Below are 115,343 nucleotides of genomic sequence, written 5' to 3' on the forward strand. Positions count from 1 at the left end.
ACAAAATAAAGAAGGTAGATACAAACGGTACACCCGCACCATCTCGGTATATTAAAGCAACTAAAGCAGGTGCCAACATTGTGGCACTGAACAGGGCGAGAAGTAACCCGACAATACGGATAATAGAACGAAATTGCATTACTGGACGTTGACCAAGCTTAAGCTTGTTGCTTCCTATGTTTGTTCTGGGTGAGTTATGATAACTTTAGCCCCGCTTTTATTAATTAGCGTTTGGGTAAAAGATTCAACTTGCAAATATTCTAATTCAATAACAAAAGCTACTTTTTCACTATAGTCAGCTTCTACTTCAATTGCTTGAAACTGCACCATAATTGATTGAGTCAAAGGTACTAATGCGTAGTCTAGCTCTAGGAAAAGACGAGTGGTTATTTTTTTCTCAATAGTTTGAAGTAACTTAAGTGCTTGTTGTACTCCGCCACCATAGGCCTTAACTAAACCTCCTGTTCCCAACCGAATGCCACCATAGTAACGAGTGACTACCGCTGATAACTCCCCAACATTTGAACCTGTTAACTGTGCCAATATAGGCTTTCCAGCTGTTCCTGATGGCTCACCATCATCACTAAAACCCCATTTCATTGAATCTTGAGGTCGACCGGCGACAAACCCCCAGCAATTATGGCGAGCATCGTTATGCTTTGCTTTGATAGAGTCAACAAAGGCTTTAGCTTCTTCTATTGATGGGGTATGGGCTAAATAAGTGATAAAGACACTTTTTTTAATCTCTTCTTCAAATCGAACCGACTGCGCAGGAATCAAATATGGCTGAACGTTCATAGTATTCTTAAAACAAAAGGAAAGGAGACAGTTTATCACGTGAGCTAAGTGAGTGATAAAGCGTAAATGTTAAAAAAATGTTGAATTTAAAATTGCCAAACTCTTATTTGCCATACACACTAAGGTTACTGGTCGTACCAGGATTTTGTATTGTCGCTTCCATCGAAGCCAAATACGGAGAAAGATCATGCTCTACCAAACCAGCAACCTATACCTAAAAGCAAGAGATAACCATATTGTAGAACTGTGCTTTTCCTCTAAGAGCTCAGTCAATAAATTAGATTTACAAACTCTACAACACCTCGATGAAGCACTAGATATTCTCCACCAGCATAAAACTGTAAAAGGGCTAATAATCACGACAGATAAAGATTCTTTTATAGTAGGTGCAGACATCACCCAATTTCTGAGCCTTTTTACTCAACCAGAAGAAGTTCTCAGCTATTGGTTAGTCTATGCCAATAGCGTATTTAATAAACTAGAGGACTTACCATTTCCTACCATTTCAGCGCTAACGGGACATGTACTAGGTGGAGGATGTGAGTGTGTACTCACTACTGACTTCAGAGTTGGAGATACAACCACTAATATTGGATTACCAGAAACAAAACTCGGCATCATTCCAGGTTTCGGAGGAACAGTAAGACTTCCTAGATTAATCGGACCAGATTCAGCAATGGAGGCGATTACGCAGGCAAGGACTTACTCTGCATATGAAGCACTAAAAATAGGTATTCTTGACGCAGTAACTACTCCAGAACACTTATTTACCTCAGCGTTAACCACGCTTAATGAAGCGATAAGTCATAAACTAGATTGGAAAAAAAAGAGGACGGTAAAGTTATCTCCTTTGGCATTGAATCACACCGAGCAATTACTCAGTTTCACTATTGCCAACAGTCTAGTTACCCAAAAAGCTGGCGCCCATTACCCTGCCCCAAAAACCGCTGTTAGTGTGATACAACAAGCAGCTCAATGCCATCGACCAAATGCATTAGAAATTGAACGTAATGCCTTTATCAAATTAACTCAAACACCCCAAGCTCATGCCTTAATTGGAATATTTCTAAACGATCAATCAGTTAAAACAAAAGCAAGAAGAATGTGCTCTGCTCAAATAACCGAGCCCAGTCATATCGGTGTGGTAGGAGCAGGGATAATGGGAGGCGGTATTGCCTATCAAGCAGCGAGTCACAACAACACTGTACAGCTTAAAGATATCAATCAAGAAGCACTCAATATAGGTCTAGCGCATTCAGCGAAGCTACTAACGACTCAATGGAAACGAGGAAAAATAGATGAAAACCGCCAAGCTGATGTTCTTAATAAAATAACCGCAAGTTTGAGTTACGATACATTCGATAATGTCGATACTGTGATAGAAGCTGTCGTCGAAAACGCTAACATTAAGAGTACGGTACTAAAAGAAATCGAATCTCATGTTTCTACTGATACCATCATCACTTCAAATACCTCCACTATTCCAATTGAACAACTGGCTCTGTCGCTAAATCGTCCTGAACGTTTTTGCGGTATGCATTTTTTCAACCCTGTACATAAAATGCCTCTCGTTGAAATTATCCGAGGAAAACAAACTAATGAAGCAACAATAAACCAGATAGTTAGCCTGGCATTACAATTAAACAAATCTCCAATTGTTGTTAATGACTGTCCTGGTTTTTTTGTTAATCGAGTCCTATTCCCTTATCTAATGGCATTTCGGTTACTTCTTAAAGATGGAATAGATTTTGTCTTAATCGATAAAGTGATGGAGCAAGAATTTGGCTGGCCGATGGGACCTGCTTGGTTACTGGATATTGTTGGTATCGATACAGCTTATCACGCCCAAACTGTCATGAATCAAGGTTATCCTGACCGATTCAAAGAAATAAAAGATGACGTAGTAGCACTATTATTTGAACGCCAATGGCTAGGGAACAAAACTCAACAGGGATTTTATTGTTACTCTACTGACAAGAAAGGGCACCCTATTAAACAGCCTAACCCTGAACTAATCGAATTATTATCCACCCAACCACATAACAAAGATCACAACGAACAAATGATCATCGATAGAATGATGATACCGATGATTAATGAGTCCGTTCTTTGTTTAGAGCAAAATATTATATCCACAGCTGAAGAGATCGATATGGCACTCGTTTATGGCTTGGGATTTCCACCTTTTCGAGGAGGACCATGTCGTTACCTAGAAACGATCGGCATTGACAATTACTTAAGATCAACACAACCCTATCAACACTTAGGCCCTTTATACATACCACCTAACCATTTAATACAAATAAATAAAAGTGGGAAAACCTTCTATTCACATCATTATCAATCTCCTCTTCCTGAGCCATTAGAGAAGAAAGATCATTAGGAGGAAAACATGATGAACAGAATTGTGATCGTTGATTGTCTGAGAACCCCGATGGGACGCTCCAAAAATGGATCTTTTCGTAATATTCGCGCAGAAGATCTTTCTGCACACCTAATGCATGGGATCTTAACAAAATATCCACAGCTTGATCCCACTCAGATCGAGGATATTTATTGGGGATGTGTACAACAAACGTTAGAGCAAGGCTTTAATATAGCAAGAAACGCCGCACTATTAGCAGGACTACCACATACTATTGCCGCTGTATCTGTGAACAGATTATGTGGTTCATCAATGCAAGCGCTTCATGATGCCACGAGAGCAATTATGGTGGGTGATGCCGAAATATGTTTAGCCGGTGGTGTAGAACATATGGGACATATTCCGATGACTCATGGCGTCGATTTACATCCTCAACTTAGCCACCATGTTGCTAAAGCATCTGCACTGATGGGTATAACGGCTGAAGTTCTGGCTAATCAATTTAGTATATCCAGAGAAGACCAAGATATATATGCGCTCAATTCACATCAAAAAGCAGCAAATGCTGCGGACAATGGTTTCTTTAATCAAGAGATTCTCCCCATTCCCGGACATAATAACGACGGAGCGTTAGTCTCTGTACAAACGGATGAAGTTATTCGATCTGATGCATCTTTTGAACAATTACAATCATTACCTCCTGCATTTGATCCCAAAGGAAGCGTTACTGCGGGAAGCTCATCGGCATTATCAGATGGAGCATCAATTATGTTGCTCATGAGCGAAAATAAAGCAAAACAGCTAAAACTACCAATTAGAGCTTATATAAAATCAATGGCCGTCGCTGGATGTGAGCCTGCAACCATGGGGCTAGGCCTTGTACCAGCGACACATAAAGCCCTGAAACGCGCCCATTTAAATTTAAAGGATATTGATGTTATTGAACTCAACGAAGCATTTGCCGCACAGACCATCGCGTGCATTCAGTCTTTTAAGTTAACTCCTGAAGATGTCACCAACAAACTTAATATCAACGGAGGAGCTATTGCCCTTGGCCATCCTTTGGGATGTTCTGGAACTCGCATCTGCACAACACTCATCAATGCATTAGAACAAAAACAAAAACGCTACGGATTAGCCACAATGTGCATTGGTTTAGGACAAGGAATTGCAACGATATTTGAACGGCCTTAATTGTGATGTAACGATTAAAAAAGGTCGCATAGAGCGACCTTTTTTAATAATGAATGAAACTACTTTTTCTTAACGGGACGCTTCCAACCAGAGATACGGCGCTCTTTAGCGCGAGTGATGACTAACTCACCATCATTAGTAATATCTTTAGTTACTGTGGTGCCAGCACCTATTGTAACGCCATCAGCGACACGGACAGGCGCCACGAGTTGGGTATCTGAACCAACAAACACATCATCGCCGATGATCGTTTTATGCTTGTTTGCACCATCATAATTACAAGTAATCACGCCTGCGCCTAAATTAACTCGTTGACCAATTTCAGCATCACCCACATAAGTTAAGTGGTTCGCTTTAGAGCCTTCACCAATACGCGCATTTTTTACTTCAACAAAATTACCAACATGGGCATCATTACTTAATTCAGCACCAGGACGAAGACGAGAGAAAGGACCGACAGTGCATTTTTCACCTACTGTGGCATTTTCAATCACACTGTATGGACGAACAAGGGTGTTGTCATCAATTTCGCAATCAGTTAACACACAGCCCGCACCGATAACCACATTATCACCAAGAGTCACTTTACCTTCGATGATCACATTCACATCGATCTCGACATCTTTACCGCATTGCAATTCACCACGAAGATCAAAGCGAGAAGGATCTCGTAGCATCACACCTTGAACCAGCAGTTTATTGGCTTGCTCTTGTTGATAAATACGCTCTAATTTTGCCAGTTGCACACGATCGTTCACCCCTTCGACTTCACTGTCTTGTACTGGGTGAATAGATTGAATTAAGCGACCTTCCTGATGAGCAGCAGCAATAATGTCGGTAAGGTAGTACTCGCCTTGCGCATTATCATTCGTTAAGCCAGATAACCAACGTTTCAAATCACGACCATCAGCAACCATAACACCGGTATTAATCTCTTTAATCGCCTTCTGCTCTTCTGTTGCATCTTTCTGTTCGACAATAGCAACAACAGAGTCATTTTCACGTACGATACGGCCATAACCCATCGGGTTATCCATCACAACAGTCAACAAACCAATACCACCAGCAGGTTGACCATCTAACATTCGCTCTAGCGTCTGTTCGGAAATAAGTGGCACATCACCGTAAAGAATCAATACTTTTTCGTCATCAGCAAAATGAGGCGCAGCTTGATTAACCGCATGGCCAGTACCAAGTTGCTCAGCTTGTAATACCCAATTTACCGATTCATTAGCCAACGACTGCTGCATTAAATCGCCACCATGGCCGTACACCAAATGGATATTTTGTACGCCTAAGCCTGAACATGTATCAATGACATGTTTCACCATGGGTTTTCCCGCTAATGTATGCAGTACTTTTGGCAAAGCTGAATGCATTCGCGTGCCTTTACCGGCGGCAAGAATCACTGCGCTAAATTTCATGAAGTTCCCTACGATGTTGCAAAAAGAAAGATGCTGAACATTCTAGCGGTTTACGTACAGAGAGTTAATTTTTTGCCGTCAAATTTCATTAAAAAATAAATAAAAAAGGCGACCAAATGGTCGCCTTCTCTTTAAATAACGTCTCTAATTTATAATTAACGACGTTTTTTGGTGAGCTCAATTACTCGTAATTGAGCCATGGCTTTAGCCAGTTCACTGGCCGCTTGCGCGAAGTCCATGTCACCGTGTTGGTTCTGAATATGTTCTTCAGCACGTTGACGGGCTTCTTCTGCCTTAGCTGCATCAAGGTCTTCACCACGGATAGCTGTGTCAGCCAGTACAGTTGCTGTACCAGGCTGAACTTCAACAATACCACCAGAGATATAAATGATCTCTTCGTGGCCGTGTTGCTTAACAATGCGCACCATACCAGGCTTGATAGCGGTCAGCAGCGGTGTGTGACCATGGAAGATACCAAGTTCACCTTCGCTACCGGTCACCTGAAATGTTTCAACTTGTCCAGAAAACAATTTTTTTTCTGCACTAACAACATCTAGGTGAAAGGTTATTGCTGCCATAACGCCTCCTAATTAGCCTTACATTTTTTTCGCGTTTTCTACAGCATCGTCAATAGAGCCGCAGTACATGAAGGCTTGCTCAGGAATATCATCGTAGTCACCATCTAGCAGACCTTTGAAACCACGTAGGGTTTCTTTTAGCGATACGTAAATACCAGGGTCGCCAGTGAATACTTCAGCTACGTGATATGGCTGAGTAAGGAAACGTTCAATCTTACGAGCACGAGCTACCACTTGCTTATCTTGCTCAGACAATTCGTCCATACCAAGAATAGCAATGATATCTTTTAGCTCTTTGTAACGTTGCAGTGTTTGTTGAACGCCACGAGCGATGTCGTAGTGCTCTTGACCAACTACTAGTGGATCCAACTGACGAGAAGTTGAATCTAGTGGGTCGATCGCTGGGTATAGGCCCATAGATGCAATGTTACGGTTCAGTACTACTGTCGCGTCTAAGTGAGCGAAAGTCGTTGCTGGTGATGGGTCAGTCAAGTCATCTGCTGGTACGTATACCGCCTGTACAGACGTGATAGAACCAGATTTAGTTGACGTGATACGTTCTTGAAGAACACCCATTTCTTCAGCAAGTGTAGGTTGGTAACCTACTGCTGAAGGCATACGACCTAGCAGTGCTGAAACTTCAGTCCCCGCAAGGGTATAACGGTAGATGTTATCGATGAATAGCAGTACATCACGGCCTTCGTCACGGAAACGCTCAGCCATAGTAAGACCAGTCAACGCAACACGCAGACGGTTACCCGGTGGCTCGTTCATCTGACCGTAAACCATCGCAACCTTAGATTCTTCTGGGTTTTCTAGGTTTACAACACCTGCTTCCTGCATTTCGTAGTAGAAGTCGTTACCCTCACGAGTACGCTCACCTACACCTGCAAATACAGATAGACCAGAGTGTTTCAGTGCGATGTTGTTGATAAGTTCCATCATGTTAACGGTCTTACCTACACCTGCACCACCAAACAGACCAATTTTACCACCCTTAGCGAATGGACAAATTAAGTCGATAACTTTAACACCCGTTTCTAGAAGTGCTGTCGCATTTGACTGCTCTTCGTAGCTAGGTGCTGCACGGTGGATAGAGTACTGTTGTTCAGCACCGATTTCACCGCGTTCATCAATCGCGTCACCAAGAACGTTCATGATACGACCAAGGGTCTTAGTACCTACTGGCACTGAAATTGGAGCGCCAGTATTTTCAACTGTCATTCCACGACGTAAACCATCTGAGCTACCCATTACGATTGCGCGACATACGCCACCGCCAAGTTGCTGTTGCACTTCAAGAACCAAACGTCCTGTTGCTTCAACAACGTTAAGAGCATCGTAAACACTAGGTACTTCGCTCTGTGGGAACTCCACGTCGACTACTGCGCCGATGATCTGTACGATCTTACCTGTAGCCATCGTTAATCCTCTAAACTGTTTGTTTTACCTAAGCTTAAACCGCAGCTGCACCACTTACGATTTCAGAAAGTTCTTGTGTAATCGCCGCTTGACGAGCTTTGTTGTACACAAGTTCTAATTCATCAATCAAGTTAGATGCGTTATCTGTTGCAGCTTTCATCGCAATCATTCGAGCCGCTTGCTCACAAGCAAGGTTCTCAACTACGCCCTGATAAACCTGTGACTCTACGTAACGTAGTAGTAAGGCATCAAGTAGCGGTTGAGGCTCTGGTTCGTAGATATAATCCCACGAGTGATCACGCTGCATTTCTTCGCTGTCTGATTTAGGCAAAGGCAGCAATTGATCGATCGTTGGTTGTTGCACCATTGTGTTTACAAATTCGTTGAACACAACGTACAGGCGATCTAATTCACCGTTATCATATTTCTTCAGCATCACACCGACAGAGCCGATTAGGTCTTCAAGACTTGGTGAATCACCAAGGCCCGATACCTGTGCAGCTACTTTTGCACCGGAGTGAGCAAAGAAGGATGTTGCTTTAGAGCCGATAATAGCTAGCTCAACATCCACACCTTTGGTTTGCCAAGATTTCATATCCATCAGGGCTTTTTTGAACAAGTTAACGTTCAAACCACCACACAAACCACGGTCTGTAGAAACAATGATATAACCAACACGTTTCGCTTCGCGTTCTTCTAAGTACGGATGACGGTACTCGAGATTCGCGTTTGCGACATGACCGATCACTTTACGCATCGTTTGCGCGTATGGTCGGGAAGCCTGCATCGCTTCTTGCGAACGACGCATTTTAGAAGCGGCTACCATTTCCATCGCTTTAGTAATTTTCTGAGTGCTTTTTACACTACCGATTTTACTACGTATCTCTTTTGCGCCGGCCATCGTTACTCTCCATTAGTTGGTGGCATTACTGCCACCGACTTAGTTACCAAGTTTGGGTTGCTTTGAAATCTTCAACAAGTTTGGTTAACTTGTCTTCAACTTCGCCGTTATAAGCACCGGACTTGTTGATCTCTTCTGCTAGTTCAGCATATTGAGAATGAGCATACGATAGTAAAGCGGCTTCAAAATCTAGAACTTTGTTCAGTTCTACATCAGCAAGGTAACCACGCTCTGCAGCGAAGATAGCTAAGCCCTGCTCAAAGATAGACATCGGTGTGTACTGATTCTGTTTCATCAGTTCAGTCACTTTTTGACCGTGGTCTAGCTGCTTCTTAGTAGCGGCGTCAAGATCTGAAGAGAACTGCGCAAATGCAGCCAATTCACGATATTGAGCAAGAGCAGTACGAATACCACCAGCCAATTTCTTAATGATCTTAGTTTGAGCTGAACCACCCACACGAGAAACAGAGATACCTGGGTCAACCGCTGGGCGAACACCTGCGTTGAACAGTTCTGTCTGTAGGAAAATCTGACCATCGGTAATAGAAATTACGTTAGTCGGTACGAATGCAGATACGTCACCCGCTTGGGTTTCGATGATAGGTAGAGCTGTCAATGAACCAGTCTTACCTTTCACTTCACCGTTAGTGAAACGTTCTACATACTCTGCGCTTACACGAGCAGCACGCTCTAGTAAACGAGAGTGTAAGTAGAATACGTCACCAGGGAATGCTTCACGACCTGGTGGACGACGTAGCAATAGAGAAATCTGACGATAAGCCACAGCTTGTTTAGATAGATCATCATAAACAATCAGTGCATCTTCTCCGCGATCACGGAAGTATTCACCCATTGCACAACCTGCGTAAGGAGCAAGGTATTGCAATGCAGCAGATTCAGATGCTGACGCAACCACAATGATAGTGTTTTTAAGTGCGTCGTGCTCTTCTAACTTACGTACTACGTTAGCAATTGTCGACGCTTTTTGGCCGATAGCTACGTAGATAGAGTAAATGCCAGAATCTTTCTGGTTGATGATCGCATCGATAGCCATCGCAGTTTTACCTGTTTGACGGTCACCGATGATCAATTCACGCTGGCCACGACCAATTGGGATCATCGAGTCAACAGATTTGTAACCTGTTTGAACTGGTTGATCTACCGATTGACGATCGATAACGCCAGGTGCAATCACTTCAACTGGAGAAGTAATTTTTGCTTCAAGAGGTCCTTTGCCATCGATAGGTTCACCCAGAGTGTTAACCACACGACCAAGCAGTTCAGGACCAACTGGTACTTCAAGAATACGACCAGTACCAGTTACTTTTGTGCCTTCCTTAAGGTCAGCATATGGGCCCATTACAACCGCACCTACCGAGTCACGCTCAAGGTTAAGTGCTAGTGCATAACGGCCACCCGGTAATTCAATCATTTCACCCTGCATCACGTCTTTAAGACCGTGAATGCGGATAATACCATCGCTTACCGAAACGATAGTACCTTCATTGCGACCTTCACTAACAACGTCGAAAGATTCGATACGCTGTTTAATAAGATCACTTATTTCCGTGGAATTAAGTTGCATGCTCCAATCCCCATCAAGACTGCAATGCATCGCTCAGACGGTGTAAACGTCCACGCGCTGAGTTATCGATGACTAAGTCTCCGGCTCGAATTACAACCCCAGCTAGTAGGGTCTCATCTATACTGCAATTCAGCAGAACTTTACGCTCGAGGCGCTGCTCTAGTTTGCTGCTGATGTCTGCTTTTTGTTGCTCTGAAAGCTCGCTTGCAGAAATAACTTCCACATCGATTTTCGATTCATGTTCTTTTTTCAGAACATGATATTGAGCGCAGACTTCAGGAACAGCCGCTAAGCGGCCATTCTCTGCCATCACCTTAATAAGGTTCTGGCCAGATTCATCAAACTGTTCGCCACAAACTGCGATAAAAACCTCTGCTAATTTATTGGCAGAGAGAGAACTGGTAATCAGTTCATGAATTTGCGCGTTGTTTGCGACTTCAGCAGCGAATACCAACATTTCAGACCATTGATCTAACTGTTGTTTCTCCACCGCAAAATCAAATGCTGCTTTAGCATAGGGGCGTGCAATAGTAGTCAGTTCAGACATAAGCGCCCCCTGAGTTAAAGTTTTGCAGCTACGTTGTCAAGAATATCTTTGTGCGCATCTTTATCGATTGAACGCTCTAAGATTTTCTCGGCACCAGCGATAGCCAGAGTAGCAACTTGTTTGCGCAGCTCATCGCGTGCACGATTACGTTCAGCTTCGATTTCAGCTTCTGCTTGAGTCAGGAGCTTCTGGCGTTCTTCCAGAGCCTGTTCACGAGCTTCATCCAAAATCTGAGCTTTACGTTTATTCGCTTGCTCAATGACCTCTGTTGCTGTGCGCTTCGCTTCCTTCATTTGTTCAGAAGCGTTGGCTTGTGCTAGATCTAAATCTTTCTTTGCACGCTCAGCGGCTTGCAAACCATCAGCAATTTTTTGCTGACGTTCTTCAATCGCTTTAATGATTGGTGGCCATACATATTTCATGCAGAACCAAACAAACAGGATAAAGGCGACTGCTTGACCTAGCAGAGTTGCGTTCATATTCACAACAGCTACCCCCTATATGGACAGACTTATGTTAATCAAAGGCAAAACGTAGATGTGTTTTGCCACTGGAAATACGTGATTAACCTAGTTGACCAACAAACGGGTTAGCGAAAGTGAATAGAAGTGCGATAACGATACCGATCATTGGAACCGCATCGAGCAGACCTGCGATGATGAACATCTTAACTTGCAGCATAGGAGCCATTTCAGGTTGGCGAGCTGCGCCTTCAAGGAATTTACCGCCTAGAAGAGCGAAACCAATCGCTGTACCTAGAGAAGCAAGACCGACGATAATACCTACGGCGATTGCAGAAAAGCTCAGTAAAGTTTCCATTACTATCTCCAATTATAATTGTTGGCTAAAGTGCCCAATAAAAGCTTTAAAAAAACAAAATATAAAAAATTAATGATCCGAGTCTTCGTGTGCCATTGACAGATAAACGATAGTCAACATCATGAACACAAATGCTTGAATCAAAATTACCAGAATATGGAAAATAGCCCACGGAAGTGAACCGATCCATTGTAACCACCAAGGCAACATCGCCGCACAAAGAATGAATACAACCTCACCCGCAAACATGTTACCGAATAGACGCATACCCAGTGATAACGGTTTCGCCAGCAACGACACCACTTCAATAAGTAGGTTAAACGGAATCATGACAGGGTGATTGAATGGATGTAGAGCCAATTCTTTCACGAACCCACCTAAGCCTTTCACTTTGATGCTGTAAAAAATCATCAAAGCAAAAACACCTAGAGCCATAGCCATGGTGATATTCACATCAGCAGAAGGAACCACTTTTAAATAAGGAACCCCTAACAGATGCTGTGCTGAGTAAGGCAAGAAATCGATGGGCACAAGGTCCATGATGTTCATTAGCAATACCCAACAAAAGATAGTTAGTGCCAGCGGAGCAATTAGCGCATTGCGTCCATGGAAAGTCTCTTTGACGTTTTGGTCGACAAATTCAACTACCATCTCAACAAAACACTGCAGCTTGCCTGGTACACCCACTGTTGCTTTCTTAGAAACTGAACGGAACATCCAAAGGAAGATCAATCCAGTAAACACAGAAAAAAACAGGCTATCGATATGAACGTTCCAGAAACTTGTCTCACTTATTTGCCACCCCAAATCATAGTGCTCAGAAATACGAGCCAATGATAAGTTAGACAAATGGTGCTCAATGTAACCGGACGGTGTTAGCGCTTCACCTGGCGCAGCCATAACTCATCCTATTTTTTGTTGTTAATGAATAGTACTGGTGCAAAGATATTAATACCTAGTACCAGCAAATAGGTTAGTTTCAGGGGAACAAGTTCCACCTGGACATACATGTAAGCAGCAGAAAATAGTGCAATGGTAATGAGGATTTTAAGAGCTTCACCTGTGTAGAAAGACGCCGTGATACGTTTTGCAGCACGAGCCCCACTAAACATGAAAGCGAACAGCGCGAATACAGCATTAGCAATGACAAAAATGCCACCACCTATTAGCGCAGAAAATCCCCATTCAGCATTAACCACAACAGCCATTCCTGTTGCCACAACCATAACCGCGCCCAACTGGATCAATAACAATTGCTTAGCAAGCTCTCGTCCCGGTCTAGCTAACGCAGCTACCATGTATTCTTACCCCACATAAAATGCACCTGACCTAACAACTAAAGCCAGATGCTATGCTAAAAATTTTATATACATACCATAATCTTTGGCAATGTAATTACCACAAAAAGTTACAGTTTTGCTTACAACTCGACAACTTTTCGAATGAAAAGTTGTTTTTTACAATTGATTTAAATCAATTATCTCATTTAGCGTTCTAGCTTGGCAATCACTTGTTCTAATTTGTGAGGTTCATCAAGACTTATTGTTAGTTTTGACTTTCCGTTCTTAGATCGCACGATTGAAACTTTTGCATGCAATTTATCGCTAAGGTTCTGTGATATTTGTTGAATTTCTACGTCTTCTACCACGTTTTTATCGTCAGATGGTCCAGAAAGACATTTTTTGACGAGTTGTTCGGTTTGACGAACCGTAAGCTGCTTTTTGGCTACTTTTTCAGCAATATCAGCTTGAAGCTCACCTTCGAGCATCAACAAAGCACGAGCATGGCCCATTTCTAGCTGCTTAGTTTCAACAAACTTTTTAACTTTTTCATCTAATTGGTTTAGACGTAATAAATTGCTGACAGTCGTGCGCGATTTACCAATCACATCGGCGACTTGTTGGTGGGTTAACTTGAATTCGTCTTGCAAACGTTCGAGAGCTTGCGCTTCTTCGATCGCATTCAAGTCTTCACGTTGAATGTTTTCGATCAAAGCCATGGCCACTGCAGCACGGTCTTCAACACGTTTAATAAGACAAGGAACTTGTTTTAGCCCAGCCTGACGTGCTGCTCTCCAGCGACGCTCTCCGGCTATAATCTCATACCCACCAGTTTCTAGTGGTCGAACAACTATCGGTTGGATAATACCTTGAGACTGGATAGAAGCAGATAGCTCTTCCAACGCTTCTGGAGACATGTCTTTACGGGGCTGGTAAATACCCGGTTTCAAGCTCGTAATAGCGAGATCCGTTAGATCTGCTTCTGAAGATAGCGTTTGGCTATTTGAAGCAACTTGCTGTTTTTCACGAGCCATTGAGCTAGTTGCTAGTAATGCATCCAGCCCTTTTCCTAAACCGCGTTTAGACATGTAAACGAATTCCTTAAGTTAAATCATTATGCGGGAACTTCTTCACGACGAAGCATCTCACCCGCTAAAGCTAAATAGGCTTTAGCACCAGCAGAATACTTGTCATAGTACATGGCAGGTTTACCATGACTTGGGGCCTCAGCCAAACGAACATTACGAGGAATGACGGTACGATACACTTTATCACCAAAGTGTTTTTTCAATTGATCGGACACTTCGTTAGAGAGGCGGTTACGAGGATCATACATAGTACGCAGTAAACCCTCGATTTTTAAATTTTCATTCACTACTGCAGCTAACTTACTAATGGTATCCATTAATGCCGTTAACCCTTCTAAAGCAAAATATTCACATTGCATTGGAACGAGTACGGAGTCAGCTGCCGCCATAGCATTAATGGTGAGTAAGTTTAGAGCTGGTGGACAATCAATAAAAATGTAGTCGTACTCATCTCGAACCGGTGTCAGTGCGTTTTTCAAACGTACTTCACGTGCAAACACTTCCATTAATTTAATCTCAGCGGCGGTCACATCACCATTCGCTGCGATTAAGTCATAATTTCCTGATGTTTTATGGCACACCACTTCTGAGAACGGCGAATCTTCAACCAATAACTCATAAGCAGTCGCATCGACTTGATATTTATCGACACCACTCGCCATTGTGGCGTTACCCTGCGGGTCTAGGTCAACGACCAAAACCTTACGTTTAGTCGCAGCCATAGATGCGGCTAAATTGATACAAGTTGTTGTTTTACCAACACCACCTTTCTGGTTGGCAATTGCTACGATTTTACCCACGGTGTGCCTCGCTGTTATCCCTTGCGCGATAAGATTACAAGATGACGCTCACCTTCCAACTCAGGAACTTTCAAAGATTTGACCGATATCACAGAACACCATTCAGGTAACTGATCTATTTCGTCTTGTGGCACATGACCTTTCAAAGCCAAAAAGACACCCGATTGTTGCTTGGGTAGATGATGACACCAATCCACCATATCAAGCATTGAGGCAAAAGCTCGACTTAAAACACCATCAAAACCTTCACCCGCATCATAGTCTTCTACCCGACTTTGAATTGGCGTCACATTGCCAATCTTCAACTCATGAATAACCTGTTTGATAAAACGAATTCGCTTTCCCAAGCTATCCAAAAGGACAAATTCTTTGTCAGGGTTCATGATTGATAGAGGAATACCTGGCAACCCAGGCCCTGTACCTACATCAATAAACCGTTTTCCCTCAAGGGAAGAACTCACGACGATACTATCCAAGATATGTTTAACTAACATATCTATTGGATCTCGTACAGAGGTCAAATTGTACGCTTTATTCCATTTATTGAGGAGCTCAACGTAACCTACCAATTGTTCGCGTTGACGATCAGACACGTCCAAATCAGTCTGAGCGATCAAATCATCCAACTTCGCTCGCAATGGAGAACTCATTACGCGGCTTCCCCTTTCTTAAGCATACCGTGCTTTTTCAGGTGTACCAGTAGGATAGAGATCGCAGCTGGTGTAATTCCTGAAATACGTGATGCAACACCAATACTTTCCGGTTTAGCTTCGTTTAGTTTTAGCACGACTTCATTTGATAGACCTTTGACGTCTTTGTAGTCCAAATCAAATGGCAGTTTAGTATTTTCATGGCGAAGTGATTTTTCAATTTCGTCTTGTTGACGTTGAATATATCCTTCATATTTCACTTGAATTTCTACCTGCTCAGCAGCTTGGCTATCTTCGATGCCAGGCGCGTATGACGCCAGCGAAGTTAAACTTTCATAAGTCATTTCAGGACGACGAAGCAAATCTTCACCACTTGCTTCACGAGCCATCGGTGTTTTTAATAATTTATTAAGTTCATCAACAGACTCAGATTTTGGATTCATCCAAATCGATTTCAGGCGTTGACGCTCTAATTCAATATTTTCAATTTTTTGATTGAAGCGAGCCCAACGCTCATCACTGATTAAGCCAAACTCTCGCGCTTGTTCAGTTAAGCGAAGATCCGCATTATCTTCACGCAGCATCAAGCGGTATTCAGCGCGGGAAGTAAACATGCGGTAAGGTTCTTTCGTGCCCATGGTAGAAAGATCGTCAATCAACACGCCAACATAAGCTTGGTCACGACGTGGACTCCACCCTTCTTTGTCTTGACTAAATAAACTCGCATTCAGTCCAGCCATTAAACCTTGAGCAGCCGCTTCTTCGTAGCCAGTTGTGCCATTGATCTGCCCAGCAAAGAACAGACCGCTAATGAATTTCGTTTCAAAGGTATGTTTCAAATCACGAGGATCAAAGAAATCATATTCAATCGCATAACCTGGACGAACAATATGAGCATTTTCAAATCCTTTCATTGAACGAACGATTTGGACTTGAACATCAAACGGCAAACTTGTTGAAATACCATTTGGATAAAGCTCTGTGGTATTCAGACCTTCAGGCTCAATAAAAATTTGGTGGCTGTTTTTGTCTGCAAAACGCATTACCTTATCTTCAATAGATGGGCAATAGCGTGGTCCTACACCTTCAATAACACCTGAATACATTGGGCTACGATCTAAATTCGTACGAATAACATCGTGAGTCTTTTCGTTCGTATAGGTGATATAACACGGAATTTGATGTGGGTGCTGAGTTCGATTGCCCATGAAAGAAAACACAGGTGTTGGGTTATCACCATGCTGTTGAGCTAGTTGAGAAAAATCAACACTGTTTGCGTCAATACGCGGAGGTGTACCCGTTTTTAAACGTTCTACACGGAATGGCAATTCTCGAAGTCGATTTGCTAATGCGATCGATGGAGGATCGCCTGCACGGCCCCCTGAGAAGTTTTCCAGACCAATATGGATCTTTCCACCAAGGAAGGTACCAACGGTCAATACAACCGCTTTAGCGTGGAATTTGAGCCCCATTTGGGTCACCACACCCTTCACTTGATCGTTTTCAACGATAAGATCATCAGCAGCTTGCTGGAATAACGTTAAATTTGGAGTATTTTCCAGAGTATGGCGCACATACGCTTTGTACAACGCTCGGTCAGCTTGTGCTCGAGTAGCACGAACAGCAGGACCTTTTGATGCGTTGAGCGTTCTGAATTGAATACCTGCATGGTCAATAGCTTCAGCCATTAAACCGCCCATAGCATCGACTTCTTTTACAAGATGTCCTTTACCAATGCCACCAATAGCTGGGTTACAAGACATTTGTCCCAGAGTATCAATATTATGTGTTAAAAGTAGCGTTTTTTGGCCAGTGCGAGCGGCGGCTAGAGCGGCTTCCGTTCCTGCATGACCGCCACCGACCACAATGACGTCAAATGTTTCGTGATAGAGCATGAACGACCTCAGGTGTTTCGTTAGAACTAAGGAAAATTAAAGGAGGCGTATTCTACCTTCTTTCTGCTGGCTATTAAATCGCTTTTCTAATTTTTTATAGATCGAGTTTTAAGTAATTATATATAAAGATCTTTATATAGATCTCTTATTAGATCTACTATTAGGATCGTCGATCTCTGTGGATAACTAAAAAATGATCATATGGATCATGGATCTTTAGACGATCATAACATGTGATCATCAACTGATCTGATCGAGGATTAGCTGGGATCAAAATAGGTACTTATACACAGGGGTAAAAAACGATCAAAGTTATTATTTGGATAACTACCGGTTGATCACCGGATAACATTGAACTTATCCACAGTCTAAGTGGTTATTATATGACCGGTTAAACCTGGAAGTCGACTAATGTTTTGGTTTTGCATTCGTAAGATCGAAAAAAAAGCGACTAAAAATTAGCCGCTTCTATCTTGATCATAGTGATTATTCAAATTTATCCGCGATGGTATTAAACCATTCTTCTGCTGCATCTTCTGGAACTGGGTGTTCTTGAACATCAATAGTTAAACAATCAGTAATAGGTTCAGCCCCAATATCCTCTAACAATGAATATGCATGTTTGCCAGCAGCACAAAACGTATCATAGCTAGAATCACCAATTGCAATTACAGCGTATTTGAGCCCCGCAGTCTTAGGCGGTGTCTCTTGTAAAGCGTTTATAAAGGGCTGGATATTATCAGGATATTCGCCAGCTCCATGAGTTGAAGTGATAATTAACCAAGTTCCTTCCACGGGAATTTCATCTAGATCTGGTTGATTGTGGATCGTAGTATCCAAGCCTTTCTCTTGCAGCAGATCATTTAGATGATCGCCAACGTATTCAGCACTTCCTAGCGTGCTGCCAGTAATTATATGGATCATTCTCTTATCCTGTTGGGTTTGTGCTTCTTAAACGACTTAAATGTATCCTATTTACGAATAAGAAATATTTCCAGTATTGTTTGCTAGATTACTCATTTTTACGTATCAAACAAAAAAGGCTTCCTCATATGAGGAAGCCTTTTATCAATGAGTGATACAGGTATCTGTCACTATAACTCTATTTACCGATACAGAACGAAGAAAAGATGCGACCTAAGAGGTCATCTGAACTAAATTCCCCTGTAATTTCATTAAGATGTTGCTGAGCAATACGCAGTTCTTCGGCAAGTATCTCTCCGGCCATGTAACCTTCAAGTTGCTCCTTACCAATATCAAGGTGTTGAGATGCGCGTTCTAATGCATCTAAATGACGACGGCGCGCCATAAAGCCACCTTCTTGATTTCCAGCAAATCCCATACATTCTTTTAGATGGGTTCTTAAAGCTTCTACTCCATCTCCGGTTTTAGCTGACAGACGAATAAGAGTTGGATCGTTCTTGTCATCAAGCCCCAATGTTTCATTGGTTTGATCGACTTTATTACGAATAATGGTGATCCCAATATGGTCAGGTAAACGATCGACAAAGTCTGGCCAGATCTCTTTTGGGTCAGTAGCATCGGTTGTCGTACCATCGACCATGAAAAGAACTCGGTCTGCTTGATTGATTTCGTCCCAAGCTCGTTCAATACCAATTTTTTCAACTTCATCAGAGGCTTCACGTAGGCCTGCTGTATCGATAATGTGCAACGGCATACCATCGATATGGATATGCTCTCTTAAAACGTCTCTCGTTGTTCCTGCGATGTCTGTAACGATGGCTGACTCTTTACCAGACAAGGAATTCAACAAACTCGATTTACCGGCGTTAGGTCGACCTGCGATCACAACTTTCATGCCTTCACGCATTATCGCACCTTGGTTAGCTTCTTTACGCACAGTATTAAGATTATCAATGATTGTATTTAAATCACTTGCGACTTTTCCATCGGCGAGAAAGTCGATTTCTTCTTCGGGGAAATCAATCGCAGCTTCCACATATATACGTAAATGAATCAGTGACTCTACTAGCGTATTGATGCGTTTAGAAAACTGCCCTTGTAGAGATTGCAGAGCAGATTTAGCTGCCTCTTCAGAGCTTGCATCAATCAAGTCAGCAATGGCTTCAGCCTGTGTTAAATCCATCTTGTCGTTTAGGAATGCTCGTTCAGAAAATTCGCCTGGACGTGCAGTTCGTACTCCGGGAATGGTCAAGATGCGTTTGATTAACATATCAATGACCACGGGACCACCGTGACCTTGAAGTTCTAGTACATCCTCACCTGTAAATGAATGAGGATTAGGAAAATAAAGTGCGATTCCTTGGTCTAATTCAGTACCGTTTAAATCTTTGAATGGCAGATATTCTGCGTAACGAGGGCGTAATTGTTTTCCAGTGACTTCCAGTGCCACTTTTTCCGCTAGTGGGCCGGAAACACGGATAATGCCAACCCCGCCACGGCCAGAGGCGGTAGCTTGAGCGACGATGGTATCTGTAGTCATAACGTTACCTGAGCAGGTTTGAATTTGCGTAATTGTAATCAGCCAATAACAAAAAGGCGACCTTTTGGCCGCCTTTCTTATCTGTTTATGTGCTTACTTTGTTTTACTGTGTAAGCCTTTCTTCTCCAGCGCCTTATAAATCATAGTTTGCTGAACAAGTGTTACGATATTCGACATCAAGTAGTAAAGAACCAATCCTGATGGGAAGAATAAGAAGAATGCTGAGAATACAACCGGCATAAAGGTCATAATCTTTTGTTGCATTGGATCTGTCACTGTAGACGGACTCATCTTCTGAATCATAAACATACTTACACCCATTAATACAGGTAGGATGAAGTATGGGTCTTGAGCTGACAAATCTTGAATCCAGCCAAAGAATGGCGAGTGACGTAGCTCAACAGATTCCATTAATGCCCAATATAGAGAAATGAAGATTGGCATCTGTAGGAAGATAGGTAAACAACCACCGAGTGGGTTTACTTTCTCAGTTTTGTACAGTTCCATCATTTCTTGGCTCATGCGTTGACGATCGTCACCGATACGCTCTTTCATTGCCTGAATCTTAGGCTGAAGCATGCGCATTTTTGCCATTGAAGTATATTGCGCTTTTGTTAGTGGGTACATTGCACCACGAACAATAAGAGTCAAACAGATGATAGCCACACCCCAGTTGCCAACAAAGCTTTGGATGAATGACAACAGCATATGTAGAGGTTTCGCAATAAACCATAACCAACCATAATCAACAACTAGATCTAGGTTATCGGCTGTTGCAGCCATTTGATCTTGTAGTTTTGGTCCGACCCAAAGTGTTGCTTTGAATTCGCCAGACTGACCATTCTCAATGGTCTTATTCTTGGTTTGGATACCGATATCACCGTAGTTTTGGATAACACGGGTATATAGCGTTGGATCTTTTTCATCACGAGGAATCCATGCAGTGGCAAAGTAGTGCTGGATCATCGCTGCCCAACCTTTGTCATCTTTTAGCGTAATGTTTAGATTACGCTCTTGCATGTCATCAAAGCTGTATTTTTTGTAACGAGTATCTTCAGTAGAGTATGCGCCACCATGGTAAGTTGGCATAGCTAGACTGCCACCAGAATCTTTTAGATTTTGACGCAGATGTGCGTACATGCTCACTTCAGCTTCTTTACCTGATTGGTTGTTGATGTCATAAACCATATCAAGTGCGTAGCTACCACGTTTTAGAATGAACGTTTTGGTGTAAGTGATGCCATTTGCTTGGTAAGTAAGAGGAATGCGTAATTCGTCTTTACCTTTTGCTAATGTGTAAGAAGATGCATTTGTGTGATAAACCGCACGTTTGTTCGTTTGGTCGATACCTTGAGGGCCAATCAGACCACTTTGAGCAATAAACTGATGAGTTTTGGTGCGATCAAGTAAGATAAATGGATTGTTTGAGTGAAGCTTATCTGAATATTTGTTCAGTTTAGCTTCAACCACATCACCACCAGCGGTATCAATAGACAGAGTTAGAACGTCTGTTTTGACAGTAATAATCTTAGCAGCTTCTTCCGTAGCTTTAGTATTTGCTGAGATGCTTGCTGGCGCTGTTGCGTCATTATCTGTAGGAGTTGCAGCACCTGCACTGCTATTATTTACCTGTTCAACTGCACTATTTGGTGTTTCTGTTGCTTTTTTATCTGCATTCCATTGGTTAAACAGTAAAAAAGAGACTAACGCCAAAGCAATTAACAGAATATTACGTTGAGAATCCATCGTTATTTATCTCTGTCTTGTTTTTGGACTGGTGGAACGGGGTCATAACCCCCTTCGTTCAAAGGATGGCATTTTAATAGACGTTTGCCTGTTAACCAACACCCTTTTACAAAACCGTGAACTTTCAACGCTTCTATTGCATATTTAGAGCAAGTAGGAGTGAACCGACATCTAGGACCGATGAGCGGGCTGATTATCCATTGGTAGGCTTTAACCAGACCAATGGCTATCCACGTGAAGGGCGAGACAGGCGTTGCCATAATTTATCAAACAAATTAAACATTTCCTCATTCGTTAAATCTTGCGCGCTCTTTTTCGCTATGACAACAAAATCTTTCTTCGGAAGTTCATGTTGTTTCAGGCGAAAGCTTTCTCGCGCTAATCGTTTAAAACGATTACGTCCAACCGCTGTTTTGATTTGCTTTTTAGGAACTGCCAAACCTAAACGTGGATGAGAAAGGTTATTTGCACGGGCAATAATGGTAAAATGAGGAGAGCCAGCTCGGTGAGCTTGCTGGAAGACTTTTTGATAATGCTCGGGAGTTAACAAACGTAACTCCCGATTAAACGCGTTCGTATTCAAAATAAACTAGCGCTTATTTTGAAAGGCGCTTACGGCCTTTTGCACGACGAGCGTTGATTACTTTACGACCGTTCGCAGTAGCCATGCGTGCACGGAAACCGTGAGTGCGCTTGCGCTTTAGAACTGAAGGTTGAAAAGTGCGTTTCATTGTTTAGTACCTTACTGATCAGTAGTTTTTAGGTTCATTAAACCCGGCGTGGGCAAATGTCTTCTCTGTATATTAAGAAAGAGACAATCCGACGCCTCTCAACAAAGAGGCGGAATTGTAATCACAGTCACCAAAGGTGTCAATGATTCGGTTGCCCAAAGCAAGCGACATTTAAATAATATTTAAGCGTACTTACTTATTCCGGTCGGCAGATTATACGGAGAATCTTTAAAATCTCAAGGATCCTTAGTCGATCCCGGCCTTATTTAAGTATTTCGTCAGTTAGGATCCTGTGGGTTATTGAAAATATCCTGTGGAGAAACCTTCCTTAACAATGTAGAGATTAATGATGGATATCACTGGCCGTTATATATTGATTCAATGGTGTCTTTGAATGGCGACTAAAGCCGTTTAGTGATCCAAGAATACTCACCTTTAATTTTCCCATTATGAAAAATAGGAATGTTTATCTGATTTATAGAAAAATAGCTCATTATGATGAGGTATCACCTATCTATTACCGAAAAATCTCATGATTAGAGTTAAAACACAACATATGGGGATAACTTGCCAAGATCTTTGGATATGTGGATCAAGGTGTGAGTAAATTGGGTTAAAAATGGGGGATCCTATCTATTAAAGTGGTATAGATTGTGAATAACTAAGATCTTATTCACATGTAATTGGATCAATCACTGGCGATCTGAGTTATCAACAGGTAGAATTGGCAGTCTTTATCGTTCATTGATTAAGAGTGAGGGAAACGTGTCGTCTTCGCTTTGGTTGCAATGCTTGCAACAGCTTCAAGAAGAGCTATCAGCTACTGAATTCAGTATGTGGGTTCGTCCGCTTCAGGCGGAGCTTAATGACAATACTCTCACTTTGTTTGCGCCTAATCGCTTTGTGCTCGACTGGGTACGTGATAAGTATATCCACAATATCAATCGGTTATTGCAAGAATACTGCGGTAACGATATTCCTAATTTGCGTTTTGAAGTAGGTAGTCGTCCAGTTGTGGCCCCAAAACCTGCTGTTCCCAAGCGTTCACCTGCAGATCTTGCAGCAGAGTCATCTGCTCCCGCTCAAGTGGTGCATCGTAAGCCTGTTCATAAAACTTGGGAAGATGATGATTCAATGGTAGATATTCGTCATCGTTCCAATGTGAACCCTAAACATAAATTTAATAATTTCGTTGAGGGTAAGTCGAACCAGTTAGGTTTAGCCGCTGCTCGTCAGGTATCTGATAATCCTGGTGGGGCGTATAATCCGTTATTCCTATATGGTGGTACAGGTTTAGGTAAAACACACTTATTGCATGCTGTTGGTAATGCCATTGTTGATAACAAGCCAGATGCAAAAGTGGTTTACATGCATTCCGAGCGTTTTGTGCAAGATATGGTGAAGGCACTACAAAATAATGCGATTGAAGAATTCAAACGTTATTACCGTAGTGTGGATGCGCTATTAATAGATGACATCCAGTTTTTTGCGAATAAAGAGCGCTCTCAAGAAGAGTTTTTTCATACCTTCAACGCTTTGTTAGAAGGGAACCAACAGATCATCTTGACATCTGACCGTTATCCAAAAGAGATCAACGGTGTTGAAGATCGTCTTAAATCTCGTTTTGGTTGGGGCCTAACCGTGGCTATAGAACCACCAGAACTTGAAACACGCGTCGCGATTTTGATGAAAAAAGCAGAAGATCACCAAATTCATCTTCCTGATGAAGTGGCGTTCTTTATTGCGAAACGTCTGCGCTCTAACGTTCGTGAATTAGAAGGAGCCTTGAATCGGGTTATTGCTAATGCGAACTTTACAGGTCGACCTATTACTATCGATTTTGTGCGTGAAGCTCTACGTGATTTGTTGGCACTACAAGAAAAGTTAGTCACCATTGATAATATTCAGAAAACAGTTGCTGAATACTACAAAATTAAAGTGGCAGATCTTCTGTCTAAACGTCGTTCTCGTTCTGTTGCTCGTCCTCGTCAATTAGCGATGGCGCTAGCAAAAGAGCTGACAAACCACAGTTTACCAGAAATTGGTGATGCTTTTGGTGGGCGAGACCATACCACTGTTCTACATGCATGTCGTAAAATAGAACAGTTACGGGAAGAGAGTCATGATATTAAAGAAGACTACTCTAACCTGATTCGTACGCTTTCTTCATAAAATCGCGCTATGCTTGGCGCTGATGAATTCAATTGTTTATAGAGTTAACTATGAAATTTACCATTGAACGTAGCCACTTTATTAAGTCTCTACAGCAGGTATCAGGCACTTTAGGTGGCCGAGCAACTTTACCTATTTTGGGTAACTTGCTACTTAAAGTAGAAGATAATCAGTTATCAATGACTGCGACCGACCTTGAAGTTGAGTTGGTGAGCAGGGTTACGCTTGAAGGTGAATTTGAGGCGGGGGCAATCACAGTCCCTGCGCGCAAATTCCTTGATATTTGTCGTGGTTTACCAGATTCTGCGGTGATCACTGTCGCTTTAGAAGGTGATCGAGTCCATTTACGTTCAGGTCGAAGCCGTTTTTCATTGACGACGTTGCCTGCAGAAGATTTTCCGAATATTGAAGATTGGCAAAGTGATGTTGAAGTTACATTAACGCAATCTGAACTGAAAGGTTTAATTGAGAAAACACAATTTTCAATGGCAAACCAAGATGTTCGTTATTATCTCAATGGTATGTTATTTGAAATAGATGGTAATCTGCTGCGTTCCGTCGCTACTGATGGCCACCGTATGGCCGTATCGACCACAGCGCTCGCTGGAGATTTTGCTAAAAACCAAATTATTGTGCCTCGTAAGGGGGTATTAGAATTGGTGAAGCTACTCGATTCTCCTGAACAACCAGTCACATTGCAAATCGGTAGTTCGAACATCCGTGCAGAGGTGAATAATTATATTTTTACCTCTAAATTAGTCGATGGTCGTTTCCCTGATTATCGTCGTGTATTACCGCAAAACACCAATAAAACGTTGGCGGCAGGTTGTGATGAATTGCGTCAGGCCTTTTCTCGTGCAGCGATCTTATCGAATGAAAAATTCCGTGGTGTTCGCGTTAATTTAGCGGATAATGAAATGCGAATCACGGCGAATAACCCAGAACAAGAAGAAGCTGAAGAAATGTTGGATGTGACCTTTGAAGGTGACGCCATCGAAATTGGTTTCAACGTTAGCTATATCCTAGATGTATTGAATACACTACGTTGTGATAATGTTCGTTTTTCTATGTCGGATGCCAATGCCAGTGCTCTAGTTGAAAATGTGGATGATGACAGCGCAATGTACGTTGTTATGCCTATCCGCCTGTAATTGTAGAGTCTTACTGCGCAATGCCGCTTACTCGTCTTGTTATTCAACAATTTCGCAATATTCAAGCCTGTGATATCGATTTATCATCAGGCTTTAACTTTCTTATTGGGCCAAATGGAAGTGGCAAAACCAGTGTTCTTGAAGCCATTTATTTACTTGGGCATGGCCGTTCATTTAAAAGCTCAATTACTGGCCGAGTGATAAAAAACGAGTGCCAAGAACTATTTGTTCATGGCCGTTTTTTGAACCCGGATCAATTTGAGTTACCAATTGGCATTAATAAGCAGCGTGATGGGTCAACAGAGGTTAAAATAGGCGGTCAATCTGGGCAAAAGTTAGCTCAGTTGGCACAAGTGCTACCTTTGCAGTTAATTCATCCTGAAGGGTTTGATTTACTTACTGATGGCCCAAAACAACGGCGTGCATTTATCGATTGGGGCGTGTTTCACTCTGAACCTGCTTTTTTTGAGGCATGGGGCCGTTTTAAGCGCCTTAACAAACAAAGAAATGCATTGTTAAAAACCGCAACCATCTATCGAGAGTTAAGTTACTGGGATCAAGAATTAGCCCGGCTCGCGGAACAGATTGATGGATGGCGTCGTGTTTATGTAGAACAAATATCAGAGGTTGCTCAAACTCTGTGTGGGGAGTTTCTCCCTGAGTTTGAGATCGGTTTAAAATATTACCGAGGCTGGGAAAAAGACACGCCATATCAAGATATTCTGGCGAATAATTTTGAGCGTGACCAACACTTAGGTTACACCTTTAGTGGACCCAATAAAGCCGATTTAAAGATAAAAGTGAACGGAACTCCAGTGGAAGATGTTCTGTCACGAGGTCAGTTAAAATTGATGGTGTGTGCATTGCGAGTAGCGCAAGGCCAACACCTGACAGATCTGACAGGAAAGCAGTGTATCTATTTGATAGATGATTTTGCTTCCGAACTAGATAGCCAGCGTCGTAAGCGTCTTGCTGATTGCTTAAAATCGACGGGGGCTCAAGTTTTTGTAAGTTCTATTACTAAAAGCCAAGTTGCTGACATGATCGAGTCAAATAGCAAGATGTTTCATGTGGAACATGGCACAATAGGGCAAGGATAAAATAGTGAGAGAGTAACTCATGTCGAATAATTACGATTCATCGAGTATTAAGGTACTGAAGGGTCTGGACGCGGTTCGTAAGCGCCCAGGGATGTACATCGGCGACACAGATGATGGCACCGGTCTGCACCACATGGTTTTTGAGGTAGTGGATAACTCAATTGATGAAGCGTTAGCGGGTTACTGTAAAGATATCGTAGTAACTATCCACGAAGATAATTCCGTGTCTGTCAGCGATGATGGTCGTGGTATCCCAACTGAGCTGCATCCAGAAGAGAATGTCTCTGCTGCTGAAGTTATCATGACTGTACTGCACGCTGGTGGTAAGTTCGATGATAACTCATACAAAGTTTCTGGTGGTTTGCACGGTGTGGGTGTCTCAGTCGTTAACGCTCTATCAGAAAAAGTGGTTTTGACCATTCACCGTAATGGTAAAATTCATACTCAAACGTATCATCACGGTATCCCAGACACACCTCTTGAAGTGGTCGGTGATACTGAAAAATCAGGAACTACCGTTCGATTTTGGCCAAGTGCTGAAACATTCACAAATATCGAATTTGTGTATGAAATTCTGGCAAAACGCCTACGTGAATTGTCATTCCTAAACTCAGGTGTTTCAATCCACTTACGTGATGAACGTGAAGATGACAAACAAAACCACTACATGTATGAAGGTGGTATTCAAGCGTTTGTTACTCACTTGAATCGCAACAAAACGCCTATTCACGACAAAGTGTTCCACTTTGTTCATGAGCGAGAAGATGGCATTTCTGTTGAAGTTGCCATGCAATGGAACGATAGTTTCCAAGAAAGCATTTTCTGTTTTACCAACAACATCCCACAGCGTGATGGTGGTACGCACTTAGCAGGTTTCCGTGCTGCATTGACTCGTACCTTGAACTCGTACATGGACCGCGAAGGTTATAGCAAAAAAGCGAAAACTTCTGCGTCTGGTGATGATGCTCGCGAAGGTTTGACTGCAGTTGTTTCGGTAAAAGTGCCTGATCCTAAATTCTCAAGCCAAACCAAAGATAAGTTGGTTTCTTCGGAAGTGAAATCTGCCGTTGAATCTGCAATGGGTGAAAAACTAGGAGATTACCTAGCTGAACATCCAAATGAAGCAAAAACCATCTGTACTAAAATTATCGACGCAGCTCGTGCGCGTGAAGCGGCACGTAAAGCTCGTGATATGACCCGTCGTAAAGGTGCATTGGACCTTGCTGGTTTGCCTGGTAAGTTGGCTGACTGTCAGGAAAAAGACCCTGCAGTATCCGAACTATATATTGTGGAAGGGGACTCGGCCGGCGGATCTGCCAAACAGGGCCGAAATCGTAAAAACCAAGCGATTTTGCCTCTTAAAGGTAAAATTCTGAACGTTGAAAAAGCACGTTTTGATAAGATGCTATCTTCTCAGGAAGTGGCAACACTAATCACTGCTCTTGGCTGTGGTATCGGGCGTGACGAATACAACCCAGATAAACTTCGTTACCATAACATCATCATCATGACCGATGCGGACGTCGATGGTGCGCACATTCGTACGTTACTATTGACCTTCTTCTATCGTCAAATGCCTGAATTGATTGAACGCGGTTATGTGTACATCGCTCAGCCACCACTTTACAAAGTGAAGAAAGGTAAACAAGAGCAGTACATTAAAGACGAAGAAGCTATGACTCAATACCAAATTTCTTTGGCATTGGATGGCGCTTCTCTACACGTTAACGCTGACGCTCCTGCATTAGCTGGTGGACCATTAGAAAAAATGGTCCAAGAGTATAACGAAGTTGTGAAGCTGACTCAGCGTATGAGCCGTCGTTACCCTCACGCTATGGTTTATGAGTTTACCTATGTTCCTCGTTTGACTGAAGAAATTCGTCAGACAGAAGCAGGTGTTGATGCATGGGCTGCCCAATTAGTGAATCAGCTAAATGAAAAAGAATCGGGTGCTAGCCAATATAGTTACGAAGTTCATCATGATGAAGAGCGTAATACTTACTTGCCTCGTATTAAAGTTCGTACAAATGGTGTGACTCACGAATACCTCATCAGTGTCGATCTATTGAACTCAAAAGAATATGCAAAAATTGCTGATCTTTCTGAGTCTTTAGATAGCTTCATTGAAGAGGGGGCGTATGTGAAACGTGGTGAACGTACTTACCCTGTGACCAGTTTCTCTCAAGCGATTGAGTGGTTGGTAAAAGAGTCTCGTCGTGGCTTAGCAGTACAACGCTACAAAGGTCTAGGTGAAATGAACCCAGAACAGCTTTGGGAAACTACCATGGATCCAGAAACTCGTCGTATGATGCAGGTAACAATCGAAGATGCTGTAGGTGCTGATGAGCTGTTTACTACACTAATGGGTGACCAAGTTGAACCTCGTCGTGCTTTCATTGAAAACAACGCGTTGAAAGTAGCAAACCTTGATGTTTAGTCTTGATTGATGTGTTTAAAAAACCACTCTTCGGAGTGGTTTTTTTATGCCTTTCATTCACGATACACATACTCAAGTAACTGAAAGATAGTGGTTTAGAGAGAATGTATTTACTCTTAAGTTTGGCACTGATTTTAAAATAGAGTCATGCTACGTTGAAAGTAAATGTATCCCTTCTGTGATTGATCTGTCCTAGTTGATCACACTCTGAATCGTTCATCTTGAGATAGCCTGTATATGCGTCGAATTACAATAGGCATGATGCTAGTTGATGCTAAGATACTGCAAGAAGCTGCAGCTCGGTCATGGACATTCTTAATAGTACTCTATAGAGTAAAAATATCGCCTTAGAGCATATTTATTCAAATTATAAACATGGACGCAATCATGAAAAGAGCTAGTGCAATTCTTTTAACTCTATTTTCGCTTTTTTCAGCGGGAAGTTATGCAGCAGATAACAACACGATTCGTATTGGTGTTGATGCGACGTTTGCCCCGTTTGAATATAAGAAACCAGACGGTTCATTAGCTGGGTTTGAAATTGACCTTGGTAACGCAGTATGTGCGGAGATTCATCGTAAGTGTGAATGGGTACCATCAAACTTTGATGGCCTAATTCCTAGCCTAAACGTTAATCGTATTGATGCCATCATGTCATCATTAGGTGTTTCTGAAAAACGCCGCAAGCAGGTATTGTTCACTGATATTGTTTGGACTGGCTTTTCATCTATGCTGAGTCGTTCTGACCTGCATTTAAAGGCGACACCTGAATCATTGAAGGGCAAAGTTATTGGTGTGCAGCAAGGTACTATGCAAGAAAACTACGTGCGTGAACGTTTTGCTAAACATGGCGTACAGGTACAAACATACCAAGATCAAGATCAGGTTTATGCCGATTTACTCAATGGTCGTATTGATGTCTCTTTCCAAGATATGTTGCAAGCGCAAACCAAGTTTATTAAACAAGGCAAACACAGCAACTACACCAACTTAAAAGTAGAAGATAAGCTACTGCCAGCAGATTCAGCTATTGCGATTAAGAAAGGCAATGAAAAATTAGTGGCCTTATTCAACAAAGGGTTGAAGAAAATCCACGAAGATGGCACTTACAACCGCATTCAGCGCCAGTACTTTGGTGATTTGAACCTTTACCGAGGTCAGTAATCTCATTTAAAAACCGTTAAAGACAGCTGGGGTGACTTGGCTGTCTTTTTTATGCTCAACGACGAATAAGATAAGTATGCAACATAAAAAGACTCCTCTCATTTCTCCAGTACCTGGTACACAACGTGACTTGGATAGTTTTCATTTTGGCCCTCAGGGTCAGGGGAAAAAAGCCTATATTCAAGCGTCTTTACATGCTGATGAATTACCCGGAATGCTGGTGGCTTGGAAACTTAAACATCAATTACAGGCACTTGAAGAGTTGGGGCGACTTAACGGAGAAGTGGTTTTGGTCCCTGTGGCTAATCCTATTGGACAAAATCAACATTTAATGGATGTTCATTTGGGTCGTTATGAGTCAGAAAATGGGCAAAACTTTAATCGTGGTTACTTTGATACTTTTGAACCTGTAAAAGCATCGATTCATAACAAGTTGAGTGATAAATCCGAAGACAACATTCCCTTGGTACGCCAAGCAATGATTGATGCGTTGAACGGATGGCAGGTAGAAACAGAATTGCAGTCACTACAGAAAAACTTGCAATTGTTAAGTTGTGATGCGGATTTAATGCTCGACTTACATTGTGATTTTGAAGCGGCATTACACATTTATAGTACAGATTACTCTTGGCAGGGGATTGAACCGTTAGCTCGCCTGATGGGCTCAAAGGCGAATTTATTGGCAAATGAAACAGGCGGTAACCCTTTTGATTGCAGTACTGACATGGTTTGGCAGCGATTAAACCAAGAGTTTGGTGATGTTATTCCACAAGGTTGCTTGGGAGCAACCGTAGAGTTACGTGGTCAAGGCGATGTGAACGATGAGTATGCTGACCATGATTCATTAGCCATCATTGAGTACCTCGGAGTACTTGGTATTGTTGATAACGAACCATCTTTGCCGAAAGAAAAAGCGCCGAGTAGTGATTTAGCTGCCGTTGAAACCTTAAAAACGAAGCAAGGCGGATTACTTGTTCTTAAAGTTCAACCCGGAGATATCGTGGAAGCCGGTCAGGTATTTGCTGAAGTAATTGATCCTATTAATGATTTAGTTGAACAGGTCAAAGTGACGCAAGCAGGATATGTTTATTCTCGCACTAATCGCAAAATGGCGACGGCAGGGATGCTTATTGGTAATATTGCGGGTGAGCATGTTATTCGTAGTGGTTATTTATTAGCGCCATAAACCGTCAATAGTTTTCCGCTGCAGTGAAAATGTGCGGATTATCAATGCTACTTGATGTGGTTAATCTGGTTAAGATAGCGGGGGTGATGGACTCGCTATCTATGTCGAGAATTTTTACCCCTTTCAGCTTTTCTTTTAATGGTATCTGATCACTGATTTTTTCAAAGACGACTCGAGATGTGAAAGGTATACGTGAATTGCGTCCCTGAATTCCCATCGTTAAACCAGACAGCAGCTGAATATTTCCTTTTGTTGCACCATACAATACTGTCTGAGAGATAGCTCGTTGGCAGTGCACGCTATAATCTACGATTTGTAGTCGTTCTCCCAAAAGAAATACCACCCCAACAAACTTACCAATTTCGGCACTTTCTAACATGGCCTGGCCAGGATCTGCTCGCTCGTAAAAGTGAGAATATCCGATACCATTTTGGCTCGACAAGCGGGCAAATCCCTTACTGATATAGCCTTGATAAGAGGGGGTCATATAGTAGTAGTAATAGTCGCCTAGATATCGTTCTAAAGGATCACTCGAATCTAAAATCATGTTTTCCAATTGGCGAGCGTAACGATCTCCTGAAGGGGATTCATCGAGGATATTACGTGACAGTAAAGGACGAAGCTGGTTGGAGACTAAACTTTTAAATAACTCTGGTTCGAGATGAACTTCATCACTGTCTACGCCAAAAAAATCGCATATTTTGCGCAAGCTCTGCATTGATGGCTTGCTGTTTCCATTCAGGTACTTAGATAACTGTTGGCGGTTGATCCCCATTTTTTTACTGCACTCAGTCACACTACCTGCATAGCTACATAATAAACGAAGATTAACGGCGAGATATTGTGATTCCATATATCCTACTGGTTTTATTATCAATGGTCATTTTCGTATCATTGTCATAGTGCTATATGGTGCTTAGAGGCTCTTAATCGACAATGAGAGCGTTAGAATAAAAAATAAAATTTTTTAGTTTTTTCCCTTGAAAGTGATTTTAGAGTCCTTATATCTAGTTGTGAAGAGGATGCCGATAGGACCTCTGATTAAACTAGGTTAGCTCAGTTGCTCGCAAAAGAGGACAAGAGAAACCTTACCACATAACTCTCGATGGACTCATGTCATTAAATGAATGAGAAACCATCCCCTAACTAACACGGTTAGGACTATTGCTTAAATAAGAGGATAGTAATTATGAGAACTTTAGACTTCACTCCTTTATACCGCAACGCTATTGGTTTCGATCGCCTATTGAATATGATGGAATCAGGTTCCGCTAAAAACACCCAAGGTGGATACCCTCCATACAATATCGAACAAAAAGAAGAAAACAAATATCGTATTACTATGGCAGTTGCAGGTTTTGCTGAAGATGATCTTGATATCACTCAGCAAGAAACCAGCTTAATTGTACGTGGTGAACGTAAAGCTGAAGAAGGCAAAAACTACATTTACCAAGGCATTGCAGAACGTGATTTTGAACGTAAATTCCAACTTGCGGATTACGTTAAAGTTGTTGGTGCTTCAATGGAAAATGGTTTGCTACACGTTGATCTTGAACGTGAAGTTCCTGAAGCAAAGCAACCACGTAAAATTGCCATTAATGGTAAAAACTTGTTAGAAAGCGAACATTAATACCCAAGCACTTATAGTGGATTAAAGAAGTGAAGAGCGCCAAGATGGCGCTCTTTTTAATTGTCGTAAAGGTTATTTTGCGTCTAAGTAAGCTTTTTGTACTTCTTCTGCAATGATATTGATGCCCTTTTGCATTGCTTCATCATCTTGTACGTAGTTCATGCGTAGGCATTGGTGGGCATGGTTCCAATCTTCTTTTTGACCAATAAAGAAATATTCCCCTGGCACAACTAACACCCCTCGCTCTTTTAGGCGTTTGTATAGCTCCATTGTTGTAATAGGTAACTCATCAAACCATAACCACAAAAAGATGGCACCTTCCGGTTTATGAATTCTAAAGCGCGGATCGGGAATGGCTGTTTGGAGCATTGAGACAGCTTGTTCGGATTTTTGCTGGTAGAAGGGTTTTATGACTTCAGCACTGAGTCGGAGTAAATCGCCTTTTTCAATCATTCTTTGTGCGATGGCTGGTCCAACCCCACTTGGTGCTAGGCTGATAATGCCATTCATATTCGCCAGGGCTGTTGTGATTTTTTCATTCGCAATCACAATACCGCAGCGAACACCGGGTAGGCCAAGTTTTGATAAGCTCATGCACAGAATGGTGTTGTCATTCCAAAAAGGAGTGACATCTTCAAAGATGATGTTGGGGAAAGGAACCCCATAGGCATTATCAATAATAAGCGGTACGTCATTGTCACGGGCAAGTTGATCCAGTTTTTGTACTTCATCTTCGGTGAGAACATTGCCAGTAGGGTTCGTAGGACGAGAAGCACAAATAGCGGCGACAGAATCATCAATCTTTAGTTGGTCGAAATCAACATGGTATTTAAATAAGCGATTATCGAGTAACTCTATCTCCGGGTGGTAAGAAACAAAAATGTCCTCATCAATACCCGCATCACCGTAACCGATATATTCTGGAGCCAGTGGTAGTAGAATTTTTTTATGGGAACCATCGGGCTGGTGGCCTGCGAATAAATTAAAAAGATAGAAAAAGCCACTTTGACTACCATTCGTCAGGCTGATGTTCTTTTCACTAATATCCCATCCGTAGGTGTCTTTTAATAAGTTAGCGAGTTGTTTTATAAATTGATCTTTTCCTTGTGGGCCATCGTAGTTAGTCATGGCTGAAATGAGAGATCCGTCCTTGAGCATTTCATCACTGGTTTGTTGAAAATAATCGAGCATTTCAGGAATGGCTGCAGGGTTGCCGCCGCCTAACATGATAGCTCCAGGGGTACGTAGGCCATCATTTAGGTCATCCATTAATTGGGTGATACCTGAATAACGATTAAATTTTTCTCCAAATGTTGAAAACTGCATTGCTCGAATACCTAATAATTGTGTTTGCTTGTAATAATAAATGACGTAAAAAACATCGTGTTGAGTCTTTATTGAACATAACGCATTGGCAGTAGCGAGCAAAGGAATATTTCGTTTTGTGTGTAAAAAGAAAGCCCAGCTCGATTGAGCTGGGCTTTATAAGCTAAAAGCAGATTTTTATGCTTATTTTTGGAGCAATGAAATGTCTGCGATTTCTAAGAACAAGTTACGTAAATTGTTCAAAAGAGTCAGACGGTTTTTCTTCAATGCTTCATCGTCAGCCATTACCATCACGTTATCGAAGAAGGCATCAACAGGTTCGCGAAGAGCCGCTAACTGGGTGAGTGCTTCTTGATAGTTACCTGTTGCAAAGGCGGGCTCTAACGCTTCAGTCATTACTGTAACTGATTCAGCTAAGGCTTTCTCTTGATCTTCTTGAAGAAGGGCAAGATCAATCTCTTTCGCTAATTCGCCATCAAACTTCGCTAGGATATTACCTACACGTTTGTTTGCAGCGGCTAGTGCTTCAGCTGCATCCAAATCACGGAAGTGAGATACCGCTTTCACACGTTGGTCGAAGTCAGTTGGTTTGGTTGGGTGACGAGAAAGAACCGCTTGAATGATATCCACGCTGAAGCCTTCGTCTTGGTACCAAGCACGGAAACGACCGAGCATGAAATCAAGCACGTCACTCTCAACGTTAGCATTCGTTAGCCTATCGCCAAGTAGAGATTTCGTTTTAGCAATCAGGTCAACTAGGTCTAAGTTGTAACCGTATTCAACGATAATACGCAGCACACCTAGAGAGGCGCGACGAAGTGCAAAAGGGTCAGATCCTTTTGGAGCTTGGCCAATACCAAAAATACCGACGATAGTATCTAGTTTATCTGCCATAGCTACTGCAGCAGATACACCATTGCTTGGTAGTTGGTCGCCAGCATAACGAGGCATGTATTGCTCGTTTAGTGCCACTGCTACTTGCTCATCTTCACCGTCATGGCGAGCATAATGCATACCCATAACGCCCTGAGTATCGGTAAATTCGAATACCATTGAGGTCATTAGGTCACATTTGGCTAGCAGGCCAGCGCGTTGTGCTTTAGCTACGTCCGCATCGATTTGTTCAGCAATGTAGCCTGCAAGTTCGGTGATACGGTCTGTTTTGTCTTTGATTGTGCCCAGTTTCTTCTGGAAAATCGCTTTTTCTAGAAGAGGTAGACGGTCAACCAATTTTTGTTTTCGGTCTGTGTTAAAGAAGAACTCAGCGTCCGCTAGGCGTGGACGAACTACCTTTTCGTTACCTTCGATAACGTGGCGAGGCTCTTTAGATTCGATGTTAGATACGAAAATAAAGTTAGGTAGTAGGTTGTTATTCTCGTCGTAAACTGGGAAGTATTTTTGGTCACCTTTCATGGTGTAAACCAAAGCTTCAGCAGGTACTGCCAAGAATTTTTCTTCGAATTTTGCAGTTAGAACTACTGGCCATTCAACTAGGCCAGTGACTTCTTCTACTAAGTCATCTTCAAGATCAGCGACACCGCCAACTTTTGCCGCAGCAGCTTGAGAATCTTTAATGATGGTCGCTTTACGAGTTTCGTAGTCAGCGATGACTTTACCACGTTCTTCAAGAATTGCAGGGTATTGAGACGCTGAATCGATAGTGAACTCAGGTTCGCCCATGAAGCGGTGGCCACGGATGATACGAGCTGATTTCACGCCTAGGATTTCACCTTCAATTAGGTCAGAATCCATTAGGATCGTCAGCGTTTTTACTGGACGGATAAATTGAGTATCTGTGTTACCCCAACGCATTGGTTTTGCGATTGGAAGGTTTGCTAGTGCTTTGGCTGCAAGTTCAACAATGATGTCTTGAGTCGGTTGACCTTTCACTTCTTGTTTAAACAGTAGCCATTCACCTTTGTCGGTTTTTAGGCGATCAGCTTGTTCAACCGTGATGCCGTTACCACGAGCCCAACCTTGTGCTGCTTTGGTTGCGTTACCGTCAGCATCGAATGCAACACTCACCGCTGGACCACGTTTTTCAACAACTTTATCAGACTGTGCTTCTGCTAGGTCGGTGACTTTAAGCGCAAGGCGACGTGGGGTCGCATACCATTTCACACCTTGGTGAGACAGTTCTGCTTCTTTTAGCCCTTTTTCAAAGTTAGCTGCAAATGCTTCAGCAAGGGTACGAAGCTGAGTTGGTGGTAGTTCTTCGGTACCAAGCTCAATTAGAAATTCTTTTGCCATAATACTTCTTCCCCTTATGCCTGTTCGTCGTCTTTTTTACACATAGGGAAACCAAGGGCTTCACGTGATGCGTAGTACGCTTCTGCTACCGCTTTAGTCAATTCGCGGATACGCAGAATGTAGCGTTGACGTTCTGTCACTGAGATTGCTTTACGAGCATCTAATAAGTTGAAAGAGTGTGCCGCTTTCAAAATACGTTCATAAGCAGGAAGAGGAAGTGGTTTTTCTAGTGCAAGCAATTGCTGACACTCTTTTTCACACTGATCGAAGAATGTGAATAGGAAATCCACATCGGCGTGTTCAAAGTTGTAAGTAGATTGTTCGACTTCGTTTTGATGGAAAATATCACCGTAAGTCACTTTGCCTAGAGGGCCGTCAGTCCAAACGAGATCGTAAACAGAATCAACGCCCTGAATATACATAGCTAGACGTTCAATACCGTATGTGATTTCGCCGGTAACCGGTTTACATTCAAGGCCACCCACTTGTTGGAAGTAAGTAAACTGAGTCACTTCCATACCGTTTAACCATACTTCCCAACCAAGGCCCCAAGCGCCTAATGTTGGGTTTTCCCAGTTGTCTTCCACGAAACGAATATCGTGAACTTGTGGGTCAATGCCAAGTACTTTGAGCGAGCCTAAGTACAATTCCTGAATATTATCAGGAGAGGGTTTAATCACCACTTGGAACTGGTAGTAATGTTGAAGACGGTTTGGGTTCTCACCATAGCGGCCATCTGTTGGACGGCGAGATGGTTGAACGTAAGCAGTCGCCATTGGTTCTGGACCAAGAGCACGCAAGCATGTCATTGGGTGAGAAGTACCCGCACCTACTTCCATATCTAATGGTTGAACAATGGTGCAGCCTTGTTGGGCCCAATAATCCTGCAGCGCGAGGATCATACCCTGAAAGGTTTTGATATCGTATTTTTGCATAGTCAGGTTCGCGCGATTCTTCTGTTTGAATTGATAAAAAATAACAACCAAGTATACCGAGATCTTGAGCGACAAAGTAGGGGAAATCTTGTTTAATTCTTGGGCAATGATATCTATTGATGCTAAAAAACCTGTTAACTATAAGGAATTGGACTCAGATAGAAGAATTTAGCGACAGATAGGCTTGTAGTTTTCATTATATATGGCTATGATTCCGCCTGTCTTTGGGGAGTAGCTTATCGATCAAATCTTATTGTTCGGTTCGTTCGTCAACATAGTCTCTGTTTTTACATAAAAATCCAAATAAACAGAGTGGCGCTCGAGACTCAGAACCTAGCTGAGTTTAGCAAGACCTTAGACAAACTTCATGAACCGGGGTGGGGAGTGACGTTTGTCTATGGTTTATATAATAATTCCCTGCCCCGCACATGAGCATGTCGTGAGCGTATTAGCAATTTCAATTACAACGGTTGCATTAGCCGAAATCGGTGATCGAACGCAACTTTTATCTTTGTTACTGGTCAGCCGTTACCGTAAACCAGTACCAATTATTCTAGCTATTTTAGTTGCAACTATTGTTAACCATGCACTTGCTGCATGGCTCGGCGTTGTTGTCGCCGATTACATTACCCCAGAGGTTTTAAAGTGGGTGATTGCCGCTAGCTTCCTAGCAATGGCTGCATGGATTTTGGTTCCGGATAAAATCGATGATGATGAATCTATTTCCAATCGTGGTCCTTTTGTCGCGAGTTTTATTGCGTTCTTTATCGCAGAAGTGGGTGATAAAACACAAATTGCTACGTCTATTTTGGGAGCCAATTATTCACACCAATTAGAGTGGGTTGTAGTTGGGAGTACTATCGGTATGTTACTAGCCAATGTTCCTGTGGTTCTAATTGGTAAATTGTCGGCAGACAAATTGCCTTTGGGATTGATCCGTAAAGTAACCGCGGTACTGTTCGTCGGTCTAGCCGCTTTAGCTGCTTTCTATTAAAGCGTAAGAGGGTCACACTCTGTCAAAGTAAATCGCGGGAAGTAGTGGTCAATATCACTATCTCATCTATCTCATGCTAATGTTTAAGTATAAGGTGGTAATGGTGAGGGGGCTGAGTATGCTAGCGCGTTACACACAGATGAGTGCTAAAAGCCAAAGTTATCTATTTACCTTTGGTTTACTACTAACGTTTTTGGGAATGGCGTTAACAGAGATGTGGTTGCCCATGGTGGTTGGTGGCTTTATTTTAACTGGCCTTACCGTTGAAGCATGGATTCGTGTCGCGCATATCATTCCAATGCGTGAAGAGCTAAGAAGCTTGCATCGCGAAGTACACCAACTTAGAAATGATCTGTACACCACTTCTCATTCTCATGATGACTAGTGACTGATAATAATAAAACAGGCTGCCCTCGGGCAGCCTGTTTTATTTGGTCAACTTAATTTATTCTAAGCCTTTCTTAATGAGATAGAGATAAGGCAATGTCTCTGTTTGAACTTCTAATAATTGATGATCCATAAAGCGGCAAAAACTAGGTATATCCCTAGTTGTTGATGGATCATCGGCCTTAATTAGAAGAGTTTCTCCATCCTTCATATTACGGATCGTTTTTCTCACCATCATCACAGGTTCCGGACAACGCAGTCCTTCAGCTTCGAGTGTGACAGTAGCTTCTTCAGAATTTAAATTCATGGTCAAACCTAGGTTAGGAAAGCGCTTGAGGCGTAGATAATACTAGTGCAGAAAAAATATTCAATAATGCCTTGGCAAAGTGAATATTTTGTTATAGTGTTATTAACAAATGTGTAACAATTTGTAGCTGTTTGTTGCTAACGATTTGTGCCATTAAAAAACGCTAAGCAAATTGTGAATCTTCACCATTTGAAAAATATAGTCACAGTATCCATTACCACCATAACAACTCCTAAATACTATCCCTATAATTTCTTGGGCTTTCCCGTCGTAAAGGCGGGACTTTTTTTTGCTATTGATAATATTGATGTTATAAAAAACCATCGCTTTAGCGATGGTTTTGATATTGGAAATCTTGGTATTGCGGGTAGCTACTTAGCAAGAAAGAATCGATAAGACGGATTATCTGTTTCATCTTGGTAGTGATAGCCAAGTTCGACCAAGTGAGCAGAAAAGCGCGCTAAATCATCATGACTGAGTTCAAAGCCACACAGCACTCGACCATAATCAGCCCCATGATTGCGGTAGTTGAACATGCTGATGTTCCAGTGAGTTCCTAATGTGCTCAAAAATTTTAAAAGAGCACCCGGGTATTCAGGAAATTCAAAGCTATACAACCTTTCTTGGATTGGTTTTGATGGTCGACCACCAATCATATAGCGAATGTGCAATTTAGCCATTTCATCGTCAGATAAGTCCTGAACAGGGTAACCACCTTGACGCAAGTCATTGATGATATTTTTTAGCTCTTCAGGGCCACCAGCTAAACGAACACCAACAAAGATATTCGCAAGTTGATCATCACCATAACGATAGTTAAATTCAGTTACTGCTCGACCACCAATGATTTGGCAGAATTCGAAAAAGGCACCTTTACGTTCTGGAATTGTGACGGCTAATAAGCCCTCGCGTTTTTCACCTAATTCACAACGTTCTGATACATAGCGCAGACCGTGGAAGTTAGTATTGGCTCCAGAAAGAACGGTTGCCATTTTTTTACCTGACAATTTGTTGTGTTCAGCAAACTTTTTCAAACCAGCAAGTGCAAGTGCACCGGAGGGTTCTGCAATCGCGCGAGTGTCTTCAAAGATATCTTTTACAGCGGCGCAGATTTCGTCGCTAGACACGCACACATGCCCGTCTAGATACTGTTGGCATAAACGGAATGTTTCATCACCAATGCGTTTTACCGCAACCCCATCGGCAAACATGCTGACTTGATCGAGTACCACTGGTTCTCCGGCATCAAGTGCTGCTTTCAAACAAGAGGAATCTTCAGGTTCAACAGCAATGACTTTGACTTCAGGCATAAGCTGCTTAATGAGCACAGCAATACCAGCCGCTAAGCCACCCCCTCCAACAGGAACAAAAATATATTCCAGACCGCTGTTTTGTTGCAGCATCTCAAGGCCAATTGTACCTTGTCCGGCAATCACTAGAGGGTGGTCAAAAGGAGGCACAAAGGTGTAACCATGTTTTTCGGCTAACCGTTCTGCTTCCCCTTTCGCTTCATCAAAGTTGTTACCAAATAACACCACGTTACCGCCAAACCCTTTTACGGCAGAGACTTTAATATCTGGCGTAGTTTTAGGCATGACAATCGTGGTGCGAATACCAAGTTTTGAACCGGAAAGAGCCATTCCTTGAGCATGGTTACCCGCAGAAGCCGCAATCACACCAGCCGCCTTTTGCTCTTCAGTTAAGCTTGAAACCATGTTGTAAGCGCCACGCAATTTAAACGAATGAACGGGCTGGCGATCTTCTCGTTTAATTTGTACAGAGTTACCAATTCGTTCAGATAAACGTGTCATCTCCTGTAATGGAGTAACGTGGGCAACATCGTAAACGGGTGCTTTGATTATTTGGCGCAGATATTCTGCGCCAGTGGTTTTGGTTGCGGTCATGAGGTTAGCCCTCTAACTTCGATTTATCGCGCACCGCCCCTTTGTCAGCACTTGTTGCCATGCTGGCATAAGCTTTTAGCGCAAAGGATACTTCACGTTGGCGAGAAATTGGCTTCCAACCAAGTTTTTCTTGTTCTGCGCGACGTTGAGCTAATTCATCTTCAGATACATTGAGTTCGATGGTGCGATTTGGAATATCGATAGCAATGGTATCGCCAGTTTTCACTAGGCCGATAATACCACCATTGGCAGCTTCTGGAGAGGCATGACCAATAGAAAGACCGGATGTACCACCAGAGAAACGACCGTCGGTTAATAGAGCACACTCTTTACCAAGCCCCATCGATTTTAGGTAAGTGGTTGGGTACAACATTTCTTGCATACCTGGACCACCTTTAGGGCCTTCGTAACGAATCACGACGACGTGGCCAGCTTTTACCTTACCACCTAAGATGCCTTCAACAGCATCTTCTTGGCTTTCAAACACGATAGCTGGACCGGTAAACTTAAGGATGCTTTCATCGACACCTGCTGTTTTCACAATACAGCCATCAAGAGCAATGTTGCCTTTTAGTACAGCAAGACCGCCGTCTTGGCTAAACGCTTTCGCTTTTTCACGAATACAACCATCATTACGGTCATCATCTAGTGTATCCCAACGGCAATCTTGTGAAAAAGCTTCAGTGGTACGGATGCCCGCAGGGCCTGCACGATAAAAGTCTTTAACATCGTTAGATTGAGTTTGAATCACATCGTATTGAGCTAATTGCTCTTTCATAGACATGCCAAGTACAGTACGAGTTTCTTCGTTTAGTAGACCTGCACGTTGTAACTCACCTAAAATACCCATTACGCCACCAGCACGGTGAACATCTTCCATATGGTATTTTTGAGTTGATGGTGCCACTTTACATAGATGAGGAACTTGACGAGATAGGCGGTCAATATCAACCATGTCAAAATTAACGTCACCTTCTTGCGCTGCCGCTATTAAGTGCAATACGGTGTTAGTTGAACCACCCATTGCAATATCAAGCGCCATCGCATTTTCAAACGCTTCTTTACTTGCAATTTTGCGAGGTAGGGCTGATTCGTCATCTTGTTCGTAGTAACGTTTAGTCAATTCAACGATACGACGGCCGGCGCTCAAGAATAGTTCTTTACGATCTGCGTGTGTCGCAACTAATGAACCGTTGCCTGGTTGAGATAGGCCAAGAGCTTCAGTTAGACAGTTCATAGAGTTTGCCGTAAACATGCCTGAACAAGAACCACACGTAGGACATGCAGAACGCTCAACTTGCTCAACTTGTTCATCGGTCACCGTTGGATCAGCACCTTGTTTCATTGCATCGATCAAATCGAGTTTGATGATTTGATCAGAAAGCTTAGTTTTCCCCGCTTCCATTGGGCCGCCTGAAACAAAAATAACGGGAATGTTAAGGCGCATTGAAGCCATCAGCATTCCAGGAGTAATTTTGTCACAGTTAGAAATACAGACCATGGCATCAGCACAGTGAGCGTTCACCATGTATTCCACTGAGTCGGCAATCAATTCACGAGAAGGTAGGGAATACAACATACCGCCGTGACCCATTGCGATACCGTCATCTACAGCGATAGTGTTGAATTCTTTAGCGATACCACCAGCGGCTTCGATTTCGCGAGCGACCATTTGACCAAGATCTTTAAGATGAACGTGGCCTGGTACGAATTGAGTGAAAGAGTTCACAACAGCGATAATTGGCTTACCAAAATCACCTTCTTTTACGCCCGTTGCACGCCAAAGTGCGCGAGCACCTGCCATGTTTCTTCCGTGGGTTGTTGTGGCCGAACGATATTTAGGCATTGCTTTGTTCCTTGTTAATTTTATGTGGTTCAACCAAGGCAGTTCTCTATTGTCATTGGCTTGTCGTTGGTTGAACTTTAGTGTTTGCCTGTGCTTTGTGAAATCTTGCTCTTAATGCAAGTTAACAGAGTTTCTGCGATATTGAGGATGAACGACAATCCTCGATATGAGTTCACGCCTGATGGGGCTTTACCCAAAATCAGGCGTGAATAATAGGCACTCCATTATGCACAAATTTTTTGCTGTAAGTTGTTATTTGGAAGTTCGTCATTATTGATTTTAGTGACCTCAACTGTACGAACATCCCAAAGTTTTTCTATTTGATCTGTCAGTGTGGTTATCGGTCTGTCGCTATCGACAATGATTTCAACGCTGGCAATTTTGCTTGCATGATTTTGTGTACCAGCTACTTGTCGAACAATGAAGCCGCGATGGCGTACGACACGTAGAACACGTTCAAGTAGTACGGGTTTGTCGTCTGCTTTAATGTCAATTAGATATCTTTGCATTACTACTTCTCCTATGTGTTCTCTAACATGTCGCTGTTGGATGCACCTGGTGGTACCAACGGCCATACATTTTCTTCTTCGTCGATTTCAACATGCAATAGGTAAGCAGTTTTACTTGCTAACATTTCTTGCAGTGCAGGTTCAACTTCTTCTTTTTTAGTGATGGTTTTACCTGGAATATCAAACGCTTTTGCCAGCATTACGAAATCTGGGTTGTCGTCTAAAATCGTTTCGCTGTGGCGACCATCAAAAAAGAGTGATTGCCATTGACGAACCATACCTAAACGCTGGTTATTCAATAGCACGATTTTTACCGGAATTTGGCGACGTTTTAAGGTGCCTAATTCTTGCACGTTCATCATGAATGAGCCATCACCAGAGATCAGAACGGATTGATCGTCAGGGCGGGCAACTGCTGCTCCCATTGCTGCAGGTAAACCAAAGCCCATAGTGCCAAGGCCGGCAGATGAGATAAAGTTTTCTGGTTGTCTTGGCTGGATATGTTGCGCGGACCACATCTGGTGTTGACCAACATCGGTCGAAACAACGGTAGAATCCGGCATCATGTCTGACAGCTGTTTTAACAATAGTGGAGCATAGATAGCTTCGCCCGGATGGTCGTAACGCCATTTATGTTCAGAGCGAAGGTTTTCACTGTGTGTTAACCAAGATGAGATGTCGTGGTTCAGCTCTAATTGAGGAAGGATAAGATTAATATCCCCACGAAGTGCTGCGTTTGCTTTACGTAATTTATTGAACTCAGCCGCATCAATATCGATATGGATGACTTTAGCTTTTGGAGCAAAGGTGTCTAGTTTACCTGTCACGCGGTCATCAAAGCGAGCACCGACTACAATCAACAAGTCACAATCTTGAACAATAAAGTTGGCGGCTTTAGTCCCATGCATACCCAGCATTCCCAGATAATGAGGGTCGTTACGCTCGATAGTGCCTAAGCCTTTTAATGTGCTGACCGATGGCATTGGGTTCATGTGCAAGAACTGACGAACGGTATCAGTTGCTTTGGCAAGTTGCACACCACCACCCACATAAAGAACAGGATGCTGGCTATTAGCAATAAGCTCTTGGGCTTGTGCGAGTTGCAATGGTTCAACAACAGGAATGGCTGGTGGGGTGACGTTCGGTAGGATTTCGCTTGGTGCAGCAGCTAATTGTACGTCTTTAGCTATATCGACAATCACAGGGCCAGGGCGACCAGATTGAGCAACTTCGAAAGCTTCGGCGAGGGTTGGAGCAAGTTCTTCGATATCGGTAACAAGGTAACTGTGTTTAGTACAAGAAAGGGACATACCGATTACATCCATTTCTTGGAAGGCGTCTGTCCCTATATGGGAACTAGCGACTTGCCCTGTTATAGCCACCAAAGGTACCGAATCTAAAAAGGCATCAGCAAGGCCAGTGACTAAGTTAGTGGCTCCTGGTCCTGAGGTTGCCATACAAACGGCGACGCTTTGTGTGGACCTTGCCATACCGATGGCGGCCATGGCTGCCCCTTGTTCGTGACGACATAAAACGTGTTCAACGCCTCCATCGTATAGCGCATCATAGATTGGCATGATTGCGCCGCCAGGATATCCAAATACGGTTTGGATTCCTTGCTGTTTAAGGGCAGCTACGACTAATTGTGCTCCGGTCATCGTCTCTCCCCTTTGCTACGCTGTCTGTCGTAGCTTGTTGTTGTGTTGTGTTTGCACTTCATGTGCCACTCCCATTCTTCCGGTTCTTTTTGACTACTCTGTAGTCAGGTTGGCTAATTTTTGTCTGTCTTTAGTTGTAAAAAAACCCCCGGACTTTTCAGTGCGGGGGTTTTAAAATTTAGTGGTTTACCTAGCGCCCACAAGCCCCCGCGCGGTGCCAATAATGACCACGAGAATAAGGCTAATTGAGAGGTTGTGTGCGTTAAAAATCATTGTGTATTTTCTTAAATTAATCGTGTTGTTGTTAAGAAATATCCTGTACCCCTAGTGTTATCACATTATTCTGTTACCTGACAAGCAAAAACTCATTCTTTTTTCATATTCTTCCTTTTTACTCATGGTGTATATATCCATTTGGATTATGTGAATAACTATATATTCCTACATGGAATATTTGACTAAAAAGGTAGTTAATGATGGGACTTGCAATTATTCATAGCCGAGCCAGTGTTGGGGTAGAAGCTCCCTCTGTTACAGTTGAAGTGCACATCAGTAATGGTATGCCAGGGTTTACATTGGTGGGATTGCCTGAAACGACGGTCAAAGAGTCTCGCGATCGCGTGCGTAGTGCCATTGTTAATTCTCGTTTTGAGTTTCCATCAAAGAAAATAACCGTCAATCTAGCGCCTGCTGATTTACCTAAAGAAGGTGGCCGATTTGATTTGCCGATTGCTCTGGGAATTTTGGCCGCATCTGAGCAAATCCCGATGACTCAGTTAGATCATTATGAGTTTTTAGGCGAACTGGCGTTGTCGGGGGATATTCGTCCTGTGAAGGGAGTATTACCTGCAGCTTTGGCTGTGAAAAAAGCACAGCGATGTTTGGTGGTGCCAGAGGCAAATGGTGATCAAGCTGCCTTAGTTGGACAGGAGTTACACAAATCCGCCCCGACGTTACTTGATGTGTGCGCTCAACTTTGTGGGCAAAAAAACTTATCTCTCTTTCAAACGCCAGCTCGAGCCATTGATGTAGTACCTACGCGAGATTTGCAAGATATTATTGGCCAGCAGCAGGGAAAACGGGCATTAGAAATTGCCGCTGCGGGGAATCATAATTTGTTGTTCGTTGGTCCGCCGGGAACAGGTAAAACGATGTTAGCTTCGCGTTTGTGTGATTTATTACCTGAAATGAGTGATGATGAAGCGATGGAAAGTGCGTCGGTCGCGTCATTGACTCAGCAAGATATTAATCAACACAATTGGAAGACTCGACCGTTTCGATCTCCTCATCACTCCAGTTCAATGGCTGCTCTAGTCGGAGGAGGTAGTGTGCCTCGGCCTGGAGAGATTTCTTTAGCGCATAATGGGCTGCTGTTCCTCGATGAAATGCCAGAGTTTGAGCGTAAGGTTCTAGATTCTCTGCGAGAACCTTTAGAATCGGGTGAAATTATTATTTCTCGTGCACAAGGAAAAACGCGTTTTCCAGCACGTTTTCAACTGGTAGGAGCGTTGAACCCTAGTCCGACTGGATATTATGAAGGGAGCCAAGCTCGAGCTAATCCTCAAGTTATTTTACGTTATTTAAGCCGCCTATCCGGGCCATTGTTGGATAGGTTTGATATGTCGATAGAGATTCCTGCTTTGCCTAAAGGAACATTAGCTAATGGTGGAGAACGCGGAGAATCCACGGAACAAGTTCGTTTGCGTGTACTAAGAGCACGCGAAGTCATGTTATCTCGCTGCGGTAAAGTTAATGCATTGCTGCAAAGTCGAGAAATTGAGCAATATTGTCCTTTAAATAAGGAAGATGCAGAGTTTTTAGAAACTGCGTTGCACCGGTTAGGGTTATCTATACGGGCTTACCATCGAATTATTAAGGTAGCACGAACTATTGCTGATCTGCAGGGAGAGCAGCATATTCAGCGTTCCCATCTCGCAGAGGCATTAGGGTATCGAGCGATGGATAGGCTGCTAAAACAGTTAACGGCTCAATCTGTCTAGTAGTCTGACCATAGAAAGAAATATTTCATAAACACACTAAGCTAGTATAATTACACGCTGTTTTTTTCTTCTCTTTTTTAGTTGTATTATGCTGGCTTACCCACTCCTAATTATTAATGTGCTACTGGTTTTACTTAATACTGCAGTAAATTCGATATTTATCTGCTTGGTTGCGATCGTAAAATTATTTCTCCCTACCGCAAAGTTAAAGCGCGCAGCTACGCGCATGGCAGATAAGTCCATGTGGTTATGGGCAACAGTGAATACTGGTATTTTGGCAATGTCTAATCGAGTTGAATGGGATATTGATGGGTTAGACGTGTTAAAGAAAGATGGCTGGTACTTAATGATCAGTAATCACTTAAGTTGGACCGATATCGTTGTGTTGTGCAGCGTATTCAAAGATCGAGTCCCAATGCCAAAGTTTTTTCTAAAGCAGCAGTTGCTTTATGTGCCATTTGTTGGAATGGCTTGCTGGGCTTTAGATATGCCATTTATGCGCCGTTATTCTCGAGAGTATTTATTACGTCACCCTGAAAAACGTGGTCAAGATTTAGAAACAACACGTCGTTCATGTGAAAAATTCAAATATAACCCAACTACGGTAGTGAACTACGTGGAAGGCACTCGTTTTACCCCCATGAAACGTAAAAGCAGTCGTTCTCCGTATCAGCATCTTTTACAACCTAAAACGGGTGGTATTGCCTATACATTAGCGGCAATGGGAGATCAGTTTGAAAATATTATTGATGTCACTCTTGCCTATCCCGATAACCTTGATAAACCTTTTCGCGATATGCTGATGGGAAGAATGAAGAGAATTGTGGTTAAAGTAAACGTGCTGCCAGTCGATGAGCGAGTAACTGGTGATTACTTCAATGATAAGCCCTATAAGCGGCAATTTAATCAGTGGTTACACCAAGTGTGGGAACGAAAAGATGAAACGTTAAAGCGTATTCATAAAGACTGAACCATAAATCGAACAAAAAGGGAGCCAATGGCTCCCTTTTTGTTTAAACATTCAAGCTGAATTACAGTTTAGTAAGGTAATTCACAAGGTCGTAAAATTCATCAATAGACTTGATACTGCCCATTTTTACTAGGTATTTGTTGTTAACGACAACAGAAGGCACGCCTTGTAGGCCAAAGTCTTGGAAGTTTTTATCTGAACGACGAGCCATTGAATCAACGGCAAAGCTATTGAAAGCATCGTCGAACTTTTTACCGTCTACACCGTGGTCAACGAATATTTGACGTAGTTCTTCAACATTTTTTGGTGGCTTACGTAAGTCATGGATTTGCGCAAACATAACAGGAATCATTTTATCTTGTACATCTAAAGCAACCATGGTGAAAAAGGCTTTACTCATATTGAAACCCATGTTGCCACCCATGAATGATACATGGCTTTTCTCTAGTGTGATGCCTTTGCCAAGATGACTGTTAATCTTTGACATGATTGGCTCAAAAGCGTGGCAGTGTGGGCAGTAGAATGAGAAAAATTCTACCACACTAGGTTGTTCAGAATGGGGTTGATCAAGTTCAGTGTAATTCACCCCTGCTTTAAATTGAGCGGCGTGAGCCGATAGGCTTAACATTAGAGTTGCAGCAAGTGCAAACAGCTTTTTCATTATTTACTCCATTAATTCTTAACTAGCAGCTACCATTGAGGCATCAAAGACAGAGGTGCTTCTGCAAGTGCAAAAAGTTGCTCTTTAAAGGCCAACACTTGGCTTTCCCAATATTTCGGATCATTAAACCATGGAAAGGCAAGAGGAAAAGCAGGATCATTCCAGCGTTTTGCTAGCCAAGCCATATAGTGCACCATTCGTAGACCACGCAGTGGCTCGATTAGTTTCAATTGATTAACATTAAAATCGCAAAACTCTTGATAACCTTCAAGCAAAATATCAAGTTGTACCAGCTTATCTGCACGTTCCCCATTAAGTAACATCCAGAGATCTTGTATTGCCGGGCCATTACGAGCGTCGTCTAAATCAACGAACATTGGCCCATCTCGCCATAAAATATTGCCGGGATGACAATCGCCATGTAAACGAATAGGCGTGTAGTTATTATTCCAATGTTGTTCAATCTCTTTTATTAACATATCGAGATCATTAAAGAACGAGTTTTGTAGGTGTAGTGGAACAAAGTCAGCGTTTTGCAGAATTTGCTTGGGCTGATATAAGTATTCATCTAGGCCCAAGGTTGGTCGGTGAGTAAAAGGCCTTGTTGAGCCAACTTTGTGAATTCGCCCAAGAAAGCGACCAACCCATTCGAGCTGTTCTTCATTATCAACCTCAAATTGGCGCCCGCCGACGCTATTAAAGAGTGCAAAGCGGTAGCCTTGATATTCATGTAGTGTTGTGCCGTGAAAGATTAGTGGCGCTGCAAGAGGTATCTCTTGCTCTTCTAGTTCACAGGCAAACTGATGTTCTTCGAGAATTTGTGCCTCACTCCAACGATCCGGACGATAAAATTTCACTACGTAGCGGTGACGATCTTCATCGACAAATTGGTAAACCCGGTTCTCATAGCTATTTAGAGCGAGAAGTCCGGATTCAGCGCGAATGCCGATACTTTCTAATGCATACCACATGAAGTCTGGAGTGAGTGCATCGAAATTGAATGTGGCTTGAGTCATAAGGCTTTTATTCAAACATGAGTGTTGCCCTTATTCTAACCATGCTGAATGAATAATGCTTAATAAGTTTTGGTTGTGATAAATAAGAAGTGCTGTTGGGGTTGAGATATTAGTAAAGAAAAGCAGCTCATCGAGCTGCTTAGAGTGATGCTGGAAATTAATCAATGAGACCGCGAGCACGTAAAATAGCGGTTTTGAAATCTTCTTCGTAGTCTTTTTGAAGACCAGGAATTGCTGCAGTTTTATCGCTGTTTCGCATTTTTAAGTGGTAAATCAGAATATCGTCAGTGAGCTCTTCCAATGGTTTTTCAAATCCCGCTTCTTCAGCAAGTTTGATGAGAAACTGAACTAAGTTCATTTCAGAGTCTTTATCCCATTCGGGTTGCAGTAATTCGAGTAACTCTTCCACACGATGGCAAGTCATGGCTTTCTCCACAATTTTTGTAATGATTTTGTTTAAAGGTATCAAATTGTGTTGGGAATACCAATGAGGGATAAATAAAAAAGCGCAGGATCACTGCGCTTTTCAATTACGCTGCTTTTACTACTTTTGTTTCTGTTGGAGCGTGATAGACGCTGTGTTCAACAGGAGTAGCTGCAGGTGAGGTTTTTTTAACAACTGTTGTGTATGCGAAGCCGTTACGACGACGCGATGCACCACGGTTGGGTTGAGAAAACCTGACGGTTGCTGGTCGCATTCTTTTACCTAACTGTCAGGCACGTCCATTGCCGCAAATATCCCTAGATAACTACGAGTTGAGCTTCATACTGCGAAGTGGTGAAGGGTAGCTCATTGGCAAGTGCCGTTCCTTAATAGTTCCCTAGGACTTGATGTGAAATCACATCAACGCGAGAGTATCATCTTGCTCATAATTGGTCGATACTTGACCAGTATTTTTTCGACACATATACGACTAAAGATGTAGACACAAGTCATGTATAGCCTCATGTTTTGCGCAATTCAGCTTATTTTTACGCAAGCTGCTGATTACGAAGCGTGGTAATAATTTGTATAACAAGTTTGTTACTTTCGTATTGAGTTTTACCTGCTTTTATCGGTAGTATAAATTTTGACTCAATGATTGGAGGTGTATATGTCCTTACTGAAAAAGACCCTCTCAAGCTTTGGAATTGGTGCTGCAAAAGTAGATCCTATACTGCAGCAAGACGTGTTGTATCCGGGGCAAACTGTCGCTATCCATATCCACGTTTATGGTGGCGCCCATGAACAGCAAATCGAGCGTATTGAGTTAAAATTACGCTGTCGTTATATCGCTGAATCCCTATCAGAGACTGACGCTGACGTTATTCCTCTTGTCCAGCGCTCCACAGAAACTTACACCTTAGCTAATTGGTCATTACAAGAACCTTTTATGTTGTCTTCGGGTGAAGAAAAAAATATCCAAGCTCAAATCACCGTGCCGTGGAACACCCCGGTTACTATTGGCGATGCGAAAGTCTGGTTAGAGACATCATTGGGTGACTCTGAACAGTCTGATGTTCAAGATAACCAAGCGGTGACGATTAGGCCAGATTCATTGTTAGATGGTATTTTTGGTCGCTTGGAAGCGAAAGGGCTCCGTCTACGCCAAGCAGAATGTGAAGCAATGGATGGTATCGCTTTCCCATTTGTGCAGGAGTTTGAGCTTATTCCCACCGATGGTCCATACCATGGTTTGGTTCGAGAACTAGAGATAATTACGTATCGTGACCAGAATACCTTACAAGTATGGTTAGATGTGGATCGCCCACAACGAGGAGAGCAGACGATGCTGGCTCGAGAAGTTGAAATGGGAAATTACCGAACACACCTAACTTTCTCCAATGCATCTTTGCCTGAAGATGCAGCGCAACAAATTCTTACGGTATTAGATCAATGTGAGCTAGAAGTTGAATAGCCGATTAGTGCGGTTAAAGTTCACGGATTGTTAACACACTCAGCTTACATGTGTAAGCTGAGTGTGTCATACTCACATTACGCCCAATAACTCTTAAGTAAAAATGGTAAGAGAGAAAGTAAAAGGTGCTTATGTCGAGTTCTAATTATAGCCTTAAAGAAGAAATAGCTAACGCGCTGAGCCATGGTCTAGGTTTGGTGCTAGGCATTGTCGGTTTGGTGTTATTACTGCTCAAAGCCATTAATCATAGTGCCGATGCATTAACCATTACGAGTATGAGTATTTATGGTGGCAGCATGATTGCTCTATTTTTAGCGTCAACGCTCTACCATGCCATTCCGCACCAAAAAGCGAAACGTTGGTTAAAAACGTTTGATCATTGCGCTATTTACCTTTTGATCGCTGGTAGCTATACCCCATTTCTATTGGTTGGTTTAAGAACGCCTTTAGCGATCGGACTGATGATCGTCATTTGGGCCATTGCTCTGATTGGCATAGTCATGAAAGTGGCGTTTGTTTATCGCTTCAAGCGCGCCTCTCTTATTACCTATTTATTGATGGGGTGGTTATCGCTGGTGGTGATATACCAACTAGCTATCCATATCGATATTGGCGGTTTAACGTTGTTAGCGGCAGGTGGTGTGGTGTATTCGCTTGGCGTCATTTTTTATGTGGCAAAACGCATTCCGTTTAATCATGCCATATGGCATGGATTCGTGTTAGCTGGATGCGCCTGCCATTTCTTAGCAATTTATCTCTATATTCAGCCTGTTTAACGCATTTCTACTTGGGTGATTTTGGCTTTTAGTTGATATTGCTTGAGCTGGGTAACCTCGATATGGAGAGGTTTACCATCGGCTGATGTTTGTGGTCGCAGGTAGGTATCACCCATACGTTTAATGGATTGCCACACAGTATGAGTGCCGCTTTGTAATGGGTGTCCTTGACCATCTTGCAGTTGCCAGTCGATATCTATTCGGATGGCTGATTGATGTGTTTGGTTAGTGATGACCGTCGGGATAGTTAATTCACCATCATCGTAATCTGCTGCTCCCAATACGACATCAACACCCGAGTCACTTAATTGTAATAGTGGTTTATTACTCCCTAAGTTTATGACCGAGGTCGGCATTGAGTGGGGGATGACGGGAGCGGCTACTGGTGCTGCAATTGTCGCGACTGGTGAGATTAATTTCTGCTGTGTTTTCGCTGACTTTATCGGCTGTTTAGATACGACATATTGCCAAGTAAAGTCATCATTTAAGGTAACCTGCCTGCCATCAGATAAAGTGGCTATTTGGCTTGCGCTGGCTAAAGAAGTCCAGACCAGACAGGTAATAGAAAGTAAGGTTTTCATAAGTATTCCTTAACGACGCCAAAAGGCAGGGAAGAATAAAACGAGAATAGTCAGAATTTCCAAACGCCCCATCAACATACCAAAGCTCAGCACCCATTTGGCTGCATCAGGTAAAGAAGCAAAATTGCCTGTTGGCCCAATAACAGTCCCCATACCTGGACCCACGTTGGATACTGCGGTAATCGAGCCTGAAATGCTGGTTAAAGGATCTAAACCCATAGCAGATAAAATCGCAGCAATAACAATGATCGTTAGGCCAAAAGTGATCCCAAAGGCGACAACAGAACGAACGATATCTTCATTGACTGGGCGTTGGTTATAGCGTTGAACGAAAACGCCTGATGGGTGAATCAAGTTCATCATTTGTTTTTTCAGCAGTGCCATCGCAATCTGAAAGCGGAAGATTTTAATTCCTCCTGCGGTAGAACCTGAACAAGCTCCGGTCATCATTAAGAAGATGAACAAGGTGCTGGGTAGGGCGCCCCATGCGGTAAAATCATCCAAACCAAAACCAGTGGTAGTCACGACAGAGACGATATTGAACATCGAAACCCGCAGAGCATCCATAAATGGGTAGTTGTTGTGCAGATTTAGCCAAAACGCGACCATTAAACTGGAAATAATAAACAGCCAAAAGAACCCACGGACCTGAGCATCACGAAAAATTTCTAAAGGACGACGTTTTCTCACCGATGTCACTAAAAGCAAAAATGGTAAACCGCCGAGGAACATAAAGAGAATTGCGACCCAATGAGCGCCTTTAGAAAAATGATTCATTGAACCATCAGAGGTGGAATATCCACCGGTCGAAAGTGTGGTGAAGGCATGATTAATTGCTTCGAAAACGGTCATACCTGTTGCGACATAACCGAGAATACAAAGTCCTGTGAGTATTAAATAAACAGAAACGATATTTTTGGCGACTGTTTTTGCTCTCGGGCTACTTTTATCTGACCAATCGGAAGATTCCGTTTGGAACAGTCTCATCCCACCTACGTTGAGCATTGGCAAGATTGCCACCGCCATTACGATAAATCCAACGCCACCTAACCACTGTAATATAGAACGCCATAACAGAATGCTTGGTGCCATGTTATCTAAGCCACTTAATACGGTGGAACCCGTAGTCGTAATACCTGACATGGTTTCAAAGTATGCATCCGTAAAGCTAATGTGGTTGATGAACATAAAAGGGAGTGCTGCGAAGACACTGGCTATCGTCCAAACCAAGCTGGTAATAAGAAACATATCTCTCACACTGAGGCGAAAGTCTTTGGTTCTCCCGAGTGTCAACAAGATAAAAGAGCCAATATGAGTAATAATGACTGCTTCAGCAAAGCTAATAAAACCACCGGTCCCAGTAAAAAAAGCGACCAGTGTCGGTACATACATAAAAAGGGCTAGTTTAGATAACACTAACCCGAGTACAAATAAAATGGGGCGCAAATTTAGCATGACGCCGATAACCTATAGGAAGAATGGGCTTGGTTGGAAAAGTGCTTCCACATCTGGAACATACTTTTTGTTCACGAGGAACATGACGACGTGATCGTCTTGTTGGATCACAACATTATCATGTGCAATCAGGACTTCGTCGCCACGAACAATCGCCCCAATGGTTGTACCTGGAGGTAATTTAATTTTACCAATTTCTCTGCCGACGACTTTAGAGGTTGTTTCATCACCATGGGCAACGGCTTCGATTGCTTCTGCTGCTCCGCGGCGAAGGGATGAAACGTTAACAATATCAGCCCGGCGTACGTGAGTTAACAGCGCAGAAATTGTGGCTTGTTGTGGTGAGATAGCGACATCAATCACACCTCCTTGAACTAAATCGACATAAGCGCTGCGCTGAATCAGTACCATCACTTTCTTGGCCCCCATGCGTTTAGCTAACATGGCTGACATGATGTTGGTTTCATCTTCATTAGTGAGAGCAATAAACACATCCACTTGATCGATATTTTCTTCAGTGAGCAGCTCTTGGTCGGCGGCATCACCACAGAATACGATGGTGTTTTCTAGTTCTTCTGATAGCTGTTCTGCGCGCTGATAGCTACGTTCAATCAACTTAACGCTATAGCTGTGTTCTAGCTTTCTGGCTAAGCTTGCCCCAATGTTACCACCACCTACGATCATGATACGACGGTAAGGTTTTTCTAACCGTTGTAGTTCACTCATGATGGAGCGAATGTGATTACTGGCTGCGACAAAAAATACTTCATCGTCGGCTTCGATGATGGTTGAACCTTGAGGTCGAATCGGTCGGCCTTGGCGGAAAATGGCTGCAACACGAGTATCAATGTGCGGCATATGTTCACGTAAGGCGGACAACGCATTACCCACGAGTGGGCCACCATAATAGGCTTTTACAGCCACTAAGCTGACCTTTTCCTCTGCAAAACTGACAACTTGCAGCGCACCTGGATATTGAACTAACCGGCGAATGTAACGCGTTACTAGTTCTTCAGGAGCGATTAAGTGATCAACGGGAACTGCCCCCGATTGGAATAAGGCTTCTTTTTCGGCCAGATATTGTGGAGAGCGAATACGAGCGACGCGGTTTGGGGTGTTGAAAAGAGAAAAGGCGACCTGACACGCCGTCATATTCGTTTCATCAGTATTCGTTACGGCAACAAGCATATCGGCATCTTGTGCCCCTGCTTCACGAAGTACATCGGGGTGGCTAGCGTGACCTGTTACGACACGCAAATCATATTTATCTTGTAGTTCTCGCAGGCGATCGCTACTTTTATCGACGATCGTAATGTCGTTGTTTTCACCGACTAAGTTTTCAGCTAATGTGCCGCCAACTTGTCCTGCACCAAGAATGATGATTTTCATACCTTGTTCTCTTTCATTCATGGCAAAGGCAGCGAAATGCTGCCTTTGCCGTTTTCAATTATGCTTGCTTGGTTAGAACGGCATAGTAAAAACCGTCCATATCCTCTTCACCAGGAAGAATTTGACGGCCAGGATGTTCCTGATTAGAACCTATCAATGTAGCATCAGATGTTCGTTCTAGAAATGCTTTTACCTGCAAGGTATTTTCTTGTGGGGTAATTGAGCAAGTGGCATAAACTAACGTACCGCCAGGCTTCAATTGCTGCCACATTGCATCCAAAATTTCACTTTGCAGTGTTGCTAACACTTCAATATCTTCAGCGCGGCGTAGCCACTTTATATCTGGGTGACGGCGAATGACGCCTGTTGCTGAACATGGAGCATCCAGCAGAATACGGTCAAATTGCTCTCCTTGCCACCATTCTTGTGGTTTTCGTGCATCGCCGCAAATAACTGTTGCTTCTAAATTTAAACGTTCAAGGTTTTCATACACACGTTTCAAACGAGTGGCATCATTGTCGATTGCGACGACTTCTTTGGCTTTGATATGTTCTAGCATATGGGCAGTTTTTCCGCCCGGAGCTGCACAGCAATCTAGAATACGTTCACCATTTTTCGGTGTGAGGTAGTGATAAGACAGTTGTGCTGCCGCATCCTGTACCGATACCCATCCTTGTGCAAAACCTGGAAGTTGGGTGACATCGCAAGGATGTTCAAGCTTCAATGCATCTTCCGCTAGGCTATGTAGAGTGCTCGCTATGCCTTCATCAGCCAGAATTGCTTGGTATTCTTGAGCTGTATGATGGCTATGGTTCACGCGAAGCCACATTGGTGCCTTAAGATTATTCGCTTCGACGATGCTCTCCCATTGCTCGGGGTAGCTACTTTTAATCAGTTTCAATAGCCAGCTTGGGTGACCATATTTACCTGCATCATGACTGATGGCTTTAGCATCCAATTCTTCTTGCTGGCGTTGATAGTTGCGTAAAACAGCATTAATAAGACCACGCAAGCGAGGACCACGTAGCGTCTTTGTTGCTTCAACGGTTTCCCCTACGGCGGCGTGAGCTGGAATACGCATTGAACTCAGTTGATAGATGCCAACGAGAATCAGATGGTGAAATACACGTTGTTTACCTTTTAAGGGCTTATCCATCAATGCATTTGCGATAGATTCTAAGCGAGGTAAAAATCGTAGAGCACCGAAACAGATTTCTTGTAGTAGTGCGTGATCACGAGGTTTGATTTTCTGCTGAGCAGCAGGGAGTGCCGCTGATAGAGAGTAACCCTGATCAACAACTTGGAATAACACTTGAGCAGCCGCGGCGCGAACATTCATGGTGGTGAACCTATTGGTAAAACATCGACCCTATGGAATAGGGTCGCGAGATTAATTCAATTGTGTGCCAACTTCAAACCAAGCAGCACGAGAGTTGAGTATGTCTTGCACTGCCATAGCCCGTTTACCTGGAATTTGTATCGTTTCCAATACCAGAACGTCTTGGCCTGTAACGACGTAAATACCAGTTTTATCCGCTTTGATGATGGTGCCTGCTGGTTTATCTGTCGTCATTTTTTCAACGCGTGTTTGCCACACTTTGATGTGATTGTCTTCAATAGAAAAATGACTCATTGGCCAAGGGTTAAAAGCACGGACACAACGTTCAATGGCTGCAGCATCCATGGACCAATCAATTTGAGCTTCTTCTTTGCTGAGTTTCTTCGCGTAGTTAGCCTGTTCATCGTCTTGCTTAACAGCAACGGCATTGCCAGCTGCGATGTCATTTAAACAGTCTAGAAGCGCTTGTGGACCTAGCTCAGCCAGCTTTTCGTACATTGAGGCACTGGTGTCTGTTGCTTCAATCGGTAAGGTTGCGATGCTGAGCATGTCGCCAGTATCGAGCCCTTCATCCATTTGCATGATGGTGACGCCTGTTTCTGCATCACCCGCCCAAATCGAACGTTGAATAGGAGCAGCTCCGCGCCAGCGAGGGAGAATTGAACCATGGACGTTGATACAACCTAGCTTGGGAGTCTCAAGCACTTGCTTCGGTAATAACAGACCGTAAGCCACCACGATCATAAGATCAGCATTTAAATCGGCCAATTCTTGTTTTGCTTCGTCAGATTTAAAATTGACGGGTTGATAAACAGGAATGTTATTTTCTAAAGCGATATTTTTAACTGGGCTTGCTGTTAGTTTTTTACCGCGACCTGCTGGGCGATCTGGTTGGGTATAAACAGCAATAACTTCATGCTCCGAAGACAACAACGCCGCCAAGTGACGGGCGGCGAAATCCGGAGTACCTGCAAAGACAATGCGTAATGATTGGCTCAAGGTGACCTCACTCTTAATTTTGATTCTTTTCGTTGGCGCGTTTGATTTTTTCTAACTTGTCTTTGATACGTTTGCGTTTCAAAGGCGATAGGTAATCGACAAACAATTTACCTTCCAAGTGATCGAGTTCGTGCTGAACACAAATCGCGAGCAAATCATCCGCATCAAATTGATATTCTTCACCATTACGGTTTAATGCTTTTACCGTAACTTCTGCTGCTCGAGGAACTAAAGCACGAGCCCCTGGTACGGACAAGCAGCCTTCCTCAATTCCATCTTCACCGCGTTTTTCAATAATTTCAGGATTGATCAAAACCATTGGTTCATCGCGATTTTCAGAAACATCAATTACCACAATACGTTGGTGAACGTTGACTTGTGTTGCCGCAAGACCAATACCTTCCTCGTCGTACATGGTTTCAATCATGTCATCGACAATTTTTTGAATCTCTGGCGTCACTTTCTCAACCGGCTTGGCAATAGTGCGCAGACGATCGTCGGGAAATGTTAATACTTGTAATACAGACATATACACTCAAAATGTTGAACTGTGCCGAAACAGCTAAAAGCTTATTGGCTCAATTCTAGACATTTTAAGCCCCAAATGACAGCATCTAAGCGCAAAATCTACGTATTTTACGTGTTTCTTTGTGGTAATTTGAATGCTTATCTTACCTTATATTTTGTAAGGTTTTGTGCTTTTTTATACGAAGAGATTATACCGGGCGATACTCATGGCCTGTCGAAACTTAAAGGTTGGTTTATTCTACGCTGATTGGGAGAGACATTACTGTGTTAAATGATAATGCGTTATCGGCTTGGTTAATGCTGAGTTTTACTCCTCGTATTGGTGCAAAATCGTTAGCAAAATTTTTAAGTAAGGATGCACCAGAAAAGTTAGTGAACTACTCTGCCCCGCAATGGCAAGCGTTGGGGTTAAAACCCGATCAAATAAACTATCTTAATTCCGCAGCAAAAAAAGAGGTCGATGCGTGTTTTGTCTGGATGAACCAAAAAGATAACCGTTCGATTATTACATCACTTGATGAACATTACCCTGCCTTATTACGACAAATTTCTTCAGCGCCTCCCGTACTTTTTGTAGAGGGAGACAGTTCTTGTTTAGACAAGCCCCAGGTTGCGATTGTTGGCAGTCGTGGTGCAACAGTAGAAGGTCAACGAGCCGCTCATCAATTTGGACGAGAGTTGGCTGAGCAAGGGATAGTCGTAACCAGTGGTCTTGCTTTAGGTATTGATGGTTATGCCCATGATGGAGCATTAAGTGGACAAGGTGAAACCATTGCTGTTTTGGGCTCAGGTTTGAATCAAATTTATCCAGCCCGCCATCGTCAACTAGCCGCAAGAATTGTTGAATCAGGGGCGTTGGTTTCCGAGTTTCGACCAGACATGAAACCTAGGGCAGAGCACTTTCCTCGCCGTAATCGAATTGTTAGTGGTTTATCTTTAGGTGTATTGGTGGTCGAAGCCGCCGTCAAAAGCGGTTCGCTGATTACGGCACGTTACGCTGTTGAGCAAGACCGAGATGTGTTTGTATTGCCAGGTACTATTTATCAAGCCAATTATCAGGGGAGTAATGAACTCATACGCCAAGGTGCAAGCCTAGTGCAAAACTCTCAGCAAATTGTGGAAGAGCTCAATTTATTACTCAATTGGTCGCTTAATCAGCAGACAATGCAGCAATCTACACTTTTTTCACCCCCAAATAGCGAAGAACAATTGCCATTTCCCGAGCTGTTAGCTAACGTAGGAGTAGAAGCCACACCAGTTGATATTCTTGCAAGCAGGACCAATATACCTGTGCATGAAGTCATGACGCAGCTTTTAGAGTTAGAACTCTCTGGGCATGTGGTTGCAGTTTCTGGTGGCTATATTCGTAAGGGGAGGGGCTAGCTATGATGATGGATATTCTAATGTATCTGTTTGAAACTTATATCCATAGTGATGCAGAGTTACAAGTAGATCAAGATGAGCTCGAAGATGAACTTCTTCGTGCAGGGTTCCACCAAAAAGACATCTATAAAGCCCTTCACTGGTTGGAAGAGCTTGCTGGATTGCAACAAACCGATGCACATTCAGCTATCGCAACCAGCGCGACAACGTCCATGCGTATTTTTTCTGCAAAAGAAATGGAACGTTTAGATCGCGAATCCCGAGGATTCTTGCTGTTTCTTGAGCAGATAAAAGTGCTGACCTCTGAAACTCGTGAAATGGTGATCGATCGAGTCATGGGGCTGGAAACCAATGAATTTGAACTCGATGACCTGAAATGGATTATCTTAATGGTTCTATTCAATGTTCCCGGTAACGAAAATGCGTACACCTTGATGGAAGAGCTTTTGTACAGCAAAGAACAAGGCATTCTTCACTAGGTCAACGTTGGTATATGAGCAGTAAAATCGATCAGCAATTATTTTCATCCACAGGCAAGGCTTCTGAGGAGCCTTGCCCTAAATGTGGTAAGCCACTTGTTATACGCCATGGTAAACATGGTCCATTCTTAGGTTGTAGTGACTATCCAACCTGCGATTACATCAAAACATCTCATAATAATGATGGGCATATTGTAAAAGAGTTAGGGGTTCCATGCCCTGAATGTGGCCATGAGTTGGTATTACGCCAAGGTCGTTATGGTATGTTTATTGGCTGCAGTAATTACCCTGACTGCCATCATATTGAATCAATTGATGGTCCAGACGAAGAGCCAGTTGCAAGTGATATTGTGTGTCCTGAGTGTGGTAAGGGACATCTCATTGAGCGTAAGAATCGCTTCGGGAAAATGTTCTATGCCTGTGACCAATATCCTAAATGCAAGTTTGCTGTTAATCAGCCCCCTGTTGCGGGTGTGTGTGAAAAGTGTGGTTTTCCGCTGTTGGTTGAAAAGAAAACAGCGCAAGGAGTGAAGTACCAATGTGCTGATCGCAAATGTGGTCATATACAATCGCAAGAGACAAGCTCTGACGAGCAGTAACAGATAAATAACAAAAAAGACGGCGCTCAATTGAGCGCCGTCTTTTGTTATACAAAACTGATAAATTTACGCTTTAATGTGCTCGGCGACTTCGTGAACAGCAGGAAAAGCCTCTTTATCTAGTAACTTCGCAAGTTCACACAGTTTACGTTGTAGTTCGCCTGTGTAATCTGCAGTGATATTGATGTGACCCATTTTACGGCCAGGGCGTTTTGATTTCCCGTACCAGTGAATATGGCAGCCTTCCATCGCTAACAACTCTTGCGGCAAGGAATCTTCACCAAGGATATTAATCATCGATGTCTCGCGTACCAACTTGGTGCTACCTAACGGCATACCACATACCGCACGAAGATGATTTTCAAATTGGCAAACTTCAGCGCCTTGTTGAGTCCAGTGACCTGAATTATGAACGCGAGGGGCAATCTCATTCACCAGCAATTGACCATCCACATCAAAGAATTCGATCGCAAGTACACCCACATAATTGAGCTGGTTAGCGACAGCAGTAAACATCGATTTTGCTTGTTGCTGCAATTCAGGCGCATCAATCGCCGTTGATAGGCTCAATACACCGTTAACATGGATGTTTTCTGCCAATGGATAAACCACAACATCGCCATTTACACCACGAGCACCAACAAGAGATACTTCACGGTCAAAAGGTATAAATTGTTCAGCAACAATCGCTTGGTTATCGGATGCAGCAATGCATTCTTGCATTTCAGTCCAGATTTCATCAATTTGGCTGAGCTCTTTTAAGCGCCATTGGCCTTTACCATCGTAACCACCTAATGCACTTTTGAGCACCATTGGGATACCCACGTGCTCTATGGCTGCATCAAAATCATCACGAGTATTAATGACATAGTATTTGGCATTTTTTACGTTCGCGGTATCAAGGAGTGCTTTTTCGATACGGCGGTCACCACCTGCTTTGATCGCTTCACTACTTGGTAAGAATTTACCGCTTTTCTCACAGATAGCTAAGATATCGTGTGGGATATGTTCGAATTCTGCGGTGATGACATCAGCATCTGCAATGGCTTGATCCAGAGTTTGCTCAATAGGAGTTTGAGTGAGAGGATGTACTACTCTATCGGTAGTGACATCATAGGCTGACAACGTAATATTCAGTGGTGCGCCTGCAAGAGACATCATACGTGCAAGTTGACCAGAACCTAGTACCAAAACGTGCATCACTTATTCCTCTTCAGGGTTTGGGTTAGCGAGTACGGTTTCAGTTTGTTCGGTACGGAACGCTTCAACTTTGGCCATGACAGTTTCATCATGGGTACCGATAATTTGTGCGGCAAGAATACCTGCGTTTGCGGCGCCTGCTTCACCAATGGCTAGTGTACCAACGGCAATACCTTTGGGCATTTGTACGATAGAAAGCAGAGAATCCATACCTTTCAGTGCACGAGACTGTACTGGAACACCAAGAACTGGAACACTAGTGAATGCGGCTGTCATACCTGGTAAGTGAGCAGCACCGCCAGCACCAGCAATAATCACTTTAATACCACGCTCTTTGGCACTGGTTGCATAGTCAGCCAGAAGTTGAGGGGTACGGTGCGCTGAAACCACTTTGGTTTCGTACTCAACACCAAATTTGTCTAGCATTTCTGCTGCGAGTTTCATGGTCGGCCAATCTGACTTAGAACCCATGATAATTCCAACTTTCATCTCCAACTCCTTCAAGCTTGTAAAATAACTGAGCGAACGTCGCGCATTATACGAGGATTTTTATCTCAAGCAAACGTTTGCGCCATCGTCTTCCTCGTTCATTTGAGATTCGGCGTAATTTGCTTTAGGTGATCAAACGGATAATTTGTACACTATGGTCTAAGAATACTAAGCAGCTTAGGATATGAGAGTGAAAAACGTTGAACAAGCCGTGCAAGCATTAACTGCTGGCGAAGTGCTTGCCTATCCGACAGAAGGGGTCTTTGGCGTAGGGTGTGATCCCGATAATATTAGTGCCGTAGAAAAGTTACTGGCGTTGAAGAAGCGCCCTGTTGAAAAAGGCTTGATCCTCATTGCAGCAACATACCAGCAGCTTATTCCCTATATAAAAGAAGAACAACTGACAGCTGAGCAATTGGCTCGTGTAAAGGAAAGCTGGCCCGGACATGTCACTTGGATTATGCCTGCGAGTGAGCGTGTCTCTCACTGGGTCAGTGGTCAGTTTGATACCATCGCTGTTCGAGTGACTGATCATCCCTTAGTGAAGGAGTTATGCCTAGCCTACGGTAAACCCATCACTTCTACGAGTGCCAATTTGTCTGGTCAGCCACCTTGTATGACGACTGAAGAGGTGGAACAGCAGCTAGGGGACCAACTTGTTGCTATTCTTGCGGGAGAAACCGGTGGAAAACTAAAACCGAGTGAAATTCGCGATGCAAAGACACTCACTATTCTAAGAAAGGGCTAGTGCTCAACACACATAATAAATCGAAGCCCTGATGAAGGAGAAAGCATGACAGCCATTAATAAAGAGGCAGTAAAACAGTTTTTATTGTCTTTACAAGATCACATTTGTCAGCAATTAGAGATGGCTGATGGTAAAGCGGTATTTGTGGAAGACGCTTGGAACCGCGAACCTGGCGAGCGGTTAGGGGGCGGTGGCCGCTCTAGAGTAATGAAACAAGGGGGCGTTATTGAACAAGGGGGCGTTAATTTTTCCCATGTTACCGGAAAACAAATGCCCGCCTCTGCGACCGCTCATCGTCCTGAATTAGCGGGCCGTCACTTTGAGGCGATGGGAGTGTCTCTTGTTATTCATCCCACTAATCCTTATGTGCCAACGTCTCACGCTAATGTTCGTTTCTTTATTGCTGAAAAAGAAGGGGAAGATCCGATTTGGTGGTTTGGCGGTGGATTTGATTTAACGCCTTTTTATCCATTCGAGGAAGATTGTCAATTTTGGCATCAGCAAGCTAAAGATCTTTGTGCTCCATTTGGAGAGCAGGTTTATGCCGAACATAAAAAGTGGTGTGACGACTATTTCTATTTACCACATCGTGAAGAAACGCGCGGTATCGGTGGATTATTTTTTGATGATCTAAACCAATGGGATTTTGCGACGTGCTTTGATTACATTAAGGCGGTAGGTGAAGGATACATCAAGGCTTATGTACCTATCATTAACAAACGGAAGGATACTCCGTTTGCTGAAAAAGAGCGCCAGTTCCAATTGTACCGTCGTGGTCGTTATGTGGAGTTTAACTTAGTGTTCGACCGAGGGACCTTATTTGGCCTACAAACAGGTGGTCGTACTGAATCAATATTGATGTCTATGCCGCCGCTTGCACGCTGGGAATATGGTTATGAACCAGAAGCGAACAGTGCAGAAGCCAAACTACAGGAATATCTTGTGCCCCGAGAGTGGTGACAGAGATAAGCCAGAGTGATAGGGTCAAGTGAGTGACCCTTTTTTAATAGGCAAGGATATGGCGAATAGTAACGATCGGTATGTGGTATTTGGTAACCCTATCGGACATAGTAAATCCCCTTTAATTCATTCTCTGTTTGCGCGCCAAACCAATCAGCATATGGAATATAGTACTCAACTTGCACCCGTTGATGGTTTCGTTGCAGCTGCGACAGATTTTTTCTCTCATGGTGGAAAGGGGTGCAATATCACTGTTCCATTTAAAGAAGAAGCCTATAAATTTGCTGATCGTTTAACCGAAAGAGCACAACTTGCGGGAGCGGTTAATACATTAAAGAAACTGGATGATGGCATCATTATTGGTGATAACACTGATGGTGAAGGGCTTGTGCAAGATTTATTAGTGCACCAAGTGCCGTTAGAGGGGCGTCGTATTTTGCTTATCGGCGCAGGTGGTGCTGCCCGCGGTGTGATTAAACCATTACTCGATCATTCACCAGCGAGTATTACGATTACCAATCGCACTTTTACCAAAGCAGAGCAATTGGCAGAGCAATTTAAAGAATATGGGGTAGTTAGCGCCGTACCGATGGAAAGTATTGATAGTGGGTATGATCTTGTTATCAACTCAACGTCAGCTAGCTTAGATGGAAAATTACCTTCTATTTCTACTGCCATTTTTACTCCTACAACTGTTTCGTACGACATGATGTATGGCAAAGGGCTCACGGTTTTTAATCAATGGGCAGTTGAACAAGGGTGTGCCAATGCTTACGATGGCTTAGGTATGCTGGTGGGTCAGGCTGCTGAGAGTTTTATGCTATGGCGTGGGCTACGTCCGGGTATAAAGCAAGTTTTGTTCGAATTAAGAAGAAACCTAGAAGGTTTATAATGAATCAATCCATTTTATTTACGGATATCCAACACTGGGATGAGGCGCGTCAAAGTGTTGGTTTTACAGCTCAGCAATCGGGAGCATTAATAGAGTGCTGGATTGATAAAGGTGGCTTAGAAGCTCTGAGTGGTATGGTCATCACTAGCGGTCAGCAAGCGCTGCAAGTATTCTCTTCATTACGTTTTGATATTGAAGAGTTAGCAGAGGAGCTTATTGAAGATGACCGCTATAACGAAGCTGGTGAAATAGAAGTTAAGATTTCACTGGCTTAACATCATTAATGTACTCATTTTTTGTTGCAACATAATTAGCGGCAGATTTAAGAAGAAATTGCTTCTCTTTGTCTGTTAATGGGCGGGCCCTTTTGACAGGGCTGCCCATATATAGGTAACCACTCTCAAGAGTTTTACCTGGAGGGATTAAACTTCCCGCTCCCACCATGACATCACTTTCTATTATTACGTTGTCTAATACAATCGCACCCATCCCAACGAGTACTCGGTCTTTTATCGTGCACCCATGCAACATGACCTTATGACCGATGGTGACATCGTCGCCAATGAGAAGAGGGTAGCCCCCCGGATTTTCATTGCTTTTATGAGTGACATGTAGAACCGTCCCATCTTGGATGTTGGTTCTGGCTCCAATCTGGATATGATTAACATCACCTCGAGCCGCAACGAGAGGCCAAATACTAGCGTTTTCTTCGATGCGAACATCACCAACAATAACGGCGCTTTCATCTATATACACGCTGTCGTGAATAGAAGGGGCTATTCCTTTGTAGCTTCTGATTGGATTCATAAGGGCTCCTTAATGACGAATACTCCATATTAGAGCGTTATTTTGGCGATAAATAGACCGTTGTGATCGAAAAGTACTCAAACAAATAAAAAATCAAAAAAAATTTAAAAAAGCACTTGCCAATGTAAGCTCGATCTCTATAATGCCCCCTCGCTGACACGGCAAAGCTTCAATAAGCACTGCTGAGGAAAGCAAGGTTAGATTAGCAAGCTGAAAAGCTTCTGAAAATAAAATGAAAAAAGTGTTTGACACGACATTTTATCTCGCTAAAATAGCCGCCTCTTTCAACGTGACTTAAGTTACTGAGAAAGAAAGCTCTTTAACAATTTAAACCTATCAATCTGTGTGGGCACTCGTTGATGATAATCAAATGAGAAACTTCGGTTTCCAATTGGTTTCAATGAACTGAGTGACCAATCAAGACTTCGGTCTTGGCACAGTCAATTTATTCAGTATTCATTGAGCCACAAAAAACTTTAATTGAAGAGTTTGATCATGGCTCAGATTGAACGCTGGCGGCAGGCCTAACACATGCAAGTCGAGCGGAAACGAGTTAACTGAACCTTCGGGGGACGTTAACGGCGTCGAGCGGCGGACGGGTGAGTAATGCCTGGGAAATTGCCCTGATGTGGGGGATAACCATTGGAAACGATGGCTAATACCGCATAATAGCTTCGGCTCAAAGAGGGGGACCTTCGGGCCTCTCGCGTCAGGATATGCCCAGGTGAGATTAGCTAGTTGGTGAGGTAAGAGCTCACCAAGGCGACGATCTCTAGCTGGTCTGAGAGGATGATCAGCCACACTGGAACTGAGACACGGTCCAGACTCCTACGGGAGGCAGCAGTGGGGAATATTGCACAATGGGCGCAAGCCTGATGCAGCCATGCCGCGTGTATGAAGAAGGCCTTCGGGTTGTAAAGTACTTTCAGCAGTGAGGAAGGTGTTGAGATTAATAGTCTCATCATTTGACGTTAGCTGCAGAAGAAGCACCGGCTAACTCCGTGCCAGCAGCCGCGGTAATACGGAGGGTGCGAGCGTTAATCGGAATTACTGGGCGTAAAGCGCATGCAGGTGGTCTGTTAAGTCAGATGTGAAAGCCCGGGGCTTAACCTCGGAATAGCATTTGAAACTGGCAGGCTAGAGTACTGTAGAGGGGGGTAGAATTTCAGGTGTAGCGGTGAAATGCGTAGAGATCTGAAGGAATACCAGTGGCGAAGGCGGCCCCCTGGACAGATACTGACACTCAGATGCGAAAGCGTGGGGAGCAAACAGGATTAGATACCCTGGTAGTCCACGCCGTAAACGATGTCTACTTGGAGGTTGTGGCCTTGAGCCGTGGCTTTCGGAGCTAACGCGTTAAGTAGACCGCCTGGGGAGTACGGTCGCAAGATTAAAACTCAAATGAATTGACGGGGGCCCGCACAAGCGGTGGAGCATGTGGTTTAATTCGATGCAACGCGAAGAACCTTACCTACTCTTGACATCCAGAGAACTTTCCAGAGATGGATTGGTGCCTTCGGGAACTCTGAGACAGGTGCTGCATGGCTGTCGTCAGCTCGTGTTGTGAAATGTTGGGTTAAGTCCCGCAACGAGCGCAACCCTTATCCTTGTTTGCCAGCGAGTCATGTCGGGAACTCCAGGGAGACTGCCGGTGATAAACCGGAGGAAGGTGGGGACGACGTCAAGTCATCATGGCCCTTACGAGTAGGGCTACACACGTGCTACAATGGCGCATACAGAGGGCGGCCAACTTGCGAAAGTGAGCGAATCCCAAAAAGTGCGTCGTAGTCCGGATTGGAGTCTGCAACTCGACTCCATGAAGTCGGAATCGCTAGTAATCGTAGATCAGAATGCTACGGTGAATACGTTCCCGGGCCTTGTACACACCGCCCGTCACACCATGGGAGTGGGCTGCAAAAGAAGCAGGTAGTTTAACCTTCGGGGGGACGCTTGCCACTTTGTGGTTCATGACTGGGGTGAAGTCGTAACAAGGTAGCGCTAGGGGAACCTGGCGCTGGATCACCTCCTTAACGATAAGATTATTGCGATGAGTGTTCACACAGATTGATACGGTTTAGAAAGCAAAGAGTATCTTAGTGTCCCGTTCGTCTAGAGGCCTAGGACACCGCCCTTTCACGGCGGTAACAGGGGTTCGACTCCCCTACGGGATACCATGGGTCGTTAGCTCAGTTGGTAGAGCAGTTGACTTTTAATCAATTGGTCACAGGTTCGAATCCTGTACGACCCACCATTTCCTTCCACAGGAAATCAAATAATGTGGGCGATTAGCTCAGTTGGGAGAGCACCTGCCTTACAAGCAGGGGGTCACTGGTTCGAACCCGGTATCGCCCACCACTCTCTAAATATTTTTGGAAACGGATTCCAAACCACTTCAGTAACACGTATGTGGTTGGAATTAGTGACGCTGAAAATCTTTAGAAAGTGCTGAAAATGTACTTTTGCTCTTTAATAATTTGGAAAGCTGACAAAACATTCTTTTAGAATGTTTGTAAAAGTTCTCAATTATTTTCTTTATGAAAATAACCAACACACATTCAAGTGTTCTTGGGAAGCTTACTTTTTAAGTAAGTATTCAAAATTGAGTCCGGCAATATCGAGTCTGCAACATGTATAAAAATGCAGACAACCTTGGTGACTAACCTTTGATTTCACTTTTTCAAAGTGGAGACAAATAGTACAACTCAAAACTTTTTTGGGTTGTATGGTTAAGTGACTAAGCGTACACGGTGGATGCCTTGGCAGTCAGAGGCGATGAAGGACGTACTAACTTGCGATAAGCGTAGATGAGGCAGTAAGAGCCACTTGAGTCTACGATGTCCGAATGGGGAAACCCAACTGCATAAGCAGTTATCTTTAACTGAATACATAGGTTAAAGAGGCGAACCGGGAGAACTGAAACATCTAAGTACCCCGAGGAAAAGAAATCAACCGAGATTCTGGTAGTAGCGGCGAGCGAAACCGGATTAGCCCTTAAGCCATTTATGCGTCAGGTGAAGTGTCTGGAAAGGCACGCGATACCGGGTGATAGCCCCGTAACCGTTAACGTATTTGTGGTGAAATCGAGTAAGGCGGGACACGTGATATCCTGTCTGAATATGGGGGGACCATCCTCCAAGGCTAAATACTCCTGACTGACCGATAGTGAACCAGTACCGTGAGGGAAAGGCGAAAAGAACCCCTGTGAGGGGAGTGAAATAGAACCTGAAACCGTGTACGTACAAGCAGTAGGAGCCTCTTTATGGGGTGACTGCGTACCTTTTGTATAATGGGTCAGCGACTTATATTCAGTGGCAAGGTTAACCGTTTAGGGGAGCCGTAGCGAAAGCGAGTCTTAACTGGGCGCCCAGTCTCTGGATATAGACCCGAAACCGAGTGATCTAGCCATGGGCAGGTTGAAGGTTGAGTAACATCAACTGGAGGACCGAACCGACTAATGTTGAAAAATTAGCGGATGACCTGTGGCTAGGGGTGAAAGGCCAATCAAACTCGGAGATAGCTGGTTCTCCCCGAAAGCTATTTAGGTAGCGCCTCGGACGAATACTACTGGGGGTAGAGCACTGTTAAGGCTAGGGGGTCATCCCGACTTACCAACCCTTTGCAAACTCCGAATACCAGTAAGTACTATCCGGGAGACACACGGCGGGTGCTAACGTCCGTCGTGGAGAGGGAAACAACCCAGACCGCCAGCTAAGGTCCCAAATTACAGCTAAGTGGGAAACGATGTGGGAAGGCTTAGACAGCTAGGATGTTGGCTTAGAAGCAGCCATCATTTAAAGAAAGCGTAATAGCTCACTAGTCGAGTCGGCCTGCGCGGAAGATGTAACGGGGCTAAGTTGTAAACCGAAGCTGCGGCAATGCCTTTTAGGTATTGGGTAGGGGAGCGTTCTGTAAGCCGTTGAAGGTGGATTGTAAAGTCTGCTGGAGGTATCAGAAGTGCGAATGCTGACATGAGTAACGATAATGGGGGTGAAAAACCTCCACGCCGGAAGACCAAGGGTTCCTGTCCAACGTTAATCGGGGCAGGGTAAGTCGACCCCTAAGGCGAGGCTGAAAAGCGTAGTCGATGGGAAACGGGTTAATATTCCCGTACTTCTTACAATTGCGATGGGGGGACGGAGAAGGCTAGGTGGGCCTGGCGACGGTCGTCCAGGTTCAAGTGCATAGGCTTGGAAATTAGGTAAATCCGGTTTCCTTTAAGGCCGAGACACGATGTCGAGTCACTAAGGTGATGAAGTCATTGATGCCATGCTTCCAGGAAAAGCCTCTAAGCTTCAGATTGTAAGGAATCGTACCCCAAACCGACACAGGTGGTCGGGTAGAGAATACCAAGGCGCTTGAGAGAACTCGGGTGAAGGAACTAGGCAAAATGGTACCGTAACTTCGGGAGAAGGTACGCTCTTGACGGTGAAGAGATTTACTCTTGGAGCTATTGAGAGTCGCAGATACCAGGTGGCTGCAACTGTTTATTAAAAACACAGCACTGTGCAAAATCGTAAGATGACGTATACGGTGTGACGCCTGCCCGGTGCCGGAAGGTTAATTGATGCTGTTAGAGGTAACTCGAAGCGGTTGATCGAAGCCCCGGTAAACGGCGGCCGTAACTATAACGGTCCTAAGGTAGCGAAATTCCTTGTCGGGTAAGTTCCGACCTGCACGAATGGCGTAATGATGGCCACGCTGTCTCCACCCGAGACTCAGTGAAATTGAAATCGCTGTGAAGATGCAGTGTACCCGCGGCTAGACGGAAAGACCCCGTGAACCTTTACTACAGCTTGGCACTGAACATTGAGCCTACATGTGTAGGATAGGTGGGAGGCTATGAAGCAGTCACGCTAGTGATTGTGGAGCCGACCTTGAAATACCACCCTTGTATGTTTGATGTTCTAACTTGGCCCCATTATCTGGGGTGAGGACAGTGCCTGGTGGGTAGTTTGACTGGGGCGGTCTCCTCCCAAAGAGTAACGGAGGAGCACGAAGGTGGGCTAATCACGGTTGGACATCGTGAGGTTAGTGCAATGGCATAAGCCCGCTTGACTGCGAGAATGACAATTCGAGCAGGTGCGAAAGCAGGTCATAGTGATCCGGTGGTTCTGAATGGAAGGGCCATCGCTCAACGGATAAAAGGTACTCCGGGGATAACAGGCTGATACCGCCCAAGAGTTCATATCGACGGCGGTGTTTGGCACCTCGATGTCGGCTCATCACATCCTGGGGCTGAAGTCGGTCCCAAGGGTATGGCTGTTCGCCATTTAAAGTGGTACGCGAGCTGGGTTTAGAACGTCGTGAGACAGTTCGGTCCCTATCTGCCGTGGGCGTTGGAAGATTGAAGGGGGCTGCTCCTAGTACGAGAGGACCGGAGTGGACGAACCTCTGGTGTTCGGGTTGTGTCGCCAGACGCATTGCCCGGTAGCTAAGTTCGGAATCGATAACCGCTGAAAGCATCTAAGCGGGAAGCGAGCCCTGAGATGAGTCTTCCCTGGCGCTTTAAGCGTCCTAAAGGGTTGTTCGAGACTAGAACGTTGATAGGCAGGGTGTGTAAGCGTTGTGAGGCGTTGAGCTAACCTGTACTAATGGCCCGCGAGACTTAACCATACAACACCAAAAAGGTTTTGTATCGGACTCGATATAAGAGACACACTTGGATTGTGTGAGAACGACAGCTTTCTGAATTAATTGTTGCTGCGTAGCGGTAACAACAAAGAATTTGCTTGGCGACCATAGCATTTTGGACCCACCTGATCCCATGCCGAACTCAGAAGTGAAACGAAATCGCGCCGATGGTAGTGTGGGGCTTCCCCATGTGAGAGTAGGTCATCGCCAGGCTTTAAATATAGATGTATAGTATTTGACTACTGTAGATCGACAATTTGTGGAGAGATGGCTGAGTGGTCGAAAGCACCGGTCTTGAAAACCGGCAACCGTTAATAGCGGTTCTAGGGTTCAAATCCCTATCTCTCCGCCACATTCGAAAAGCCCGCTGAGAAATCAGCGGGCTTTTTCGTATTTGCTATATAGCTAGAAAAAGGAAGCGTCTGCTTCCTGAACTATTTTCTATCGCAAACCTTAATCAACAATACTTTTCTTTGCTGTTACCTCACTCCACAGTGCTTTTAACAGCGGGTTATCTAACTGTGAGCGTTTACAACAGACACCAAGTTTAAATGGTTTCATTGGAGCAATCGTCGATAGCCGTTGTACCTTGTCTCTGACCGGACTGTTATTGATTACAACATCAGGCGCTATCCCAACACCACACCCAAGAGATACCATACTAACTAGTGCCTCATTACCTGCTATCTGAGCATAGATATTAGGCTTGATCTTCATTTGTTTAAACCAGTTATCTGCCCTAACTCGAGATGTTCCCGTTTGTGGCAAGATAAAGGGGATCTTATTCCAGTCTGGCGATTCTTTTTGCAGTTCTTCGACAAAACTACTGATCCCTGCCGGTCCAATAAAAGAGAGTGGAATTTCACTGATGGTAGCGAACTCAACACGTGGCGAAAGTTGTTCAGGCATGGCCGAAATAGCAATGTCGACTTCATCATTAAGTACTTTATCAATCGCCAGTGCAGGATCGCCAGTTAACAGCTTAAACTCAATATAAGGGTGTTTAACACGAAAGGAGCTCAATAACTCAGGTAAATGACTATAGCTTGCGGTCACTGAGCAGAAGAGCTTTATCTCCCCTTTTAATTCAGCATCTTCATTATTAATCGCAACTTGAAATTGTTTCCACTCATTGACGATTCTCATTGCAACCGGCAATAACTGATTTCCGATGGGAGTGAGTTCTACTCGGCGGTTATCCCTAACAAACAGAGCATGACCAATATCTTGTTCAAGTTTTTGAACTTGGCGACTAAGTGCTGATGGACTTACATGCATAGCTTCTGCCGTTTGGCTGAAATTTTTGCTTTCACATAAGTGCAAAAATAGGCGAAGTGTTCTGATATTCATGGGATTCTCTCTATGTTGCACTTTTTGCAATAACTAGTTGTGAATATATCACTTTAAGCAATTTAATGCCTGAATTAGTATGAAGTCATTCGGTGCCACACCATACCAATGACAGAAGAGCACCGCTTAGACGGAAAGTATCAAAGGAGCATCCTACTATGGCGAATTATTTTAATACCTTAAACTTGCGTGAAAAGTTAGACCAGATCGGTCGTTGCCGCTTTATGGCTCGTGATGAATTTGCAAACGAAGCTGAATATCTCAAAGGTAAAAAAGTCGTCATCGTTGGTTGTGGTGCTCAAGGCCTAAACCAAGGCTTGAATATGCGTGACTCTGGTCTAGATATCTCTTACGCACTACGTGCTGCTGCGATTACAGAGAAACGCCAATCTTTCAAAAACGCGAAAGATAACGGTTTTGTTGTTGGTACTTATGAAGAACTTATTCCTCAAGCTGATTTGGTGATGAACCTTACTCCAGATAAGCAGCACAGTAACGTGATTGAAACCGTAATGCCACTAATGAAAAAAGGTGCGGCATTAGGCTACTCTCATGGCTTCAACATTGTTGAAGAAGGTATGCAAATCCGCGAAGACATTACAGTAGTGATGGTTGCACCTAAATGTCCAGGTACAGAAGTTCGTGAAGAATACAAACGAGGCTTTGGTGTTCCTACATTGGTTGCTGTTCACCCTGCAAACGATCCAAATGGTGACGGCTTAGAAATCGCGAAAGCTTGGGCTGCAGCAACAGGTGGTCATCGTGCTGGTTGTCTACAATCTTCTTTTGTTGCTGAAGTTAAATCAGATTTGATGGGCGAGCAAACTATCCTATGTGGCATGTTGCAAGCTGGCTCTATCGTTTGTTATGAAAAAATGCTTGCAGAAGGTGTTGACGCAGGTTACGCAGGTAAACTACTTCAATACGGTTGGGAAACTATCACAGAAGCTCTGAAATTCGGTGGTATCAGCCACATGATGGATCGTCTTTCTAACCCAGCGAAAATCAAAGCATTTGAACTTTCAGAAGAGCTAAAAGGCCTGTTGAAACCTCTGTACTACAAACATATGGATGACATCATCTCCGGTCACTTCTCATCAACTATGATGGCTGACTGGGCAAATGATGATGCAAATCTTCTAGGCTGGCGTGCAGAAACTGCAGAAACAGGCTTTGAAAACTACCCTGAGTCTGATGCAAAAATTTCTGAGCAAGAATACTTTGATAACGGTATTTTGATGGTTGCGATGGTTCGTGCAGGGATTGAATTGGCATTCGAAGCAATGACTGATTCAGGCATCATTGCTGAGTCTGCATACTACGAATCACTACATGAGCTACCATTGATTGCAAACACCATTGCTCGTAAACGTCTATACGAAATGAACGTGGTTATCTCAGATACAGCTGAATATGGTAACTACCTATTCTCTAACGTTGCTACTCCTCTGCTTCGTGAGAAATTCATGCCTAACGTTTCAGCAGAATTCATTGGTAAAGGTCTAGCAGATGCATCTAACCATGTTGATAACACACGCTTAATTGAAGTGAACCATGTTCTACGTCAGCATCCTGTTGAAGAAGTTGGTGAAAAACTTCGTGGTTACATGAAAGACATGAAACGCATCGCTGTTGGCGACTAATTGATGTCTAAAGGTTCGTTACTCATAAAAATAATCAACGAACCTTTTTAAAAAAATAACAAGCAAACACAATAAAAAACAAAAGGCTTGGTCTGTCGTGACCAAGCCTTTTTCTTTGTCTTTACTCAATCCAATGAGAGGATATGTAGTAAAAATTATGCGTCTTTTGCCGCTAGTTTTTCTTCAATCTCTGCCAGTTTCTTTTCCATGTCTGTCAGTTTTTGACGGGTGCGCAAGAGAACTTGTGTTTGCACATCAAACTCTTCACGACTTACTACATCAAGTTTATTCAATTGACCTTGAATAACTTGACGTACCTTTTGTTCAACATCCGCACCTAGCTCTTTGACAGGTTGAGGCATCGAGTCATGAATTTGCTTTGCAATCTGCTCTAATTTATTTGGATCAAACATTCGGGTTACTCCTATCCTTTACTCTGCATTCTATGCAATTCATAGGCGAAAGTCGTCATTATGGGATAAAAAAAGATGACTTTCTGTATTACTGATAATTTTCAGTCCAATTGGATAATCGTAGTGCCTTTGAGACTTTAGTGCTTGCCGGTTATCGACAGAGATAATTGATAGGATTTCATGGCAACATGAACAATGAGCCATTATTATTAGCGGCTCAAGAACAGAGAAAGAGTGCACTATGAAGCTAAACCCTAGACAAGATGAAGCCGTTAAGTACGTATCAGGTCCTTGCCTGGTTCTAGCTGGCGCAGGTTCAGGTAAAACTCGTGTTATTACCAATAAGATTGCCTATTTGGTTCAAAAATGTCGTTATAAAGCACGAAATATTGCTGCGGTAACCTTTACTAACAAAGCCGCTCGTGAAATGAAAGAGCGGGTATCACAAACACTAGGTAAAGCAGAGTCTCGTGGTTTGATGGTGTCGACATTCCATACACTAGGTCTCAATATTATCCGTCGTGAATATAAGCACTTAGGATTGAAAGCTGGTTTTTCTCTGTTTGATGATCAAGACCAGATGGCGTTGCTAAAAGAATTAACAGAAAAGCAGTTAGATGGTGATAAAGACCTATTGAAACAGTTGCTGAGTACCATCTCCAATTGGAAAAACGATATGGTGACCCCAGACCAAGCTAAAGCCTTGGCGCAGGGTGAGCAGCAACAGCTTTTCGCATTCTGTTTTGAAATGTATCAAACTCAGATGCAAGCCTATAATGCTTTGGATTTTGATGACCTCATTTTGATGCCAGTTCGGTTATTGCGCACTAATGAAGAGGTTCGTCAGCGCTGGCAGAATCGTATTCGCTATCTCCTTGTGGATGAATACCAAGATACCAATACCAGTCAATATGAATTGGTTAAGCTGTTAGTCGGAGAACGTGGCCGATTAACAGTTGTAGGTGATGACGATCAGTCTATCTATTCGTGGCGTGGCGCTAAGCCGCAAAACTTAGTGTTACTCGGTCAGGACTACCCCGACTTACGCCTTATTAAACTTGAACAAAACTATCGTTCTACCAGTCGTATACTACGTTCTGCCAATATACTGATTGCGAATAACCCGCACGTATATGAAAAATCGCTCTTTTCAGAAATTCCTGATGGTGAAAGGCTTAAAGTCATCACTGCAAAGAATGAAGATCATGAGGCTGAAAAGATTACCGCGGAAATTGTGGCGCACAAATTCTTAAATCGAACTGAATATCGTGATTATGCGGTTCTCTATCGCGGTAACCATCAATCTCGGTTGATTGAGAAAAGTTTAATGCAAAACCGTGTGCCATATAAAATTTCGGGGGGGACGTCATTTTTTGCTCGTGCAGAAATTAAAGACATCATGGCCTACTTACGCGTGCTAGTGAACCCTGACGACGACAATGCTTTTCTACGTATTGTGAATACTCCTCGGCGTGAAATTGGCCCTGCAACACTCGAAAAATTGGGTAGCTACGCTAATATGCGGAGTAAAAGCCTATTTGCGGCTAGTTTTGAAATGGGCTTAGAACAACACCTTTCGGGCCGCGGTTTAGAAAACTTACGTCGTTTTACTCAGTGGCTAGTCGCGATTGCTGACAATGCTGAGCGTGGTGATTCAGTGGAAGCCGTTCGGTCATTGGTTCGTGATATCCATTATGAAGATTGGCTGCATGAAACGTCATCAAGCCCTAAGGCGGCTGAAATGCGCATGAAAAACGTCTCAGAGCTCTATTCATGGATTACGTCTGATTTACAAGGCGATAACTATGATCAGGAAGAAAAAACGCTCAAGGAAGTGGTACAGCGTCTTACTCTACGTGACATGATGGAACGAGGTGAAGAGAACGATGACAGTGATGCGGTTCAGTTAATGACGCTACACGCTTCTAAAGGTCTTGAGTTTCCTTACGTCTACCTAATGGGAGCTGAAGAAGGGATTTTGCCCCATCAAACCAGCATTGATGAAGATAATGTCGAAGAAGAACGGCGCTTAATGTACGTGGGTATTACTCGAGCACAAAGGGAATTAACGTTCACTATGTGTAAAGAGCGTCGCCAATATGGTGAGCTTATTAAGCCTACTCAGAGTCGTTTTCTTGATGAACTTCCATATGATGATGTTGAGTGGGAAGTAAAGAAAAAGCCGCTTTCTCAACAAGAGCGAATGGAAAAAGGTCAGGCTCATATTGCAAACATCCGCGCTATGTTTAAAAAATAGTATTTGTCTGGAAATTCCTTTGGGGATCTGGATAGAAATTTGTTAACATGGCGCAGATTTCAAAGGTACTTGATTAACAATTTTTTTGCCCCGATCAATGAGTTGCCAATTTTTTACACAGTGATTGAGGGTGTTTATGCTATTATTAGCAGCCATTTGACGAAAAACCCGTCAATCGGTAAAAAAAGTTGAAAAAGTACTAGACGCCGTAGTGTGATATCCGTATTATTCCACTCCGCCGATAGGGCATGCGCCCGTAGCTCAGCTGGATAGAGCGTTGGCCTCCGGAGCCAAAGGTCGAAGGTTCGAATCCTTTCGGGCGTACCATTTCTCGGAGGGAATGTCGGTAAAAATTTGTAGTGGTGGCTATAGCTCAGTTGGTAGAGTCCCGGATTGTGATTCCGGTTGTCGCGGGTTCGAATCCCGTTAGCCACCCCATTCGTCGGTGAATAGCGCAGTTTGGTAGCGCATCTGGTTTGGGACCAGAGGGTCGGGGGTTCGAATCCCTCTTCACCGACCACTATTTATAGTTAGGCTTATTAAGCGTGACTAATTCGGCAAAAGCCGGTTAAAACACAAATTGATGGTGGCTATAGCTCAGTTGGTAGAGTCCCGGATTGTGATTCCGGTTGTCGCGGGTTCGAATCCCGTTAGCCACCCCATTTGTCGGTGAATAGCGCAGTTTGGTAGCGCATCTGGTTTGGGACCAGAGGGTCGGGGGTTCGAATCCCTCTTCACCGACCACCATTCGAAGCCTCAGCAGAAATGCTGGGGCTTTTTTGTATGTGCAATTTTTTGATGCTTGTGTTGCTTATCCATCACATATTGGCCATTACGATAGCCTCGCTGCGTTGAACCCCTCTTCACCGAACTTACCATTCAAAGACTTAGATACGCTCTTTCTGATTAGGCGTCGCCAAAGAAATATGGATTTTTCTCGTCTATCTTATTAATTTTTAGAGCAAAATGAGAATTTGCCCACATTAAAGTGATGAACTTTGCATAAAATTGCAAAATGAATGCCGATAGTAGCGGTAACTTTAGATCTGGATCTCTTTGTTATTACTAGCTCATTGTAATGATGTGTGTGGCTTTAATTTTAAGTATTTATGCGAATGATGCATGTTTTTATATTGGGTTTTAATATTAATTAAAGATTATTTTTAGGTTTTAAATTCTAATTATTATAAATATGTTGGTTTTTTATCTCATTTAATGGTGATAAATTTTATTTATTATCATTGATTAATATTTGAGTAGAGTTTCCACTCTAATGCAATTTTACGCACATAATGAAATTTATTTTATTTTGACCATGTTTGTTTTTTTGGTTTATACCTCTAATTTGTAGCATATTTATCATGTGCTATAAAAGGGTGGTGTTTATCTGTTTATTTACATAAAGTGAATTAATATGCGATTAATGTATTGTAAATACACATATATCGCATTTTTATACTATTTGAGTTGCTTTTTATACGTAGATTTGTCAAATTGTTTGGCTAATAAGTGCCAGAATATTGTACTGGCAAGAATGGATTCACATATACCTGATCACATCTGTACTTTAGAGTCTCTAGAGGCATTCAGGTATTCAGACAGGGCAAGAAAACTGTCGAAGCAGTAGAGGTCTGGTTTCAATGTCTCTTTTAGAAGTAAAAAACCTTCGGATAGAATATCCGTCGCGTCATGGTGTGTTCGCCGCAGTCAAGTCACTTTCATTCTCTATCGAACGTGGAGAAATTGTTGGCGTCGTTGGCGAATCTGGTGCTGGTAAGTCAACAGTAGGTAATGCTGTTATTGATTTACTTAGTCCTCCTGGGCATGTAGCTGATGGTGAAGTCTTCCTTGATGGTAAGAAAATATCAGGTTTGAGCAACGAAGAGATGCGCCAGGTTCGGGGATCTAAGATAGGCTTTATCTTCCAAGACCCGATGACTTCTCTAAATCCACTTTTCACTGTTGAACACCAGTTAAAAGAAACGATTCATGCCAATATGAAAGTCAGTGATAGTGAAGCCTACGAGCGCGCTCTTTCATTAATGAATCAAGTGGGTATTCCACAGCCAGAAAACCGCCTTAAACAATACCCTCACCAATTTTCGGGTGGTATGCGTCAGAGAGTCGTTATTGCTATCGCTCTTGCGGGCGAACCCGATCTGATCATTGCTGATGAACCTACAACAGCACTTGATGTTTCTATACAAGATCAAATTCTTAACTTGATTCGTGAGTTATGTATTGAGCATAACGTTGGGTGCATGTTGGTAACCCATGATATGGGTGTCGTTTCTAACGTCACCGATCGTGTTGCTGTGATGTACCGTGGTGAATTAGTTGAAATAGGTCCAACTAAGAAGGTGCTAGGTCATCCTGATCACCCTTACACTCGCAGTTTAATTTCAGCTGTGCCTCGTTCAGATATTAAGCTGGATCGGTTCCCTCTTGTTAGCTATATAGAAGAAGCTCAAGAACATCAAGCCATTGATATAAAAAATCACTGGCTGGGTCAGCGTGAAGTCCATCGTGAATACACAGGACCACTTTTAAACGTAGAAAACGTGAATCTACGTTTTGTGACTAAGGATTCCTTATTTGAAAGTCGACGTGAGTATATTCAAGCGTCGAATAATGTGAGCTTTGAAATCTATGAAGGTGAAACCTTCGGTTTGGTGGGCGAATCCGGTTCAGGTAAATCGACAATAGCGCGTGTTATTGCCGGTTTATATCAGCCTAATTCAGGTTCAGTGCATTTCGAAGGGATTGATCTTACTGCGTTAAAATCTGAAAAAGAACGTCGTCCATTACGTCGTGCAATGCAGATGGTATTTCAAAACCCTTATACGTCTATGAATCCACGGATGAAAGTCTTTGATATTGTGGCTGAACCGATCCGCTTTCATAGCTTAACAAAAAATGAAGCAGAAACTCGCAGCGTCGTTGACGACTTACTCGAGCACGTTGGTCTTGGCAAAGCTGCAGGCTTGAAATATCCCCATGAATTTTCCGGTGGTCAGCGTCAACGTATTTCGATCGCTCGCGCTTTAGCAACTCGGCCGCGTTTATTGATTTGTGATGAACCTACCTCCGCATTGGATGTGTCTGTGCAAGCGCAAATTTTAAATTTGTTGAAAGACTTACAATCAGAGCTTGGGTTAACGATGTTGTTCATTAGTCACGACTTACCTGTGATTCGCCAGGTGTGCGATCGAGTGGGAGTGATGAAAATGGGCACATTGCTAGAAACTGCATCAACAGAGCAGTTGTTCACCAATCCACAGCATGAATACAGCCAGCACCTAATCTCTCTGATGCCGGAATTTACCGGTTTAAGAGAATCAGTTAAGGCCTCTTAATTGAGGTCTTAAGACACTCACGTGAGTGTAACACTTAGAAAATTATTAGATAAAAAAGCAAATACAAACAACTAGGGACACAATCCCGCATAAGGAGTTATGCAATGAAAACCATGAAAAGCAAGATAGCCTTGGCGCTGGTCGCTGCAGGCCTAAGTTTTGCTGCTTTAGCCGCAGATATTACCGTTGCTTATGATGCTGACCCAGTTTCTCTTGACCCTGAAGAGCAGCTATCTGGTGGTACGTTACAACTTTCACACATGGTATTTGATCCACTAGTTCGTTATACCCAAGATATGCAATTTGAACCTCGCCTGGCTACAAGCTGGGAACGTATTAATAAAACAACGATGCGTTTCCACTTGCGTAAAGGGGTAAAATTCCACTCGGGTAACGACTTTACCGCAGACGATGTGGTGTGGACATTTAACCGTCTAAAAACGTCACCAGATTTTAAAGGTATCTTTGACCCATATAAAGAGATGGTGAAAGTGGATGATTACACTGTCGATCTCGTTACAAAAGGTCCATACCCTCTAGTTCTGCAAAACGCGACTTACATTTTCCCAATGGACAGCAAGTTCTATAGTGGCAAAACTAAAGATGGCAAAGATAAAAGTGCAATCGTAAAACACGGCAACTCATTTGCTTCAACTCATGTTTCAGGTACTGGTCCATTTGAGATTACTTACCGTGAGCAAGGTGTTAAAACTGAATTCAAACGTTTCGATAATTACTGGGATAAAAAATCCAAGGGTAACGTAGACGATCTGACTTTGGTGCCAATTAAAGAAGATGCGACTCGTGTTGCTGCGCTTCTATCTGGTGATGTAGACATGATTGCACCGGTTGCTCCTAGTGACCAACGCCGCGTTAAAACAGCCCCTGGTATTAACTTGGTGACCATGTCTGGTACTCGTATCATCTCTTTCCAATTGAATGAAGCGTCCAACCCTGCATTGAAAGATAAACGTGTTCGCCAAGCAATTGCTTACGCGATTAATAATGAAGGTATTGTTAAGAAAATCATGCGTGGTTTTGGTACCGCTGCTGCACAACAAAGCCCGAAAGGTTATGCGGGTTATAACCCAGATTTAAAACCTCGCTATGATCTGAAAAAAGCGAAAGAATTAATGAAAGAAGCGGGTTACGCAAAAGGCTTTAGCCTTTCTATGATCGCACCAAATAACCGTTACGTTAACGATGCGAAAATTGCTCAAGCGACTGCCGCTATGTTGTCGAAAATTGGCATCAAAGTTGACCTGAAAACCATGCCTAAAGCGCAATACTGGCCTGAATTTGATAAATGTTCAGCAGATATGCTGATGATTGGTTGGATGTCAGATACAGAAGATTCGGCGAACTTTACTGAATTCTTGACCATGACTCGTAACGAAGAAACAGGTAAAGGTCAGTACAACTGTGGTCACTACTCAAACCCAGAAGTTGATAAGCTGATTAACGACGCTAACGTAGAAACGGATCCTGCGAAACGTGGCAAAATGCTACAAAAAGTGGAAGCTGTACTTTATAACGATGCAGCATTTATCCCTCTACACTGGGAAAACCTAGCTTGGGCGGCGAAATCTTCATTAGATATTAAACCTATCGTTAACCCAATGAACTTCCCTTACTTCGGTGATTTAGTCGTTAAAGAAAAATAACGTCTAACACTGCTTACACGGCTTTCTAGTGAAAGCCATTGGGCCTGTCTAAGAAGTTAGATAGGCTCAAGTAAGGTTTTGGTGCTTAGCTTTGTTTCAGTCGGGCTAAGTGCCATTTTTGAGGCTGAATTGCTTTGTTTTGCTGCAATGCGCAGCAAAAGTCATGGATAGTTTAAGGGGCAAGGAATGTTTTCGTTTCTGGTCAAGCGCCTGTTTCAGGCACTGATAGTGATGTTTGTGATCAGTATAGTGGCGTTTGCCATTCAAGATAACTTGGGGGATCCGCTACGTGAATTAGTGGGTCAATCGGTGTCTGATGCCGAACGGCAGGCTCTGCGCGATGAACTTGGTCTTAACGATCCATTCATTACCAAATATCACCGTTTTATCGTGGGTGCTTTGCACGGCGATTTAGGTACTTCTTATTTCTATAAACGCCCTGCGTTAGATGTCATTTTAGATAAGTTGGTAGCAACTCTTGAGTTAGTGTTTGGAGCTTCCATCATTATCATTGTGCTCTCGATACCGCTCGGGGTTTATTCAGCAATACATCCTAAAAGGTGGCTGACGAAAGTGATTATGGCAGGAAGTAGTATCGGGATATCCATTCCTGTGTTTTTAACTGCCATTCTCTTGATGTATGTATTCTCTATTGAACTTGGCTGGTTGCCGTCTTATGGGCGAGGTGACACAGTAAATGTATTAGGTTGGCAATCGGGTTACTTTACGAAAGATGGGCTGCTGCATTTAATTTTGCCGTGTGTGTCACTCGCTTCTATTATGCTGCCTCTTTTTATTCGTTTAGTACGCTCTGAAATGCTGGAAGTATTGAGTTCCGAATATATCAAATTCGCACGAGCTAAAGGGTTAGCCACCAATAAAGTTCATTATCAACATGCATTAAAAAATACGCTTCTTCCGGTACTGACAGTGGGTGGTGTGCAGCTTGGTTTGATGGTGGCTTATACCATTTTGACCGAAACAGTATTCCAATGGCCAGGTACAGGCTTCCTTTTCCTTGAAGCGGTTAACCGCGTGGATACACCATTGATAACCGCTTACGTTATTTTTGTTGGCCTGATCTTCGTGGTAACCAATACCATTATCGATTTGTTATATGGGCTAATTAACCCAACCGTTAATTTAACAGGGAAAGGAGCATAATCATGAGTAACACTTACGTGGCTCCATCTCGTTGGGAGCGTTTTAAAAAATCGGATTTTCTTTATTATTTCTTACACGACAAAGTCGCAATGTTCAGCTTTGCTATTTTTCTTGTCTTTGTTGTGTTGGCGCTATTAGCTCCATGGATATCACCGACGAATCCTTATGACCTGACATCGATTGATATTATGGATTCAGAATTGCCTCCATCTTGGATGAGTGGTGGTGAGGCCCATTTCCTTTTGGGAACGGATGACCAAGGACGCGATATTTTATCGACCATGCTGTATGGATCTCGTTTATCGTTAACCATTGGCTTTCTCGCTGTGGCGGTACAGCTGTGTATTGGGGTTTTTGTTGGCTTATGCTCAGGTTACTTTGGCGGTCGTGTTGATAGTTTCTTGATGCGTGTTGCAGATGTGCAACTTTCATTTTCAACAATGATGGTCGCTATTATTGTTTCCGCTATTTTTAAAGCCAGCTTCGGGGATGAATTGTATAGTGAATATGCAGTCACCATGTTGGTTTTGATTATCGGTTTTGCCGAATGGCCACAGTACGCACGTACGATTCGTGCATCTGTATTGGCAGAGAAGAAAAAAGAGTATGTCGAAGCGGCAAAAGTGATGGGCTTTAGAGCTCCCCGCATTATGTTTCGTCATATTTTACCGAACTGTTTATCACCAATTTTGGTTATCTCAACCGTTCAGGTGGCAAATGCCATTATGTCGGAAGCGGCGCTTTCTTTCCTCGGGTTAGGTTTGCCGGTCGATCAACCTTCATTAGGGTCACTTATTAATATCGGTTTTTCTTATATTTTTTCCGGCTCTTGGTGGATTACCGCCTTCCCAGGTATCTTGCTGGTGGTGCTGGTTTTAGTGATAAACCTGCTTGGTGACTGGTTACGTGATGTATTTAACCCTAAATTGTACAAAGGGTGATCGGATTCAATTGATTTTATTAGCTAAATCTAACTAAACTAAGAGCCGTAAGTGTTAATTACGGCTCTTTTTTTGCATCCCTGAAAGTATCGTGAACATTTGCCGCTTTAAATCAAGGGATAAGATGGAGATGAGAATGGAACGTCACCACAAAGTTACCCAAGCATTACTTTTGAGCCTGATAGTTATTGCCGCTCCGCTGTACTCATCTTTAGTCAGTGCTCAAAGCTTTCTCTGTGATGCGAAACAAACCAGCAGTAATGCTCTGCCGGTGCTCGATAAGTCATGCCCGATTGGGGATGGTTTATGGGGAGATAGAACCCCCAAACATAAAGGCTCTCAGTTTTGGATCCAATGCGGCATGATGCGTGATCATTTGTCGCTAGAAAAAGCAAAACCGTTATATCGTAAGATCACGACTGATGTGTGGTTAAAGCCTGAAAACAACGGAGTTCGTTGCTTAATCGGCCCTTATGAAGACTACAAAAAAGCGAAAGCGGATATGTTGCGAGTAAGGACATTGCCTAACTACAAAAAAGTATTTATTCGCGAAGTCTCTCAGAAAGGTAAAACCATGAAAGCTCCTGCCATGGTGAAAAAAGCCCCGCAAACCATGACTAAAATGATGGCGGTTGAGAAAAAAGTCCCAGCTAAACGTGTTCCAGTAACGGCACCAGTAACGAAGCCGATAGAGCCACAGAATAAAATTCAGATTCGCCGCCAAGCTCAAGTGGGTAAGTTAAACTTTGCGGTACCTTATATTAATGATGACAAAATTCAATTTTATATGGATCAGGATTTACCGTGGAATCGCTTGGATTACGATCATGCAGAGAAAACGTGTAGCCGTATTAACATGCGCCTTGCTACTGAGTTAGAGTGGCGAGATTTGCTGCAATCTGGAGTGATGCAAAAAGAGCGTTGGCCTATCAATTTACCTTATTGGGGCTGGAATCATCGTGGCCTATTTATGAATGGTAAAACCAATAATTTAAAAGGCACATCGTTACTTAATGTTCTCTGTGTGACTTCTAAATAGACGGTATTATTAAAAAGAAAACCCCATGCATTTGCATGGGGTTTTTTATTGAAGAACGGCTATCAGTTAGTCTTCGATGGTTTTCATCGCTTCTTTTACTGATGTTGATTTCTCTTGGTCTGCCGCTGTCCAGCCACCACCTAATGCTTTGAATAGGTCGATACGGCTGGTTAACAAGTTCAAGTGAGCAGAAAGTTCACTTTCTCGAGCACTAAACAAAGAGCGCTGAGCATCCAATAAATCAATATAGCTATCATTACCTTTTTGGTAACGCATTTGAGCTAACTTGTAATAGTCTTCATTGGCTTGTAGGTTGGCTTTCTGCGCCTTCCACTCTTCCATGTAGTATTCCTGACCTACTAAGGCGTCAGACACCTCTTTGAAGCCAGTTTCAATTGCTGCTTGGTAAGCAATAATTGAAGATTGTTTCTCAATTTTTGCTGCATCCAAGTTAGCTGAATTACTACCCCAATCAAAGATTGGGAGAGAAAGTGATGGTGCAAATGTCCAGTAACCTGAGTCCGAACTAAACAAGTTGCTCATTGAGCTACTCATTGTCCCTGCATTTGCGGTTAAGCTGATGCTTGGGAAGAATGCGGCACGAGCAGCGCCAATGTTCGCGTTTTCAGATTTTAGAGTGTGTTCTGCTGCCAAAATATCTGGACGATGCAAAATCAACTTAGAGTTAGAACCGACTTTCAACTCAGACAGCATTTTGCCGTCTTCTGTTGGTAGGCGATCTTGACCTTTCCATTTAACTGGCGCACCAACAAGTTGGCGTAAGGTGTTTTTCTCTTGGGCAACGGCGAGTTTATATTGCGCGACAGTAGCACGCGCACTATGCAGCGCGGTTTTACTTTGTGCCAATGTTAATGCATCGCTGTAACCTGCTTTGTAGCGAGTCTCAACCAAGTTTAAGGTTTTTTGATAGGCTTTCACTGTGTCTTGCGATAGCTCTAACAATTCCTGATTAGTAATCAAGGTCATGTACGCAGAAGCCACTTGAGCAACCAAACTGATCACGGCACTACGGCGAGTTTCATCAGACGCTAAGTAGCTCTCTAATGCTTGATCGCTCAAGCTCTTAACTCGACCAAAGAGATCGAGTTCATAGCTTGTAATACCGACAGTTGCTAAGTCTTCATTGCTGTAAACTTTTCCTGCACCAGTATAGGCATCAGATGTTCGAGTTCGAGCAAAACTGCCTGAAGCATCTAATCCAGGATAACGTGCGGCATCCTGAACACGATATTGTGCTTTAAGTGATGCTACATCAAGGATGGTTTGTTTCAGGTCTTTGTTGTTTTTGAGTGCCGTTTCAACCAGCATTTGCAGGTGTTTATCGGCCATAAAACTGCGCCAATTTGGCAGCGCAGTTTCCATGTCTTGTTTGCCAGCAGTTTCAGACCAACCCTGTTGCTCCGATGATGAAGATGGTTGCTGATAATTTGGTGCCAAACTACAGCCGCTTAGTGCGGCTGCAACGATTAATGGTAACAGTTTAATTTGCATCACTGTTCTCCTCTACCGTGTCTTCACCAATTTTGTGACGTTTCGTTTTGAACAAACTCATCACAAGGACAAAGAATACTGGTACAAAGAATATCGATAGAATAGTCGCGGATAACATACCGCCAACCACACCCCAACCGATAGCATTTCGGCTAGCGGCACCAGCACCAGTACTTAGTGCTAGAGGTAACACCCCGAGAATGAAGGCGAAAGAGGTCATCATGATTGGACGTAAACGCATACGACATGCATCAACGGTAGCCTCAACCAGTCCCATGCCATCGTCATACAAGGCTTTGGCGAATTCTACAATCAAGATGGCATTTTTTGCCGATAGACCAATGGTCGTCAACAAACCAACTTGGAAGTAAACGTCGTTTGACAACCCTTTGAACGTTGCTGCTAATACCGCCCCTAAAATACCTAGTGGTACAACAAGGATAACGGAGAATGGTACGCTCCAGCTTTCGTACAATGCCGCGAGAGACAAGAATACGATCAACAATGAAATACCATATAGCATGCCAGAGTTCGATGAAGATTGGCGTTCTTGGTAAGAAATACTACCCCAGTCAACCCCAATACCATCTGGCAGTTTTTTGACAAGTTTTTCAATTTCTGCCATCGCTTCACCAGAACTGTGCCCTGCAGCGGCAGCACCTTGAATATTCATTGAAGCTGTACCGTTGAAACGTTCTAGGCGAGGTGAACCGTAGTCCCAATGGTAACTTGCAAATGCGCCGAATGGGACCATATCACCATCTTCGTTACGTACGTGCCATAACTCAAGATCCTTAGGATTCATACGGTAAGGTGCGTCAGCCTGCACGTATACTTTTTTGATACGACCGCCATCGACAAAGTCATTAACGTAGCTAGAGCCCCAAGCTGTAGATAGCATTGAGTTAATATCACTAACCGATACACCCATTGCCATCGCTTTTTCATAGTCGATATCGACTTTGAACTGAGGACCATCTTCCATACCGTTAGGACGCACAGCCGTTAAGACGGGATCTTGTGCTGCCATACCTAACAACTGGTTACGAGCTTGCAATAACTTCTCATGACCTAAGCCACCATTATCAACAAGGTAAGCATCAAAACCACTGGATGTACCTAAGCTAGGAACTGCCGGAAGGTTGAAGGCAAACACTTGCGCTTCTTTGATCGTCGCTAGGAATCCCCAGGCCCGACCAATAATGGCATTAACTGATTGATCTTCACGAGGACGCTTATCCCAGTCTTTCAGTTTTACAAACGCCATACCCATGTTTTGACCACTACCTGCGAAACTAAAACCGGCGATGGTAAATACAGAGTCGACGTTCTCTTTTTCTTTGGTGAGGAAGTAGTCTTGCAGTTTTTTACCTACCGCCATAGTACGTTCTTGAGTCGCACCGGTTGGAAGGGTAATCATTGCCATAACAACGCCTTGGTCTTCTTCAGGCAAGAAGGAAGTCGGTAGACGTTGGAACAAGACAAGTAAACCACCGACGATCACCACATAAACGACCACATAGCGGATTTTTTTCGACAAACTACCCGCAACAAATCGTTGGTAGCGATCCGTACCACTATTGAAGCTATTATTAAACCAAGCAAATGGCCCTTTCGTGATGTGGACTTCACCTTGACGGCGAGGTTTTAAGATCGTTGCACACAATGCTGGTGTCAGAATCATCGCACACAGAACAGATAGAACCATTGCTGATACGATCGTTAGTGAGAACTGACGGTAAATAGCACCGGATGCGCCACCAAAGAAAGCCATTGGAACGAATACGGCACTCAATACCAGAGCGATACCTACCAAGGCACCGGTGATCTGACCCATGGATTTACGTGTCGCTTCGAGTGGCGATAAGCCATCCTCTTCCATCACACGTTCCACGTTTTCGACCACCACGATGGCATCATCCACCAGCAAGCCAATCGCCAGCACCATACCAAACATGGTTAAGGTGTTAATCGAGTAGCCAAAGCTAGCCATAATACCGAACGTACCAAGCAGTACGACAGGCACAGCAATGGTTGGTATTAATGTCGCGCGGAAGTTTTGCAAGAACACAAACATCACGATGAATACCAACACAACGGCTTCTGCGAGAGTGTGAACAACTTCTTCGATAGAGATTTTAACGAATGGTGTGGTATCAAATGGGTAAACAACCTTCATTCCGTGTGGGAAGTAAGGTGAAAGTTCAGCCATTTTTGCTTTCACATTCTCAGCGGTATCAAGGGCGTTAGCACCACTGGAAAGTTTGATCGCGATACCGGTTGAGTACTTGCCATTATAACGGGCAACGGCGGTATAGCTTTCACCACCAATCTCAACGCGAGCGACGTCTTGGACGCGTACCTGTGAACCATCGCTTTGAACTTTTAGCAGGATATTTTTAAACTGTTCAACAGTTTGTAAACGTCCTTGAGCCGTAATGGTCGCAGTTATTTGTTGCCCCTTCACAGCCGGAGTACCACCTAAAGAGCCGACAGACACTTGCGTGTTTTGGCTTGAAATGGCGCTAGTTACATCACTTGGTGTTAGATTAAATTTGTTCAATTTGTTTGGATCTAACCAAATACGCATTGAGTGCTGAGCACCGAATACTTGAACTTCACCAACACCTTGTACGCGGCTTAATGGGTCTTTAATGTGGGATACGGCATAATCAGATAATTCATTGTTATTCATTGAGTTATCGTCAGATATGAAGCCGACCACCATCAAGAAACTCGACGTCGATTTCGCTACAGTAATACCATAGTCGACCACCGAATCGGGTAAGGTGGATTCCACCGCACTCAGTTTGTTCTGTACTTGGACCTGAGCTATATCAGGGTCGGTACCTGTAGCAAAAGTTAACTGAATTTGGAATTGACCTGATGAGTCACTGCTAGAAGACATGTACAACAGGTTATCGATACCATTCATGTTTTGTTCGACAACCTGAGTAACACTACTTTCTACCGTTTTGGCAGAAGCACCAGTATAGGTACCAGAAATGGTAACTGATGGTGGAGCGATCTGCGGATATTGCTCAATAGGTAGGGTTTCAATAGACAGAATCCCCGCGAGCATAATCAAGATCGCGACAACCCAAGCAAAGATGGGTCTATCGATGAAAAAACGAGCCATAAAACAGAATTCCTATTTTTTGTCTACTTCTTTCGGTGCAACTAAGCTACCTGTCTGGATTTTTTGTAAACCAGTAACAACGACTTGGTCGCCGTCCTTAAGGCCGCTGGTTACTAACCAGTTTTGACCCATCACACGGTCAGCTTCGACAACACGGTCTTCAACTTTGTTATTGCTGTTGACGATATTGACGTGTGCACGACCTTGCGTGTCACGAGAAACTGCTGCTTGAGGAACCAAGAACGCTTTTGCTTTGTAATCTACTGGAACAGTTGCACGAACATATAATCCAGGTAACAGAGTGTCGTCAGGGTTTGGAAGTAGTGCACGAAGGTTTACAGTACCTGTTGACTCGTTAACAGAAACATCTGCAAATTGTAGGGTTGCTTTCTGGTCAACTTTGCTACCATCATCTAGTGTTAGTGTAATACCTGTTAACTTAGGATTTTTCGCATCATCACCGCCTTGTGCTTTAGCGCGTTGGCGAAGTTTTAGCACAGTGCTACTTGGCTGAGAGATATCAACGTAAAGTGGGTCAAGCTGTCTAATGGTTGCTAGGTAATCAGATTGGTTTGCCGTTACCAAGGCACCTTCTGTCACGGTTGATTTACCGATACGACCAGAAATTGGCGCTTTGATTTTGGTGTAATCCAAATTAATTTGTGCTGTTTTTACAGCGGCTTTCGCAGCAAGAACAGAAGCTTGTGCCGCACGATAAGTGGCCATGGCGTCTTCATAATCTTGTTCACTGATAGCTCGGTTTTTTACCAAGCCAGCGTAACGATCTGCTTGCAGCTTAGATTTAACTAAGGTGGCTTGAGCAGAGGCTAAATCTGCTTTAGCACTTTCTAGGTTTGCTTCATAAGTTGCTGGGTCGATTTGGTAAAGAACATCGCCTTTCTCAACGTTACTACCTTCAACAAACAGACGTTTAATAATAATACCTTCAACTTGAGGACGTACTTCAGCAACGCGGTATGCGCTAGTGCGGCCTGGTAATTGATCGGTAATTTCAATTGGCTGAGAGTGAAGAACAACCGTGTCGACAGCAACTGCTTGAGGTTGTTGATTGGTGACGTTGTCTGAGGCTTCCTTCTGGCAGCCTGTCAATGCCAACGCTAAGCCTATGGCAATCATAGAATTGCGGTATCTAGGCAAGACTTTCGTCATAGTTTATCTCCTGATAACAATTATTTTGTGCTTACCACTGACGTGCTGCATTACCTATAGTTTCACAGCAAAAATGACAGACTAAGCACCTAAGTCTTTATAAACGTTAAGTTCGGTGAATAATGGTATTTGGATAGAATCATAAAATTCTAGTCTGGGGAGGGTTAATACAAGGTTAACACTCCGTGTTGACCGTTTTAAACTTGATCGCTGTGTATATTCCGTACGCTTAAAATCAGCATAACGGCTTAAGTATAGATAGCAAGGTTTTGTTAATGCTCATCTTCCTCTTTTATCACCATAAAACAATGGTCTTACGCAAAAAATAATCACTAGATTAGTTGTGTAAATAGGTGATTTTTGAAATGAATAGCAGAATTTTATTTATATAAAGCAAAGTGATGAATATTTTATACTGTATGAGTGGGCTATATGTTGAATATCAGCACGTGATTCTTTTATGAAATTTTTAAGGCGTAAAGGAATGAAAATATCAAGGAAGGATAAATTGACGAAAGAGATAAGAAAAAGCATGGCTAACCAGATAGCCATGCTTGAAATGTAAAGCTTTGTGCCTAACGCATTGTTACAAATTCTTCCGAACCTGTCGGGTGAATTGCTACTACAGAATCAAAATCTGCTTTGGTTGCGCCCATCTTCATTGCTACACCAAAACCTTGGATCATCTCATCCATAGTGAAACCAATGCCGTGTAGACCAACTACTTTTTCTTCAGGGCCCGCACAAACTAGCTTCATCTTACAAGGTTGGCGGTGTTGAGTCACTGCGGTGTACATGGCGGTAAAGCCTGATTTGTACACTTTAACGTTTTCTTCACCGTATTGAGCGATAGCTTCAGGTTCAGTTAGACCAATGGTTCCGATTGGAGGGTGGCTAAATACCACGGTTGGTACCAGATCATAGTCCATCTTGGCATCTTTCTTACCATTGAATAGACGTTCTGATAGTTGACGACCTGCTTTTACCGCCACTGGGGTCAATTCAATACCGCCTTCCATGATATCGCCAACGCAGTAAATACCGTCAACGTTAGTGGTTTGGTATTCATCAACTTTAATGTAGCCGCGTTCGTTAGTCGCTACACCTGTTGCTGCTAAATTGATCGCATCTGTTGCTGGGTGACGACCGATCGCCCAAATTAGTTGATCGACGTTTTGGCTGTTGCCGTTATCAAAGTGAACGGTAAGGCTACCATCGGCTTCTTTGATCACTTCTTTTGGCACGCTGTGCGTATGAAGTTTTGGACCTTCTGCTTCCATGACTTCAACCAAGGTTTCGATAACCATAGGATCGAATGAACGCAGTGGGGATTCTTTACGGCAGAATAGATGTGTTTCTGTACCAAGTGCATTGAGCACACCAGCAATTTCTACAGCGATGTAACCAGCACCAATAACAGCAACACGTTTTGGCTGTTCTTTCAGTTCGAAGAAGCCATTGGAATCAATGCCGTACTCCGCGCCTGGGATGTTTGGAATGGTTGGACGGCCACCCACTGCGATAAGAATATGATCTGCGGTGTAATGTTCGCCATTTACTTCTACCGTTTTGGCATCTACAAATTTTGCAAAGCCACGGATAACTTCCACTTTGTTATTACCCAATACGCGGTCGTAAGATTGGTGAATTCGACCAATATACGCTTGGCGGCTTTCAACAAGCTTGCCCCAATCAAATTTTTTGATGTCAACATCAAAGCCGTAGTCGGCTGCGTAGAGGTTCATTGCTTCTGCAACTTGCGCTCCATGCCACATTACTTTCTTTGGAACACAACCAACGTTGACACAAGTGCCGCCAAGATCTTTGGTTTCAATCAGCGCGACTTTGGCGCCGTACATGGCTGCACGGTTAGCTGAAGCGATACCGCCACTGCCACCACCGATACAGATATAATCAAAATGCGTTGCCATTACTTTCTCCATTTTTAGTCACTCCGATACTCGGTTGAGAACGAGTTTAATGTCGTGAGCGCCATTTCATTGTTAACCTAATGAGATTGGGATCGAATTACCGAACTCAAGTTTTCTTACCGCTTTTTCGTTTCTGCTATTTGTTATGCCTGATTATTCAGGAACAATCCAGTCTACCTTAAAGTGGCCTGTTGCTGGTGCAATCGCTTGTTGCAGAAATGGAAGAACAACTTTCATCTGGCTCTCTAATTTCCACGGCGGGTTAATCACGATCATGCCAGAGGCAGTCATGCCTCGTTCATTGGTATCGGGAGATACACCCAGTTCTATTTGTAAAATTTTACGAATACCTAAAGCTTCTAATCCTTCGATCATATCTTCGATATCGCAGCGATTGACCACAGGATACCAAATAGCGTAAATGCCTGTTGCCCAACGTTTGTAACTTTGTGCGATAGCATTCACTACGTCACGATATTCGTGAGCTAACTCATAAGGTGGATCGATTAAAACTAATCCACGACGCTCTTGGGGCGGTAAGCTGGCTTTTAAGCGAGCAAAACCATCTTCTTTAAAGATTTTTACTTGTCGATCGCGATGGAACTCTTGTTCTAAAAGTGGGTAGTCACTCGGGTGTAATTCCGTTAACACCATGCGATCTTGTGGACGTAAGTGAGCACGTGCTACGCGAGGAGAGCCTGGGTAGTAACGCAGTTCGCCATCGTTATTGAGTTCGCGGATTGCATCGAGGTAACTTTGAATGTCTTCTGGAATATTATTTTGCTGCCATAAGCGCGCAATACCTTGTTTGTATTCGCCTGTTTTTTCTGACCATTCATGGGTGAGATCGTAACGGCCAACACCTGAATGCGTATCATGATAAACGAAAGGTTTCTCTTTCTGTTGTAACGAAGACAAGATCAAGCTTTGTACGATGTGCTTAACGACATCGGCATGGTTGCCAGCGTGGAAGCTGTGACGATAACTTAGCAAATTATTCTCTCAAAACCCGGTTCGGGCGATCATCAGTAGATAAAATATAAACATGATTATATACGTTAACGATCGGCTTTTGGAGAGTCATGCAGGAGAGCTTCGAGTATCAATTGTGAACTTATCGTAAGCATCACTATTGAAAATTACTTAATCTACCTATATTTAACTAATTGTCTCGGTCGAAATTTAGCGACCCACCGTTTTACTGAAAAAGGAACGTCATATGTCTAATCCACTTCTTACTTTTACGGATTTGCCACCGTTCTCAGCGATTAAACCGGAACATGTTAAGCCGGCTGTTGAGAAAGCAATTGAAGATTGTCGGACACAAATTGAAGCTGTTCTAAAAGAGAATACTCAGCCTACTTGGGACAACGTGATAGCGCCGATCGAAGAAGTGGATGATCGCCTAAGCCGTATTTGGTCACCTGTGAGTCATATGAACTCAGTGATGAATAGCGAAGAGCTGCGTGAAGCTTATGAAAGCTGTTTACCTTTATTATCAGAATATGGCACTTGGGTTGGTCAACACAAAGGTCTGTTCCAAGCCTATAAAGCGATTAAAGCGAGTGACGAATTCGCCAACTACACTCAGGCACAAAAGAAAACCATCACAAATGCACTACGTGATTTTGAACTGTCTGGTATTGGTCTGCCTGTTGCAGAGCAAAAACGTTATGGTGAAATCAGCAAACGCCTTTCTGAGTTAGGTTCGAAATTCTCTAACAATGTACTGGATGCCACCATGGGGTGGAGCAAACAGGTTACTGACGAGAAAGAACTGTCTGGTATGCCAGAGTCTGCATTAGCAGCGGCGAAGGCTGCAGCTGAAGCAAAAGGTATCGACGGTTATCTATTAACACTGGATATTCCTTCGTATTTACCTGTTATGACTTATTGTGACAACCAAGCGCTACGTAAAGAACTTTACGAAGCGTATGTGACTCGAGCTTCAGACCGTGGCCCGAATGCGGGCAAATGGGATAACACCGAAGTGATGGCGGAAGAGCTAAAACTACGTCATGAAATTGCACGTATGCTTGGTTTTAACTCTTATAGTGAAAAATCACTAGCGACCAAAATGGCCGAATCGCCAGAACAGGTACTGAAATTCCTTAACGACTTAGCGGTGAAAGTGAAGCCTCAAGGTGAACGCGAAGTTGAAGAGCTACGCCAATTCGCCGAACAAGAGTTTGGTGTTACCGAGCTGCAGTTATGGGATATCGCTTATTACAGTGAAAAACAGAAACAGCACCTATTCCAAATCTCTGATGAAGAGCTGCGTCCTTACTTCCCTGAAGACAAAGTTGTTAATGGTCTATTTGAAGTCCTAAACCGCGTGTTTGGTATGAAGGTTGTTGAGCGTACAGGCGTCGAAACTTGGCATGAATCGGTCCGTTTCTTCGATATCTTTGATAGCAACGAGCAACTGCGCGGTAGTTTCTATCTTGATTTATACGCCCGTGAACATAAACGTGGTGGCGCATGGATGGATGAATGCCGTGTGCGACGCATTACCAAAGATGGCGAGCTGCAGACTCCAGTTGCTTACCTAACGTGTAACTTCAACCGTCCTGTTGGTGATAAGCCTGCGTTATTTACCCACGATGAAGTTGTGACGCTCTTCCATGAGACGGGGCATGGTATTCACCATATGCTGACTCAAGTTGGCGTTGGCTCTGTATCGGGTATTAATGGTGTACCTTGGGATGCGGTTGAGCTGCCAAGTCAGTTCTTAGAAAACTGGTGCTGGGAAGAAGAGGCGCTTGCGTTTATTTCTGGTCACTACGAAACGGGTGAGCCGCTACCAAAAGAGATGTTAGATAAGATGCTCGCTGCGAAAAACTTCCAGTCTGCGATGTTTATCTTGCGTCAGCTTGAATTTGGTTTGTTTGATTTCACTCTGCACACCAATTACGACCCAGAAGTGGGACCTCGTGTATTGGAAACGCTAGCGGAAGTGAAACAGAAAGTCGCGGTTCTACCAAGCTTAGAATGGAATCGTTTCTCACATGGCTTTAGTCATATCTTTGCTGGTGGCTATAGCGCAGGTTACTACAGCTATTTATGGGCTGAAGTTCTTTCTTCGGATGCGTATTCACGCTTTGAAGAAGACGGTATTTTCAATGCAGAAACTGGTCAAAGTTTCTTGAATAACATTCTTGAAATGGGTGGTAGCGAAGAGCCTATGGAGCTATTCAAACGCTTCCGAGGTCGTGAGCCAAAAATTGATGCGCTTCTGCGTCATGCTGGAATTGCTGCATAAGCTAATTCTTATTAAATCAGCCTCGCATTTGCGAGGCTGTTTTGTTTTTGGCGCAAAGAAATGGAGCGTTGCAGCCTTGATTTTTATTCAAGCAGAGTAAATTTCTGTAAATGTTATTAGCCAGCTTTTAGCGTCAATGCCTTCAACTCGATGAGAATTTTAGAAAAATTCCCATCTTAAAATAAGAAACACTGTTCAAAATAATTTTATTTTAATTCTTTGTTTACCAAAGCTATTTTGTTACATCACAAGATGAATTTCAGAGGGGTAGGTGCTGGGCTGTCTCGAATGTTGGCACCAGTTTCACCACTTGTTAGGCGATTTTCTCCACGTTTTTGCTGGGTTTTCCTTCGTGAATTTTGCTGTAAAATCGTTCAGCAAGATGAATTGTTTAGGAGTCATCATATGAAAACTTTAATGAAAGGTTTGCTTGTGCTAGCAGTGGTTGCAGGTATGTCTGGTTGTATTCCAATGCCAGGAATGCATGGTGGCCCACATTTCGGTAATGTTATGCCAACCAATCAACCGACTGATCTGCCATCTTAAGTTGAATAAAAATTTTTCCGCATCAGCCCCTCTCGCTGATGTGGAATGTTTCCTTTCTCGCAAATTCCCTTCTCTTGAAAAAGAAATTGCCTACAACACGAGCATCTTGGTGCCATTTAGGGTTATACTCTTTGCCATTATGTATAAATAACCAGTAGCTTAACCATGATTGATCCCTCTCTTTTACTCGACGGTTTAAACGACAAACAACGTGAAGCTGTAGCCGCTCCACTCGAAAACCTTCTCGTACTGGCGGGGGCAGGTAGTGGTAAAACGCGGGTGCTGGTGCACCGTATTGCTTGGTTACTCTCTGTTGAGCAGGCGTCACCATTTTCCATCATGTCGGTGACCTTCACGAATAAAGCGGCAGCCGAGATGCGTGGCCGGATTGAAGAGCTAATGATGGGAAGTGCTTCAGGCATGTGGAATGGCACATTCCATGGTATTTGCCATCGCATTTTGCGCGCCCATTATCTTGATGCCAAATTACCTGAAGATTTTCAGATTATTGATTCAGAAGACCAACAGCGTCTATTGCGTCGTTTAATTAAAGCGCAGAACTTAGATGAGAAACAGTGGCAACCTCGTCAGGTATCTTGGTGGATCAATGGTAAAAAAGATGAAGGATTACGTCCTTCTCATATTGATGCTTACCATGATCCTGTGACGCAAACCTATTTGCAGATTTATAGTGCTTATCAAGAGGCGTGTGATCGTGCAGGTTTGGTCGATTTTGCCGAAATATTACTGCGTGCATTAGAGCTGCTGCGTGATAACAAGTTTATCCGAGAACATTATCAAGCTCGCTTTAAACACATTCTGGTCGATGAATTCCAAGATACCAACAATATCCAATATGCATGGCTGCGTATGATGGCTGGCGCTGACACTCATGTCATGATTGTCGGCGATGATGACCAATCCATTTACGGTTGGCGTGGTGCTAAAGTTGAAAATATTGAGAAATTCACCTTAGAGTTTCCAAGCGTTAATACTATTCGTCTTGAACAGAACTACCGTTCAACAAAAACGATTTTGGAAGCATCGAACACCTTGATCTCAAATAATACTGAGCGAATGGGTAAAGAGTTGTGGACTGATGGTAGCGAAGGCGAACCTATTTCGGTGTATTCAGCTTATAACGAATTAGATGAAGCGCGTTTTGTCGTCAATAAAATTAAAGATTGGCAAGACAAAGGTGGGGCACTCACCGACAGTGCTATTTTGTATCGTAATAACGCCCAGTCTCGCGTGCTGGAAGAAGCCTTGCTACAAAGTAATCTGCCATATCGTATTTATGGTGGGATGCGATTCTTCGAACGCCAAGAAGTGAAAGATGCCTTGTGTTATCTCCGTTTAATGGCTAACCGTCACAATGATGCATCGTTCGAGCGTGTGGTGAATACACCAACGCGCGGGTTGGGTGAAAAAACCTTAGAAACGATTCGTTTTGCGGCTCGTGATCGCGGTTGTACTTTATGGGAAGCCAGTGTTGCTCTTCTTGAAGAGAAAGTACTTGCTGGCCGGGCAGCAACGGCTTTAAGCCGTTTCGTAGAACTAATTAATGCGCTGGAAGATGATACGGCTGAGTTACCACTTTTCGAACAAACCAACCATGTGATTCATGCATCAGGCTTGTACACTATGTATGAGCAAGAGAAAGGTGAAAAATCCAAAGCTCGTTTAGAAAACTTAGAAGAGTTGGTCACAGCAACTCGCCAATATGAAAAGCCTGAAGAAGCTGAGGAAATGACGTTGTTAAACGCATTTTTGACTCATGCAGCTTTAGAGGCCGGTGAAGGTCAAGCCGACGAGTTTGATGATGCAGTGCAATTAATGACGTTGCACAGTGCAAAAGGTCTAGAATTCCCGCTTGTATTTATGGTTGGTGTTGAAGAAGGCATGTTCCCAAGTCAAATGTCAGCTGAAGAAGCAGGGCGTTTAGAAGAAGAACGTCGCTTGTGCTATGTGGGTATGACTCGGGCGATGGAAAAGCTCTATATCACGTATGCAGAAATGCGTCGTTTGTACGGGCAAGACAAATACCATAAACCATCGCGCTTTATTCGTGAGATGCCAGAGAACTGCCTAGATGAAGTGCGCATGAAAGCACAGGTGAGTCGACCTGCTTCTAGTGGTCGTTTCAGTCAAACGGTGGTGAAAGAAAGTTTTAACGAGACAGGCTTTACTCTAGGTGCTCGCGTGAAACATCCTAAGTTTGGTGAAGGCACTATCATTAACTTTGAAGGCAGTGGTGCTCAGAGCCGAGTACAAGTCGCGTTTAATGGCGAAGGGATTAAATGGCTAGTTACCGCTTATGCGAAGTTAGAAAAAATGTAGTCAGACGTTTTAAGTAAGAGAGCGCCTTAAACCTCAGTATGCATCAGCGACTGGGGTTTTTTATTGGGTGACTATTTTATAGAGGGAAAGCAGATTATTGTGCGTTTTGGTCAGTGCATTGCAGGGATAGTACTGACGGAAAATGATAGCGTGACTAAAAAGAAAAACCCCGAGGGCAAAAGCCCATCGGGGTCATAGTCTTACTCGCAGCAATCCAGCTACTAATAGGTGCTCCCTGCATCTATTCCTTGATAAGTGTGCTGAATCCTTCAGCTTAATCCGTTCGTCGCCTTCCTAGCGGTGTCCTTGACCTATCCTGGTCCACTAACTATCCTAGTTAGCTCTCATCACTTGTTCCTTGAGCGGTGTCCCTGACATCATCCTGATGTTAAGTCCTTACCTCATCCAGAGGTGTTTCCATTGTCATTCCCTTGTAGCTACCATCCTAGTAACTAATCGAGTCCGTTCAATGTCCACTTCGCTATCCTTGCCGATTACTCATCCTAAGTAATCGATTCTTCATCCTGAAGATAACCAAATCCGTGGTTTTTCCAATCCGTGTCAGCATCCTGTCGACAAGATTCATCATACTGATTTACCCCTAACGAGCAATGGCAGATCGAGATATTATCCCTAGTGAAATCGAATACAAATGTTTTTTTTATTTAAAAACAACAAGTTAATATTTTTAATGGTATTTAATCCCACGTAAAAAGAGAGTTTTCCTCACGTCCTTGTGAGAGATCTCTTACAAATTGATCGGGCGATCTGCCATGTAAGGCTTATTCGCCTATCGCAACCCCTTCACGGCGAGGATCGGCAGCGCCTTCTAAACCGTGATCAGTGACACGTATTGCGTGTAAACCTGAGTTAAGATCTTGCACTTTGACTTGATAACCCATTTTCTGTAAACGGGTCGTCAATGTTTCTGCACCTGTGCCTTTCTCTAACTCCATTGGGCCAAATCGATTGAGAATGTGAGGCAAGCTGACGGCTTGTTGAATATCCATTCCCCATGCAAGGTGAGCAATGATGGCCTCTGCTACATAACCAATAATTCGGCTACCACCTGGTGAACCGATCGCCAAGTACGGTTGTTTATCATGCAAGACAATCATTGGGGACATAGAAGAACGAGGACGTTTACCTGGCTCAACTCGGTTTGCAACTGGCTTACCGTCGACTTGAGAGCGGAATGAGAAGTCTGTGAGTTCATTATTTAAAATAAAGCCATGCACCATTAGACGCGAGCCAAATACATTTTCGACGGAAGTAGTCATCGAGATCACGTTACCTTCGCGGTCGACAATATTGAAATGACTAGTACAAGGCAGTTCTATTGACTCATCAGGACTACGCACTTGGGCATGTTGCCAAATTGGTGTGCCAGCTGAAGCGTCTTTAAGAGGTTTGCCTGGATGGATAAGAGCAGCACGCTGTTTAATGTAATCCTTATTCAATAAGCCTTGTTTTGGCATTGGTACAAAATCTTCATCTGCGATGTACATACCACGGTCAGCAAACGCGAGGCGTGATGCATCGCCAATGACTTGCCATGACTTAGCACTATTGGGGCCCCATTTGGGCAGATCAAAATATTGAGTCATCCCCACTATTTGTCCAACAGTCATGCCACCTGAAGTAGGAGGTCCCATGCCACAGATATCGTAGCTGTTATAACCGGTACAGACGGGCTCGCGTTCTTTCACCTGATAAGTATCGAAATCTTTTTGGCTTAAGACTCCCGGATTTCCCTTAGCAGTTTGAACATGTTCAACAATGTCTTTGGCTATTTGTCCATGATAAAACGCATCGGCGCCACCTTCAGAAATGGCGGTTAATGTGGCTGCGTACTCTGGGTTTTTTAATAAAGTACCGACGGTTTTCGGTGAGCCATCAGCATTAAAAAAGTAATGGCGGGTGTCAGGATAGCGACTCAGCTTTTCTTGATCTCCCGCGATAAGTTTGGCTAAGCGAGGACTGATTTTAAAGCCTTCTTGAGCGACTTTGATCACTGGCGCGACTAATTGTTTCCATGGGAGTTTTCCGTATTTCTCATGGGTGGTCCAAAGCAGTTTTACGACACCAGGAGTCCCAACAGATCGACCACCTACGACAGCATCATAAAAAGAGAGTGGCTCTCCTTTTTCGTTTTGAAATAGAGTGGGTTTAGCATCAAGTGGAGCCGTTTCTCGTCCATCAAAGGAAGTGAGTTTTTTGTGTTTTGCATCCCAATAGACCATGAATGCACCACCACCAATGCCAGATGACTGAGGTTCAACTAACCCTAACATCAATTGCATCGAAACCATGGCATCTACGGCATTACCACCTTCACGTAATATTTGGGCACCGACTTGCGATGCGTGTGGGTTTGCTGCTGTAACCATCCAGTGCTGAGATGTCACTAACGATTTATCTTCAACTCCGGTACTTTTTTCTGGTGCAAATGCATCAGCGGCTTGTCCAGCGGCATAAGTGCTTGAGGTCAGGGCTAGCCCGGAAAGGGCGAGCCACTTAATCATCCACTGCATATAATTCATCTCCTTGTTTTTAATCACGTTTGAGAGTGACAGCACCTGAGATAAAGATCTAGAGCCAGAATGATAATTATTCGTTCTGGTTCATATTTATTCTGAATGTGAGTGATGGCACTAATACATTCATTAAGATTTACATGGGGATTGATGGTAAAAAATGGAGTGGCCAACCACAATTAACGGGTGTTATTGGGGGATAGATCGAAACCGCGACGAATTTGCGGTTTTATTCACCATCGAACCCCACTACAATACCGAGTCTTATTTTTTATCATTAGTGTGTACGCCTTAGGCTTACAACAGAGATCTTCATGACTGCTACCTTATCCTCCGAACAATCCGACTCTTCACCAACACCGGCTTCTGTTTTACGTGATGTCTTTGGCTATCAAAGTTTCCGTGACGGGCAGGCAGAGGTGATTGATGCGGCGGTAAATGGACGAGATAGTTTAGTTATTATGCCCACGGGTGGTGGGAAGTCTCTCTGTTATCAAATTCCAGCGTTAGTGCACGATGGTATTACCTTGGTTATTTCGCCGCTGATTTCTTTGATGAAAGACCAAGTCGATCAACTTAAGGCAAATGGCGTTGCGGCTGAGTGTGTCAACTCGACAATGTCTCGTGAAGCCCTGATGTCAGTCTATCAGCGCATTCATGCAGGTCACCTCAAGTTATTGTACGTGTCTCCAGAACGTGTTCTGACCAATGATTTCATTGAGCGTTTAGAGACAATGAATCTCTCTTTGATCGCGGTTGATGAAGCCCACTGTATTTCTCAGTGGGGACATGATTTTCGACCTGAATATGCAGCATTAGGCCAGTTAAAGCGTCAGTTTGCGCATGTACCTGTGATGGCATTAACGGCTACTGCTGATGAAGCCACCCGCAGTGATATTCTGGCTCGTTTAAGCCTGAACGACCCTCATGTTTATCTGGGCAGTTTTGATCGCCCAAACATCCGTTATACCTTAATGGAAAAGCATAAGCCGGTCTCACAAGTGATTCGCTATTTGGCTACGCAGAAGGGGCAGTGTGGCATCATTTATTGTGGCAGTCGCAAGAAAGTCGAAATGCTGACTGAAAAACTGTGCAATAACCACATTCGTGCCGCTGGGTATCATGCTGGGATGGAAACGGATGAGCGTGCCTGGGTACAAGAGGCATTTCAACGAGACGATGTTCAGGTTGTTGTCGCTACCGTTGCCTTTGGTATGGGGATTAACAAACCCAATGTGCGCTTTGTTGTACACTTTGATATTCCTCGTAACATCGAATCTTATTACCAAGAAACAGGCCGCGCTGGGCGTGATGGCTTACCTGCAGAAGCTGTTATGCTGTACGATCCAGCAGATATGACTTGGCTGCGTCGTATGTTAGATGAAAAGCCAGATGGGCCGCAAAAGCAGGTTGAAACTCATAAATTAAATGCGATGAGCAGTTTCGCGGAAGCGCAGACTTGCCGTCGTCAGGTACTGTTGAATTATTTTGGAGAATACCGCGAAGAGCCGTGTGGTAACTGTGATGTTTGCCTAGACCCACCCAAGCGTTTTAACGCCACAGAAGAGGCTCGTAAAGCGCTTTCTTGCGTATATCGAGTGAACCAGAATTATGGCATCGGCTATGTGGTTGAAGTGTTACGAGGTATGCAAAATATCCGTATTCGTGAAAATGGCCACGACAAAATCTCTACCTATGGGTTAGGACGTGATCATAGCCATGACTATTGGGTGAGTATTTTTCGCCAGTTAATCCATAAAGGTTTGCTACACCAAAATATTACTCGGAACTCAACATTACAGCTAACCGAAGAAGCTCGCCCGGTTTTGCGTGGTGATGTGGAACTTGAACTGGCTGTTCCACGTTTAGATACTGCCGCTCGATCAGCGAAAGCAGATAAATTATCGAGTAAAAATTACGATAAGCCGTTATTTGCTAAGCTACGTAAGCTAAGAAAAGCCATTGCCGATGAAGATGGATTGCCACCTTATGTGGTATTTAGTGATGCAACCTTGATTGAAATGGCTGAGATGTTGCCAACGTCATACGGTGAAATGCTGGCGGTCAATGGCGTCGGCCAGCGTAAATTGGACAAATACGCAGATCCATTCCTTGATTTAATTCAGGAGCATTTGACTCATCATGGCTAATTGGAGTGTCAGAGATTATCAACCCGATTCCGGCAAACTGGTGTTAGCCGCGCCACGATTTGAGTTTGATGATTTTGAATCAATTGCGGAACAATTACTCTCGATATTATCGGCGCAAGTGGTTGAAAAACAGAGTCACGCGGATTTACATATTTGGTTAATTGACTTTGAAGGTTGCCGTTTGCTACTTAAAGCGGAGTATTACAGCGAAGCCGTTTGGCTTGAAACGTTATCTGCTCATGAAGGACAAGAAGAGCTACAGTTCATTACCCAATTTATTACTCAAATCACTTCCAATCATTGATGGCGATTCCACAAAATTCCTTTTTCTCGCATTTTTCGTGATTTTCTTCAAATTTTGGACTTAATTACTTTAACGAATTCTAAAATAAACATGGACATTTATTAATCACATTGTGTTTAATGGAACTAATCCCACACTTAATTGAGTGGAATGAGCATCTAAATTCATAGAAGTTTGTCTTCTTGGCAAAGGAGTATGCCATGCTTATACGTCAAAAGTTGTATTTGGGCAGTGCCACCTTATTTATTGCAGCATTAGCTGTGTTATACGCTGTCGTGCATTTTCAAGTTACCCCTCTTATTCAAAAGCAAGCCATCCAAAAAGCACAACTACAAGCACAAGTTATTGCTGATAATTTATCTGAGAACCTCACGGAAAATGCCACGTTGACACGTAGCATGGCGGCACTCGCACAAAGCTTGCCTCTTGATCGCCAGATGATTGAGCAGCATGTTGCCTCGTTAGTGAAAAGTGGTAGCGGGATCGCTGGTGGTGGTATCTGGCCTGAACCAAATAAATTGGATACCAATAAAGCCAAAGACTCGCTATTTTGGGCGAAAACAAGTTCCGGTGATTTTTCTTTGCTAGATGATTACAACGCGGCAGATGCTGCTCCTTATCAGCAAGAAGCATGGTATACCTCGGCAAAAGCGGCTAAGCCAGGGCAGTGTGTTTGGTCTGAAGTGTATGTTGACCCTGTTTCCAATGTTCAGATGGTCACCTGTTCTGTAAAAATAGAGCGTGATGGTGCCTTTTGGGGGGTGGCGACAATAGACGTAGAGCTCTCAGGGATTGAGAAACGTTTAATTACAGAACATGAGCAGAATGGTAGTTATGGGCTATTGGTTGACCAAGCTCAACAGTTAATCGGTATGCCGTTATTGCGTTCAAACGATTTAGTGATGAAAACGTTGCAGCAAATTCAGCAACAAGATAACTCCCTTACACCTCTAGTCGCGGCATTGATGAATAAGCAGCAATCGGTAACAGAGCTACCGAAAGGTGTCGTTCCTGATGAATCTGCATTATTAGTACACAGTGAGCTCCCTAAACAGGGATGGGTTGTGGGTGTGATTGTTCCTGATAGTGTAGCTCTAGCTGCGGTGAACAGTTTGCAAATCACACTGTATATTGCCTTTATTGTCTTGCTGATTGTCTTTGTCGGCGTATTGCTATTTTCTGGTAGTAAGTTAGTTGGGCAAATTAAGCTCATTACCCAAAAAGTGACACAAATTACGTCCGGCAATACGACTGATAAGTTGGTCATTACAACGCGCGATGAAGTTGGGGAACTGTGCGAAGCGATTAATGATTACGGCGACCATCTCGTCGCTATTTTGCAAGAAGTACATCGCGAAGCAAAAGTGGTTCAACAAAATTCAAGTGCTTTAGATACGTTAAGCCAAGAAAGCCAGCAGCGTGCGAGCGGTTTGATGGAAGAGAACACGGCATTAGCTACAGCGATCAACCAAATGTCCGCGACGGCCTCCACTATTTCTCAAGACGTTACGGCAGTAGCGGAAGTCACTGGTGAATCGACGGCGATGGTACAAAGTGGTTTCACCTTGATTGAGCAAAGTACTCAGTCGATCAGTGAAATGTTTGAAAAGCTGACCCTATCTGTTGACAGTGTGGAGCAGTTGTCGAAGAATTCTCAAGAGGTTGGGCAGATCCTCGATGTCATCATGGGGATCTCCGAACAAACGAACTTACTGGCATTAAATGCGGCCATTGAGGCGGCTCGTGCTGGTGAAAGTGGTCGTGGGTTTGCAGTTGTGGCTGATGAAGTAAGAACACTAGCGAGTCGTACACAACAATCCGCATCAGAAATTGAAGCAATGATCGCACAGCTACAAAATACGGCAAAAGAGAGTGTTGCGATTTTAACTGCTTGCCAAGCTGATTCACAAAAAGTAAATGACAGTGCTTCTCATACCTTTGAACAGTATGAACGTATGGTAGATATTTTTGCTGATATAGAGCAGCGCTGCGCGCAAATCGCAGTTGCAACCGAAGAACAGGTGAGTGTTACCGATAATGTTGCGGAAATGGCGGTCCGTATTCGTGATATTACTGATCAAAATGCGAAGGATGCGGATGAGTTCCGTCGCGTGAGTCAGGATACTCGCGAGCAAGCTGATCGCTTGTATCAAATTAGCCAAAAATAGATCGATGAGCTCTAAAATAGAAACGCCCCTCCGTTCATTTGAACGGAGGGGCGTTTTAATATTTACCCGTTATAAACGTTAAATATCACCAATAAAACCACCCGTTTGATGGTTCCATAGCTGAGCATAGGCCCCATTTTTAGCGAGCAGTTCTTGGTGTGAACCTTGCTCGATAATTTGTCCTTCATCCATAACAATCAATCGATCCATTGCTGCGATGGTTGATAGGCGGTGTGCTATCGCGATAACGGTTTTGTTTTCCATCAGTTTTTCTAGGTTATCTTGAATTGCGGCTTCCACTTCTGAATCGAGTGCGGATGTTGCTTCATCCATGATAAGTATCGGGGCATTTTTTAAAAGAACGCGGGCAATTGCGATACGTTGGCGCTGACCACCCGATAATTTGACGCCACGTTCACCCACTTGAACGTCATATCCGTTATTACCCATCTCGTCTTTTAGCTCTTCGATAAAGTGGTGTGCTTGCGCTTGTTTAGCCGCTTCAATCACTTGTTCTTGGCTGGCGGTTGGGTCGCCATACAAAATATTGTCGCGAATTGAACGATGCAATAGCGAGGTATCTTGTGTAATGAGGCCAATTTGTTGGCGGAGTGACTCTTGCGTTACTTGCGAAATATCTTGGTCATCAATACGAATGTTGCCTGCTTGAATGTCGTAAAAACGCAGCAGTAAATTCACCAAGGTTGATTTACCTGCACCTGAACGGCCAACAATACCGACTTTTTCTCCAGGTTTTAATTGCAGATCGAGCTGCTCAAAAACGGATTTTCTATCCGTGTAGCGAAAATCGATATGGTTAAAATGAATGGCCCCTTGTTTTACAACCAAAGGTTTTGCATCTGTACTGTCGACGATTTCAATATCGTTGGCAATGGTGTTAATGCTATCAATAACTGTCCCGATACTTTCAAACAGAGCTCGAACTTCCCACATAATCCATTTCGACATGCCTTGTAGGCGCAACGCAATACTGATAACAATTGCGATGACACCAACGGTGACGGATTCGCTCAGCCACAGCTCGATAGATAAGGCTGCAACAGTAAATAAAAGTAGATAGTTAATGATATCTACACTGTATAGCAATGCGGTTAAAGTACGCATTTGGCGATATACCGTCTGTAAGAACTGCTTCATGCCAGATTCTGCGTAATCTTTTTCGCGTGATGCGTGAGAAAACAGTTTAACGGTGGTGATGTTGGTGTAGGTATCGACAATGCGACCAGTCATATTCGATTGGGCATTGGCTTGAGCGGTTGAAATTTCTTTTAGGCGCGGCAAAAAGTAAACTTGAATCAATGCATAAATCACCATCCACACCAAAATTGGAATCACTAATACTTTGTCTGCTTGACCAATCATCACTAGCATCGAAATCAGGTAGACAATGATGTACACCGAAAGGTCGACTAATTTCATGACTGTCTCTCGTACGGCATTTGCGCTTTGCATGACTTTTGTCGCGACTCGTCCTGCGTAATCACGTTGGAAGAAGCCAATACTTTGTTTGAGCAAATAGCGGTGAACAAGCCAGCGAATCGACATTGGGTAATTTCCCAATATGGTCTGATGCAATAGCATTGAGTGAAAAAATGCGAGTATCGGCATCGCCACTAGTACCAATAGAGCCATCATACCTAATTGGTGACCATGTTCAGCCCAAAAGTGTTGTCGATTGGCACTGCTAAGAATATCGACAATATCCCCCATATAGCGAACCAGCATGACTTCTGCAATGGCCACACACGCACTGAGAATTGACATCATTAACAGTGGTTTTTCAAAGCCACGCGTGTAGTAACGGCAAAAGCCAACGAGGGTGCGTGGCGGCTTTTGAGGATCCTCATTTGGGAATGCCTCGGTGAGGTTTTCAAACCATTGGAACATGTGTGAGACCTTTGTTCTGTATCAAGTACAGGAGAAGTATTGGGTAGCCGACTTTCCATAATGAGAATAATCGGTAAAATAGCGAATTCCGTATAGTAATGATAATTAAAATGGTTCTCAATCTTCCTGTGGGTGAATGAGGGCAAAGAGGAGCAATCGATGTTTACGTTATCGAACGTAGAAATGGTGCGAGGCGGCAGAACAATTTTGTCGGTGGATGAATTAACCATCCCCACTGATAAGTTGACCATCGTACTCGGTCATAATGGTTCAGGTAAATCGACGTTGATGAGCTTACTCTCTGGTCAACAAGATCCCGACAAGGGGCTAGTGCAATTAAATGATCAGGATATCAGCCGTTTCGATACCAAAGCGTTAGCTAAGCAGGTGGCTTTTTTGCCGCAAAAACTGCCTGCGAGTGCTGGTCTTACTGTAAGAGAATTGGTTCGTTTAGGTCGCTTCCCGTGGCGTGGCGCATTAGGCCGCTGGCGTAAAGAAGACGCGACCATTATTGATGATGCAATGGAAAAAACCGGTGTGACGCCTTTTGCTGATGCGCTGGTGGATGAGTTATCTGGTGGTGAGCGTCAGCGTGCATGGGTAGCGATGTTATTAGCCCAAGAATCTCCAGTTTTAATTTTGGATGAGCCGACATCTGCACTTGATATTCAGCATCAATACCAACTAATGGCACTATTAGCGGAATTAAATCAGCAACAAGGATGTGGTGTGATTGTTATTTTGCATGATCTTAATCTTGCGTTACGTTATGCCACTCATATCGTTGCTCTTAAACAAGGTCACATTGCCTTTTCTGGACCAGCGACGGAACTTGACGATGAGCAGCGCTTATCTTCTCTTTACCAAACGCCAATTAAATTGATTGACCACCCTCATCCTAATCATGACTCGACGACGAATAAGGTGGCTATCGTATGCGCTTAATGTTTTCTCTCTCTCGAATTTTCATACTTCTTTTGAGCACTTTTTTTCTTACTGCAACGGCTCTAGCAAAACCTATTACGGTCACCGATAGTCTAGGCCAACATACCTTAGCAAGCATTCCCCAAAGAGCGGCAGTGTTAGATTGGAACTTGCTGGAGCAGGTGATTGAACTCGGTGTGACACCAGTGACAGCAACGGATGTAGATTCTTATAAAGAGTGGGTAGTTAAACCACCCATTCCTTCGTCAACTCAAAATGTAGGAACACGTGGAGAACCTAACTTAGAGAAAATTGCTGCGTTAAAACCCGATGTGATCTTAATTACTAAATCGCAGAAGGCATTAATGCCAAGGTTAAAAGAGATTGCGCCAGTACTGTATTACACCAACTTCTCAAAAGACGTCAATCAGGGGAAAGTGGCTATTCAAGAATTTAAACAGTTGGCACATGTGTTTGGTAAAGAGGATGTTGCCAAGAAAAAATTAGCACAGATGAAGGCTCGTTTTACTCAATTAAAAGCGAAATTACAGCAACATTTTGGGCAAACATTGCCTAGTGTTGTGACCATGCGGTTTGCGAGTACCACATCAACGTATATCTACACCAAAAATTCTATGGCGGATTATGTGCTCCATCAACTTGGTTTAAAACAGGCCATCGAGCTACCGCCTAGCCAATGGGGTATTACGCAAAAACCGATTTCTTCTTTGCAGCACATTACGCAAGGTTATGTGCTGTACATTTTGCCATTTGCTCAAGAAAAAGAGCTGCAACACTCTATTTTGTGGCGTGCAATGCCGTTTGTGCGTAATCACCATATTCACTCAGTGCCTTCGGTATGGAGTTACGGTGGCGCCATGTCATTGATGTTTACTGCAGAAGCCTTTACCAACAGCTTGTTAGAGGTAGCACCACAGTCATGACATGGAAAACATTAGTCGTAGGTTGTGCGCTGGTTGTTATCGCTATTTTTGCCAGCTTGCAAATTAATCAAGCATTACCTGTAAGCCACCAATGGCACTTGGTGTTTCATCCTCTAGGCGCCGAATCGTTTAACGATTTTAACTTTGTTTATGCCCAATTGCCTCGGGCTGTTATTACGTTATTGATTGGCGCCATGCTTGGGTTAGTTGGCAGCTTGATGCAGCAGCTTACTCAAAATACCCTGACATCTCCTTTGACTCTCGGCACTTCTTCTGGTGCGTGGCTGGCGCTCATTATTATTAATATTTGGTGGCCGGATGCTGCTAAAGATTATAACGCAGTGGCCGCTATGGTCGGTTCTTTAGTCGCATTTGGTTTGATTCTACTTATTGCGGGTATGGAAAACATGACTGGGTTGCCAATGGTAATCTCTGGCATGGTGATCAATATTCTGCTCGGAGCCATTGCTAGTGCCATTATTTTGTTGCATCAAAACTATGCGCAAAATGTGTTTATGTGGGGCGCGGGTGATCTCGCGCAAAACGGTTGGGACTGGATTCAATGGTTATGGCCACGACTATTACCTACATTGCTACTGATTATCTTTGCGCCGAGAATTTTAACCTTACTGCGTTTAGGCCATCAGGGGGCTGAAGCGCGTGGTTTGGCTGTGATCCCCGCGTTTTTTGCTTTAATGATTATTGGTATTTGGTTAGTCTCTGCCGCTATTACAGCTGTTGGCCTGATCGGCTTCATTGGTTTGTTAACACCCAATATTGTGCGAGCCATGGGGGCGAGGACACCTAAGATGGAACTGTTTGCCAGTTTGATTTTTGGTGCGCTGCTACTTTTGATAACCGATATCTTAGCTCAATTGATCAGCCTGTGGTTAGGACAAGTCGTTCCTAGTGGTGTAACTGCGGCAGCGATAGGAGCGCCTGCTTTGATTTGGTTTAGCCGTCGGCAGCTTAAAGCTCAAGATGGGATGGCTGTTCAATTGCCCGGGTCATTACAGTATGTCAGTTGGCGTTTGGTTGGTTTGTTTGCTGGTGTGTTTATTCTAGGCTTGTGTTGCTACTTTATGTTGCAGCCGAGTGATCAAGCTTGGCAGTGGAGTCTTCCTTCTCATTACCAATGGACTCTGCGTTGGCCTCGCGCTCTGACGGCTATTGGTGCTGGGCTTGGATTAGCTCTAGCGGGAACGGTTTTACAACGTATGATCTATAACCCGTTAGCGAGTCCAGATATTTTAGGGGTCTCTTCGGGGGCTACATTTGCTTTGGTTGTCTCGAGCTTGTTCTTTGGTCAATCGTTAATGTCGATGCAATGGGGTACAGCATTGATTGGCAGCTTAGCGGTATTGGTGGTGCTGCTCGTATTAGGGCGTCGACATCAATATGCACCTTCTAGCGTGATTTTAACCGGTATAGCGATGTCGGCGTTGCTGCAGGCTTTTGTACAGTTCTGTTTGGCAAAAGGGAATCAAGATAGCTACGAAATTTTGCAGTGGTTAGCGGGCTCGACTTATCGTGTTACTGGCAACCAAGCGCTACTATTAATTGGATTAATCGCTGCAATGTTGCTGGCAAGTTTAGCCGCTTCACGTGGATTAACCTTGTTATCTATTAGCCGTGAGTTTGCTCAGGCTCGTGGCTTAAATACCTCATTAATGTCGTTGTTACTGCTTTCTCTCGTTGCTGCATTATGTGCGGTAGTGACTGCAACCATGGGGCCTGTATCGTTTGTTGGTCTAGTTGCGCCACACTTGGCACGGATGTTGGGGGCTCAACAAACAAAACCGCAACTGTTACTTGGAGGATTAATCGGTGCCACGGCTATGTTGTGGTCTGATTGGCTGGGGCAAGTAGTGTTGTATCCAAACCAAGTGGCTGCTGGGACGTTAGTGGCTATTATTGGTGCGATCTACTTCTTAGGTTTGCTTATTTTCAATCGAATTAGGCAGCGGTTGGCTTTTTAAGACTCCCTTCCTAAATACAAGGAGAAGAGCTTAAGCGTCTCCTTGTATTTCATGTGTTTCTCATTTTTATCCTATTGATATTACTAACCTATTCAACAGGTTCATTATTGAAAACAGTTTTCATTAAACATAATATAAGTGCTAATAAAAACAATTCTTATTAACAATTAATTTACTCATATTCTATAGCAGGGGTTATCATGTCTACGTTTCGTCTTTCCCGTGTCGGGTTAAGTGTGTTTGCTGCACTTACTCTAGGCACCACTTCCGTCGCTTGGTCAGCAGATGCCACAACCGATTCAACGAAATCTGCCGATACAAACAAAACTGAAGTGATCACTGTCCATGGCTCTCAAGTCGATCTCGGTGGTGAATACGAAGGTGGTCAAGTTGCCCGTGCTAGCCGAGCGGGTTTGCTCGGTAACGTAGATATGATGGATGCGCCATTTTCATCAACCAGTTACACCTCAAAACTGATTGCGGATCAGCAAGCGAAAAGTGTGGCGGATGTGTTGCAAAACGATCCAACAGTTCGAGTTGCTAAAGGGTTTGGTAACTTCCAAGAGCTTTACATGATTCGCGGATTTAACGTGTATTCTGATGATATGACCCTAAATGGTGTTTATGGCATCTTGCCTAGACAGTATGTTGCTGCAGAAATGATTGAGCGTGCGGAAGTCTTTCGTGGTGCGAACTCGTTTCTAAACGGTGCGGCTCCTGGTGGCAGTGCGATTGGTGGTTTGGTGAATATTGTACCTAAACGCGCAGGCAGTGAACCGATTAATCGTGTAACACTTGGTACTCAATCTGGTGGCCAAGGTTATGCCGCAATGGATTGGAGTCGCCGTTTTGGTGATAATCAATCAGATGGTTTACGCATTAATGTTGTTGGCCGTAATGGCGAGGATGGCATTGATAATGAAGATACTCAATTAGGTGCAATGACCATTGGGTGGGATCATCAAGGTGATAAGCTACGTTTGTCTGCCGATTTAGGTTACCAAGATCATCATATTGATAGCCCTCGCCCAAGTGTGACGCCTAGCAGCAGCGCTCCGTCTGCTCCTGATGCTTCTAGCAACTATGCTCAAGATTGGACTTACACTGATGAAAAACAACTGTTTGGTGTTGTTCGTGGTGAATACGATTTTTCTGATGATACTTCGGCGTGGTTAGCGGTTGGTGGTCGTCATGGTAAAGAGCACAATTTATTAGCAAACCCATCTTCCGATAGCGATGGTAATCTATCTATCTATGCCTATGAGAACGTACGTGAAGATAATATTATTTCAGCAGATACCGGCGTACGTCATGAGTTTGAGACAGGCAGCATCGGTCACAGTGTCGTTCTTTCTGCTTCTGCTTATCATGCTGCTCTTGGTAACGCTTATACTATGACAGGGTATTCAGATGCAGGTACTCTTTATGATTACTCCCAAGTTGGTCAAGATACGGATATTACCTATAGCGGTGGTGACTTAGACGATCCTAAGGTGACGGAACGTGATAACTATTCAAGCTTAGCGTTAGCGGACACGATATCCATGTTTGAGGATCAAGTGAAAGTGACTCTAGGTGGACGCTATCAGCGTATTGATGTGATCAGCTATGGGTATGACGGTAAAGATGGCGATCGCTACGCGAAAAATGCAGTAACACCATTCACTGGCGTTGTTTATCAACCAACTCTAGATTGGACTTTATATGCTAACTATGCAGAAGCTTTATTACCCGGTGATACAGCGTCTGCGACCAATAATGGTTCCTCGGTAACAAATGCTGGTGAGGTAATGTCTCCGCTGCGTTCTAAGCAATATGAGATGGGCGCGAAATACGACAATGGTCATTTCGGTGGTACGGTGAGCGTGTTCCAAATTAGCAAACCAAGTTATCGTTACACCTCTGATAATACCTTTACCGATAACGGTGAACAACGCAACCGTGGTATTGAACTATCTGGTTTCGGTAAGGTTCTTGATCAAGTGAAAGTCTTGGGTGGTGTGACTCTTATCGATGCAGAGCTAGTGAAAACCGATGATGGTGAAGACGAAGGCAATACAGCAATCGGTGTGCCAAAAGTTACCGCTAACCTAAACTTAGAGTGGGCGACTCCATTTGTTGATGGTTTGACGTTTGAAGGCCGCAGTGTTTACACGGGGTCACAATATATCGACGAAGATAACGATAATAAAATCCCATCGTGGGTTCGTTTTGACCTAGGTGCTCGCTATAAGATGATGGTTGATAAGAAACCGCTTACGCTGCGTGCACGAGTAGAAAACGTTGCCGATAAAGATTACTGGGCTTCAACAGGTGGTTACCCTGGTAGTAACTACCTAGTACAAGGCGCACCTCGTACCTTTGTGGTATCAGCAAGTTACGACTTCTAAGCTTAAATCTTAAATACAATAGAAACCGGCCTTAAAGGCCGGTTTTTTCATTTATCAAATTTATGAAAAATAGAAATATCTAATAGATTAAAATTGGGAACGATCTCATAAAATAGCGTAAATAAAAGTAATAATTGTGATTTTTAATAAAAAACAGCAACTTGTATTGTGATTTTTGTTCAAAATAATCACCCAGTAAAACCATTAATATTTTGTATGTTTTATCTTTCTTGGGCCATTAATAGTGATGGCTTCGAATGAGATAAAAA

At 43.4% G+C, this 115,343-nt stretch carries 92 protein-coding genes, 9 tRNA genes and 3 rRNA genes (1 of these 104 only partly in view); 51 read left to right on the forward strand and 53 right to left on the reverse strand.

The window, feature by feature from the left end:
* On the reverse strand, positions 1-139 hold the beginning of the coding sequence (locus tag I1A42_RS10700; protein ID WP_161155716.1) for a TrkH family potassium uptake protein. It extends 1,319 nt beyond the left edge of the window; the window shows 139 of its 1,458 coding nt (coding positions 1-139); the start codon lies at positions 137-139; its stop codon lies off the left edge, out of view.
* Between the two features lie 35 nt (positions 140-174).
* On the reverse strand, positions 175-798 hold the full coding sequence (locus tag I1A42_RS10705; RefSeq protein ID WP_161155714.1) for a YigZ family protein: 624 nt from the start codon (positions 796-798) through the stop codon (positions 175-177).
* A gap of 187 nt (positions 799-985) precedes the next feature.
* Between I1A42_RS10705 and fadB the strand changes: the two genes are divergently transcribed.
* Both fadB and fadA read left to right on the forward strand, forming a co-directional pair.
* Positions 986-3,181 carry a fatty acid oxidation complex subunit alpha FadB gene (fadB, locus tag I1A42_RS10710; RefSeq protein WP_196123474.1) on the forward strand — a complete coding sequence of 732 codons (2,196 nt, stop codon included), beginning with the start codon at positions 986-988 and terminating at the stop codon, positions 3,179-3,181.
* Positions 3,182-3,193: 12 nt separating this feature from the next.
* Positions 3,194-4,357, forward strand: a complete 1,164-nt coding sequence (fadA, locus tag I1A42_RS10715) for an acetyl-CoA C-acyltransferase FadA (protein WP_196123825.1) — start codon at positions 3,194-3,196, stop codon at positions 4,355-4,357.
* Positions 4,358-4,416: 59 nt separating this feature from the next.
* Here fadA and glmU read toward each other — a convergent pair whose 3' ends face one another.
* From glmU to rpmH, 20 genes are all read right to left on the reverse strand, one after another.
* Entirely contained in the window at positions 4,417-5,781 is a 1,365-nt protein-coding gene (gene glmU / locus I1A42_RS10720; RefSeq protein ID WP_196123475.1) for a bifunctional UDP-N-acetylglucosamine diphosphorylase/glucosamine-1-phosphate N-acetyltransferase GlmU, read from the reverse strand.
* 155 nt (positions 5,782-5,936) lie between these two features.
* Positions 5,937-6,359 (reverse strand): F0F1 ATP synthase subunit epsilon, encoded by a 423-nt coding sequence (locus tag I1A42_RS10725; RefSeq protein ID WP_161155708.1) that lies wholly within the window; start codon positions 6,357-6,359, stop codon positions 5,937-5,939.
* Positions 6,360-6,377: 18 nt separating this feature from the next.
* Positions 6,378-7,781 carry a F0F1 ATP synthase subunit beta gene (gene atpD / locus I1A42_RS10730; RefSeq protein ID WP_161155706.1) on the reverse strand — a complete coding sequence of 468 codons (1,404 nt, stop codon included), beginning with the start codon at positions 7,779-7,781 and terminating at the stop codon, positions 6,378-6,380.
* A 34-nt stretch (positions 7,782-7,815) separates the two neighbouring features.
* Complete coding sequence (gene atpG / locus I1A42_RS10735; protein ID WP_161155704.1) at positions 7,816-8,682, reverse strand: F0F1 ATP synthase subunit gamma; 867 nt, start codon at positions 8,680-8,682, stop codon at positions 7,816-7,818.
* 43 nt (positions 8,683-8,725) lie between these two features.
* A complete protein-coding gene (gene atpA, locus I1A42_RS10740; RefSeq protein ID WP_161155702.1) occupies positions 8,726-10,267 on the reverse strand; it encodes a F0F1 ATP synthase subunit alpha in 1,542 nt (513 codons plus the stop codon).
* A gap of 13 nt (positions 10,268-10,280) precedes the next feature.
* Entirely contained in the window at positions 10,281-10,814 is a 534-nt protein-coding gene (atpH, locus tag I1A42_RS10745; protein WP_161155700.1) for a F0F1 ATP synthase subunit delta, read from the reverse strand.
* Positions 10,815-10,828: 14 nt separating this feature from the next.
* Positions 10,829-11,299 (reverse strand): F0F1 ATP synthase subunit B, encoded by a 471-nt coding sequence (gene atpF / locus I1A42_RS10750; RefSeq protein WP_161155698.1) that lies wholly within the window; start codon positions 11,297-11,299, stop codon positions 10,829-10,831.
* Between the two features lie 79 nt (positions 11,300-11,378).
* Positions 11,379-11,633: a F0F1 ATP synthase subunit C gene (gene atpE, locus I1A42_RS10755; RefSeq protein ID WP_002540812.1), complete on the reverse strand. Its 255-nt coding sequence runs from the start codon at positions 11,631-11,633 to the stop codon at positions 11,379-11,381.
* A gap of 69 nt (positions 11,634-11,702) precedes the next feature.
* On the reverse strand, positions 11,703-12,533 hold the full coding sequence (gene atpB, locus I1A42_RS10760) for a F0F1 ATP synthase subunit A (RefSeq protein ID WP_161155696.1): 831 nt from the start codon (positions 12,531-12,533) through the stop codon (positions 11,703-11,705).
* Between the two features lie 8 nt (positions 12,534-12,541).
* A complete protein-coding gene (locus tag I1A42_RS10765; RefSeq protein ID WP_161155694.1) occupies positions 12,542-12,931 on the reverse strand; it encodes a F0F1 ATP synthase subunit I in 390 nt (129 codons plus the stop codon).
* Between the two features lie 188 nt (positions 12,932-13,119).
* A complete protein-coding gene (locus I1A42_RS10770; protein ID WP_196123476.1) occupies positions 13,120-14,001 on the reverse strand; it encodes a ParB/RepB/Spo0J family partition protein in 882 nt (293 codons plus the stop codon).
* A gap of 26 nt (positions 14,002-14,027) precedes the next feature.
* Entirely contained in the window at positions 14,028-14,801 is a 774-nt protein-coding gene (locus tag I1A42_RS10775; protein ID WP_196123477.1) for a ParA family protein, read from the reverse strand.
* Positions 14,802-14,815: 14 nt separating this feature from the next.
* Positions 14,816-15,451: a 16S rRNA (guanine(527)-N(7))-methyltransferase RsmG gene (rsmG, locus tag I1A42_RS10780; RefSeq protein WP_196123478.1), complete on the reverse strand. Its 636-nt coding sequence runs from the start codon at positions 15,449-15,451 to the stop codon at positions 14,816-14,818.
* Positions 15,451-17,346 carry a tRNA uridine-5-carboxymethylaminomethyl(34) synthesis enzyme MnmG gene (gene mnmG, locus I1A42_RS10785; RefSeq protein ID WP_161155686.1) on the reverse strand — a complete coding sequence of 632 codons (1,896 nt, stop codon included), beginning with the start codon at positions 17,344-17,346 and terminating at the stop codon, positions 15,451-15,453. Before mnmG ends, rsmG begins: the two co-directional genes overlap by 1 nt.
* Before the next feature lie 486 nt (positions 17,347-17,832).
* Complete coding sequence (gene mioC / locus I1A42_RS10790; RefSeq protein WP_196123479.1) at positions 17,833-18,270, reverse strand: FMN-binding protein MioC; 438 nt, start codon at positions 18,268-18,270, stop codon at positions 17,833-17,835.
* Positions 18,271-18,448: 178 nt separating this feature from the next.
* The gene (mnmE, locus tag I1A42_RS10795; protein ID WP_161155682.1) at positions 18,449-19,810 is read right to left on the reverse strand and encodes a tRNA uridine-5-carboxymethylaminomethyl(34) synthesis GTPase MnmE; all 1,362 of its coding nucleotides are present in this window, start codon (positions 19,808-19,810) and stop codon (positions 18,449-18,451) included.
* 93 nt (positions 19,811-19,903) lie between these two features.
* Positions 19,904-21,556, reverse strand: coding sequence for a membrane protein insertase YidC (yidC, locus tag I1A42_RS10800; RefSeq protein ID WP_196123480.1), 1,653 nt, complete (start codon positions 21,554-21,556; stop codon positions 19,904-19,906).
* A gap of 2 nt (positions 21,557-21,558) precedes the next feature.
* Positions 21,559-21,816: a membrane protein insertion efficiency factor YidD gene (gene yidD, locus I1A42_RS10805; protein WP_161155678.1), complete on the reverse strand. Its 258-nt coding sequence runs from the start codon at positions 21,814-21,816 to the stop codon at positions 21,559-21,561.
* On the reverse strand, positions 21,783-22,106 hold the full coding sequence (rnpA, locus tag I1A42_RS10810) for a ribonuclease P protein component (protein ID WP_230389377.1): 324 nt from the start codon (positions 22,104-22,106) through the stop codon (positions 21,783-21,785). The genes yidD and rnpA overlap by 34 nt, the downstream gene beginning before the upstream one ends.
* Positions 22,107-22,152: 46 nt before the next feature.
* A complete protein-coding gene (rpmH, locus tag I1A42_RS10815; protein ID WP_068711266.1) occupies positions 22,153-22,287 on the reverse strand; it encodes a 50S ribosomal protein L34 in 135 nt (44 codons plus the stop codon).
* Between the two features lie 765 nt (positions 22,288-23,052).
* On the opposite strand from rpmH, the gene dnaA reads away from it, so the two are divergent.
* The 6 genes from dnaA (at position 23,053) to I1A42_RS10845 (ending at position 31,497) form a co-directional block, all read left to right on the forward strand.
* Complete coding sequence (dnaA, locus tag I1A42_RS10820) at positions 23,053-24,459, forward strand: chromosomal replication initiator protein DnaA (RefSeq protein ID WP_161155673.1); 1,407 nt, start codon at positions 23,053-23,055, stop codon at positions 24,457-24,459.
* Positions 24,460-24,509: 50 nt separating this feature from the next.
* Positions 24,510-25,610 (forward strand): DNA polymerase III subunit beta, encoded by a 1,101-nt coding sequence (gene dnaN, locus I1A42_RS10825; RefSeq protein ID WP_161155671.1) that lies wholly within the window; start codon positions 24,510-24,512, stop codon positions 25,608-25,610.
* A 20-nt stretch (positions 25,611-25,630) separates the two neighbouring features.
* Entirely contained in the window at positions 25,631-26,710 is a 1,080-nt protein-coding gene (gene recF / locus I1A42_RS10830) for a DNA replication/repair protein RecF (RefSeq protein WP_196123481.1), read from the forward strand.
* 19 nt (positions 26,711-26,729) lie between these two features.
* The gene (gene gyrB / locus I1A42_RS10835) at positions 26,730-29,147 is read left to right on the forward strand and encodes a DNA topoisomerase (ATP-hydrolyzing) subunit B (RefSeq protein ID WP_161155667.1); all 2,418 of its coding nucleotides are present in this window, start codon (positions 26,730-26,732) and stop codon (positions 29,145-29,147) included.
* 387 nt (positions 29,148-29,534) lie between these two features.
* Positions 29,535-30,311, forward strand: a complete 777-nt coding sequence (locus I1A42_RS10840) for a transporter substrate-binding domain-containing protein (RefSeq protein WP_161155665.1) — start codon at positions 29,535-29,537, stop codon at positions 30,309-30,311.
* A 76-nt stretch (positions 30,312-30,387) separates the two neighbouring features.
* On the forward strand, positions 30,388-31,497 hold the full coding sequence (locus I1A42_RS10845) for a succinylglutamate desuccinylase/aspartoacylase family protein (protein ID WP_161155663.1): 1,110 nt from the start codon (positions 30,388-30,390) through the stop codon (positions 31,495-31,497).
* Between the two features lie 4 nt (positions 31,498-31,501).
* Here I1A42_RS10845 and I1A42_RS10850 read toward each other — a convergent pair whose 3' ends face one another.
* The gene (locus tag I1A42_RS10850) at positions 31,502-32,350 is read right to left on the reverse strand and encodes a helix-turn-helix domain-containing protein (RefSeq protein ID WP_196123482.1); all 849 of its coding nucleotides are present in this window, start codon (positions 32,348-32,350) and stop codon (positions 31,502-31,504) included.
* A gap of 336 nt (positions 32,351-32,686) precedes the next feature.
* Between I1A42_RS10850 and I1A42_RS10855 the strand changes: the two genes are divergently transcribed.
* Positions 32,687-33,127 carry an Hsp20 family protein gene (locus tag I1A42_RS10855; RefSeq protein WP_161155659.1) on the forward strand — a complete coding sequence of 147 codons (441 nt, stop codon included), beginning with the start codon at positions 32,687-32,689 and terminating at the stop codon, positions 33,125-33,127.
* Positions 33,128-33,199: 72 nt separating this feature from the next.
* On the opposite strand, the gene I1A42_RS10860 is transcribed toward I1A42_RS10855, so the two are convergent.
* The 3 genes from I1A42_RS10860 to glyQ form a co-directional block, all read right to left on the reverse strand.
* Positions 33,200-34,453 (reverse strand): valine--pyruvate transaminase, encoded by a 1,254-nt coding sequence (locus I1A42_RS10860; RefSeq protein WP_196123483.1) that lies wholly within the window; start codon positions 34,451-34,453, stop codon positions 33,200-33,202.
* Positions 34,454-34,636: 183 nt separating this feature from the next.
* Positions 34,637-36,703 carry a glycine--tRNA ligase subunit beta gene (glyS, locus tag I1A42_RS10865; protein WP_196123484.1) on the reverse strand — a complete coding sequence of 689 codons (2,067 nt, stop codon included), beginning with the start codon at positions 36,701-36,703 and terminating at the stop codon, positions 34,637-34,639.
* Positions 36,704-36,717: 14 nt separating this feature from the next.
* Positions 36,718-37,638: a glycine--tRNA ligase subunit alpha gene (gene glyQ, locus I1A42_RS10870; RefSeq protein ID WP_161155653.1), complete on the reverse strand. Its 921-nt coding sequence runs from the start codon at positions 37,636-37,638 to the stop codon at positions 36,718-36,720.
* A gap of 439 nt (positions 37,639-38,077) precedes the next feature.
* On the opposite strand from glyQ, the gene I1A42_RS10875 reads away from it, so the two are divergent.
* A complete protein-coding gene (locus I1A42_RS10875) occupies positions 38,078-38,632 on the forward strand; it encodes a TMEM165/GDT1 family protein (protein WP_161155651.1) in 555 nt (184 codons plus the stop codon).
* Positions 38,633-38,750: 118 nt separating this feature from the next.
* Positions 38,751-39,017, forward strand: coding sequence for a hypothetical protein (locus I1A42_RS10880; RefSeq protein ID WP_196123485.1), 267 nt, complete (start codon positions 38,751-38,753; stop codon positions 39,015-39,017).
* Between the two features lie 60 nt (positions 39,018-39,077).
* Here I1A42_RS10880 and tusA read toward each other — a convergent pair whose 3' ends face one another.
* The 5 genes from tusA to ilvG all read right to left on the reverse strand — a co-directional run bounded on the left by tusA (position 39,078) and on the right by ilvG (position 45,243).
* The gene (gene tusA, locus I1A42_RS10885; protein WP_161155647.1) at positions 39,078-39,326 is read right to left on the reverse strand and encodes a sulfurtransferase TusA; all 249 of its coding nucleotides are present in this window, start codon (positions 39,324-39,326) and stop codon (positions 39,078-39,080) included.
* Between the two features lie 371 nt (positions 39,327-39,697).
* Positions 39,698-41,230: a threonine ammonia-lyase, biosynthetic gene (gene ilvA, locus I1A42_RS10890; protein WP_161155645.1), complete on the reverse strand. Its 1,533-nt coding sequence runs from the start codon at positions 41,228-41,230 to the stop codon at positions 39,698-39,700.
* A gap of 4 nt (positions 41,231-41,234) precedes the next feature.
* On the reverse strand, positions 41,235-43,076 hold the full coding sequence (gene ilvD, locus I1A42_RS10895; RefSeq protein WP_196123486.1) for a dihydroxy-acid dehydratase: 1,842 nt from the start codon (positions 43,074-43,076) through the stop codon (positions 41,235-41,237).
* Between the two features lie 224 nt (positions 43,077-43,300).
* Entirely contained in the window at positions 43,301-43,585 is a 285-nt protein-coding gene (gene ilvM, locus I1A42_RS10900; RefSeq protein WP_161155641.1) for an acetolactate synthase 2 small subunit, read from the reverse strand.
* An 11-nt stretch (positions 43,586-43,596) separates the two neighbouring features.
* Complete coding sequence (ilvG, locus tag I1A42_RS10905) at positions 43,597-45,243, reverse strand: acetolactate synthase 2 catalytic subunit (protein WP_161155639.1); 1,647 nt, start codon at positions 45,241-45,243, stop codon at positions 43,597-43,599.
* 476 nt (positions 45,244-45,719) lie between these two features.
* Here ilvG and I1A42_RS10910 point away from each other — a divergent pair, with 476 nt between their 5' ends.
* A complete protein-coding gene (locus tag I1A42_RS10910; RefSeq protein WP_196123826.1) occupies positions 45,720-47,243 on the forward strand; it encodes a YifB family Mg chelatase-like AAA ATPase in 1,524 nt (507 codons plus the stop codon).
* Positions 47,244-47,331: 88 nt separating this feature from the next.
* On the forward strand, positions 47,332-48,213 hold the full coding sequence (locus I1A42_RS10915; protein ID WP_196123487.1) for an acyltransferase: 882 nt from the start codon (positions 47,332-47,334) through the stop codon (positions 48,211-48,213).
* Between the two features lie 61 nt (positions 48,214-48,274).
* Here I1A42_RS10915 and I1A42_RS10920 read toward each other — a convergent pair whose 3' ends face one another.
* The 4 genes from I1A42_RS10920 to I1A42_RS10935 all read right to left on the reverse strand — a co-directional run bounded on the left by I1A42_RS10920 (position 48,275) and on the right by I1A42_RS10935 (position 50,588).
* On the reverse strand, positions 48,275-48,874 hold the full coding sequence (locus tag I1A42_RS10920) for a thiol:disulfide interchange protein DsbA/DsbL (RefSeq protein WP_161155635.1): 600 nt from the start codon (positions 48,872-48,874) through the stop codon (positions 48,275-48,277).
* Between the two features lie 29 nt (positions 48,875-48,903).
* Positions 48,904-49,890, reverse strand: a complete 987-nt coding sequence (locus I1A42_RS10925; RefSeq protein WP_196123488.1) for a serine/threonine protein kinase — start codon at positions 49,888-49,890, stop codon at positions 48,904-48,906.
* A gap of 157 nt (positions 49,891-50,047) precedes the next feature.
* Positions 50,048-50,314 carry a YihD family protein gene (locus I1A42_RS10930; protein WP_161155634.1) on the reverse strand — a complete coding sequence of 89 codons (267 nt, stop codon included), beginning with the start codon at positions 50,312-50,314 and terminating at the stop codon, positions 50,048-50,050.
* Positions 50,315-50,420: 106 nt separating this feature from the next.
* Complete coding sequence (locus I1A42_RS10935; RefSeq protein ID WP_196123489.1) at positions 50,421-50,588, reverse strand: hypothetical protein; 168 nt, start codon at positions 50,586-50,588, stop codon at positions 50,421-50,423.
* A 396-nt stretch (positions 50,589-50,984) separates the two neighbouring features.
* On the opposite strand from I1A42_RS10935, the gene I1A42_RS10940 reads away from it, so the two are divergent.
* Entirely contained in the window at positions 50,985-51,788 is an 804-nt protein-coding gene (locus I1A42_RS10940; protein WP_196123490.1) for a sporulation protein, read from the forward strand.
* A gap of 131 nt (positions 51,789-51,919) precedes the next feature.
* The gene (trhA, locus tag I1A42_RS10945; RefSeq protein WP_161155630.1) at positions 51,920-52,564 is read left to right on the forward strand and encodes a PAQR family membrane homeostasis protein TrhA; all 645 of its coding nucleotides are present in this window, start codon (positions 51,920-51,922) and stop codon (positions 52,562-52,564) included.
* Here trhA and I1A42_RS10950 read toward each other — a convergent pair.
* Genes I1A42_RS10950 through def form a run of 6 tightly spaced genes read right to left on the reverse strand, consistent with a single transcriptional unit; the run spans position 52,561 to position 58,856 of the window.
* Positions 52,561-53,145 carry a DUF3157 family protein gene (locus I1A42_RS10950; RefSeq protein WP_196123491.1) on the reverse strand — a complete coding sequence of 195 codons (585 nt, stop codon included), beginning with the start codon at positions 53,143-53,145 and terminating at the stop codon, positions 52,561-52,563. The two genes, trhA and I1A42_RS10950, sit on opposite strands and share 4 nt — an antisense overlap.
* Positions 53,146-53,154: 9 nt before the next feature.
* Positions 53,155-54,600 (reverse strand): TrkH family potassium uptake protein, encoded by a 1,446-nt coding sequence (locus I1A42_RS10955; RefSeq protein ID WP_161155626.1) that lies wholly within the window; start codon positions 54,598-54,600, stop codon positions 53,155-53,157.
* 12 nt (positions 54,601-54,612) lie between these two features.
* Positions 54,613-55,989 carry a Trk system potassium transporter TrkA gene (trkA, locus tag I1A42_RS10960; protein ID WP_196123492.1) on the reverse strand — a complete coding sequence of 459 codons (1,377 nt, stop codon included), beginning with the start codon at positions 55,987-55,989 and terminating at the stop codon, positions 54,613-54,615.
* 58 nt (positions 55,990-56,047) lie between these two features.
* Positions 56,048-57,328 (reverse strand): 16S rRNA (cytosine(967)-C(5))-methyltransferase RsmB, encoded by a 1,281-nt coding sequence (gene rsmB / locus I1A42_RS10965; RefSeq protein WP_196123493.1) that lies wholly within the window; start codon positions 57,326-57,328, stop codon positions 56,048-56,050.
* 51 nt (positions 57,329-57,379) lie between these two features.
* Entirely contained in the window at positions 57,380-58,327 is a 948-nt protein-coding gene (fmt, locus tag I1A42_RS10970) for a methionyl-tRNA formyltransferase (RefSeq protein WP_161155620.1), read from the reverse strand.
* Positions 58,328-58,340: 13 nt separating this feature from the next.
* Positions 58,341-58,856 (reverse strand): peptide deformylase, encoded by a 516-nt coding sequence (def, locus tag I1A42_RS10975; RefSeq protein ID WP_161155618.1) that lies wholly within the window; start codon positions 58,854-58,856, stop codon positions 58,341-58,343.
* A 296-nt stretch (positions 58,857-59,152) separates the two neighbouring features.
* Between def and dprA the strand changes: the two genes are divergently transcribed.
* Genes dprA through I1A42_RS10990 form a run of 3 tightly spaced genes read left to right on the forward strand, consistent with a single transcriptional unit; the run spans position 59,153 to position 61,316 of the window.
* Positions 59,153-60,238, forward strand: coding sequence for a DNA-processing protein DprA (gene dprA / locus I1A42_RS10980; protein ID WP_161155718.1), 1,086 nt, complete (start codon positions 59,153-59,155; stop codon positions 60,236-60,238).
* A gap of 2 nt (positions 60,239-60,240) precedes the next feature.
* Complete coding sequence (locus tag I1A42_RS10985) at positions 60,241-60,717, forward strand: DUF494 family protein (RefSeq protein WP_161155616.1); 477 nt, start codon at positions 60,241-60,243, stop codon at positions 60,715-60,717.
* A 14-nt stretch (positions 60,718-60,731) separates the two neighbouring features.
* On the forward strand, positions 60,732-61,316 hold the full coding sequence (locus I1A42_RS10990; RefSeq protein WP_161155614.1) for a DNA topoisomerase family protein: 585 nt from the start codon (positions 60,732-60,734) through the stop codon (positions 61,314-61,316).
* 66 nt (positions 61,317-61,382) lie between these two features.
* Here the strand turns inward: I1A42_RS10990 and I1A42_RS10995 are convergent, their stop codons facing one another.
* On the reverse strand, positions 61,383-62,516 hold the full coding sequence (locus I1A42_RS10995; RefSeq protein WP_161155612.1) for a 5-(carboxyamino)imidazole ribonucleotide synthase: 1,134 nt from the start codon (positions 62,514-62,516) through the stop codon (positions 61,383-61,385).
* 3 nt (positions 62,517-62,519) lie between these two features.
* Positions 62,520-63,005: a 5-(carboxyamino)imidazole ribonucleotide mutase gene (gene purE / locus I1A42_RS11000; protein WP_161155610.1), complete on the reverse strand. Its 486-nt coding sequence runs from the start codon at positions 63,003-63,005 to the stop codon at positions 62,520-62,522.
* Between the two features lie 184 nt (positions 63,006-63,189).
* Here purE and I1A42_RS11005 point away from each other — a divergent pair, with 184 nt between their 5' ends.
* From I1A42_RS11005 to I1A42_RS11020, 4 genes are read left to right on the forward strand one after another with little or no spacing between them, the layout of a single operon-like run.
* Positions 63,190-63,753: an L-threonylcarbamoyladenylate synthase gene (locus I1A42_RS11005; RefSeq protein ID WP_161155608.1), complete on the forward strand. Its 564-nt coding sequence runs from the start codon at positions 63,190-63,192 to the stop codon at positions 63,751-63,753.
* Between the two features lie 45 nt (positions 63,754-63,798).
* A complete protein-coding gene (gene hemF, locus I1A42_RS11010; protein ID WP_161155606.1) occupies positions 63,799-64,713 on the forward strand; it encodes an oxygen-dependent coproporphyrinogen oxidase in 915 nt (304 codons plus the stop codon).
* Positions 64,714-64,771: 58 nt separating this feature from the next.
* Positions 64,772-65,605, forward strand: coding sequence for a shikimate dehydrogenase (gene aroE / locus I1A42_RS11015; protein WP_161155604.1), 834 nt, complete (start codon positions 64,772-64,774; stop codon positions 65,603-65,605).
* The gene (locus tag I1A42_RS11020; RefSeq protein ID WP_161155602.1) at positions 65,605-65,880 is read left to right on the forward strand and encodes a DUF1488 family protein; all 276 of its coding nucleotides are present in this window, start codon (positions 65,605-65,607) and stop codon (positions 65,878-65,880) included. The genes aroE and I1A42_RS11020 overlap by 1 nt, the downstream gene beginning before the upstream one ends.
* Here the strand turns inward: I1A42_RS11020 and I1A42_RS11025 are convergent.
* Positions 65,861-66,412 (reverse strand): gamma carbonic anhydrase family protein, encoded by a 552-nt coding sequence (locus I1A42_RS11025; RefSeq protein ID WP_161155600.1) that lies wholly within the window; start codon positions 66,410-66,412, stop codon positions 65,861-65,863. The genes I1A42_RS11020 and I1A42_RS11025 overlap by 20 nt on opposite strands.
* Positions 66,413-66,889: 477 nt before the next feature.
* Here I1A42_RS11025 and I1A42_RS11030 point away from each other — a divergent pair.
* From I1A42_RS11030 to I1A42_RS11060, 7 genes are all read left to right on the forward strand, one after another.
* Positions 66,890-68,442 (forward strand): 16S ribosomal RNA (locus I1A42_RS11030).
* Positions 68,443-68,510: 68 nt separating this feature from the next.
* Positions 68,511-68,586 (forward strand) — tRNA-Glu (locus I1A42_RS11035).
* 1 nt (position 68,587) lies between these two features.
* Positions 68,588-68,663: transfer RNA gene (locus I1A42_RS11040), tRNA-Lys, on the forward strand.
* 28 nt (positions 68,664-68,691) lie between these two features.
* Positions 68,692-68,767, forward strand: a tRNA-Val gene (locus I1A42_RS11045).
* Between the two features lie 369 nt (positions 68,768-69,136).
* Positions 69,137-72,025: ribosomal RNA gene (locus tag I1A42_RS11050) — 23S ribosomal RNA — on the forward strand.
* A gap of 115 nt (positions 72,026-72,140) precedes the next feature.
* Positions 72,141-72,256, forward strand: a 5S ribosomal RNA gene (rrf, locus tag I1A42_RS11055).
* The 16S, 23S and 5S rRNA genes sit together here with 4 tRNA genes alongside, the layout of an rRNA operon.
* Positions 72,257-72,304: 48 nt before the next feature.
* Positions 72,305-72,395: transfer RNA gene (locus tag I1A42_RS11060), tRNA-Ser, on the forward strand.
* Positions 72,396-72,496: 101 nt separating this feature from the next.
* Here the strand turns inward: I1A42_RS11060 and ilvY are convergent.
* Positions 72,497-73,393: an HTH-type transcriptional activator IlvY gene (gene ilvY / locus I1A42_RS11065; RefSeq protein ID WP_161157713.1), complete on the reverse strand. Its 897-nt coding sequence runs from the start codon at positions 73,391-73,393 to the stop codon at positions 72,497-72,499.
* A gap of 158 nt (positions 73,394-73,551) precedes the next feature.
* Between ilvY and ilvC the strand changes: the two genes are divergently transcribed.
* Positions 73,552-75,036, forward strand: coding sequence for a ketol-acid reductoisomerase (gene ilvC / locus I1A42_RS11070; protein WP_196123494.1), 1,485 nt, complete (start codon positions 73,552-73,554; stop codon positions 75,034-75,036).
* Between the two features lie 155 nt (positions 75,037-75,191).
* Here ilvC and ubiK read toward each other — a convergent pair whose 3' ends face one another.
* Positions 75,192-75,449 (reverse strand): ubiquinone biosynthesis accessory factor UbiK, encoded by a 258-nt coding sequence (gene ubiK, locus I1A42_RS11075; RefSeq protein WP_161157711.1) that lies wholly within the window; start codon positions 75,447-75,449, stop codon positions 75,192-75,194.
* Between the two features lie 241 nt (positions 75,450-75,690).
* On the opposite strand from ubiK, the gene rep reads away from it, so the two are divergent.
* The 11 genes from rep (at position 75,691) to I1A42_RS11130 (ending at position 85,870) form a co-directional block, all read left to right on the forward strand.
* Positions 75,691-77,706 carry a DNA helicase Rep gene (rep, locus tag I1A42_RS11080; RefSeq protein ID WP_196123495.1) on the forward strand — a complete coding sequence of 672 codons (2,016 nt, stop codon included), beginning with the start codon at positions 75,691-75,693 and terminating at the stop codon, positions 77,704-77,706.
* A gap of 250 nt (positions 77,707-77,956) precedes the next feature.
* Positions 77,957-78,033, forward strand: a tRNA-Arg gene (locus tag I1A42_RS11085).
* 35 nt (positions 78,034-78,068) lie between these two features.
* A tRNA-His gene (locus tag I1A42_RS11090) sits at positions 78,069-78,144 on the forward strand.
* Between the two features lie 5 nt (positions 78,145-78,149).
* Positions 78,150-78,226 (forward strand) — tRNA-Pro (locus I1A42_RS11095).
* Between the two features lie 66 nt (positions 78,227-78,292).
* Positions 78,293-78,368: transfer RNA gene (locus I1A42_RS11100), tRNA-His, on the forward strand.
* 5 nt (positions 78,369-78,373) lie between these two features.
* A tRNA-Pro gene (locus tag I1A42_RS11105) sits at positions 78,374-78,450 on the forward strand.
* 896 nt (positions 78,451-79,346) lie between these two features.
* Positions 79,347-81,062, forward strand: a complete 1,716-nt coding sequence (locus I1A42_RS11110) for an ABC transporter ATP-binding protein (RefSeq protein ID WP_196123496.1) — start codon at positions 79,347-79,349, stop codon at positions 81,060-81,062.
* Between the two features lie 104 nt (positions 81,063-81,166).
* Positions 81,167-82,726: an ABC transporter substrate-binding protein gene (locus tag I1A42_RS11115; RefSeq protein WP_161157708.1), complete on the forward strand. Its 1,560-nt coding sequence runs from the start codon at positions 81,167-81,169 to the stop codon at positions 82,724-82,726.
* Positions 82,727-82,912: 186 nt separating this feature from the next.
* Positions 82,913-83,890, forward strand: coding sequence for an ABC transporter permease (locus I1A42_RS11120; protein ID WP_161157707.1), 978 nt, complete (start codon positions 82,913-82,915; stop codon positions 83,888-83,890).
* A 2-nt stretch (positions 83,891-83,892) separates the two neighbouring features.
* A complete protein-coding gene (locus I1A42_RS11125) occupies positions 83,893-84,831 on the forward strand; it encodes an ABC transporter permease (RefSeq protein ID WP_161157706.1) in 939 nt (312 codons plus the stop codon).
* 136 nt (positions 84,832-84,967) lie between these two features.
* Positions 84,968-85,870: an SPOR domain-containing protein gene (locus I1A42_RS11130; protein ID WP_230389379.1), complete on the forward strand. Its 903-nt coding sequence runs from the start codon at positions 84,968-84,970 to the stop codon at positions 85,868-85,870.
* 66 nt (positions 85,871-85,936) lie between these two features.
* On the opposite strand, the gene I1A42_RS11135 is transcribed toward I1A42_RS11130, so the two are convergent.
* The 5 genes from I1A42_RS11135 to I1A42_RS11155 all read right to left on the reverse strand — a co-directional run bounded on the left by I1A42_RS11135 (position 85,937) and on the right by I1A42_RS11155 (position 94,615).
* Complete coding sequence (locus I1A42_RS11135) at positions 85,937-87,382, reverse strand: efflux transporter outer membrane subunit (RefSeq protein WP_196123498.1); 1,446 nt, start codon at positions 87,380-87,382, stop codon at positions 85,937-85,939.
* Positions 87,372-90,521, reverse strand: a complete 3,150-nt coding sequence (locus tag I1A42_RS11140) for an efflux RND transporter permease subunit (RefSeq protein WP_196123499.1) — start codon at positions 90,519-90,521, stop codon at positions 87,372-87,374. Before I1A42_RS11140 ends, I1A42_RS11135 begins: the two co-directional genes overlap by 11 nt.
* 12 nt (positions 90,522-90,533) lie before the next feature.
* Complete coding sequence (locus I1A42_RS11145; protein WP_161157702.1) at positions 90,534-91,691, reverse strand: efflux RND transporter periplasmic adaptor subunit; 1,158 nt, start codon at positions 91,689-91,691, stop codon at positions 90,534-90,536.
* A gap of 575 nt (positions 91,692-92,266) precedes the next feature.
* The gene (gene gorA, locus I1A42_RS11150) at positions 92,267-93,622 is read right to left on the reverse strand and encodes a glutathione-disulfide reductase (RefSeq protein WP_161157701.1); all 1,356 of its coding nucleotides are present in this window, start codon (positions 93,620-93,622) and stop codon (positions 92,267-92,269) included.
* Positions 93,623-93,775: 153 nt separating this feature from the next.
* Positions 93,776-94,615: a 23S rRNA (adenine(2030)-N(6))-methyltransferase RlmJ gene (locus I1A42_RS11155; RefSeq protein WP_196123500.1), complete on the reverse strand. Its 840-nt coding sequence runs from the start codon at positions 94,613-94,615 to the stop codon at positions 93,776-93,778.
* Between the two features lie 226 nt (positions 94,616-94,841).
* Between I1A42_RS11155 and prlC the strand changes: the two genes are divergently transcribed.
* The 3 genes from prlC to uvrD all read left to right on the forward strand — a co-directional run bounded on the left by prlC (position 94,842) and on the right by uvrD (position 99,770).
* Positions 94,842-96,884: an oligopeptidase A gene (prlC, locus tag I1A42_RS11160; RefSeq protein ID WP_196123501.1), complete on the forward strand. Its 2,043-nt coding sequence runs from the start codon at positions 94,842-94,844 to the stop codon at positions 96,882-96,884.
* Positions 96,885-97,289: 405 nt separating this feature from the next.
* Positions 97,290-97,430: a hypothetical protein gene (locus tag I1A42_RS11165; protein WP_161157698.1), complete on the forward strand. Its 141-nt coding sequence runs from the start codon at positions 97,290-97,292 to the stop codon at positions 97,428-97,430.
* A 165-nt stretch (positions 97,431-97,595) separates the two neighbouring features.
* A complete protein-coding gene (gene uvrD / locus I1A42_RS11170) occupies positions 97,596-99,770 on the forward strand; it encodes a DNA helicase II (RefSeq protein WP_196123502.1) in 2,175 nt (724 codons plus the stop codon).
* A 782-nt stretch (positions 99,771-100,552) separates the two neighbouring features.
* Here uvrD and ggt read toward each other — a convergent pair.
* Complete coding sequence (gene ggt / locus I1A42_RS11175) at positions 100,553-102,304, reverse strand: gamma-glutamyltransferase (protein WP_161157696.1); 1,752 nt, start codon at positions 102,302-102,304, stop codon at positions 100,553-100,555.
* Between the two features lie 317 nt (positions 102,305-102,621).
* Here ggt and recQ point away from each other — a divergent pair, with 317 nt between their 5' ends.
* The 3 genes from recQ (at position 102,622) to I1A42_RS11190 (ending at position 106,929) form a co-directional block, all read left to right on the forward strand.
* Entirely contained in the window at positions 102,622-104,457 is a 1,836-nt protein-coding gene (gene recQ, locus I1A42_RS11180; RefSeq protein ID WP_161157695.1) for an ATP-dependent DNA helicase RecQ, read from the forward strand.
* On the forward strand, positions 104,450-104,761 hold the full coding sequence (locus I1A42_RS11185; RefSeq protein WP_161157694.1) for a DUF3630 family protein: 312 nt from the start codon (positions 104,450-104,452) through the stop codon (positions 104,759-104,761). Before recQ ends, I1A42_RS11185 begins: the two co-directional genes overlap by 8 nt.
* Before the next feature lie 200 nt (positions 104,762-104,961).
* Positions 104,962-106,929 (forward strand): methyl-accepting chemotaxis protein, encoded by a 1,968-nt coding sequence (locus I1A42_RS11190; protein ID WP_196123503.1) that lies wholly within the window; start codon positions 104,962-104,964, stop codon positions 106,927-106,929.
* A gap of 78 nt (positions 106,930-107,007) precedes the next feature.
* Here I1A42_RS11190 and I1A42_RS11195 read toward each other — a convergent pair whose 3' ends face one another.
* Positions 107,008-108,837: an ABC transporter ATP-binding protein gene (locus tag I1A42_RS11195; protein WP_196123504.1), complete on the reverse strand. Its 1,830-nt coding sequence runs from the start codon at positions 108,835-108,837 to the stop codon at positions 107,008-107,010.
* Between the two features lie 159 nt (positions 108,838-108,996).
* Here I1A42_RS11195 and I1A42_RS11200 point away from each other — a divergent pair, with 159 nt between their 5' ends.
* The 4 genes from I1A42_RS11200 to I1A42_RS11215 all read left to right on the forward strand — a co-directional run bounded on the left by I1A42_RS11200 (position 108,997) and on the right by I1A42_RS11215 (position 115,074).
* Entirely contained in the window at positions 108,997-109,782 is a 786-nt protein-coding gene (locus I1A42_RS11200; RefSeq protein WP_161157691.1) for an ABC transporter ATP-binding protein, read from the forward strand.
* Complete coding sequence (locus I1A42_RS11205) at positions 109,773-110,705, forward strand: ABC transporter substrate-binding protein (RefSeq protein ID WP_196123505.1); 933 nt, start codon at positions 109,773-109,775, stop codon at positions 110,703-110,705. The genes I1A42_RS11200 and I1A42_RS11205 overlap by 10 nt, the downstream gene beginning before the upstream one ends.
* On the forward strand, positions 110,702-112,684 hold the full coding sequence (gene fhuB / locus I1A42_RS11210) for a Fe(3+)-hydroxamate ABC transporter permease FhuB (RefSeq protein WP_196123506.1): 1,983 nt from the start codon (positions 110,702-110,704) through the stop codon (positions 112,682-112,684). Before I1A42_RS11205 ends, fhuB begins: the two co-directional genes overlap by 4 nt.
* A gap of 200 nt (positions 112,685-112,884) precedes the next feature.
* Positions 112,885-115,074 (forward strand): TonB-dependent receptor, encoded by a 2,190-nt coding sequence (locus I1A42_RS11215; RefSeq protein ID WP_196123507.1) that lies wholly within the window; start codon positions 112,885-112,887, stop codon positions 115,072-115,074.
* Positions 115,075-115,343 lie beyond the last annotated feature (269 nt).

The organism is Vibrio nitrifigilis (assembly GCF_015686695.1).
Classification (GTDB): Bacteria; Pseudomonadota; Gammaproteobacteria; order Enterobacterales; family Vibrionaceae; genus Vibrio; species Vibrio nitrifigilis.

What these genes read in the sequence shown, in the direction of transcription:
- mnmG (WP_161155686.1), bottom strand. Translation starts at nt 17,346, where the DNA reads ATGCTCTATCACGAAACATTTGACGTCATTGTGGTCGGTGGCGGTCAT.
- I1A42_RS10940 (WP_196123490.1), top strand. Translation starts at nt 50,985, where the DNA reads ATGTCCTTACTGAAAAAGACCCTCTCAAGCTTTGGAATTGGTGCTGCA.
- I1A42_RS10910 (WP_196123826.1), top strand. Translation starts at nt 45,720, where the DNA reads ATGGGACTTGCAATTATTCATAGCCGAGCCAGTGTTGGGGTAGAAGCT.
- rep (WP_196123495.1), top strand. Translation starts at nt 75,691, where the DNA reads ATGAAGCTAAACCCTAGACAAGATGAAGCCGTTAAGTACGTATCAGGT.
- I1A42_RS10920 (WP_161155635.1), bottom strand. Translation starts at nt 48,874, where the DNA reads ATGAAAAAGCTGTTTGCACTTGCTGCAACTCTAATGTTAAGCCTATCG.
- I1A42_RS10950 (WP_196123491.1), bottom strand. Translation starts at nt 53,145, where the DNA reads ATGAAAACCTTACTTTCTATTACCTGTCTGGTCTGGACTTCTTTAGCC.
- ilvG (WP_161155639.1), bottom strand. Translation starts at nt 45,243, where the DNA reads ATGACCGGAGCACAATTAGTCGTAGCTGCCCTTAAACAGCAAGGAATC.
- hemF (WP_161155606.1), top strand. Translation starts at nt 63,799, where the DNA reads ATGACAGCCATTAATAAAGAGGCAGTAAAACAGTTTTTATTGTCTTTA.
- recF (WP_196123481.1), top strand. Translation starts at nt 25,631, where the DNA reads ATGCCGCTTACTCGTCTTGTTATTCAACAATTTCGCAATATTCAAGCC.
- fhuB (WP_196123506.1), top strand. Translation starts at nt 110,702, where the DNA reads ATGACATGGAAAACATTAGTCGTAGGTTGTGCGCTGGTTGTTATCGCT.
- prlC (WP_196123501.1), top strand. Translation starts at nt 94,842, where the DNA reads ATGTCTAATCCACTTCTTACTTTTACGGATTTGCCACCGTTCTCAGCG.
- I1A42_RS10935 (WP_196123489.1), bottom strand. Translation starts at nt 50,588, where the DNA reads ATGCGACCAGCAACCGTCAGGTTTTCTCAACCCAACCGTGGTGCATCG.
- I1A42_RS10765 (WP_161155694.1), bottom strand. Translation starts at nt 12,931, where the DNA reads ATGGTAGCTGCGTTAGCTAGACCGGGACGAGAGCTTGCTAAGCAATTG.
- ilvY (WP_161157713.1), bottom strand. Translation starts at nt 73,393, where the DNA reads ATGAATATCAGAACACTTCGCCTATTTTTGCACTTATGTGAAAGCAAA.
- I1A42_RS11200 (WP_161157691.1), top strand. Translation starts at nt 108,997, where the DNA reads ATGTTTACGTTATCGAACGTAGAAATGGTGCGAGGCGGCAGAACAATT.
- dprA (WP_161155718.1), top strand. Translation starts at nt 59,153, where the DNA reads ATGCTGAGTTTTACTCCTCGTATTGGTGCAAAATCGTTAGCAAAATTT.
- I1A42_RS10850 (WP_196123482.1), bottom strand. Translation starts at nt 32,350, where the DNA reads ATGGAATCACAATATCTCGCCGTTAATCTTCGTTTATTATGTAGCTAT.
- I1A42_RS11025 (WP_161155600.1), bottom strand. Translation starts at nt 66,412, where the DNA reads ATGAATCCAATCAGAAGCTACAAAGGAATAGCCCCTTCTATTCACGAC.
- atpH (WP_161155700.1), bottom strand. Translation starts at nt 10,814, where the DNA reads ATGTCTGAACTGACTACTATTGCACGCCCCTATGCTAAAGCAGCATTT.
- I1A42_RS10930 (WP_161155634.1), bottom strand. Translation starts at nt 50,314, where the DNA reads ATGACTTGCCATCGTGTGGAAGAGTTACTCGAATTACTGCAACCCGAA.
- I1A42_RS11115 (WP_161157708.1), top strand. Translation starts at nt 81,167, where the DNA reads ATGAAAACCATGAAAAGCAAGATAGCCTTGGCGCTGGTCGCTGCAGGC.
- def (WP_161155618.1), bottom strand. Translation starts at nt 58,856, where the DNA reads ATGTCTGTATTACAAGTATTAACATTTCCCGACGATCGTCTGCGCACT.
- aroE (WP_161155604.1), top strand. Translation starts at nt 64,772, where the DNA reads ATGGCGAATAGTAACGATCGGTATGTGGTATTTGGTAACCCTATCGGA.
- recQ (WP_161157695.1), top strand. Translation starts at nt 102,622, where the DNA reads ATGACTGCTACCTTATCCTCCGAACAATCCGACTCTTCACCAACACCG.
- I1A42_RS11205 (WP_196123505.1), top strand. Translation starts at nt 109,773, where the DNA reads ATGCGCTTAATGTTTTCTCTCTCTCGAATTTTCATACTTCTTTTGAGC.
- ilvC (WP_196123494.1), top strand. Translation starts at nt 73,552, where the DNA reads ATGGCGAATTATTTTAATACCTTAAACTTGCGTGAAAAGTTAGACCAG.
- I1A42_RS10855 (WP_161155659.1), top strand. Translation starts at nt 32,687, where the DNA reads ATGAGAACTTTAGACTTCACTCCTTTATACCGCAACGCTATTGGTTTC.
- I1A42_RS11190 (WP_196123503.1), top strand. Translation starts at nt 104,962, where the DNA reads ATGCTTATACGTCAAAAGTTGTATTTGGGCAGTGCCACCTTATTTATT.
- I1A42_RS10770 (WP_196123476.1), bottom strand. Translation starts at nt 14,001, where the DNA reads ATGTCTAAACGCGGTTTAGGAAAAGGGCTGGATGCATTACTAGCAACT.
- mnmE (WP_161155682.1), bottom strand. Translation starts at nt 19,810, where the DNA reads ATGACTACAGATACCATCGTCGCTCAAGCTACCGCCTCTGGCCGTGGC.
- I1A42_RS11020 (WP_161155602.1), top strand. Translation starts at nt 65,605, where the DNA reads ATGAATCAATCCATTTTATTTACGGATATCCAACACTGGGATGAGGCG.
- fadB (WP_196123474.1), top strand. Translation starts at nt 986, where the DNA reads ATGCTCTACCAAACCAGCAACCTATACCTAAAAGCAAGAGATAACCAT.
- atpG (WP_161155704.1), bottom strand. Translation starts at nt 8,682, where the DNA reads ATGGCCGGCGCAAAAGAGATACGTAGTAAAATCGGTAGTGTAAAAAGC.
- I1A42_RS11135 (WP_196123498.1), bottom strand. Translation starts at nt 87,382, where the DNA reads ATGCAAATTAAACTGTTACCATTAATCGTTGCAGCCGCACTAAGCGGC.
- atpE (WP_002540812.1), bottom strand. Translation starts at nt 11,633, where the DNA reads ATGGAAACTTTACTGAGCTTTTCTGCAATCGCCGTAGGTATTATCGTC.
- gorA (WP_161157701.1), bottom strand. Translation starts at nt 93,622, where the DNA reads ATGGCAACGCATTTTGATTATATCTGTATCGGTGGTGGCAGTGGCGGT.
- rsmG (WP_196123478.1), bottom strand. Translation starts at nt 15,451, where the DNA reads ATGAGTTCTCCATTGCGAGCGAAGTTGGATGATTTGATCGCTCAGACT.
- gyrB (WP_161155667.1), top strand. Translation starts at nt 26,730, where the DNA reads ATGTCGAATAATTACGATTCATCGAGTATTAAGGTACTGAAGGGTCTG.
- tusA (WP_161155647.1), bottom strand. Translation starts at nt 39,326, where the DNA reads ATGAATTTAAATTCTGAAGAAGCTACTGTCACACTCGAAGCTGAAGGA.
- I1A42_RS11120 (WP_161157707.1), top strand. Translation starts at nt 82,913, where the DNA reads ATGTTTTCGTTTCTGGTCAAGCGCCTGTTTCAGGCACTGATAGTGATG.
- I1A42_RS11130 (WP_230389379.1), top strand. Translation starts at nt 84,968, where the DNA reads ATGGAACGTCACCACAAAGTTACCCAAGCATTACTTTTGAGCCTGATA.
- ggt (WP_161157696.1), bottom strand. Translation starts at nt 102,304, where the DNA reads ATGCAGTGGATGATTAAGTGGCTCGCCCTTTCCGGGCTAGCCCTGACC.
- atpD (WP_161155706.1), bottom strand. Translation starts at nt 7,781, where the DNA reads ATGGCTACAGGTAAGATCGTACAGATCATCGGCGCAGTAGTCGACGTG.
- I1A42_RS11110 (WP_196123496.1), top strand. Translation starts at nt 79,347, where the DNA reads ATGTCTCTTTTAGAAGTAAAAAACCTTCGGATAGAATATCCGTCGCGT.
- glmU (WP_196123475.1), bottom strand. Translation starts at nt 5,781, where the DNA reads ATGAAATTTAGCGCAGTGATTCTTGCCGCCGGTAAAGGCACGCGAATG.
- fadA (WP_196123825.1), top strand. Translation starts at nt 3,194, where the DNA reads ATGAACAGAATTGTGATCGTTGATTGTCTGAGAACCCCGATGGGACGC.
- atpB (WP_161155696.1), bottom strand. Translation starts at nt 12,533, where the DNA reads ATGGCTGCGCCAGGTGAAGCGCTAACACCGTCCGGTTACATTGAGCAC.
- I1A42_RS11185 (WP_161157694.1), top strand. Translation starts at nt 104,450, where the DNA reads ATGGCTAATTGGAGTGTCAGAGATTATCAACCCGATTCCGGCAAACTG.
- I1A42_RS10725 (WP_161155708.1), bottom strand. Translation starts at nt 6,359, where the DNA reads ATGGCAGCAATAACCTTTCACCTAGATGTTGTTAGTGCAGAAAAAAAA.
- I1A42_RS11145 (WP_161157702.1), bottom strand. Translation starts at nt 91,691, where the DNA reads ATGACGAAAGTCTTGCCTAGATACCGCAATTCTATGATTGCCATAGGC.
- I1A42_RS10705 (WP_161155714.1), bottom strand. Translation starts at nt 798, where the DNA reads ATGAACGTTCAGCCATATTTGATTCCTGCGCAGTCGGTTCGATTTGAA.
- I1A42_RS10955 (WP_161155626.1), bottom strand. Translation starts at nt 54,600, where the DNA reads ATGCTAAATTTGCGCCCCATTTTATTTGTACTCGGGTTAGTGTTATCT.
- I1A42_RS10995 (WP_161155612.1), bottom strand. Translation starts at nt 62,516, where the DNA reads ATGCACGTTTTGGTACTAGGTTCTGGTCAACTTGCACGTATGATGTCT.
- I1A42_RS10915 (WP_196123487.1), top strand. Translation starts at nt 47,332, where the DNA reads ATGCTGGCTTACCCACTCCTAATTATTAATGTGCTACTGGTTTTACTT.
- yidC (WP_196123480.1), bottom strand. Translation starts at nt 21,556, where the DNA reads ATGGATTCTCAACGTAATATTCTGTTAATTGCTTTGGCGTTAGTCTCT.
- trhA (WP_161155630.1), top strand. Translation starts at nt 51,920, where the DNA reads ATGTCGAGTTCTAATTATAGCCTTAAAGAAGAAATAGCTAACGCGCTG.
- glyS (WP_196123484.1), bottom strand. Translation starts at nt 36,703, where the DNA reads ATGGCAAAAGAATTTCTAATTGAGCTTGGTACCGAAGAACTACCACCA.
- ubiK (WP_161157711.1), bottom strand. Translation starts at nt 75,449, where the DNA reads ATGTTTGATCCAAATAAATTAGAGCAGATTGCAAAGCAAATTCATGAC.
- purE (WP_161155610.1), bottom strand. Translation starts at nt 63,005, where the DNA reads ATGAAAGTTGGAATTATCATGGGTTCTAAGTCAGATTGGCCGACCATG.
- I1A42_RS10860 (WP_196123483.1), bottom strand. Translation starts at nt 34,453, where the DNA reads ATGCAGTTTTCAACATTTGGAGAAAAATTTAATCGTTATTCAGGTATC.
- dnaN (WP_161155671.1), top strand. Translation starts at nt 24,510, where the DNA reads ATGAAATTTACCATTGAACGTAGCCACTTTATTAAGTCTCTACAGCAG.
- ilvA (WP_161155645.1), bottom strand. Translation starts at nt 41,230, where the DNA reads ATGACCGCAACCAAAACCACTGGCGCAGAATATCTGCGCCAAATAATC.
- I1A42_RS11165 (WP_161157698.1), top strand. Translation starts at nt 97,290, where the DNA reads ATGAAAACTTTAATGAAAGGTTTGCTTGTGCTAGCAGTGGTTGCAGGT.
- I1A42_RS11005 (WP_161155608.1), top strand. Translation starts at nt 63,190, where the DNA reads ATGAGAGTGAAAAACGTTGAACAAGCCGTGCAAGCATTAACTGCTGGC.
- yidD (WP_161155678.1), bottom strand. Translation starts at nt 21,816, where the DNA reads ATGGCAACGCCTGTCTCGCCCTTCACGTGGATAGCCATTGGTCTGGTT.
- I1A42_RS10990 (WP_161155614.1), top strand. Translation starts at nt 60,732, where the DNA reads ATGAGCAGTAAAATCGATCAGCAATTATTTTCATCCACAGGCAAGGCT.
- glyQ (WP_161155653.1), bottom strand. Translation starts at nt 37,638, where the DNA reads ATGCAAAAATACGATATCAAAACCTTTCAGGGTATGATCCTCGCGCTG.
- I1A42_RS10880 (WP_196123485.1), top strand. Translation starts at nt 38,751, where the DNA reads ATGCTAGCGCGTTACACACAGATGAGTGCTAAAAGCCAAAGTTATCTA.
- I1A42_RS11125 (WP_161157706.1), top strand. Translation starts at nt 83,893, where the DNA reads ATGAGTAACACTTACGTGGCTCCATCTCGTTGGGAGCGTTTTAAAAAA.
- rpmH (WP_068711266.1), bottom strand. Translation starts at nt 22,287, where the DNA reads ATGAAACGCACTTTTCAACCTTCAGTTCTAAAGCGCAAGCGCACTCAC.
- I1A42_RS11195 (WP_196123504.1), bottom strand. Translation starts at nt 108,837, where the DNA reads ATGTTCCAATGGTTTGAAAACCTCACCGAGGCATTCCCAAATGAGGAT.
- atpA (WP_161155702.1), bottom strand. Translation starts at nt 10,267, where the DNA reads ATGCAACTTAATTCCACGGAAATAAGTGATCTTATTAAACAGCGTATC.
- ilvD (WP_196123486.1), bottom strand. Translation starts at nt 43,076, where the DNA reads ATGCCTAAATATCGTTCGGCCACAACAACCCACGGAAGAAACATGGCA.
- I1A42_RS10845 (WP_161155663.1), top strand. Translation starts at nt 30,388, where the DNA reads ATGCAACATAAAAAGACTCCTCTCATTTCTCCAGTACCTGGTACACAA.
- mioC (WP_196123479.1), bottom strand. Translation starts at nt 18,270, where the DNA reads ATGATCCATATAATTACTGGCAGCACGCTAGGAAGTGCTGAATACGTT.
- I1A42_RS11215 (WP_196123507.1), top strand. Translation starts at nt 112,885, where the DNA reads ATGTCTACGTTTCGTCTTTCCCGTGTCGGGTTAAGTGTGTTTGCTGCA.
- ilvM (WP_161155641.1), bottom strand. Translation starts at nt 43,585, where the DNA reads ATGCAAAGATATCTAATTGACATTAAAGCAGACGACAAACCCGTACTA.
- uvrD (WP_196123502.1), top strand. Translation starts at nt 97,596, where the DNA reads ATGATTGATCCCTCTCTTTTACTCGACGGTTTAAACGACAAACAACGT.
- trkA (WP_196123492.1), bottom strand. Translation starts at nt 55,989, where the DNA reads ATGAAAATCATCATTCTTGGTGCAGGACAAGTTGGCGGCACATTAGCT.
- I1A42_RS10925 (WP_196123488.1), bottom strand. Translation starts at nt 49,890, where the DNA reads ATGACTCAAGCCACATTCAATTTCGATGCACTCACTCCAGACTTCATG.
- I1A42_RS10840 (WP_161155665.1), top strand. Translation starts at nt 29,535, where the DNA reads ATGAAAAGAGCTAGTGCAATTCTTTTAACTCTATTTTCGCTTTTTTCA.
- rsmB (WP_196123493.1), bottom strand. Translation starts at nt 57,328, where the DNA reads ATGAATGTTCGCGCCGCGGCTGCTCAAGTGTTATTCCAAGTTGTTGAT.
- I1A42_RS11140 (WP_196123499.1), bottom strand. Translation starts at nt 90,521, where the DNA reads ATGGCTCGTTTTTTCATCGATAGACCCATCTTTGCTTGGGTTGTCGCG.
- I1A42_RS10985 (WP_161155616.1), top strand. Translation starts at nt 60,241, where the DNA reads ATGATGATGGATATTCTAATGTATCTGTTTGAAACTTATATCCATAGT.